Source organism: Arthrobacter sp. 9AX (assembly GCF_902506095.1).
Lineage (GTDB): Bacteria > Actinomycetota > Actinomycetes > Actinomycetales > Micrococcaceae > Arthrobacter.
In genome coordinates this window covers 1,929,071-2,031,033 of sequence record NZ_LR733293.1, presented here as the reverse complement: position 1 = coordinate 2,031,033, position 101,963 = coordinate 1,929,071, and the positions used below count along the sequence as shown (strand labels likewise).

The 101,963-nt window shown below is 66.8% G+C and carries 86 protein-coding genes, 6 tRNA genes, 3 pseudogenes and 1 riboswitch (1 of these 96 cut by a window edge); of the genes and pseudogenes, 44 read left to right on the top strand and 51 right to left on the bottom strand.

Features of this window, described 5'->3' with window-relative positions:
• Nucleotides 1-143 precede the first annotated feature (143 nt).
• Nucleotides 144-788, top strand: coding sequence for a TIGR03085 family metal-binding protein (locus BACI348_RS09275; protein ID WP_159825162.1), 645 nt, complete (start codon nt 144-146; stop codon nt 786-788).
• Nucleotides 789-835: 47 nt separating this feature from the next.
• On the opposite strand, the gene hisF is transcribed toward BACI348_RS09275, so the two are convergent.
• The 14 genes from hisF to BACI348_RS09205 all read right to left on the bottom strand — a co-directional run bounded on the left by hisF (nt 836) and on the right by BACI348_RS09205 (nt 12,123).
• Nucleotides 836-1,612, bottom strand: coding sequence for an imidazole glycerol phosphate synthase subunit HisF (hisF, locus tag BACI348_RS09270; RefSeq protein WP_159825160.1), 777 nt, complete (start codon nt 1,610-1,612; stop codon nt 836-838).
• A gap of 57 nt (nt 1,613-1,669) precedes the next feature.
• On the bottom strand, nt 1,670-2,530 hold the full coding sequence (hisG, locus tag BACI348_RS09265; RefSeq protein WP_159825158.1) for an ATP phosphoribosyltransferase: 861 nt from the start codon (nt 2,528-2,530) through the stop codon (nt 1,670-1,672).
• Between the two features lie 90 nt (nt 2,531-2,620).
• A complete protein-coding gene (locus BACI348_RS09260; RefSeq protein ID WP_015936881.1) occupies nt 2,621-2,884 on the bottom strand; it encodes a phosphoribosyl-ATP diphosphatase in 264 nt (87 codons plus the stop codon).
• 99 nt (nt 2,885-2,983) lie between these two features.
• A complete protein-coding gene (gene ribH, locus BACI348_RS09255; protein ID WP_159825156.1) occupies nt 2,984-3,472 on the bottom strand; it encodes a 6,7-dimethyl-8-ribityllumazine synthase in 489 nt (162 codons plus the stop codon).
• Between the two features lie 51 nt (nt 3,473-3,523).
• Nucleotides 3,524-4,294: a GTP cyclohydrolase II gene (gene ribA / locus BACI348_RS09250; protein WP_159825154.1), complete on the bottom strand. Its 771-nt coding sequence runs from the start codon at nt 4,292-4,294 to the stop codon at nt 3,524-3,526.
• Nucleotides 4,291-5,031, bottom strand: coding sequence for a 3,4-dihydroxy-2-butanone-4-phosphate synthase (gene ribB, locus BACI348_RS09245; protein WP_159825152.1), 741 nt, complete (start codon nt 5,029-5,031; stop codon nt 4,291-4,293). The genes ribA and ribB overlap by 4 nt, the downstream gene beginning before the upstream one ends.
• Entirely contained in the window at nt 5,028-5,672 is a 645-nt protein-coding gene (locus BACI348_RS09240; protein WP_159825150.1) for a riboflavin synthase, read from the bottom strand. Before BACI348_RS09240 ends, ribB begins: the two co-directional genes overlap by 4 nt.
• Complete coding sequence (gene ribD / locus BACI348_RS09235) at nt 5,672-6,739, bottom strand: bifunctional diaminohydroxyphosphoribosylaminopyrimidine deaminase/5-amino-6-(5-phosphoribosylamino)uracil reductase RibD (RefSeq protein WP_159825148.1); 1,068 nt, start codon at nt 6,737-6,739, stop codon at nt 5,672-5,674. Before ribD ends, BACI348_RS09240 begins: the two co-directional genes overlap by 1 nt.
• 223 nt (nt 6,740-6,962) lie before the next feature.
• Nucleotides 6,963-7,112: riboswitch (FMN riboswitch) on the bottom strand.
• A gap of 39 nt (nt 7,113-7,151) precedes the next feature.
• Nucleotides 7,152-7,829, bottom strand: coding sequence for a ribulose-phosphate 3-epimerase (gene rpe / locus BACI348_RS09230; RefSeq protein WP_159825146.1), 678 nt, complete (start codon nt 7,827-7,829; stop codon nt 7,152-7,154).
• 33 nt (nt 7,830-7,862) lie between these two features.
• Nucleotides 7,863-9,467 carry an RsmB/NOP family class I SAM-dependent RNA methyltransferase gene (locus BACI348_RS09225; protein WP_159825144.1) on the bottom strand — a complete coding sequence of 535 codons (1,605 nt, stop codon included), beginning with the start codon at nt 9,465-9,467 and terminating at the stop codon, nt 7,863-7,865.
• On the bottom strand, nt 9,464-10,384 hold the full coding sequence (gene fmt, locus BACI348_RS09220) for a methionyl-tRNA formyltransferase (protein WP_159825142.1): 921 nt from the start codon (nt 10,382-10,384) through the stop codon (nt 9,464-9,466). The genes BACI348_RS09225 and fmt overlap by 4 nt, the downstream gene beginning before the upstream one ends.
• Nucleotides 10,381-11,010 carry a peptide deformylase gene (gene def, locus BACI348_RS09215; RefSeq protein WP_159825140.1) on the bottom strand — a complete coding sequence of 210 codons (630 nt, stop codon included), beginning with the start codon at nt 11,008-11,010 and terminating at the stop codon, nt 10,381-10,383. Before def ends, fmt begins: the two co-directional genes overlap by 4 nt.
• A gap of 86 nt (nt 11,011-11,096) precedes the next feature.
• A complete protein-coding gene (locus tag BACI348_RS09210) occupies nt 11,097-11,957 on the bottom strand; it encodes a cytochrome (protein WP_159825138.1) in 861 nt (286 codons plus the stop codon).
• Nucleotides 11,958-12,051: 94 nt separating this feature from the next.
• A tRNA-Val gene (locus BACI348_RS09205) sits at nt 12,052-12,123 on the bottom strand.
• Between the two features lie 339 nt (nt 12,124-12,462).
• Here BACI348_RS09205 and BACI348_RS09200 point away from each other — a divergent pair.
• The 7 genes from BACI348_RS09200 (at nt 12,463) to BACI348_RS09170 (ending at nt 14,875) form a co-directional block, all read left to right on the top strand.
• Nucleotides 12,463-12,535 (top strand) — tRNA-Gly (locus BACI348_RS09200).
• 46 nt (nt 12,536-12,581) lie between these two features.
• Nucleotides 12,582-12,652, top strand: a tRNA-Cys gene (locus BACI348_RS09195).
• A 42-nt stretch (nt 12,653-12,694) separates the two neighbouring features.
• Nucleotides 12,695-12,766: transfer RNA gene (locus BACI348_RS09190), tRNA-Val, on the top strand.
• 61 nt (nt 12,767-12,827) lie between these two features.
• Nucleotides 12,828-12,900 (top strand) — tRNA-Gly (locus tag BACI348_RS09185).
• A gap of 41 nt (nt 12,901-12,941) precedes the next feature.
• Nucleotides 12,942-13,013, top strand: a tRNA-Val gene (locus BACI348_RS09180).
• Nucleotides 13,014-13,205: 192 nt separating this feature from the next.
• Nucleotides 13,206-13,460 (top strand): antitoxin, encoded by a 255-nt coding sequence (locus BACI348_RS09175; protein ID WP_159825136.1) that lies wholly within the window; start codon nt 13,206-13,208, stop codon nt 13,458-13,460.
• Nucleotides 13,461-13,633: 173 nt separating this feature from the next.
• A complete protein-coding gene (locus BACI348_RS09170) occupies nt 13,634-14,875 on the top strand; it encodes a benzoate/H(+) symporter BenE family transporter (protein WP_159825134.1) in 1,242 nt (413 codons plus the stop codon).
• On the opposite strand, the gene zapE is transcribed toward BACI348_RS09170, so the two are convergent.
• The gene (gene zapE / locus BACI348_RS09165) at nt 14,872-15,909 is read right to left on the bottom strand and encodes a cell division protein ZapE (RefSeq protein WP_159825132.1); all 1,038 of its coding nucleotides are present in this window, start codon (nt 15,907-15,909) and stop codon (nt 14,872-14,874) included. The two genes, BACI348_RS09170 and zapE, sit on opposite strands and share 4 nt — an antisense overlap.
• Nucleotides 15,910-16,123: 214 nt before the next feature.
• On the opposite strand from zapE, the gene BACI348_RS09160 reads away from it, so the two are divergent.
• Genes BACI348_RS09160 through BACI348_RS09145 form a run of 4 tightly spaced genes read left to right on the top strand, consistent with a single transcriptional unit; the run spans nt 16,124 to nt 18,379 of the window.
• Nucleotides 16,124-17,047, top strand: coding sequence for a sulfurtransferase (locus BACI348_RS09160; RefSeq protein ID WP_159825130.1), 924 nt, complete (start codon nt 16,124-16,126; stop codon nt 17,045-17,047).
• A 39-nt stretch (nt 17,048-17,086) separates the two neighbouring features.
• The gene (locus BACI348_RS09155; RefSeq protein WP_159825128.1) at nt 17,087-17,536 is read left to right on the top strand and encodes a SufE family protein; all 450 of its coding nucleotides are present in this window, start codon (nt 17,087-17,089) and stop codon (nt 17,534-17,536) included.
• A gap of 17 nt (nt 17,537-17,553) precedes the next feature.
• Nucleotides 17,554-18,090, top strand: a complete 537-nt coding sequence (ybaK, locus tag BACI348_RS09150; protein ID WP_159825126.1) for a Cys-tRNA(Pro) deacylase — start codon at nt 17,554-17,556, stop codon at nt 18,088-18,090.
• A gap of 58 nt (nt 18,091-18,148) precedes the next feature.
• Nucleotides 18,149-18,379 carry a hypothetical protein gene (locus tag BACI348_RS09145; protein ID WP_159825124.1) on the top strand — a complete coding sequence of 77 codons (231 nt, stop codon included), beginning with the start codon at nt 18,149-18,151 and terminating at the stop codon, nt 18,377-18,379.
• 73 nt (nt 18,380-18,452) lie between these two features.
• Here BACI348_RS09145 and BACI348_RS09140 read toward each other — a convergent pair whose 3' ends face one another.
• Nucleotides 18,453-19,754 carry an alpha/beta hydrolase family protein gene (locus BACI348_RS09140; protein WP_236557503.1) on the bottom strand — a complete coding sequence of 434 codons (1,302 nt, stop codon included), beginning with the start codon at nt 19,752-19,754 and terminating at the stop codon, nt 18,453-18,455.
• A gap of 104 nt (nt 19,755-19,858) precedes the next feature.
• On the opposite strand from BACI348_RS09140, the gene BACI348_RS09135 reads away from it, so the two are divergent.
• The 9 genes from BACI348_RS09135 (at nt 19,859) to BACI348_RS09095 (ending at nt 30,206) form a co-directional block, all read left to right on the top strand.
• Nucleotides 19,859-20,350, top strand: a complete 492-nt coding sequence (locus BACI348_RS09135; protein ID WP_159825122.1) for a hypothetical protein — start codon at nt 19,859-19,861, stop codon at nt 20,348-20,350.
• A 14-nt stretch (nt 20,351-20,364) separates the two neighbouring features.
• On the top strand, nt 20,365-20,883 hold the full coding sequence (msrB, locus tag BACI348_RS09130; RefSeq protein ID WP_159825120.1) for a peptide-methionine (R)-S-oxide reductase MsrB: 519 nt from the start codon (nt 20,365-20,367) through the stop codon (nt 20,881-20,883).
• A 141-nt stretch (nt 20,884-21,024) separates the two neighbouring features.
• A complete protein-coding gene (locus tag BACI348_RS09125) occupies nt 21,025-22,392 on the top strand; it encodes a DUF6421 family protein (RefSeq protein WP_159825118.1) in 1,368 nt (455 codons plus the stop codon).
• On the top strand, nt 22,389-23,174 hold the full coding sequence (locus tag BACI348_RS09120) for an SDR family oxidoreductase (protein ID WP_159825116.1): 786 nt from the start codon (nt 22,389-22,391) through the stop codon (nt 23,172-23,174). Before BACI348_RS09125 ends, BACI348_RS09120 begins: the two co-directional genes overlap by 4 nt.
• 44 nt (nt 23,175-23,218) lie before the next feature.
• The gene (locus BACI348_RS09115) at nt 23,219-24,316 is read left to right on the top strand and encodes a threonine aldolase family protein (RefSeq protein ID WP_159825114.1); all 1,098 of its coding nucleotides are present in this window, start codon (nt 23,219-23,221) and stop codon (nt 24,314-24,316) included.
• Between the two features lie 61 nt (nt 24,317-24,377).
• Nucleotides 24,378-25,028 (top strand): DUF3000 domain-containing protein, encoded by a 651-nt coding sequence (locus tag BACI348_RS09110; protein ID WP_159825112.1) that lies wholly within the window; start codon nt 24,378-24,380, stop codon nt 25,026-25,028.
• A gap of 89 nt (nt 25,029-25,117) precedes the next feature.
• On the top strand, nt 25,118-26,452 hold the full coding sequence (locus tag BACI348_RS09105) for an HRDC domain-containing protein (RefSeq protein WP_159825110.1): 1,335 nt from the start codon (nt 25,118-25,120) through the stop codon (nt 26,450-26,452).
• Nucleotides 26,453-26,724: 272 nt separating this feature from the next.
• Nucleotides 26,725-28,029, top strand: a complete 1,305-nt coding sequence (locus BACI348_RS09100; protein WP_236557502.1) for a thiolase family protein — start codon at nt 26,725-26,727, stop codon at nt 28,027-28,029.
• Nucleotides 28,026-30,206, top strand: coding sequence for a 3-hydroxyacyl-CoA dehydrogenase NAD-binding domain-containing protein (locus BACI348_RS09095; RefSeq protein ID WP_159825106.1), 2,181 nt, complete (start codon nt 28,026-28,028; stop codon nt 30,204-30,206). Before BACI348_RS09100 ends, BACI348_RS09095 begins: the two co-directional genes overlap by 4 nt.
• A gap of 112 nt (nt 30,207-30,318) precedes the next feature.
• On the opposite strand, the gene BACI348_RS09090 is transcribed toward BACI348_RS09095, so the two are convergent.
• The 11 genes from BACI348_RS09090 to BACI348_RS09040 all read right to left on the bottom strand — a co-directional run bounded on the left by BACI348_RS09090 (nt 30,319) and on the right by BACI348_RS09040 (nt 45,294).
• Nucleotides 30,319-31,881 carry an ABC transporter ATP-binding protein gene (locus BACI348_RS09090; protein WP_159825104.1) on the bottom strand — a complete coding sequence of 521 codons (1,563 nt, stop codon included), beginning with the start codon at nt 31,879-31,881 and terminating at the stop codon, nt 30,319-30,321.
• The gene (locus BACI348_RS09085; RefSeq protein WP_159825102.1) at nt 31,882-32,619 is read right to left on the bottom strand and encodes an energy-coupling factor transporter transmembrane component T; all 738 of its coding nucleotides are present in this window, start codon (nt 32,617-32,619) and stop codon (nt 31,882-31,884) included.
• Nucleotides 32,620-32,629: 10 nt separating this feature from the next.
• Nucleotides 32,630-33,448: an ECF transporter S component gene (locus tag BACI348_RS09080; protein ID WP_159825100.1), complete on the bottom strand. Its 819-nt coding sequence runs from the start codon at nt 33,446-33,448 to the stop codon at nt 32,630-32,632.
• 181 nt (nt 33,449-33,629) lie between these two features.
• Nucleotides 33,630-34,655 (bottom strand): nucleoside hydrolase, encoded by a 1,026-nt coding sequence (locus BACI348_RS09075; RefSeq protein WP_159825098.1) that lies wholly within the window; start codon nt 34,653-34,655, stop codon nt 33,630-33,632.
• Between the two features lie 8 nt (nt 34,656-34,663).
• Entirely contained in the window at nt 34,664-35,641 is a 978-nt protein-coding gene (locus BACI348_RS09070; protein WP_159825096.1) for an aldo/keto reductase, read from the bottom strand.
• Between the two features lie 8 nt (nt 35,642-35,649).
• Nucleotides 35,650-36,210 (bottom strand): hypothetical protein, encoded by a 561-nt coding sequence (locus tag BACI348_RS09065; protein ID WP_159825094.1) that lies wholly within the window; start codon nt 36,208-36,210, stop codon nt 35,650-35,652.
• Nucleotides 36,207-36,824 (bottom strand): DUF402 domain-containing protein, encoded by a 618-nt coding sequence (locus tag BACI348_RS09060; RefSeq protein ID WP_159825092.1) that lies wholly within the window; start codon nt 36,822-36,824, stop codon nt 36,207-36,209. Before BACI348_RS09060 ends, BACI348_RS09065 begins: the two co-directional genes overlap by 4 nt.
• The gene (gene dxs / locus BACI348_RS09055) at nt 36,821-38,794 is read right to left on the bottom strand and encodes a 1-deoxy-D-xylulose-5-phosphate synthase (RefSeq protein WP_159825090.1); all 1,974 of its coding nucleotides are present in this window, start codon (nt 38,792-38,794) and stop codon (nt 36,821-36,823) included. Before dxs ends, BACI348_RS09060 begins: the two co-directional genes overlap by 4 nt.
• 155 nt (nt 38,795-38,949) lie before the next feature.
• Nucleotides 38,950-41,775 carry an aconitate hydratase gene (locus BACI348_RS09050; RefSeq protein WP_159825088.1) on the bottom strand — a complete coding sequence of 942 codons (2,826 nt, stop codon included), beginning with the start codon at nt 41,773-41,775 and terminating at the stop codon, nt 38,950-38,952.
• A 166-nt stretch (nt 41,776-41,941) separates the two neighbouring features.
• Entirely contained in the window at nt 41,942-43,321 is a 1,380-nt protein-coding gene (locus BACI348_RS09045; protein ID WP_159825086.1) for a class I SAM-dependent RNA methyltransferase, read from the bottom strand.
• The gene (locus BACI348_RS09040; protein WP_236557501.1) at nt 43,318-45,294 is read right to left on the bottom strand and encodes an APC family permease; all 1,977 of its coding nucleotides are present in this window, start codon (nt 45,292-45,294) and stop codon (nt 43,318-43,320) included. The genes BACI348_RS09045 and BACI348_RS09040 overlap by 4 nt, the downstream gene beginning before the upstream one ends.
• 120 nt (nt 45,295-45,414) lie before the next feature.
• Between BACI348_RS09040 and BACI348_RS09035 the strand changes: the two genes are divergently transcribed.
• Together BACI348_RS09035 and BACI348_RS09030 are read left to right on the top strand one after the other, a co-directional pair.
• Nucleotides 45,415-46,089: a potassium channel family protein gene (locus BACI348_RS09035; protein WP_159825084.1), complete on the top strand. Its 675-nt coding sequence runs from the start codon at nt 45,415-45,417 to the stop codon at nt 46,087-46,089.
• Complete coding sequence (locus tag BACI348_RS09030; RefSeq protein WP_159825082.1) at nt 46,086-46,829, top strand: potassium channel family protein; 744 nt, start codon at nt 46,086-46,088, stop codon at nt 46,827-46,829. Before BACI348_RS09035 ends, BACI348_RS09030 begins: the two co-directional genes overlap by 4 nt.
• Nucleotides 46,830-46,869: 40 nt before the next feature.
• Here the strand turns inward: BACI348_RS09030 and BACI348_RS09025 are convergent, their stop codons facing one another.
• The 4 genes from BACI348_RS09025 to dut all read right to left on the bottom strand — a co-directional run bounded on the left by BACI348_RS09025 (nt 46,870) and on the right by dut (nt 49,392).
• Nucleotides 46,870-47,679, bottom strand: coding sequence for a DUF3159 domain-containing protein (locus tag BACI348_RS09025; RefSeq protein ID WP_159825080.1), 810 nt, complete (start codon nt 47,677-47,679; stop codon nt 46,870-46,872).
• Entirely contained in the window at nt 47,676-47,933 is a 258-nt protein-coding gene (locus tag BACI348_RS09020; protein ID WP_328699934.1) for a hypothetical protein, read from the bottom strand. The genes BACI348_RS09025 and BACI348_RS09020 overlap by 4 nt, the downstream gene beginning before the upstream one ends.
• Before the next feature lie 100 nt (nt 47,934-48,033).
• Entirely contained in the window at nt 48,034-48,747 is a 714-nt protein-coding gene (locus tag BACI348_RS09015; RefSeq protein WP_159825076.1) for a DUF3710 domain-containing protein, read from the bottom strand.
• A gap of 108 nt (nt 48,748-48,855) precedes the next feature.
• Nucleotides 48,856-49,392, bottom strand: a complete 537-nt coding sequence (gene dut, locus BACI348_RS09010; protein ID WP_159825074.1) for a dUTP diphosphatase — start codon at nt 49,390-49,392, stop codon at nt 48,856-48,858.
• Nucleotides 49,393-49,529: 137 nt separating this feature from the next.
• Here dut and BACI348_RS09005 point away from each other — a divergent pair, with 137 nt between their 5' ends.
• Entirely contained in the window at nt 49,530-50,018 is a 489-nt protein-coding gene (locus BACI348_RS09005; RefSeq protein ID WP_159825072.1) for a DUF3093 domain-containing protein, read from the top strand.
• 68 nt (nt 50,019-50,086) lie between these two features.
• Here the strand turns inward: BACI348_RS09005 and BACI348_RS09000 are convergent, their stop codons facing one another.
• Nucleotides 50,087-50,386, bottom strand: coding sequence for a DUF4193 domain-containing protein (locus BACI348_RS09000; RefSeq protein ID WP_159825070.1), 300 nt, complete (start codon nt 50,384-50,386; stop codon nt 50,087-50,089).
• A 223-nt stretch (nt 50,387-50,609) separates the two neighbouring features.
• Here BACI348_RS09000 and sepH point away from each other — a divergent pair, with 223 nt between their 5' ends.
• Nucleotides 50,610-52,019, top strand: coding sequence for a septation protein SepH (gene sepH, locus BACI348_RS08995; protein WP_159825068.1), 1,410 nt, complete (start codon nt 50,610-50,612; stop codon nt 52,017-52,019).
• Nucleotides 52,020-52,863: 844 nt separating this feature from the next.
• Here sepH and BACI348_RS08990 read toward each other — a convergent pair.
• The 4 genes from BACI348_RS08990 to BACI348_RS08975 are packed head-to-tail and all read right to left on the bottom strand — an operon-like array spanning nt 52,864 to nt 58,323.
• Nucleotides 52,864-53,613 carry a thymidine kinase gene (locus tag BACI348_RS08990; protein WP_159825066.1) on the bottom strand — a complete coding sequence of 250 codons (750 nt, stop codon included), beginning with the start codon at nt 53,611-53,613 and terminating at the stop codon, nt 52,864-52,866.
• Nucleotides 53,606-54,838, bottom strand: coding sequence for an alkaline phosphatase family protein (locus BACI348_RS08985; protein ID WP_159825064.1), 1,233 nt, complete (start codon nt 54,836-54,838; stop codon nt 53,606-53,608). The genes BACI348_RS08990 and BACI348_RS08985 overlap by 8 nt, the downstream gene beginning before the upstream one ends.
• Nucleotides 54,838-55,581 (bottom strand): DUF5998 family protein, encoded by a 744-nt coding sequence (locus BACI348_RS08980; RefSeq protein ID WP_159825062.1) that lies wholly within the window; start codon nt 55,579-55,581, stop codon nt 54,838-54,840. The genes BACI348_RS08985 and BACI348_RS08980 overlap by 1 nt, the downstream gene beginning before the upstream one ends.
• A gap of 57 nt (nt 55,582-55,638) precedes the next feature.
• Nucleotides 55,639-58,323 (bottom strand): bifunctional acetate--CoA ligase family protein/GNAT family N-acetyltransferase, encoded by a 2,685-nt coding sequence (locus BACI348_RS08975; RefSeq protein WP_159825060.1) that lies wholly within the window; start codon nt 58,321-58,323, stop codon nt 55,639-55,641.
• A gap of 76 nt (nt 58,324-58,399) precedes the next feature.
• On the opposite strand from BACI348_RS08975, the gene BACI348_RS08970 reads away from it, so the two are divergent.
• Both BACI348_RS08970 and BACI348_RS08965 read left to right on the top strand, forming a co-directional pair.
• Nucleotides 58,400-60,907: a DNA gyrase/topoisomerase IV subunit A gene (locus BACI348_RS08970; protein WP_159825058.1), complete on the top strand. Its 2,508-nt coding sequence runs from the start codon at nt 58,400-58,402 to the stop codon at nt 60,905-60,907.
• 9 nt (nt 60,908-60,916) lie between these two features.
• Nucleotides 60,917-61,435 (top strand): DinB family protein, encoded by a 519-nt coding sequence (locus tag BACI348_RS08965; RefSeq protein WP_159825056.1) that lies wholly within the window; start codon nt 60,917-60,919, stop codon nt 61,433-61,435.
• Here the strand turns inward: BACI348_RS08965 and cydD are convergent.
• From cydD to BACI348_RS08950, 3 genes are read right to left on the bottom strand one after another with little or no spacing between them, the layout of a single operon-like run.
• Nucleotides 61,417-64,887, bottom strand: a complete 3,471-nt coding sequence (gene cydD / locus BACI348_RS08960; protein WP_159825054.1) for a thiol reductant ABC exporter subunit CydD — start codon at nt 64,885-64,887, stop codon at nt 61,417-61,419. The two genes, BACI348_RS08965 and cydD, sit on opposite strands and share 19 nt — an antisense overlap.
• Nucleotide 64,888: 1 nt before the next feature.
• Entirely contained in the window at nt 64,889-65,938 is a 1,050-nt protein-coding gene (gene cydB, locus BACI348_RS08955) for a cytochrome d ubiquinol oxidase subunit II (RefSeq protein WP_159825052.1), read from the bottom strand.
• 23 nt (nt 65,939-65,961) lie between these two features.
• Nucleotides 65,962-67,566 (bottom strand): cytochrome ubiquinol oxidase subunit I, encoded by a 1,605-nt coding sequence (locus BACI348_RS08950; protein ID WP_159829954.1) that lies wholly within the window; start codon nt 67,564-67,566, stop codon nt 65,962-65,964.
• A 271-nt stretch (nt 67,567-67,837) separates the two neighbouring features.
• Between BACI348_RS08950 and BACI348_RS08945 the strand changes: the two genes are divergently transcribed.
• Together BACI348_RS08945 and BACI348_RS08940 are read left to right on the top strand one after the other, a co-directional pair.
• Nucleotides 67,838-68,224, top strand: coding sequence for a BlaI/MecI/CopY family transcriptional regulator (locus BACI348_RS08945; RefSeq protein WP_159825050.1), 387 nt, complete (start codon nt 67,838-67,840; stop codon nt 68,222-68,224).
• Between the two features lie 6 nt (nt 68,225-68,230).
• Nucleotides 68,231-69,223, top strand: a complete 993-nt coding sequence (locus BACI348_RS08940; RefSeq protein ID WP_159825048.1) for a M56 family metallopeptidase — start codon at nt 68,231-68,233, stop codon at nt 69,221-69,223.
• A 79-nt stretch (nt 69,224-69,302) separates the two neighbouring features.
• Here the strand turns inward: BACI348_RS08940 and BACI348_RS08935 are convergent, their stop codons facing one another.
• Nucleotides 69,303-71,411: a DNA gyrase/topoisomerase IV subunit B gene (locus BACI348_RS08935; protein ID WP_159825046.1), complete on the bottom strand. Its 2,109-nt coding sequence runs from the start codon at nt 71,409-71,411 to the stop codon at nt 69,303-69,305.
• A 255-nt stretch (nt 71,412-71,666) separates the two neighbouring features.
• Between BACI348_RS08935 and BACI348_RS08930 the strand changes: the two genes are divergently transcribed.
• On the top strand, nt 71,667-71,888 hold the full coding sequence (locus BACI348_RS08930) for a DUF7455 domain-containing protein (RefSeq protein ID WP_159825044.1): 222 nt from the start codon (nt 71,667-71,669) through the stop codon (nt 71,886-71,888).
• A gap of 173 nt (nt 71,889-72,061) precedes the next feature.
• On the opposite strand, the gene BACI348_RS08925 is transcribed toward BACI348_RS08930, so the two are convergent.
• From BACI348_RS08925 to BACI348_RS08910, 4 genes are all read right to left on the bottom strand, one after another.
• Entirely contained in the window at nt 72,062-73,372 is a 1,311-nt protein-coding gene (locus tag BACI348_RS08925; RefSeq protein ID WP_159825042.1) for an RNA polymerase sigma factor, read from the bottom strand.
• A 309-nt stretch (nt 73,373-73,681) separates the two neighbouring features.
• On the bottom strand, nt 73,682-74,998 hold the full coding sequence (locus tag BACI348_RS08920; RefSeq protein ID WP_159825040.1) for a DUF4192 domain-containing protein: 1,317 nt from the start codon (nt 74,996-74,998) through the stop codon (nt 73,682-73,684).
• A 139-nt stretch (nt 74,999-75,137) separates the two neighbouring features.
• On the bottom strand, nt 75,138-76,484 hold the full coding sequence (locus BACI348_RS08915) for an MFS transporter (protein ID WP_159825038.1): 1,347 nt from the start codon (nt 76,482-76,484) through the stop codon (nt 75,138-75,140).
• A gap of 89 nt (nt 76,485-76,573) precedes the next feature.
• On the bottom strand, nt 76,574-77,512 hold the full coding sequence (locus tag BACI348_RS08910; protein WP_159825036.1) for a proteasome assembly chaperone family protein: 939 nt from the start codon (nt 77,510-77,512) through the stop codon (nt 76,574-76,576).
• A gap of 259 nt (nt 77,513-77,771) precedes the next feature.
• Between BACI348_RS08910 and BACI348_RS08905 the strand changes: the two genes are divergently transcribed.
• The 5 genes from BACI348_RS08905 (at nt 77,772) to BACI348_RS08885 (ending at nt 83,917) form a co-directional block, all read left to right on the top strand.
• Nucleotides 77,772-79,298, top strand: a complete 1,527-nt coding sequence (locus BACI348_RS08905; RefSeq protein WP_159825034.1) for a leucyl aminopeptidase — start codon at nt 77,772-77,774, stop codon at nt 79,296-79,298.
• A 263-nt stretch (nt 79,299-79,561) separates the two neighbouring features.
• Nucleotides 79,562-80,944, top strand: a complete 1,383-nt coding sequence (lpdA, locus tag BACI348_RS08900) for a dihydrolipoyl dehydrogenase (protein WP_159825032.1) — start codon at nt 79,562-79,564, stop codon at nt 80,942-80,944.
• 115 nt (nt 80,945-81,059) lie between these two features.
• Nucleotides 81,060-82,814: a 2-oxoglutarate dehydrogenase, E2 component, dihydrolipoamide succinyltransferase gene (gene sucB / locus BACI348_RS08895; protein ID WP_159825030.1), complete on the top strand. Its 1,755-nt coding sequence runs from the start codon at nt 81,060-81,062 to the stop codon at nt 82,812-82,814.
• A 132-nt stretch (nt 82,815-82,946) separates the two neighbouring features.
• On the top strand, nt 82,947-83,297 hold the full coding sequence (locus tag BACI348_RS08890) for a hypothetical protein (RefSeq protein ID WP_159825028.1): 351 nt from the start codon (nt 82,947-82,949) through the stop codon (nt 83,295-83,297).
• Between the two features lie 191 nt (nt 83,298-83,488).
• The gene (locus tag BACI348_RS08885) at nt 83,489-83,917 is read left to right on the top strand and encodes an OsmC family protein (RefSeq protein ID WP_159825026.1); all 429 of its coding nucleotides are present in this window, start codon (nt 83,489-83,491) and stop codon (nt 83,915-83,917) included.
• A gap of 113 nt (nt 83,918-84,030) precedes the next feature.
• Here BACI348_RS08885 and BACI348_RS08880 read toward each other — a convergent pair whose 3' ends face one another.
• On the bottom strand, nt 84,031-87,546 hold the full coding sequence (locus BACI348_RS08880; protein WP_159825024.1) for a S41 family peptidase: 3,516 nt from the start codon (nt 87,544-87,546) through the stop codon (nt 84,031-84,033).
• Nucleotides 87,547-87,622: 76 nt separating this feature from the next.
• Between BACI348_RS08880 and BACI348_RS08875 the strand changes: the two genes are divergently transcribed.
• Entirely contained in the window at nt 87,623-88,516 is an 894-nt protein-coding gene (locus BACI348_RS08875; protein WP_159829952.1) for a TIGR01777 family oxidoreductase, read from the top strand.
• A gap of 28 nt (nt 88,517-88,544) precedes the next feature.
• Here the strand turns inward: BACI348_RS08875 and BACI348_RS08870 are convergent, their stop codons facing one another.
• Nucleotides 88,545-90,188 carry a serine/threonine protein kinase gene (locus tag BACI348_RS08870; protein ID WP_159825022.1) on the bottom strand — a complete coding sequence of 548 codons (1,644 nt, stop codon included), beginning with the start codon at nt 90,186-90,188 and terminating at the stop codon, nt 88,545-88,547.
• 168 nt (nt 90,189-90,356) lie between these two features.
• Here BACI348_RS08870 and lipB point away from each other — a divergent pair, with 168 nt between their 5' ends.
• The 6 genes and pseudogenes from lipB to BACI348_RS08840 all read left to right on the top strand — a co-directional run bounded on the left by lipB (nt 90,357) and on the right by BACI348_RS08840 (nt 93,825).
• Nucleotides 90,357-91,025 (top strand): lipoyl(octanoyl) transferase LipB, encoded by a 669-nt coding sequence (lipB, locus tag BACI348_RS08865; protein ID WP_159825020.1) that lies wholly within the window; start codon nt 90,357-90,359, stop codon nt 91,023-91,025.
• Nucleotides 91,022-91,149: pseudogene (locus tag BACI348_RS08860) on the top strand (lipoyl synthase); the annotation flags it as partial. The gene lipB and the pseudogene BACI348_RS08860, both read left to right, overlap by 4 nt.
• Before the next feature lie 100 nt (nt 91,150-91,249).
• Nucleotides 91,250-92,190: pseudogene (gene lipA, locus BACI348_RS08855) on the top strand (lipoyl synthase); the annotation flags it as partial.
• Between the two features lies 1 nt (nt 92,191).
• Nucleotides 92,192-92,497: pseudogene (locus BACI348_RS08850) on the top strand (lipoyl synthase); the annotation flags it as partial.
• Nucleotides 92,498-92,598: 101 nt separating this feature from the next.
• Nucleotides 92,599-93,351, top strand: coding sequence for a DUF4191 domain-containing protein (locus BACI348_RS08845; protein WP_159825015.1), 753 nt, complete (start codon nt 92,599-92,601; stop codon nt 93,349-93,351).
• Nucleotides 93,352-93,438: 87 nt separating this feature from the next.
• Nucleotides 93,439-93,825, top strand: coding sequence for a DUF3817 domain-containing protein (locus tag BACI348_RS08840; RefSeq protein WP_159829950.1), 387 nt, complete (start codon nt 93,439-93,441; stop codon nt 93,823-93,825).
• A 12-nt stretch (nt 93,826-93,837) separates the two neighbouring features.
• Here BACI348_RS08840 and BACI348_RS08835 read toward each other — a convergent pair whose 3' ends face one another.
• Complete coding sequence (locus BACI348_RS08835; RefSeq protein ID WP_159825013.1) at nt 93,838-94,275, bottom strand: RDD family protein; 438 nt, start codon at nt 94,273-94,275, stop codon at nt 93,838-93,840.
• Nucleotides 94,276-94,554: 279 nt separating this feature from the next.
• On the opposite strand from BACI348_RS08835, the gene glnA (BACI348_RS08830) reads away from it, so the two are divergent.
• Nucleotides 94,555-95,979, top strand: a complete 1,425-nt coding sequence (gene glnA / locus BACI348_RS08830) for a type I glutamate--ammonia ligase (RefSeq protein ID WP_159825011.1) — start codon at nt 94,555-94,557, stop codon at nt 95,977-95,979.
• Between the two features lie 245 nt (nt 95,980-96,224).
• Here glnA (BACI348_RS08830) and BACI348_RS08825 read toward each other — a convergent pair whose 3' ends face one another.
• The 4 genes from BACI348_RS08825 to glnA (BACI348_RS08810) all read right to left on the bottom strand — a co-directional run bounded on the left by BACI348_RS08825 (nt 96,225) and on the right by glnA (BACI348_RS08810) (nt 101,638).
• Nucleotides 96,225-96,758 (bottom strand): GNAT family N-acetyltransferase, encoded by a 534-nt coding sequence (locus tag BACI348_RS08825; RefSeq protein WP_159825009.1) that lies wholly within the window; start codon nt 96,756-96,758, stop codon nt 96,225-96,227.
• Nucleotides 96,759-96,763: 5 nt separating this feature from the next.
• Complete coding sequence (locus BACI348_RS08820; protein ID WP_159825007.1) at nt 96,764-97,207, bottom strand: VOC family protein; 444 nt, start codon at nt 97,205-97,207, stop codon at nt 96,764-96,766.
• A 69-nt stretch (nt 97,208-97,276) separates the two neighbouring features.
• Complete coding sequence (locus BACI348_RS08815) at nt 97,277-100,288, bottom strand: bifunctional [glutamine synthetase] adenylyltransferase/[glutamine synthetase]-adenylyl-L-tyrosine phosphorylase (RefSeq protein ID WP_159825005.1); 3,012 nt, start codon at nt 100,286-100,288, stop codon at nt 97,277-97,279.
• 9 nt (nt 100,289-100,297) lie between these two features.
• Nucleotides 100,298-101,638: a type I glutamate--ammonia ligase gene (gene glnA, locus BACI348_RS08810; RefSeq protein WP_091421917.1), complete on the bottom strand. Its 1,341-nt coding sequence runs from the start codon at nt 101,636-101,638 to the stop codon at nt 100,298-100,300.
• Between the two features lie 265 nt (nt 101,639-101,903).
• On the opposite strand from glnA (BACI348_RS08810), the gene panB reads away from it, so the two are divergent.
• A protein-coding gene (gene panB, locus BACI348_RS08805) for a 3-methyl-2-oxobutanoate hydroxymethyltransferase (RefSeq protein ID WP_159825003.1) crosses the window boundary here: on the top strand, nt 101,904-101,963 show its beginning. It continues 837 nt past the right edge of the window; 60 of the gene's 897 nt are visible here — the first part of the coding sequence; it begins with the start codon at nt 101,904-101,906; its stop codon lies off the right edge, out of view.

Here is a 101,963-nt window from a genome sequence, read left to right as displayed (position 1 = left end):
GGGTGGGGACGGGGGCTTGCTGCTCAGACATCAGGTCAAGTCTAGTGCCTTTGCCGGAGCCGGAATCGTGTGTGAACAACGGCACGCCAGCACCGGCGGCCGCGCTGCCCAACTGCGCGGGTGTCGTGCTAGTTTCACAGGTGATGCATTTCGTCGATCCGTCCCGAGAAGTCCTGGCCGAAACCCTGCTTGCGGCGGGTCCTGACGCGCCCACGCTCTGCAAGGGCTGGCGAACCAGGGACCTTGCCGCGCACCTGTACCTGCGGGAGCGCAAAGCCGCCGTGGGGCTGGGGCTGATCATCAAACGCCTGGCGAAGGCATCGGACCAGGCCACCGCCAAGCTGGCGGCAAAGCTGAACACGCCGGAGGAATACACCGGGCTCGTGAACACGTTCCGGGCCGGGCCGCCGGCGCTTTCGCCCATGAATATCAAGGCACTGGACGAGAGCTCCAACCTGATCGAATACTTCGTGCACACCGAGGACGTGCGCCGGGCCGTGGACCGCTGGGCACCCAGGGCCCTGGATGAGGCGTACTCGGAAGCACTGTGGGATGAGTTGGTGAAGCGTGCCGCCATCCTGTACCGCGGCGTGGACCTCGGCATCGTGCTGGTGCGCCCCTCGGGCCCGCGGCATGTCGCCAAGCGTGCGCCTGTTTCGGTGGCAATTGTTGGCGAGCCGGGAGAACTGCTGATGCACGCCCACGGCCGCACCCGCCACGCCCTGGTCACCTTCGAAGGCCAGCCGGACGCCGTCGCGCTTCTCCAGTCAGCAGAAGTAGGCCTCTAGGTTTCGACAAGCTCAACCAACGTCCGGGATGACCGCCGTGCCGGGGTCTAACGTACTTCGAAGCCGGCTTCGCGGATGGCGTTCTTGACCTGGGACATCATGTCGTCCGGGCCCCAGTGGAAGATCGAGGCAGCGAGGACGGCGTCCGCACCGGCAGCCACGGCGGGCGGGAAGTGCGCCGGCTCCCCCGCACCGCCGGAGGCGATGATGGGCACCTTGACGGCGGCCCGGACCAGCCGGATGAGTTCGAGGTCGAAACCGTCCTTGGTGCCGTCGGCGTCGATGGAGTTCAGCAGGATCTCTCCCACCCCGCGGTCCGCGGCTTCCTTGGCCCACGCGATCGCGTCGATCCCGGTGCCCGTGCGCCCGCCGTGGGTGGTGACTTCAAAGCCCGACGGCGTGGGCTGGGATCCGGGGCGGGTGCGGCGGGCGTCGACGGACAGGACGAGGACCTGGGAACCGAAGTGCCGGGTGATTTCGTCGATGACGTCCGGGCGCGCCACGGCTGCGGTGTTGATGGAGGCCTTGTCGGCACCGTAGCGGAGGAGCTTGTCCACCTCGGCCACGCCGCGCACGCCGCCGCCAACAGTCAGCGGGATGAATACTTCCTCGGCGGTGCGCCGGACCACGTCAAAGGTGGTTTCGCGGTTGCCCGAGGACGCCGTGACGTCGAGGAACGTCAGTTCGTCGGCGCCTGCGTTATCGTAGCGGTGCGCGAGCTCAACGGGGTCCCCGGCATCGCGGAGGCCCTCGAAGTTAACGCCTTTGACGACGCGGCCGGCGTCCACGTCGAGGCAGGGAATGACGCGTACGGCTACTGCCATGGGAAACTCCTGGGAAATCTGGGGTGGGTGTCGCTGCGCTGGATTCGCTGGCTGGAATCAGATGCGGCAGGCGTGGATGCTGCTGACCAGGATGGCGCGGGCCCCGAGGTCGTAGAGCTCATCCATGATCCGGTTGGTTTCCCGCTTGGGCACCATGGACCGTACGGCTACCCAGTCCGAATCACGCAGCGGCGAGACCGTGGGCGATTCCAGGCCGGGAGTCAGCGAAGCGGCCTGCTCCACGAGTTCCTTGCGGATGTCGTAGTCCATCAGGACGTACTGGCGCGCCACCAGCACACCCTGCAGGCGGCGGATCAGCACCTCGATCTCCTTGGCCGTGCCGTTGGCGGCGCCGCCGTCGCCGGTCCGCCGGATCAGGACGGCCTCGGACTTGAGGATCGGCTCACCGAAGATTTCCATGCCGGCGGCTTTGAGGGTGTTACCGGTTTCCACAACGTCCGCGATGGCGTCGGCAACGCCCAGCCGGACCGAGGACTCCACGGCACCGTCCAGGCGAACCACCTTGGCGTTGACGCCGCGTTCGGCCAGGTAACCGCGGAGCAGGCCGTCATAGCTGGTGGCCAGCCGCTTGCCCTCAAGTTCTTCAACCTTGGCGAAATCCCCTACCGGACCGGCGAAGCGGAACGTGGAGGCGGCGAATCCAAGGGGAAGCAGTTCCTCTGCCTCCACCTCGGCGTCCAGCAGCAGGTCACGTCCGGTGATGCCGACGTCGAGCGTTCCCTGGCCGACGTACACGGCGATGTCGCGAGGGCGGAGGAAGAAGAACTCGATGTCGTTGTCCGGGTCCACCATCACCAGTTCACGGGTGTCGCGGCGCTGGCGGTAACCGGCTTCGGACAGCATCGCGGAGGCGGCTTCGGACAGGGAACCTTTATTGGGAACGGCAACTCGCAGCATGGGGAGATCTTTCTGGTGTGGAATGTCTAGGGGTTCAAGCAATTCAGGCCACGGCAGGAACCGGCCGCACGGGGCGCGCCGGAACGGTGGCTACAGATGCTTGTAGACGTCTTCCAGGGTCAGGCCCTTGGCGAGCATCAGAACCTGCAGGTGGTACAGCAGCTGGGAAATTTCCTCGGCCGCCGCTTCATCGGATTCATATTCGGCAGCCATCCATACTTCGGCTGCTTCTTCAACGACTTTCTTGCCGATGCCGTGGACACCGGAGTCCAATTCAGCGACGGTGCGGGAGCCTTCCGGGCGGGTGGCTGCCTTCTCGCTGAGCTCAGCGAACAGCGTCTCGAAATTCTTCACGCCCTCCAGCCTACTTGCTGCGGCCCAAAGGGCGCCTGTCGGGCCGTCGCATGACGGGCGCGATGTGAGTGAACACACACGCGCCCGTCACCGCAGCCGCTAGTTGCCGTACTGCTTCAGGACGACGGCGGTGGCCAGCGCAGCGGTCACGGCCTCGTGGCCTTTGTCTTCCTTCGAGCCGGGGAGCCCGGCACGGTCCAGGCCCTGCTGTTCGGTGTCGCAGGTCAGGACGCCAAAGCCCACCGGGACGCCGGTACGGACGCTGACGTCGGTGAGTCCCGACGTCGCGGCCTGGCAGACGTACTCAAAGTGCGGCGTACCGCCGCGGATCACAACGCCGAGGGCCACCACGGCGTCGAAGTGCGGTGCCAGCCGCGCGGCTGCCACCGGCAGCTCAAAGCTGCCCGGGACCCGCAGGACGGTGGGCTCGGCGATGCCGGCGTCCTTGGCGGCGCGCAGGGCGCCGTCCAGGAGTCCGTCCATGATCTGGGTGTGCCAGCTGGCTGCGACGATCGCCAGCTTCAGCTGGGACGTTTCGGCCGGGTTGAGGGTGGTGAGGTCGATGTCGGGGGCGCCGTGTCCGCTCATAGGTCAGTACTGTTCCGTTCGTTGTGTTGGGTAGGCAGCAGGATGTGCTGGTCAGTCTTGTTCGTGGTCAAAGGAACTGCCGGGGCTGGTGACGGGCACCGCGCCACCCACGTGGTCGCCCAGGACCAGGCGGTGCTCCATACGGTCTTTTTTGGTCTGCAGGTACCGGATGTTCTGGTCGCGTGAGGGCACCTCGGTGGGGACCATTTCCACCACCTTGACGCCTGCTTTGGCCAGCCTGTTCTGCTTGTCCGGGTTGTTGCTCAGGAGCCGCACCTCATGCAGCCCCATCTCGGCCAGCACCTGGGCGGCCGCCTTGTAGCAGCGGGCATCCACGGGCAGGCCGAGCTGTTCGTTGGCCTCCACGGTGTCGAAGCCTGCTTCCTGGAGCGCGTAGGCCTTGATCTTGTTGGCCAGGCCGATGCCCCTGCCCTCCTGCCCGCGCAGGTACAGCAGGGTTCCGCCGTGCTCACGGATCATTTCCAGCGCATAGGCCAGCTGCTCGCCGCAGTCGCAGCGGTATGAACCAAAGACATCCCCGGTGAGGCACTCGGAGTGCAGCCGGACCAGGGGCGCCTTCCCGTCCTGGGGCGGGTTGGGCGAGCTGACCGCGAGGTGTTCATGGCCGGTGACCAGGTCAGTCCACGCCTGGGCCACAAAATCGCCGAAGGCCGTGGGCAGCTGCACGATGGGCCCGCCGCTGACCGGATGGGGGACCCGGCCGTTGCCCGACTCCGCCTTTTGGTGGCCGTGGTCAGCCTTGTGGTGGCCGTTGCCTGAATCAGGCAGGTGGCCGTTGCCCGAAGCTCCGGAAGCCGTCATCGTATCTCCTCTTCTCCGCCCGCGCGTCCTGCCCGGGTGTTGCCGTCAGACGTTGTGCCCGCCGTGCCGAGGTAGGCCACCAGGTCCTTAATCGAAATCAGGGGGCATCCGTGTTCAGCAGCGAAGGCACGGAGCCCGTCCAGCCGCATCATTTCGCCGTCGTCATAAACAACTTCGGCGATCACAGCTACAGGTTCCAGGCCGGCCAGGCGGCACAGGTCCACAGCGGCTTCGGTGTGGCCGGGACGTTCCCGCACACCACCGTCAACCGCGCGCAGCGGGAAAATATGCCCGGGACGGGTCACGGACGACGGTACGGACCGGGGATCCGCGAGCACCCTTGCGGTGAGGGCACGGTCCGTGGCGGAAATTCCGGTGCTGACGCCCACAGCGGCATCGCAGGACACCGTGTAGGCGGTGCCCTTGGCGTCCTCGTTCACTTCCACCATGGGAGGCAGTGCCAGGGCATCGGCGCGTTCGCCGGACAGCGGGACACAAATAACGCCGGAGCTGTACCGGATGGTCCAACCCATCAGCGCCGGGGTGGCGAACTGCGCGGCGAAAATGATGTCGCCTTCGTTTTCCCTGTCTTCGTTGTCCACGGCGAGTACGGGCCTGCCGGCGGCGAAGGCCTGCACGGCTTCCTCGATGCTGTTCAACGGCACCGCAGCGGCCTCCTGGGCAGGTGGGGGCGCCACGGCGGCCACCTCGGGTTCGACTCGTACGGCGGCGTTCATTGTGCTCCTCCTTCAACAGCGGCGGGCGCTGCCGTGCGGAACGCCAGCAGGCGTTCGGTGTACTTGGCCAGGACGTCAACTTCCAGGTTCACGCGGCTGCCGGTGCCTTTGGTACCGAGGCCGGTTTCGGCCAGGGTGGTGGGGATCAGGCCCACCTCAAACCACGGATCCCGCTCTTCCGCCGGGCTGACGGCCGTCACGGTGAGGGACACGCCGTCGATGGCAATGGAGCCCTTCTCGGCGATGTAGCGGGCCAGGTTCGCGGGGACGCCGAAGCGGAGCCGGTCCCAGTTGCCCAGGGGTTCGCGTTCCAGCAGCACGCCGACGCCGTCCACGTGGCCCTGGACCACGTGTCCGTCGAGCCGTCCGCCGGCGGGCACGCACCGTTCGAGGTTGACGGCGTCACCGGGCGCGAGTTCGCCGATGGTGCTGCGGACCAGGGTCTCCCCCATCACGTCCACGCTGAATTCCTTGCCTTCAATCTCGGTGGCCGTCAGGCATACGCCGTTGACCGCGATGGAGCCGCCCAGGGCGAGCCCTTCGGTGGTGCCTGGCGCACGCAGCCGGAGGGTGGCACTGGCGTCGCCGTCCTTGTCCACGGACAGGACCTGCCCCTGCTCGGCAATAATTCCGGTAAACATCAGTAGCCTCCCTGGGCTTGCTCCGCGGTGGCGCGGGACGGTTGTGGGTCGAGGGCAACGGGGCGTTGCGGTCTGAGGTGGAGTCTGAGGTCACGGCCCAGCGTCCGGACGGCGCCGCCGTCGGACGTGTCCCACTCCCAGTGCTGTGCATCGGCGAGTGTGGTGATGCCCAGGCCGGTGAGGGCAGGAGTGCCGGAGCCGAGCAGTGTGGGGGCCAGGTAGACAATGAGTTCGTCCACCAGTCCCGCCGCGAGGAATGCGCTGAGGATGCGCGATCCGCCTTCCACCATCAGGTGGCGGGTACCGCTCCCATACAGGCTGGACAGGGCTTCACGGGGATCGCGGGTGGGCAGGTGCACCACACGGCCATCGGTTCCACGGACGGCGGCGTCCGCTGGAATGTCGCGGAGCCCCATGACGGCACGCACAGGCTGTTTCCCGGCGGGTGTGCCGGCACGGTCCCTTGCGGTAAGCCGGGGGTTGTCCACCAGTACGGTCTGCGTGCCCACGAGGATGGCGTCGATGCGTCCCCGCAGGGCGTGGTTGTCGGCCAGCGATTCCGGGCAGGAGATCCACTGGCTGGTGCCGTCCTCGGCGGCGATGCGGCTGTCCAGCGTCTGGGCGATGTGGAGCGTGACGAAAGGGCGTTTTGCGGCCACAGCCTCGAACCATTGCCGGTTCAGGTCCAGCGCTTCGCCGGCTCCAAGTCCACTGCGGACGCGGACGCCCGCTTCCCGGAGGGTGGCTGCCCCGCCGGCCGCGGGATCGTGGGGATCGTCCACAGCGTAGACGACGTCCGTGATGCCGGCGTCAATGATCGCCTGGGCGCAGGGGCCGGTGCGGCCGATGTGGTTGCAGGGCTCCAGGGTGACCAGCATGGTGCAGCCGGAGAGGTCGATCCCGGCGGCAGTTGCCTGGGCAATGGCGTCAGCCTCGGCGTGGGCGGTGCCGGCGCCGCGGTGGAAGCCGGTCACCAGTTCGCGTCCTTCAGGGCTTACGACGACGGCACCCACCAGGGGATTCGCGCCGCGGGGACCGTTGAGGGCCGCCTTGAGGGCGGTTTCCATGGCGGTAGTCTCGGCAGCCGTGAAGGCTGTGACCACTCCGGCCGTCACGCGGCGGCCTCGATGGTAGGGACGGCAGTCATGCCGGCAGCAGGAGTAGTGGCCTCAAAGAGCCATCGCAAACGGTTCATGGTGCTTGTGTCGTTCCTTCCCTCTCGAACCGCGATGGCTCCGGGGGTATACGACAGCAGATGGCCGCGGCGCGCAGGGCGCCGCAGAAACAGCTGTACGTGCTTCTCTCATCCAGACTTTAACTGTCGGTACCGGAATTTCACCGGTTCAACCGTCCGCCGGTGTCCTCCCTGGGGAAGCACCGGCTCGCGGGTCGCGGACTGTCACCGCCGGTTCGGACTTACACCGACCCCGGAGCACGTATGTGTGTTGCTATTCTGCCATAACGAGGGAGTGCTCCCGGCTATTCCGCCGCGGAACGTAACGTTTTGCTTCCCGCCCTGCGCAGCCGGTCGATGGCGGCCGCCGGATCCTCGGCTCCGTACACGGCGGAGCCGGCGACGAAGACGTTCGCACCAGCCTCGGCTGCACGCGTGATGGTGTCTTCGGTGATGCCGCCGTCCACCTGGATGGCCACCTTGATGCCTGACCCCTCAATGGCCTTCCTGGCGCGCCGGATTTTCGGCAGGGTCAGGTCCAGGAACGCCTGGCCGCCGAAGCCCGGCTCCACCGTCATGATCAGCAGCATGTCCAGCTCTTCGAGCATGTCCAGGTACGGCTCCACGGGTGTCCCGGGACGCAGGGCCATTCCTGCCTTCGAACCCCTTGCCCGCAGTTCGCGGGCGAGCTTGATGGGGGCGATGGCAGCTTCGGCGTGGAAGGTCACGGACGCGAGCCCGGCGTCGGCGAAGCCGGGCGCCCAGCGGTCGGCGTCGGCAATCATCAGGTGCGCATCGAGGGGCACGGGGCTCACTGCCTGGATCCGCTGCACCACCGGCAGCCCGATGGTGAGGTTCGGCACAAAGTGGTTGTCCATAACATCCACGTGCACCGCGTCCGCTGTGCTGATGCGGTTGAGCTCAGCCTCAAGGTTCACGAAGTCGGCGGAGAGGATGCTCGGGTTGATACAGCATTGCGTCACGGGGAAACCTTTCACGGACAGGAGTTTGGGGGGTCAGGACTTCTTGCTGATCAGGGCGAGGAACATGGCGTCGGTGCCGTGGATGTGGGGCCACAGCTGGGCGGTGGACCCGTGCCCGGCAGCAAGGTTCCCGGTCAGGCTCACGCTGTCCAGGACCTGCCCTGCCTCCAGCAGTTCGAGGTCATCGCGTTTGCGGAGTGCATCGGTGACCACGGCGGTGGTTTCGGCAGGGTGCGGCGAGCAGGTCACATACGCAACCACTCCACCGGGGCGGACGGCGGCCAGTGCCGATGTAAGCAGCTCGCGCTGGAGTGGGCCCAAGTCCGCCAGGTCCTTGGGCGTGCGGCGCCAGCGGGACTCCGGGCGCCGCCGAAGTGCACCAAGTCCGCTGCAGGGAACGTCCACGAGGACCCGATCAAAGGCTTCGGGTTTCTCCGTGCCGACGTCGCGGCCGTCGCCGGTGCGCACCTGCCACGTTTCCCTGGGTACGGCCGAGAGCGCCTGGCTCACCAGCTTGGCCCGGTGCGGCGCGGGCTCATTCGCCAGCAGCGTGGCACCCCTTTGGTTGGCCAGCGCACCGAGCAGCGCGGCTTTGCCGCCCGGGCCTGCGCACAGGTCCAGCCATGCCTCGGTGCCGCCGGCCGCGGCTGCGTCGTCAGGATCGTGGCCGCCGAGGTCGACGGCGGCCATGGCGCGTGCCACCAGCTGTGAGCCGACGTCCTGCACCCTGGTGCTGCCCTCCCTGACCGAGGCGAGCCGGCCCAGGTCTCCTCCGCTGGAAAGGGCGGAGCCTTCCACGAGTTCGCCGGGGGCAGCGCCGTTCTCCAGGGCCTCGTCGAGGCTTCCGATGCCCGGCAGCGCCACCAGGTTGACTACCGGGGCGGCGTTGTCGGCTTCCAAAAGGTCGTTGATTTCGGAGGCGGGACGTCCGTGCGCCACCAGCGACTGGCGCATGGCGCGCACGATCCACTCCGGGTGGGCGTAACGCAGCGATGCCACCTTGGTGTCATCGGACTCGCCGGCAACGAGCAGGTCGAGCCACTCCTCAAGGGGATGCGCGGTGACCTTGCGGAGCACGGCATTGATGAGCGTGGAAGGGCCGGCGCCGATGACGGCCCGGGCGAGGCCCACGGTCTGGTCCAGTGCGGCATGGGCAGGAACGCGCATGGCCAGCAACTGGTGGGCTCCGAGCCGGAGGGCGTCCAGGATGGCGGGGTCCAACTGGTCGAGGGGACGGTCAACGCAGCGGGCCAGGATGGCGTCGTACGTTCCCTGGCCACGCAGGGCCCCGTAGCTGAGTTCGGTGGCGAAGCCGGCGTCGCGTTTGTCCAGTCCGTGGTGGCGGATCCGCGCCGGCAGGACCAGGTTGGCGTAAGCGTCCTCGGCGGCAACGGCCCGGAGGACTTCAAACGCCACCAGCCGGGCGGGGTCGGCCCTTCGGGTCCGCTGCGAGGGTGCATTGTCCGTGAAGCTGCGCTGGGAAGTGCGGTTCCGTTCCCGCCCCTTGGCGTTGCGGTTGCTCGAATCGCGCGGCCCGCCGTTACCGCGGCCGCCGCCCGGGCCGCCACGCTGGCCGCCACCCGGGTTTCCGCCGCCGGTTCTTCCGCGGCCGCCCTGGTTGTCGCCGGAACCGTTCATTCGAACACCACACTTTCAAGGGAAGCCATGCCGCGTGCCCAGTCGGCAGCGGCCATCATCTTTTTGCCGGCGGGCTGGACCCGGGTCAGCTCCACGGCGTGCGAGCCGGTTCCCACCAGCACGCTTTTGCCGTCCATAGACACGGATCCGGGCGGCAGGCTGTCAACATCCGGCCGCAGCCTGACAGGTTCCAACTTGACGCGCTGGCCGGCCAGGACAGTCCATGCTCCCGGTTCGGGAGTGGCTCCCCGCGCCTGCCGTCCGATGGCCAGGGCCGGGTGCTTCCAGTCCAGCCGGCCGTCGTCGAGCGTCAGCTTGGGGGCCAGCGAGACATCACCGGTTTGCGGAACAGCGGCCGCCTTCCCGGCCTCAATGGCGGACAGGGTCCGGGCGAGCAGCACGGCACCGCTGTGGGACAGCCGTTCCAGAAGCACCCCGGCGGTGTCCTCCGGGCCAACCGTTTCCGTCAGTGTCCCGAACACCGGACCCGTGTCCAAGCCCTCCTCCAGCTGGAAGGTCACCGCCCCCGTAATGTCGTCGCCTGCCATCACGGCCCGCTGCACGGGAGCAGCTCCACGCCAGGCGGGAAGGAGGGAGAAGTGCAGGTTGATCCAGCCATGCCGGGGAATGCCCAGGGCAGCCGGGGGAACCAGCCCGCCGTAGGCCACAATCGCGGCGACGTCGGGGGCGGCCGCCTTGATGCTGTCGATGGCCTCCGCATCAATCCTGGCGGCACGGATAACGTCGATCCCCAGCTCGGCTGCCCGTGCTGCAACCGGAGACGGGGTGAGCACGCGTTTCCGCCCGATGGGGGCGTCCGGCCTGGTGAGGACGGCAACAACGTTGAAGCCTGCTTCGACGAGCGCATTGAGGGAGGGGACGGCGACAGCGGGGGTGCCCGCGAAAAGGACCCTCACCCCTGGTGACCCGACGCACGGTTACCAGCCGTGCCGGCACCAAAGCTGGACCCGGAAGTTCCGCCCCCGATGCTGGAACCCCCGAAACTGGACCCGACTGTCTGGGCACGCTTCGCCGTGGTTTGTTCCGTGATGGCGTCGTAGTTGGCGTTGCGGATGGCCCGCAGGGCGGTCTTGCGGTCCTCCCCCTCGAGCCGGTCCGTGTACAGAATCCCGTCCAGGTGGTCGTTCTCATGCTGGAAGCAGCGTGCCAGCATGCCCTCGGCGTCGACAGCGACGGGGTTGCCGTGGAGATCGACGCCGGTGACGCGGGTGGCACGGTAGCGCCGCACCGGGAAGCCGAGGCCCGGGATGGACAGGCAGCCCTCCACATGGTCGTCCTGGAAATCGTCGCTGTTTTCCAGGACGGGATTGATGATGTGGCCCTCCACGCCGTCAATGCGGTATGTGAAGACGCGCAGGCTCACACCGATCTGAGGTGCGGCGAGGCCGGCACCGTCCACGTCCTCCATGGTCTCGGTCATATCAGCCACCAGCTTGGCCAGCTCAGGCCCGAAATCCGTCACAGGATCAGCAACTGTGCGGAGCACAGGATCACCGATGATGCGGATATTCAGAATAGCCATGCGCTGTTTTTCCTTAAGCTAGGCGGCAAAGGGGACCAATCCAGTTTAGGCGCAGACGACCTCCCGGACAGCCCGCGCCGGCATTCCTAGGCAGGCTGGACCTGCGCAAGCGGCGGCGGGGCAATGGGCAGCAGGGCGGTGCCGGCGGAAATGGTGTCCGCTGACAGCTCCCAGACACGCCGCAGCGCGCAGAACTTCCACCAGTGGTGCTTGAGGACCTCGGGGTTGGCACGGACGGGACGGACCTCGGTCTCGCCGATGGCCACAGCCAGCAAAACCGGGTTCTCCCCGTACTTCCAGGGCTCCCATGCCCCTGTTTCCGGGTCCACCAGGCTTTCCTCTGCCTTCATGCCGGCCACCAGCTGCATCACTACCTTGTCATCGAGCGGCTTGACCAGGCCGTCCCGGGTGGTGCCCTTGGTTTTGTAGTCGATGAGGCAGATCCTGCCGTTGATGCGCGCCACCAGGTCCAGGGTGCCTGCGTACCCCACGGAGTTGTTCCAGACAGTGATTTCGGGGGCGATGGGCTCAACCTTGAACAGTTCCCACCATTCGTCGAACCGGACCGCGAAGGCTTCCTCGCCGTTCGCCGCAAGGGCCTCGCGGGCTTCCTTCATGCCGTGGGGACGGCCCAGTGCCCGCAGTGCTACCTGTTCGCAGTAGAAGTGCACCCGGTCCCCGCGTTTGGCGGCCTCGTCGCGGTAAGTTTCCGCCGCTTTGGCCGCCCGGTTGACGGCCTGCTTGATCTTCGCCGGACTTCCCAGGCAGTCGGCCAGCAGCGGATCCTTGGCAAGGCTGCTGGCACCCATGTATCCGAACCAGCCGTCCAGCCCGTGCGGCTGCTGGCCGATCACGGTGGTGATGGACGGCACCGAGAAGTGCTCGGTGGTGGACCGGGCGTACATCCGCCCGTATTCGGTGGCGTGGGCAAGAAGTGGAGCTGTCATACGAAAACTCTTTCACAGGGGGCTGACAGAATGTCCGGGCGCACAAAAAATGGTCCGTTTCCGCTGCGGATGAGCGGAAACGGACCATATGCGGTGGGCGATACTGGGTTCGAACCAGTGACCTCTTCGGTGTGAACGAAGCGCGCTACCACTGCGCCAATCGCCCTGATGCATTTGAATGCTAGCCCACCATCGGGCCATTTCAAAAATCGCCTGATCCGCGCGGCCGGCATTCCCTCGAATCCACGAAAGCCGGGCCCGGCTTTCGTGGATAAGGAGCCCTGGAAGCCCGGCGGAAGGCACCGCGGAGAGTGGAAGGCTCCCCTGCCGCCGTCGGAAATTACACCCTTGTAACTCCGAAAAACCGCGCTATTGCTGGGAAGCAGCGCCATTGCGTCCGCTCCGTCGACGGCCGATTTGGAGAATCCCCGAACCTCCTATATTGTTTTTACTCGTTGGAAGCGAGGAAATGCCGGGAACGGCAGAGAATCATCCCCTCCAAAATGCGGACGTAGCTCAGCTGGTAGAGCACCACCTTGCCAAGGTGGATGTCGCGAGTTCGAATCTCGTCGTCCGCTCGCAGGACACTGTCACGGCAAAGGTTCTTTGAACCCGCGCTTACACGGTGGGTTGGCCGAGAGGCGAGGCAGCGGCCTGCAAAGCCGTATACACGGGTTCGAATCCCGTACCCACCTCGGTGAAAACCATGGTTTTTCGGATATATTCCGGATAAGCATGGGCGATTGGCGCAGCGGTAGCGCGCTTCCCTGACACGGAAGAGGTCACTGGTTCGATCCCAGTATCGCCCACTAAGCAAGGCAACTTGCTTCATGCAGTACGCATCGGTCTCGGCCGGAACGCATTGCATACGCGGACGTAGCTCAGCTGGTAGAGCACCACCTTGCCAAGGTGGATGTCGCGAGTTCGAATCTCGTCGTCCGCTCTCTTATTTCCTAAGATCCCATCAGCCGGTCTTCCGGTTCCGGGCGATTGGCGCAGCGGTAGCGCGCTTCCCTGACACGGAAGAGGTCACTGGTTCGATCCCAGTATCGCCCACATCCAGCAGCTCCCCGGAGCTGCTTTTTTCTTGCCCGCTTCCGGCTCCGCTGCGGGTGTGCGCAGCCGAAGTCCCTGCATCCGCTCCGGGCGAACACCCAATACCCTCGATTTCCTTGGCACGCCCAAGCGGCGGGGCTAGGATCGAAGGCGCAAGGAGCGACCTGGCTCCGCGATTGAAGGGAGGTGCTCGTGGGACTGATTGACGATCTAAAGGGCAAGGCTCAAGGTCTCATCCGCGGCAACGAGCAGGCCATCAAGGACGGCATCACCAAGGCCGGCGATTTCGTCGACACCAGGACCGGAGGCAAGTACGCCGGTCATGTCGACAAGATCCAGGATGGCGCTTCCAAGCTCGTTGACAAGAACGGAACCCCAGGCGTTGCACCTGCCGCCGAGCAGGTTCCGCCGGTCAACCCGGTTCCGCCGGTTGATAAGGCTCCGTAAAAAGGATTTGGCCAGGGCGTTGCCCTAGTACGTCAACGAAGGTGCGGGTCCCGCCGGGAGGCGGCGCCCGCACCTTTTGGCATTAACGGCGCGTCCCTGGTTGGCGGGGCCAACCTGTCCACGCGCCACACCCCGATTGAGGGTTGATGAAACCGTCCCGGTAACCTGCCCGTATGGCGAAGTCCCCCGCATTCCCCAAGGCGCACCCGTCCAACAGCCAATCCAGGCGGGATTCCAGGCCAGTTGTGGCCGGGGTTGTCACCGCACTGGTGGGATTCACTTCTTCCTTCGCCGTAGTCCTGTCCGGCCTGAAGGCGGTGGGCGCCGACCCCGCCCAGGCTGCCTCGGGACTGCTGGCACTTACTGTGGCAGTGGGCGCCGGAGTGTTGTGGCTTTCATGGCGTTCAAAAGTGCCGGTCACCCTCGCGTGGTCAACACCCGGGGCCGCTTTGCTGGCCACTTCAGGAACGGTCGACGGCGGGTGGCCCGCCGCCGTCGGGGCGTTCCTGGCAGCGGGTGTACTGATTGCCATGACGGGGCTTGTCCCCGCCCTCGGCGGGCTCATGGCCAGAATCCCGCCAACGCTTGCGCAGGCGATGCTCGCGGGCGTGCTGCTGCAGCTCTGCCTCGCACCGTTCAAGGCCCTGGGCAGCGTGCCGCTGTTCATAGCGCCGGTTATAGCCTGCTGGCTGGTGATGATGAAGTACGCACCCCGCTGGTCGGTGCCGGCGGCCTTGGTGGTGGCCCTCGGCGTGATCGGCATTTCACTTGCTGCCGGCGGCGCTTCCGTGAGCGGGAGCGGGATACTGCCGGCCCTGGCCTGGACCACCCCCACCTTCAGCCTCCAGGCCATGGCGGGCATCGCCCTGCCGCTCTTTGTGGTGACCATGGCTTCGCAAAATGTTCCAGGCGTGGCCGTGCTCCGGTCGTTCCACTACGACACCCCGTGGCGGGCATCCATGCTGGTGACCGGTGCCGGGACAGCGCTGGCCGCCCCTTTTGGCGGACATGCCGTGAATCTCGCCGCACTCAGCGCCGCCCTGGCAGCGGGCGAGGAGGCGGGCCCGGACCGGAGCAGGCGCTGGGTGGCCGGTTTCACGTCCGGGATTGCCTACCTGGTGCTGGCGGCGTTCTCCGCCGCACTGGTGACCCTGGTTGCAGCGGCGCCCGCAGGAATGCTGGAAGCGGTGGCGGGCCTGGCTCTTCTTGGCACGCTGGCAAGTTCCATTTCGGCCGCACTGGCGGACCCGGAGGACAGGATAGCTCCCGCCGTCACATTCCTGATGGCAGCGTCCGGACTCAGTTTCGCCGGCATCGGCTCAGCATTCTGGGCGCTGGCAGCGGGCCTGGTGATCCGGGCCGTCCTGTTGCCGCGGCGCAGCCAGGCTGTCGGGCCGGACAGTTCTGCCAGCTAGGACGGCTCGTGGTTCTGGCCTTCACGGGCCAGGGCAGTGAGGCGGGAGACAGCGCGGAAGTACTTTTTCATGTAGCCGCCGGTCATCATTTCCTCGGTGAACAGCTTGTCGAAGGGAACGCCGCTGGCCAGGATCGGCACATCCTTGTCGTAGAGCCGGTCAGCCAGCACCACGAACCGCAGCGCCACTGCCTGCTCGGTGATGGTCTCCACATTGCGCCACACCACCCCGTCGATGCCGGCGATCAGTTGGCGGTAGCGGCTGGGGTGCACGCCGGCCAGGTGGGCGATCAGGGTGCTGAACTCGTCCTGCGCCACCATTTTGCCGTCGAACTCGGCCTTCATGTGTGCGGACAGTTCGCTGTTCTTCAGGGGCGCCGGGGCAGCCGGGAGGCCACGGTGGCGGAAGTCCTCGCCGTCGATCCGGACCACGTCGAACTGGTCCGCGAGCACCTGGATTTCGCGCTGGAAGTCCACCGCTGCGAACCTGCCGTCGCCCAGTGAGCCCGGCAGGGTGTTGGAGGTGGCTGCGAGCTTCACGCCGGCGTCCGCGAGTTCGCGCATCAGGCGGGACATCAGTACCGTGTCGCCCGGATCATCGAGCTCAAATTCGTCGATGCACACGAGCTTGTACCTGCTCAGCGCATCCACGGTTTTGCGGAAGGACAGAGCGCCTACCAGGTTGGTGTACTCCACAAACGTGCCGAAGGCCTTGGGCTCCGGCGAGGCATGCCACAGTGAGGCCAGCAGGTGGGTCTTTCCCACACCGAAGCCGCCGTCCAGATAAATGCCGGCGCGGGATGTGTCCTTCTTACCAAACAGTTTCTTGAACAGGCCACCCCCGTCACCGGACCCCACGCCGTCGGCAAATCCCTGCAGGGCACGCACGGCGTGCGCCTGGCTGGGCTGGTTGGGATCGGGCCGGTAACTTTCAAAGGACACCTTGCCGAACCGTGGTGAGGGATAGAAACCCTTGAGGAGCTCATCCACCGATACCGACGGGGTTCGGGCTGCGAGCTGTTCGATCTGTACCAAGGTGGTCCGTTCTGCTGGTGGTTGGTCCCCAGAAAGGATACCGGCAATGCACCCCGGCCCCGGGTGGCGCCGGCCACATCCGCCGCCCGCGTGATGAAGGCAACATTTCCTCCTGTTAACGCAAACCGGACATGGCAGAAGGCTGTGGCTAGGGTGGGATCAGGTCCCCATCCGGTCCCGCGGACCACCCGTGTTCTCGATGAAAGGCAAAGTTATGTCCTACCCGGTTGAACAGAACGAAAAGTTTGCAGCGTACGCCCACCCGGAGCGCCTCGTTTCCACCGAGTGGCTTGCTGCCGCAGTAGAAAGCGGTGCCGTCTCCAGCGGCCAGCTGGTAGTAGTGGAGTCCGACGAGGACGTGCTCCTCTACGAAACCGGACACATCCCCGGTGCCGTAAAGATCGACTGGCACACCGACTTGAACGACGAAGTCACCCGCGATTACGTGGACGGGGCCGCCTTCGCTGAACTCGCGGCGTCGAAGGGTATTTCCCGCGACAGCACCGTGGTGATCTACGGTGACAAGTCCAACTGGTGGGCTGCCTACGCCCTGTGGGTCTTTACCCTCTTCGGACACCACGATGTGCGGCTGCTCGACGGCGGCCGGGACAAGTGGATTGCCGAGGGCAGGGAACTGACTCCGGAAAAGCCGGCACCGGCCAGGGGCGAATACCCGGTGGTTGAGCGCGAGGATGCTCCGATCCGTGCCTTCAAGGAAGACGTGCTGGCCCACCTGGGCAAGCCGCTCATCGATGTCCGCTCCCCCGAGGAATACACCGGCCAGCGCACCCACATGCCCGCCTACCCGGAGGAAGGCGCGCTGCGCGGCGGCCACATTCCCACTGCCGCCTCCATCCCGTGGGCCCGGGCAGCCGCCCCGGACGGCACCTTCCGCAGCCGTGAGGAACTCGACGCGCTCTACCTGGGCGAAGCCGGCCTGACCGAAGGCGACGACGTTGTGGCTTACTGCCGCATCGGCGAGCGTTCCAGCCACACGTGGTTCGCGCTCAAGTTCCTCCTGGGCTTCGAGACCGTCCGCAACTACGACGGATCGTGGACCGAGTGGGGCAACGCAGTGCGCGTTCCCATCGTTAAGGGTGCCGAGCGCGGGTCCTTCCCCGTCCCCGTCGGAGCCTGACGCGGCTTCACGCGAGGTTCCTGCGTAAACTTGCCAATGATGACTACTCAAGCACTGCCTTCCGCCCTCGCGGCGATTGTGGACGATTTCCAGGCCCTGACCGAGCCCGAGCGGCTGCAGCTGCTGCTCGAGTTCTCGCAGGGACTTCCGGATTTGCCGGACCGGCTCAAGGACCACCCCGAGTTGCTTGAACAGGTGGTGGAGTGCCAGTCCCCGCTGTTCCTGACGATCGAGACGGAGCGGGGCAGCGGCTCCGTGCGCCTGTACTTCAAGGCTCCGGCCGAGGCCCCCACCACCCGCGGTTTCGCCGGGGTGCTGCATGAAGGCCTGGACGGGCTGTCCGCGGAAGAGATCCTCTCGGTCCCGGATGACATGCCGGAACTGCTGGGTCTCACCCGTGCCATTACGCCGCTGCGGATGCGCGGAATGACGGCCATGCTGGGAAGGATCAAGCGCAAGGTCGCGGCGTCCACCGCCGTGCGCTCCTAACCGGCCTCCAGCCACCGATGGGGCGTAAGAACGCAGCACAGGGAACTCCGGCCACCGCCGCTTTGGCGGCAGCCGGGGTTCCCTTTGTGCTGCATCCGTATAATCACGATCCTTCCGCCGCCAGCTACGGCGCCGAAGCTGCGCAGGCCCTGGGCATCGTACCTTCCCGGGTTTTCAAAACGCTGATGGTCGAGGTGGAAGGCAGGTTGGCCGTGGGCATCGTGCCGGTCAGCGGCACACTGGACCTCAAAGCATTCGCTGCCGCCATGGGGGCGAAAAAGGCGGCGATGGCGGACCCTGCTGCCGCTCAGCGGCGCACAGGATATGTGCTCGGCGGCATCTCACCGCTCGGACAACGGCTTCCCTCCCCTACCGTGCTGGATCACAGTGCCCTGGCGCTGGAGACGCTGTTGGTTTCAGGCGGCAAACGCGGGCTGGACATCGAACTGGCCCCCGCCGACCTGGTCCGCCTCACCGGCGCGGTCACGGCACCCATCAGCTCGCTGCCGGCGCCAGAAACAGGGGCGGCGCGCCGGCCTGGCACGGGCCTATAATTCTTGCACCGGCGGTTCGCTGCAGCAGCAGCGACGGCACTGGAAGGTCGGGGTCACCGTGGTCAAGAACCCGTTTAAACACTCGCCGCACCATAGCGGTGACGACACAAAAAACGGTGTCCACCACTCTTCCTGGCTGCACCGCGAAGACGCCGGCATCAGCCACGGCAAGAGCAGCCTTTTCTTCATTGCCCACGAGAACCCCTCGCCGCCGTCAGTGACGTGCCTTCAAGGACACGAGATCCTGCCGGGGGAAACCTCCTGCAGCCAGGGCCACCCGATCGGCTGATACTCATCGCCTTCCAGCATCCATCAGCCCGCGACCACCCCACCCACGCGGAGCCACCGGATCCTGGCCACTTCTAGGCCCTTTCCCCGCCCCGGGCAGCATCGTGATCCTGCCGTGCTGCACCGGGGTTCAGGCGGGGAGCCAACTGTTGCCGCAGCCACGCCTTGACCACCCGCTCCCAGCGCTCGGGATCAACATTCCACTCCTTGGTGTGCCGGGCGTGGTTGAAAGGCTCGAAGGTGACCATCTCCGGGTTGCGTTCGGCCAGGAGCGCTGATGGCTTGTACGGCACGTACTCATCGTCCACGCTGTGAATAATCAACGTGGGAGTCCGCAGCTCAACAGCCCGGGAAACCCAGTCCATCGCCTTGAGGTCCACCGGCGCGGACAGCCCCGTGAGCCGCCGTCCCAGCGGATGGCCCAGCATGAGCTGACCGTACCGGCCCACCAGCGACGGAATCCTGTTCAGCTGCGCGTGGTGGGCCAGCACCGTCACCCAGTCGATCACCGGCGCATCCAGCACCATGGCCCGGATCAGGTGCCGGTAGCGGGACAAATCCGCGGTCTGCAAGCAGATGGCGCCACCCATGGACCAGCCGAACAGCACAATCTCCTCGGCCCCGTTTGCCAGGGCATATTCAATGGCGGCCTCGATGTCCCGCCACTCGGTGGAACCCAGCCCGTAGCGCCCGTCATCGGCGGACGGCGCCAACCCGTCATTGCGGTAGGACACCACCAGGGATGTCAGCCCCAGTTCGAGCGCGGGCCCCACGGCGCGCAGGGCTTCCTGCCGGGTGGCGCCGCGCCCATGGACCATCACCGCCCAGGTCCGCGCTGTCCCGCCCGCGCGGACCAGCCAGGCGGGCGCCTGCCCGCGGTCAACATCGATCATCACATCTTCGGCAGGAATTCCGACGGCGGCCGGGTCCGGATAGAGGGCGCCGCTCCACCAGCCCCACCTGGCGGAGCCGAGGTCCCCTGCATACACTGCTTCGACTTCGCGCGCCACGGTCCGCTCAGCGGGCGAGTACGAAACGATGCGGCCGATCCGCGCGTGCCCCTTGCCGCCGTCGAAAAAGAATCCGTACACCCCGTCAACGGTGGTGTCCTCATTGGCCGCCATGATCACCTGCTGCTGGTGCCCATCCCTGATGACAGCCAGCACTTCCTGGTTGGCCGCCCGCTGGCGCGCGGGGGTGATGACACGGCGGGCAAAGTACACAGCCAGCGCCGACGATCCCGTGGCCAGCAGTCCCGCCAACGCGCCTCCGCCGATGGCCCCGCCAATGGCCCATTTGGTCCGCAGCGACAAGCCTGTGCCGGAATCCTGGGCAGGAATGATGGGTGCGGGGCTGCTGCGCTGGAAAAGTGCCATGCAACCATTGTTACCGCCGGGGCACCGGCGGGCCGCATTTCCCGCAGAGGCCGGCGCAGCGGCGGACCGGTGCGGCGGACCATGCGCCGGACTAGGCTAAGGCCATGAGTGATCCCATCGTCATCCTGACCGAAGAACCCCTGGGGGCGGAGGACCGCCTGAACATCGAGCGGCTTGTGGACGGAGGAGATACCCGGCTGCTGGTCCTGGTTCCGGCGAACACCGAACGGCACCTGCTGGTGGACTTCCTCGAGAACCTTTCCATGCTGGACATCGCCAAAGCCTTCCGCGAACTGACGTCGCATGCACCGGATCCCGCCACCGAGCGGGCCCAGGCAGCGGAGACCCTCGCGATATCCCTGGCAGCACTGGCCGGACTGGGGGCAGGCGTCACGGGAGAAATTGTCGACGGCGGCGCGGTGCAGGCCCTGGTGGCAAAGGTCAAGGAAACAGGTGCCTCGCAGGCCGTGGTGATCACCCGGCCGCACGCGGTGGCGGATACGTTCCACACCGACTGGGCCAACAAGGCCCAGGACCAGTTGGGTCTTCCCGTCCTGCATCTGTACGCAGGTTCGGGATTTATCGGCGACTCCTGAGCGTTGACAAGGCTATGAGCATCTTCGGAAACAACATCCTGGGCAAAAACATTTTCGGACACAAGGACACAGATCCTGCGCCCGAGTCCTCCGCCGCGGAGCCCAGCGTCCAGAAATCCGACGCTGAATGGCGCCGGGAGCTCACACCGGAGGAGTACCACGTGCTCCGCCAGTCCGGTACCGAGCGCCCCTATACCGGTGAGTACTGGGACACCCACACGGCCGGCGTATATCAATGCCGCGCGTGCGGCACTGAGCTGTTCACCAGCAACGAGAAGTTTGACTCGCACTGCGGCTGGCCCTCCTTCTTCGCCCCGTTGGCGGAAGGCACCGTCCGCTACATCCACGACCGGACGCTGGGCATGGAGCGGGTGGAGGTCCGCTGCGCCACCTGCGACTCCCACCTGGGGCACGTGTTCGAGGGCGAGGGGTACCCCACGCCCACGGACCAGCGCTACTGCATCAATTCCGTGTCCCTGAAGCTCGTACCGCGCGGGGAGCCCCAAGTCAGCAGGGCCGAAGCGGAGGCCTGAGATCAGGAAAGGCTGGACCTCGTCCTGCTGAATACAGGCGCGAGGAACAGCCTTTCTTAGGCTTGGCCGCTTTTCAGATTAGTTCTGCTGGTTGCTTGGTACGCTCGCCGTAGACAGCAGGCAACCAGAAAGGCGCCGACGATGACCGAAACACTGATCACCGCTCCCACCGGGATTTCCGCAGAAAACCAGGACTGGACCAGGCTGAAGGCTGCCGCCACTGCCATCCAGGCACTCCAGGTGAAGGACGGCTCCATTCCGGACCCGGCAACCCACCACGAGGCATCCCTGCATGTCAGCAGCATCGTCGATGCCGTGCACGCCCTTGCCCCGGCCTTCCCGCACGATGCCGCTTACCTGGACGCCGTTTGCGCTGACTTTTCCGCCTGGCAGGCCAACAGCTTTGCTGTCCCGGATTTCCTGTCCTCGCTGCTCGCCTTCCAGCCGCAGGAACAGCGCCGGGACGGCCTGCAGCACCTGGTGGTCTTCCCCATGTACACCCAGAACGGCAGCAGCAACCGGCTGGTGGAAGCAGTCCTGATCGAAGTGATCTGGCCCGAGTTCATCGCCGGCCTGGAGGCCACGGAGTATTCGAACAAGCTGTTCGTCCCCATCCGCTTCCTGGACTTCACTGCCGGCTACGATACGAACTCCGCCGTGCTGTTCCCGGAGACAGTGGCCGTCAGCGAAACCCCCACCTTCACCTGGGGAGCCATCTTCGCCGACCGGGAAGCCGCCCGCTTCCGCCGCGTGCTCAAGGCCGCCGCCGAGACCACCCGCCTGGAACTTCCGGCAGGCGCCGCGGAACTCCTCGCGGACCAGGACCTGACCGAGGCGACGTTTGTGATGTGGGACCTGATCCACGACCGGACCCACATGCGTGGCGACCTGCCCTTCGATCCCTTTATGATCAAGCAGCGGATGCCGTACTTCCTGTACTCGCTCGAGGAACTGCGCTGCGACCTGACCGCCTTCCGTGAATCGGTCCGGATCGAAAAGGACGACGACGCCGATCCCGAGGCCCGCCGGCACGCGAAGCTGGTGCAGTACGCCATCATCTTCGACCGGATCTTCCGCTTTGCGATCACGGGCAGCCGGGTCCGCAACTACGACGGACTCGGTGGCCAGCTCCTGTTCGCCTGGCTGCACCAGCAGCACGTCCTGCACTGGACCGACACCCGGCTCACCATCGACTGGGACGAGGTGGCGGACGCCGTCATCGCGCTGGGCGACAGCATCGATGAGCTGTACTGGCGTTCCATCGACCGGCCCAAGACTGCGCACTGGCTCGCCGCATACAAGCTCATTTCGGCTACCGTTACCCCCAACCCGGCGTCCCTCTGGGCCAAGGGTTCCGACGCACTGGCACTGGCCGGTCCGCCGCGAGGCCTGACGGACCAGGTGCTTGACGACGAGTTCCCCCTGTCCATGTTCTACGAAGCACTGGAGAAGAAGATGCGCCCCGTGATCGAATCCACCGCCGGAATCACTGGAGCCTCCGCACTGTGACAGATACCCCGGGGGCAAGCGTTCCGCAGCTCAATGTCCTGGTGACCGGCGGCAGCGGAGCATCAGGCATCGCCGTCGCCCGGGCGCTTCACAGCACCGGCCACCGGGTGTTTACCGTGGGCTCCGACCAGGCGAGGATCGACGCGGCAGCACAGCAGGCGGGCGAAGGCGTCACTGGCCTGGTGTGCGACCTCGCCGTTATGGAGGACGTGAGGCAGCTGCGGTCCTCCGTGGCTGCGGCCGCAGGTCCCGTTGATGCCGTGATCCACCTGGTAGGCGGCTGGCGGGGCGCCCAAGGCATCGCCGACCAGACTGATGAGGACTGGGACTTCCTGGAACGCGGCGCCATCACCACACTCCGTAACGTCACCCGCGTCTTCTACGACGACATCGCCGCGTCCCGCAACGGCCGCTTTGCCATGGTGTCCTCCACCGCGGTGGAAAAGCCGGCAGCAGCCACGGCCAGCTACGTGGCCGCCAAGGCGGCGGCCGAAGCCTGGACCATGGCCATGGCTGACGGCTTCCGGCGGGCCGCCGGGAACGGCAGCGCCCCAAGCAGCGGCGCAGGCACGGACAACGCAACCCACGTGGAGGGCGGAGCAGCACCGGCCGCCGTCGTCCTGGTGGTCAAAGCCCTGGTGGACGACGCCATGCGCCACGCCCACCCGGAGCGCAGCTTCCCCGGCGGCACCGACGTCGAAGACCTCGCCCGCGCCGTCGTCGGACTCTTCAAAGCGCCGGCGGACGGACTGAACGGCACCCGGCTCCGGCTGGCGCCCTGACTGCACGGGCCGGCACTACCTAGACTGAAAGTGTGACCAAAGCCATGACAACCACAGCAGAAACTGCCGCCGGAACCCGGCTGCACGATCCCGCCGTCCGCGGATTCGCCTCCGACAACTACTCAGGCGTCCACCCGGAAATCCTTGCGGCCCTGGCCGCCGCCAACGGGGGCCACCAGGTCTCGTACGGCGAGGACGAGTACACCGCCAGGCTCCAGGAGGTGCTGGAGGACCACTTCGGTCCCGGCATCGAGAGCTTCCCGGTCTTCAACGGCACCGGCGCCAATGTGCTGTCCCTGCAGTCGCTGCTCCCCCGCTGGGGTGCCGTGGTGTGCGCTTCCACCGCCCACATCAACATGGACGAAAACGGTGCACCGGAACGCGTGGGCGGCATCAAGCTCCTGCACGTCCCCACCCCGGACGGCAAGCTCACGCCCGAACTGATCGACCGCGAGGCCTGGGGCTGGGGCGACGAACACCGCGCCCAGCCGCTCGCCGTCTCCATCACCCAGACCACCGAACTGGGCACCTGCTACACCCCGGAGGAAGTCCGGGCGATTGCCGACCACGCGCATTCCAAGGGGATGAAGCTCCACATGGACGGCGCCCGCCTGGCCAACGCGGCCGCCCACCTGCAGGTCCCGCTGCGGGCGTTCACCCGCGACGCCGGAGTGGACATCCTCTCGTTCGGCGGAACCAAGAACGGGCTGCTGTTCGGGGAAGTGGTGGTGGCGCTGAACCCGGAGGCGGCGCATGGGCTCGTATACCTGCGCAAGATGAACATGCAGCTGGCGTCCAAGATGCGCTTTATGTCGGCGCAGTTCATCGCCCTCCTGGAGGGTGACCTCTGGCTGCGCTCCGCCTCCCACGCGAACGCCATGGCAGCCAGGCTGCGTGCCGCCGTCGACACCATTGACGGTGTGCAGCCCACGCAGAAAACCGAATCCAACGGCGTCTTTGCCGTCCTGCCTGCGGGCGTGGCAGACAGGCTGCGGGAGTCCTTCCGGTTCTACGACTGGAACGAGGCCGCCCGGGAAGTGCGCTGGATGTGTTCGTTCGATACCACCGAGGAGGATATTGATGCCTTTGCCGCAGCCATCCGGCACGAGCTCGGCGCTGACGGGCGCCATCCCGCCAGCTAGTCACAACAGACCGACGGCGAGCCTTCCCGCCGTCCCCGGCCCCGTTGCGTAACCTGCGAAGGTGAACGCACTTGACCAGGTTCCCCCGGAATTTCTCCACGCCTTGGGAACCCTCAGGAAAGCCCAGTGCCGCGGGGAGCTCCGCCTGGCGGAGATCCCAGCGCCGGGCCGCCTGGCGCCCTTTGCCGTAGCACTCGGCGCCGAGGTCCTGGCACCGGGCCCACGGACCCCCACCACACCCCTGCACGGCCCCGCGGCCATGGCGCTGGCGGCAGCCTCGGGAACAGCCGACGACGACGAGACAGAGTTGGCCACGGGGCGGTTCATCCTGCTCCACGACCCCGAAGGCTCGGCCGTGTGGGATGGCGAGTTCCGCATCGTCACCTACATCCGGGCGCAGCTTGAACCGGAGATGGGGAACGACGAGATGCTGGGAACGGTGGCCTGGACCTGGCTCGTGGAGGCGCTCGAAAACCACAAAGCCCCCTACCGCGCCGCCGGCGGAACCGCCACCCGGGTCCTGTCCGAAAGCTTTGGGACGCTCGCGGAAAGGCCCGGCTCCATCGATATCGAACTGCGCGCCTCGTGGACCCCGGCGTCCTCTGACGTGACTGCCCACCTCGAAGCCTGGTCCGACATGGTGTGCACCTTCGCGGGCCTGCCGCCCCTCCCGGACGGCGTCACCGCGCTGCCGCAGCGGCGGCGGAACTGACGGCGCGGAGTGCGGCTGCCGGTGGAGGAGAACCGCAGCGGGGTCCCCAGGCGGGTCCCGGAACGGCCGGCCGGTAAACTAAGGGCATCATGACCCCTCACATTCCGGAAAACACCACGGCCGGCGTCCCGGCTGCTGACACCGCACCCCACATCACGGTGGAGGGCTTCGACGCCCCCATTCCCGAAATTATTGAACTCGATTCGCCCCGCGACGGCGTTCCGCTGGTCATCGAAACGCAAGCCGGGCTGGAGCGGTGCGCAGCCGCCATCGCCGCCGGCACCGGACCGGCCGGCGTGGACGCCGAACGTGCCTCCGGCTTCCGCTACGGACAGCGCGCCTTCCTGGTCCAGATCCGCCGTGAAGGTGCCGGGACGTGGCTGATCGACCCCGAACCCTTCGACAACCTGGACATCATCAACGATGCCCTCAGCGGTGTTGAGTGGATCCTGCACGCCGCCAGCCAGGACCTGCCATGTCTGTCCGAGCTCGGCATGTGGCCGCAGAAGCTCTTTGACACGGAACTGGCCGCCCGCCTGGCCGGCCTTCCCCGGGTGGGCCTGGCCGCCGTCATCGAACAACTGCTGGGCTTCGGCCTCGCCAAGGAACACTCCGCGGCGGACTGGTCAACCCGGCCCCTTCCCGAGCCGTGGCTGCGGTACGCCGCCCTGGACGTGGAGGTCCTCACCGAACTGCGGGAAGAACTCATCGAGCTCCTCGAAGCGGACGGCAAGCTGGAGTATGCGGAACAGGAGTTCGCCGCCATCCTGGCTGCCGGACTGCCGCCTGCGCGTGTTGACCCGTGGCGGAAGACGTCCGGTCTGCACCAGATCCGCGACCGGCGGCAGCTGGCGGCGGTCCGGGAGCTGTGGCTGGAACGCGATTCCCTGGCCCGGAAGCGGGATGTGGCCCCGGGCAGGCTGATCCCGGATTCAGCCCTGGTGGCCGCCGCGAAGGCCATGCCCGCCACCGTTCCCCAACTGCTGGGAACCAAAGGCTTCCACGGCCGCGCGGCCCAGCGCGAAGCTCCCCGCTGGCTGCGCTGCATTGCCGCGGCCCGGGACCTCGAGGACCTTCCGCCGCTGCACCTGGCCACCAACGCACCCCCGCCGCCGCGCGTGTGGGCCGACCGCGATCCCGAAGCTGCGGCACGGCTCGCCACCGCGCGGCCGAAGCTGCAGGAGAAGGCGGACCAGATCAATCTCCCGCTGGAGAACCTGCTGACCCCCGATTACCTGCGCCGGGTGGCGTGGCGGCCTCCCGCGGAGATCAGCGAGGCGTCCATCGCGGCCGAGCTTCGTGCACTGGGCGCCCGCGAGTGGCAGGTGGAACTGGCCGCTCCCCTCATTGCGGACGCGTTCCTCCACCCCCAGCCGCTGCCGGTCAAGGAGCCCAAGCCGGACGTGGCAGCGGCAGGGCACTAACCCTCCGGTCCGGGCTCCGCAACGCTCTCTCACTTGAAGTCCCAAATATCGATTCGCTCTCTCACTTGATGTCCGACATATCGATACGCTCTCTCACTTTCTTCAGGACAGTGAAAGAGCGATGGCTGAGAAGGTCCATTAAGTGAGAGAGCGTCCCTGTATCCGGGCCTTGCCGACTAAGTTACTGGCGAGTAACATCGAGGGTATTGCCGATTGGCTGCCTGCCGTAGTGCGGCATGCGCCGGCGCCTACGTCTCGATGAGGAGTTACACGTGAGCCAATCCCCGAACAACCGAGAACGCAGCAGCGCGTCCACGCGCACGGTCCGGGACGTCGTTTTTGTCGACGGCGTCCGCACCCCGTTTGGGCGGGCGGGAGACAAAGGCATCTACGCGGGAACCCGCGCCGATGACCTGATGGTGAAGTGCGTCCGCGAACTGCTGCGCCGGAACCCGTCCCTGCCGCCGGAACGCGTGGACGAAGTGGCCATCGCCGCCACCACCCAAACCGGTGACCAGGGCCTGACGCTGGGCCGGACCGCCGCCCTCCTGGCCGGGCTGCCCAGAACCGTCCCGGGCTTTGCCATTGACCGGATGTGCGCCGGCGCCATGACCGCCGTCACCACTACCGCAGGCGGCATTGGCTTTGGTGCCTACGATGTGGTGATCGCCGGCGGCGTGGAACACATGGGCAACCACCCCATGGGCTCCGGCGCAGACCCCAACCCCCGGTTTATGTCCGAACGCCTGGTGGACCCGGCGGCGCTGAACATGGGCAACACCGCGGAGAACCTGCACGACCGGTTCCCGTCCATCACAAAAGACCGCACCGATGCCTACGCTGTTGCGTCCCAGGGCAAGTTCGATTCCGCCCGCCGCAAGGGCCTGATCCAGCCGGACCTGGTCCCCGTGGCCACGCTGAAACCGGGGCAGGGCTGGACCCTCAACACCGTTGACGAGCCGCCGCGGCCGGGCACCACCGTTACCGACCTGGCTGCGCTCCGCACCCCGTTCCGCCCGCATGGGCGCGTCACGGCAGGAAACTCGGCGGGCCTGAACGACGGCGCCACCGCGGCCCTCCTCGCTTCCTCCGATGCCGCTGCCGAACTGGGACTGCCGGTCCGGATGCGGCTGGTCAGCTACGCCTACGCAGGGGTTGACCCTGAGGTGATGGGCATTGGCCCTGTCCCCGCCACTGAAAAGGCGCTGAAGAACGCGGGGCTGACCATCGATGAGATCGGCCTGTTCGAAATCAATGAAGCCTTTGCCGTCCAAGTGTTGAGTTTCCTGGAGCACTTCGGGATTGCGGACGACGATCACCGCGTCAACCGCTACGGCGGCGCCATCGCGGTGGGCCATCCCCTCGCATCTTCCGGCGTACGGTTGATGAACCAGCTTGCCAGGCAGTTCGAGGAAGACCACTCCGTCCGGTACGGCATCACCACCATGTGCGTGGGACTGGGGATGGGTGCCACCGTGATCTGGGAGAACCCGCACCACGCCCACTACAGCGGAATGCTGACAGGATCATCCGCCGAACCCGCCACCACCGAACCAGCGTCCGAGGGAGCAGCATGAGCGCCGCAGATTTCACCAGGCTTGCCGAACTTTTTCCGCACGAAGTGGTGACCCATTCCTACGTCCAGGACATCGAACTCCCGGCACCGGCCGGACAGCCCAGCCCCGGAACCTTCGCCCTCATCACACTGGACAACGGGCTGGACCACACCAAACCCACCACCCTGGGCCCCAACACGCTGGTGGAGCTGGGCACGGTGCTGGAGGGGCTGCGGGAGCGCGCATCCCGGGGCGAGATCGTGGGCGTGGGTGTCACCGGAAAGCCCTACTTCCTGGTGGCCGGAGCGGACCTTTCCGCCGTCAAGAACCTGGCGGAACGCGAGCACGGATTATGGATGGCGCAGCTGGGCCACGACGTGTACGGCACCCTCGCCAACCTCGGCGTTCCCAGCTTCGCGTTCATTAACGGCGCCGCGCTGGGCGGCGGCCTGGAGATTGCCCTGCAGTCCACCTACCGCACCGTGTCCACCGGCGCCGGCGCGCTCGCCCTGCCGGAGGCCTACCTCGGGCTGGTTCCGGGCTGGGGCGGCGTCTACCTCCTGCCCCGCCTCATCGGCCCCGAGAACGCCGTAAAGGTGATGATCGATAACGCCCTCAGCAACAACCGGACCCTCAGCGGCCCGCAGGCCTTCGCCTTGGGCATTGCGGACGCTTTGTTTGAACCGGCGGACTTCCTCGAGCAGTCCCTTGCCTGGGCCGCGAAAGTCATCTCCGGCGAGGCAATGGCGGAACGGCCCAACGCCGTCGACCCCGCCGCTCCCGACACAGCGGCCCGCTGGTCCTCCGCGGTAGCGGCCGGACGGGCGCTGGTGGAGGCCAGGACGTCCAACGCAGCCCCCGCTCCGGGCAAGGTCCTGGACCTCATGGAGGCCAATCGGACCATGACCCAGGCTGAGTCCGCGGCCCTGGAATGCGAAACGCTCGCCGAACTGATGCAGACGGACGCATTCCGCGCCACCGTATACGCTTTCCTGGACCTCGTGCAGAAGCGGTCCAAGCGCCCGGCCGGCGCCCCGGACCGCACACTTGCCCGCCCGGTCACCAAAGTGGGGGTGGTGGGCGCAGGCCTGATGGCAAGCCAGCTTGCGCTGCTGTTCGCCCGCCAACTGAAGGTGCCGGTGGTCATGACGGACATCGACCAGGCGCGGGTGGACAAAGGCGTGGCCTACGTCCATGCCGAGGTGGACAAACTCCTGGCAAAGAAGCGCATCAGCGCGGACGCCGCCGACCGGACCAGGGCGCTGGTGACGGGTTCCGTTTCCAAGGACGTTTTCGCCGACGCCGACTTTGTCATCGAGGCGGTCTTTGAAGAGCTGAACGTCAAAAAGCAGGTGTTCGCCGAGCTGGAGCGGGTGGTCACCCCGGACTGCATCCTCGCCACCAACACCTCGTCGCTGTCCGTCACGGCAATGGCGGCGGACCTGAAACATCCGGAACGGCTGGTGGGTTTCCACTTTTTCAACCCGGTAGCCGTTATGCCGCTGCTGGAGATCGTCCGCGCCCCGCGGACGGACGACGCTGTGCTCGCCACCGCTTTTGAACTCGCCAAATCCCTGAAAAAGACCGGCGTGCTGGTCAAGGATGCGCCCGCATTTGTGGTCAACCGCATCCTGCTGCGGCTGATGGGCGAAGTGACGGCCGCCTTTGATGAAGGCACCCCCGCGGAGGTGGCAGACAACGCGCTCCGTCCCATGGGCCTGCCGATGACACCGTTCACGCTCGGGGCCATGGTGGGGCTTCCGGTGGCCCAGCACGTTCAGGAGTCGCTCCACGCGGCGTTCGGCGACCGCTTCACGGTGTCGGCGAACCTGCAGAAGCTGATTGATAACGGCGTCAAGAGCCTGTGGGCTCCGGCGCACGACGGCTCGCAGGAGATCCCGGAGTCCACACTGTCGCTTTTGTCCTTTGGAACCAGCCCTTCCACTGCAGAGGAAGTGCTGCGCCGCACGCAGGATGCCCTGGCTGAAGAGATCGGGCTGATGCTGGCGGAAGGGGTTGTGGCAGGGTCCGAGGACATCGACCTCTGCATGATCCTGGGCGCCGGCTGGCCACTGTTCCTGGGCGGCATCACCCCCTACCTGGACCGGGTGGGGGCATCGGAACGCGTCAACGGCAAGCGGTTCCTCGCGCCCGGCACCGCGTCCAGCCCGGCATCAGGCCAGCCCGCCGGCAGGTAAGCAACAGGCAGCCAAGCAACAGGCACCTGGGCACACGAGCAACACAGGGCTCCGACCGGTTCTCCGGCCGGAGCCCTGCGGCCTGTCTCACTGCTGTAAGCGTGTGGCGGGGTCAGCGCGCCGCCAGCCGCCCGCCGTCGAGCGTTAACAGCCGGTGCGCCAGCGAGCGTGCATAAGGCACGTCGTGGGTGACCAGGACGACCGCGGCGCCCGCTGCTGCGGCGCTCCGCACCGCTGCGTCCAGGAACCGGAGGCCGTCCCCGTCCAAGGCGACAGTGGGCTCGTCGAGGGCCAGCACCGCCGGCCTGCGGGCCAGGACGGTTGCCAGCGCCAGCAGCCGCTGACCGGACGCCGGCAGCTCCATCGGGTGGGCATCCGCCGCGCCGGACAAACCCACGGCAGCCAGCGCCGCCCCTGTCCTCGCCTCTGCTTCGTGGGGTCCGAACCGCCGGTCCAGGCCGAACCGGACCTCCCGGGCGGCAGTCCGTTCAAAAAGCTGGTCCCGCGGGTTCTGGAACAGCAGCCCCACGGTCTGCGCCACCTCACCCACGGGCCTGCCGGCAATATCCCGGCCGCGCACCAGGACAGAGCCCGCGGTGGGCTGCAGCAGGCCGTTGAGGTGCCGCAGGAACGTGGATTTCCCGGCACCGTTGGGCCCGGTGACGGCCACGATCTCCCCTGGCAGCAGTTCCAGGTCGATGTCGCGGAGTACCTGCGCGGGCTGGTCCCCCGGCACATCTCCGGCGCCCATCCGCCTCTTCCTGCCTCCCGCTGGCCTGTCCGCGTACCCGAAGCCCACGCCCCGGAACTCAAGGACTGGGCCGGAAGCGGCACCCTGGCCGTCAGCCTGGTTGTTCCGGGCACCGGCCTCGCTGACCTCAACCGTGGTGTCCCGTTGCACGCCCGGCCGCCGGATACCGGCGGGCAGCCGTTGGGGCGCGGCAATGAGTTCAGCGGGTGTGCCGTCCGCCGTGACAGTGCCACCGTCAAGGACAATCCACTGTTGTGCTGCGAGGAGCGCCTCATCCACGGCTTGGCTGAGGATCACGACGGCGGTCCCTTGCCTCACGAGTGAGCCGACCAGGAGTGCCAGTTCGTCCGCTCCGGCCGGGTCCAGGGAGGCGAAGGGTTCGTCCATGACCAGCACTTCGGGGCCAGTAATGACAGCGCAACCGATAGCGAGGCGCCGCAGTTGTCCGCCGGAGAGCGTGTTTGGGTGGCGGTCCAGGAGGCCGGAAAGCCCCAGCAGCCCCGCAATGCGTTCCACCGCGGCGAGCATGGCGGACCGCTCGCCGCCTGCGTTTTCGAGGGCAAACGCCAGTTCTTCAGCCACGGTAGCCCGGACCGTGGACAGGATGGCCCTGGGATCCTGCGGGACGAAACCCACCCGCCGGCCCCACTGTGCGGGGTTGATCCGGGGATCCTGGGCCTGCCCCTCGAACCGGAGCGTGGTTCGGGCCAGTGTCAGGTGTCCTTCCAGCGTGCCTCCTGCTCCGGGTGGAAGCCAGCCTGCCAGGAGCCTTCCGAGCGTGGATTTTCCGCTTCCGGATGGCCCCAGGACTGCCGTCAACGTCCCGGGGTGAAACGAGACGTCCACGTTGTGAAGGACCGGCGCCGCGTCGTCGTGGAAGGTGAAGCTCCTGATGCCGGCGGCAAGGGCGGTTGCTGTCTCCACTCAGTCCCCCGCCAGCAGCAACCGAACAGCCACCGCGGCTGCCGCGGCCAGCAGCAGGAGCATCCGGAACGGCGGCTCCCACGGCCGCTCCGGCACGTCGCGGTAGCTGGTCCGGGGGCCGGTGCCGCCGAAGCCGCGGGCTTCCAGGGCGGCGGCGCGGGTGGCTGCGTCCTCCACCAGCGCGGACACCAGCGGCACCGCTTGCAGGCGGAAAGCTGCGGCCCGGTGCAGGAGGCCGCGCCGGATCACCAGGCCGCGTGCCTCCTGGGCCTGCCGGATGCGTTCCAACCGGAATGTGATGGCCGGCAGCAGGCTAAGGGTGGACGCCAGGACGAAGGCGAACCGCCCGTGGACGCCCTTTGCTGACAAGGCCGCCACGAGGTCCGGAACGCTCACGCTGAAGGAGAAGACCAGGAGGGCCAGCACAGCAGCGCAGAGCTGGGCTGCCCGGTTCAGGGCGAACGAGAGCCCTTCGGCGGTGACGCGCGCCGGGCCCCACTGGGCCAGCACGGTGTCCCCTTCGGGGAAAAACAGGCCGTGCAGCACCAGGAGAGAAAGGGCCAGGGGCACCAGGATGGCTGCTGCCGCAGGCAGAAGCCGCCGCGACGTGCCGCCTCGGGCTGAGAGGCCCACTGCAGCCGTGATCACGGCGAGCGACAGCGGCAGGTATGCTGCCGCCGTCGTTATTACTGCCGTGCTGCCGGCGGCCGCCAGGGTGGTCAGCGGATGCAGTCGCATCGGAAGGTGGTCAGGCGCCCTGCTCAGGATTCCTGCCCGCAAGCACGCGGTGCCGCCGGACAAAGGGAAACTGTACGGTGGCGCGGCGGGGCAGGGCGTAGACGAGCACAGCGACGGCAGTGAACACGAGGGCCTTGTCCATGGGGTCCGAGATGAGCGCCTGCTTGGTGATGGCGGCCAGCAGGCTGTCCCCCATGGAGCGGAAGGCGCTGACGATCGCGCCGGTGGCCACCCCTGAGGTGCCGCCAAAGACAAAAGCCGCTACCGGGGCGGACACCACGCCGCCGATGATGCCGGTGGCGAATCCGGCCACGGGCGCGAGGTAGAAGCGGCGGAAGAGGCCATAGCGGGCGGCCAGTCCGGCGAGGCAGCCGATCAGAGCGGCGCCGGCGGCGAAAGGCAGCACGGTGGGGTTGAAGAACGACCAGACGATGCTGCTGAGCGCGCCGGTGGCCGCCCCGGCTGCGGGGCCGGCGAGGACTGCGACCAGGACCGTGCCGATCGCGTCGAGGTAGAACGGCACCAGGGTGCTGCCCACGAACTGGCCAAGGACGATGTTCAGCACCAGGGCCACCGGGATCAGCACGACGGTGGACGTCGGCAGGGTGGGAAGGACGGCCACGATCAGCAGGACGGCGCCGGCCAGGAAACCGGACAGGGCGATCAGGGCCGAGGCGCTTCCCGGGCCGCCGGTGATGTCAGTGGGCTGGTTGAGGACCAGGTAGATGTATGTGCCGGCGATGGCCAGGGCGCCGAGGATTTCCAGCAGCCGGCGTTTGCGTGCCGCGGCAGGTGACGCGGACGGCAACGTCAGGGAGTGCGATGACATGGTGTTCCTTCAGGGTGCGCGCGGACGGCCCCGGGAAGCCCGGGTGGGATGGAACGCTGCGTATGTCACCTCGGCAGCAGCCGGCAGGCAATCTGCGCCTCTCCGGTCCGCGGACAATTCTATCCGTGGTTGGGCCCGTCCGCCGGATCCTGTGGTTGAGTCTTGCGATACGCCGAGGTGCTCACCCCAGTCGCCGGGCAAGGCTGCCGACGGCGGACACCAGTTCGCCGAAGGCGGCCTCGGGGTAGTTGGCCGACACCACACGTGCGTTCGGCGGTGCTCCCCAGAGCCCCCGGAAATCGGCAACGGTGGTGCCCATCAGCATCGTCGACACGGTCTCGACGTCCACGGTGGCGGGCCGGGCCTCAAAGTCCAGGGTTCCCGCGGCGACGCCAGCGGCGAAGTAGTCGTGGACGTGGGCGATGTATCCCTGGTCATAGTGGCGGTGAAACTCGAAATAGAACCGCAGGGCGTCGGACAAGTGCCGGATCAGGGTGTTGCCGGAGGTGCTGCGCCGGCCTTCCGGCTGGTCCGGCAGCACCAGTTCGGGGTCGGGTGCGCCGGCGGCTTCCGCCAGCTGCCGGACATGGTCCGGGTGCAGCTCCATCCGCTCGGTGGTGTCCAGGGAGCAGACGATGGGGAGTTTGTCGAGCGGTTGGCCCTGGAAGGCGGCGTACACCTCCTTGGCCGCGTGCGGGTCCACGTGGGTGTTCCACTCGGCCGTGGGCGTGGTGTTGCCCTGGTAATAGAAGCTGCCGCCCATGATGACCACCTTCGCCAGCAGTTCGGGGAGCCGGGGTTCCTGCCGGAGTGCCAGCGCGAAGTTGGTCAGGGGCGCGGTAATCAGGGCGGTGAGCTCCCCCGGCCGTGCCCGGGCGTGCTCAACCCAGAGCTCGACGGCGTTCCGGGCCGAGACTGCGCCGGCAGGTTCCGGCAGGACCGCGTATCCGATGCCTTGGGGGCCGTGGGTTTCCGGCGTGGTCAGCAGCGGTATGGCCAGCGGTGCGCGGGAACCGATGGCAACTTCCACTCCCGGGTGCCCGCACAGCTCCAGCAGCGCCAGCGTATTGCGCGCCACTTGGTCCGCGTCCACGTTTCCGGGGGTGGCGGTGACGGACACGAACTCGGTGTCCGGGAGGGCGGCCAGGTAGGCAAGGGCCAGGGCGTCGTCGATGCCCGTGTCCACATCCAGCAGGAAGGCGGTCATGTCCGTTCCTAGAAGAGCGCCACCTTGGGCTCCGCGGGGAAGACGTTGTCCAGCTCCACGAGGTCCTTGTCGGAAGGAATCCAGTCCGCTGCTTCAGCGTTCTGCCGGACCTGTTCCGGCCGGGTGGCGCCGGCGATGACGCTGGCCACGGACGGCTGGGCCGCCAGCCAGGAGAAGGCCACCTGGATCTCGGAGAGTCCGCGTTCCCTGGCGAAGCTGCTGAACCTGGCCAGCTGGTCCCAGTCGGCGTCGTGGACCATGTGCTGGCGGGTGTGGCTGAGCCGCGAGCCGTCGGGGGCGTGGCCGGGCGCGTACTTGCCGGTCAGCAGTCCGTTGGCCAGCGGGAAATACGGAAGGACGCCGAGGCCGAATTCCGCCGCCGCCGGGGTAACTTCGAGCTCGGCGCGCCGGTCCAGCAGGTTGTAGTGGTTCTGGGTGGAGATGAAGCGTGCTCCCCCGAGTTCGCGCGCAACGTACTCGGCCTGGGCGATCTGCCAGCCCGCCCGGTTGGAGTGCCCGATGTAGCGGACCTTGCCGCTGGTGACCAGAGTGTCCAGGGCGGACAGGGTTTCATCGATCGGGGTCAGCGGGTCCGGGGTGTGGAACTGGTAGAGGTCGATCCAGTCGGTGCCCAGCCGGCGGAGCGAGGCTTCCACGGCCTGGATGATGTAGCGGCGGGAACCGCGGGCACCGAAGTCCGGGCCGCTGGCGCCTTTCATGTCCATGCCGAACTTGGTGGCAACGACGACGCCGGACCGCCTGGTGCCGAGCGCTTTACCGAGCATCGTTTCGCTCAGCCCCGGTTCCTTGCCGTAGGTGTCGGCGACGTCGAACAGGGTAATTCCGGCGTCCAGCGCGGCGTTGACCACCGCATCGGTGGCTCCCTGCGTCTCGGTGGGGGTGTTGGCCCGGCCCAGGTTGTTGCAGCCCAGGCCCACGGTGGAAACGGTCAGGCCGGACTTTCCGACGCGGCGGTACGTGGTCACAGAAACTCCTAGAGGCTGAAGGTGGTGGCGGGCTTGGCTGAGTGCTTGAGCTTGAAGTTCTGCGGATCGCCGTGCGGGGCAGCCCCGATGCTGAGCTTGGTAAAGTCCAGGTCCTCGTTCCGGGCGCAGACCTTGATGGCATTGACCGCCTTGTTGACCTCAGGGCAGAGGCAGAAGAGGTTGAGCTTGAAGTCGGTGAATTCGGAGCGCTCCACTGTTCCAAGCCCGCGCCAGGCAAGGTGGCTGATCAGGGCGTCCTTGGCCTTTTCCTCCAGGTAACGGTCCCTGTCGGTGCCTTCCCGGGTTTTGAGCGCGAACTGGGCCACCACCCAGAACTGATCCTCCTCCGCGATTTCGGCATACCCGTCCTCGGCGCACTGGACCGCAAACGCGTCCAGGAGTCCGTCGGCAGCCGCGGCGTCCGGAACGTCGGTTTCTTCAGTCTTGCTTTGGTGGCCCACCACGCCGTAGTTCATCACGAACTGGCTGTAGTCCTCGTCGAACCAGGCTTCCCGGAAGTGGAGAGTGCCCTCGTCGTCGCGTTTGTAGACCCTGACAATGCCGCTCATAACCGTCCCTTTGTAAACCATTTCACGTCGGTGCCGTCGAAGGGTGCCTGCTCCGCCTTCACGGCCTGGTAAAGCTGTCCTGCGGCGGCCTCCAGTGAATCCACCAGGCCTGCCGGGTAGTCCATTGCAACGCGGTGTTCGGCGAACTCGTCCTCGTCATCGATGAACACGCCGCGGCCCGTTGTCCGCACCACGTCCAGGTCCATGTCGATGACGTGGAACTCGGTGACGGATGGCCGGATGGGGTTCCATTCATGGGCCACCGCAAGGTCGATGTAGATCCGGACTCCGCCGGGATGGGCGTCGTCGTAGAACGTGGCCACCCAGTCACCGTCGCGGGGTACCAGCAGGACGGCGTCGGATTTTGTATAGAACGCGGCACCGGGCCGGGAGCAGAACTCGTTGGTCCCCTGGAAGATCCACCAGCCGTGCCGGTCTTCACCCAGGTAGCGCCCGGGGACCACCCAGTGCGCTTTGCCGTTCCACTTGCGGTTGCGGGCCACCACCAGGTGGCCCGGTTCGAGGCCCTCCGGTTCACGGACGGTGGCCGCGTGGGGTTCTCCTGCGAGGTCGCCCAGAACGCCGGGATACTTCAGCAGGTCCTCTCCCCTCACAGGATCGGAAGGCTGCCGGTGGTGGGATGCTGCTGGCCCGGCAGGGGACGCGCAAAGGGGACCTTGGTCCCGAGAACCTGGGCTACGACGTCGTGCGTTATCTGCTGGGCGGTCAGGCCCACGCGTTCCAGGACCTGGCTGCGGGTGCCGTGGTCCAGGAATTCGACCGGCAGGCCCACCTCATTCAGGGCGGTATCCACCCCTGCGGCACGCATTTCCTGCCGGATCCGGGAACCCACGCCACCGGCGCGGACGCCGTCCTCGATGCAGATCACCAGGCGGTGGTGTGATGCCAGCGCGATGATGGAGCGCGGGACGGGAAGCACCCAGCGCGGGTCCACCACCGTGGTGCTGATGCCCTGCGCGCCGAGCCGGTTGGAGACATCCAACGCAAGTTCGGACATGGCGCCCACGGAGATGATCAGGACGTCGTTCTCGGTGGAGCCCGAGGGCCGGCGGGAGAGGACATCCACGCCGTCGCCCAGGCGCTCCAGCGCTTCCACCTCAGCGCCGACGGATCCCTTGGAGAAGCGGACCACTGAGGGAGCGTCGCTGATGGCCACGGCCTCGCGGAGTTCCTCGCGCAGCCGGCTGGCATCGCGGGGCGCTGCCAGGTGGAGGCCGGGGACAATTTGGACCATGGACATATCCCACATGCCGTGGTGGCTGGCGCCGTCCGGGCCGGTGACACCGGCACGGTCCAGGACGATGGTGACGCCGGCCTTGTGCAGGGCAACATCCATCAGGAGCTGGTCGAAGGCGCGGTTCAGGAAGGTGGCATAGACGGCTACAACCGGGTGCAGGCCGCCGAAGGCCATGCCGGCGGCGGAGGTCAGGGCGTGCTGTTCGGCGATGCCGACGTCGATGACCCGCTCCGGGTGCCGGGCGGCGAACTTGTGCAGGCCCACGGGGATGAGCATGGCGCCGGTGATGCCCACCACATCCTCACGCTCATCGGCGATGGCGGCAATTTCGTCAGCGAATACCGAGGTCCACGACTTGGCGCCGGCGGTACCTGTGGGTTCCCCGGTCTCGGGGTCGATAATGCCCACCGCGTGGAACTGGTCGGCTTCGTGGGCACGGGCGGGTGCGTAACCGTGGCCCTTTTCGGTCATGGCGTGGACGATGACCGGGCCGGCGTAGTTCCTGGCAGTGGACAGCGCATGCTCCATGGCCTGGAGGTTGTGGCCGTCCACGGGGCCGATGTATTTCATGCCGAGGTCCTCGAACATGCCCTGCGGGGCCCACCAGTCCTTGATGCCCTTTTTCATGGCGTGGAGGCTCTTGTAGGTGAATTGGCCCATCGGTCCGCCGTTTTGCAGCTTCTTCTTCCACCAGTCCAGGGCCCGTTCGTAGGCGGGGGTGGCGCGGAAGGAGTCAATGGTGGGGCGGAGTGAGGCGAGGTAGTCGGCGAAGCCGCCCACGGTGGGGGCGTAGGACCTGCCGTTGTCATTAACCACAATGACTACGCGGCGCCGCTTGTCCGCCGCGATGTTGTTAATGGCCTCCCAGGCCATGCCGCCGGTGAGGGCGCCGTCTCCTATGACGGCGACGACGTGCCGGTCGCCCTCACCGGTCAACTGGCGGGCGCGGGAGATGCCGTCGGCCCAGGACAGTGACGACGAGGCGTGGGAGCTTTCCACGATGTCGTGCCCGGACTCCGCGCGGGACGGGTAGCCGGACAGGCCGCCTTCCTGCCGGAGGGTGCTGAAGTCCTGGCGCCCGGTGAGGAGCTTGTGGACGTAGGACTGGTGTCCAGTGTCAAACACGATGCTGTCGCGGGGCGAGTCGAAGATGCGGTGCACGGCGAGCGTCAACTCCACCACGCCGAGGTTAGGTCCGAGGTGGCCGCCCGTCTGGGAGACGTTCGTGATCAGGAAGTCCCTGATCTCCGAAGCCAGCTGGTTCAGCTGCTCTTCGGACAACTCGTTCAGGTCCTGCGGATTCCGGATGGTGTCCAAGATTCCCAATGACCCCTCCTTCGGGTGGTAGACGTGCCGTTTAACTCTAACGCCTTGGTCCGCCGGACCAGACCCGGCTGCAAAGCCCCCATGCAAAGCCGAAGCCCCGGCTGGTCGGTGACCGGCCGGGGCTTCGGGTGGTGCTGCGTGCGTGCCGGTTACCGCTAGTTGGCGGAGATCTGGCGCAGCACGTACTGCAGGATGCCGCCGTTGCGGTAGTAGTCCGCTTCACCCGGGGTATCGATGCGCAGGACCGCGTCGAAGCTCTGGGAGCTGCCGTCCTCGGCAGTGGCGGTGACCTTGAGGGTCTTCGGCGTGGTGCCATCGTTCAGGGCGGTGACTCCCTCAACGGAGAACGTTTCCGTGCCGGACAGGCCCAGGCTGGCGGCGGACTCACCGGCCGGGAACTGCAGCGGCAGGACGCCCATGCCAATGAGGTTGGAGCGGTGGATGCGCTCATAGCTCTCGGCGATGACGGCCTTGACGCCCAGCAGGGCGGTACCCTTGGCAGCCCAGTCACGGGAAGAACCGGAACCGTATTCCTTGCCTGCCAGGACCACCAGCGGGGTGCCGGCTGCCTGGTAGTTCTGCGCAGCGTCGTAGACGTAGGCCTGCGGGCCACCTTCCTGGGTGAAGTCGCGGGTGAAACCACCTTCGACACCGTCCAGGATCTGGTTTTTGATGCGGATGTTTGCGAACGTGCCGCGGATCATCACTTCGTGGTTGCCGCGGCGCGAGCCGTAGGAGTTAAAGTCCTTGCGCTCCACACCGTTGGCAAGCAGGTACTGGCCGGCGGGGGTGTCGGACTTGAAGGAACCGGCCGGGGAGATGTGGTCGGTGGTGACCGAGTCGCCCAGCTTCAGGAGCACGCGGGCGCCCGTGATGTCCTTGACCGGCTCCGGCTGGGCCTGCATGCCCTCGAAGTACGGGGGCTTCCGGACGTAGGTGGAGTTCGGATCCCAGGCGAAGGTGTCGCCGGCGGGGGTGTCGAGGGCCTTCCAGCGCTCGTCACCTTCGAAGACGCCTTCGTAGCCCTTGGCAAACATGTCCTTGTCAATCGAGGAGTCGATGACCTGCTGGACCTCAACCGGGTTCGGCCAGATGTCCTTCAGGAATACGTCGTTGCCGGCCTGGTCCTGGCCCAGGGCGTCGGTCTCGAAGTCGAAGTCCATGGAACCGGCCAGGGCGTAGGCGATGACCAGCGGCGGGGAGGCCAGGTAGTTCATCTTAACGTCCGGGTTGATGCGGCCTTCGAAGTTGCGGTTGCCCGAGAGGACTGCCGAGACGGCGAGGTCGTTGGCCTGGATGGCCTCGGAGATTTCAGCTTCCAGCGGGCCGGAGTTGCCGATGCAGGTGGCGCAGCCGTAGCCCACGATGTAGAAGCCGAGCTTCTCCAGGTAGGGGGTCAGGCCGGACTTCTCGTAGTAGTCGGTGACCACCTTGGAGCCCGGGGCAACAGACGTCTTGACCCACGGCTTGGCGGTGAGGCCCTTGTCGACGGCGTTGCGCGCCAGGACCGCTGCGGCCAGCATGACCGAGGGGTTGGACGTGTTGGTGCAGGAGGTGATGGAGGCGATGGTGACTGCACCGTGGTCCAGTTCGAACTCGCGTCCGTCTTCCATCTTGACCGGGACCGGGTTGGAGATGCGGCCCGCTCCCCCGTGGCCTGCCGAGTACTTCGGCGGTTCGCGGTCCGTGTCCGAGACGTGGGTTGCGCCGCTGGTGAAGGACGGTGCGTCCGAGGCCGGGAAGGTCTCCTCGAGCGATTCGTCCAGGGTGCCGGCGTTGGCGTCGTGGGAGACGTAGTTCTTCAGGTCGTGGCGGAACTCGTCTTTGGCCTCGGTCAGTTCGATGCGGTCCTGCGGGCGCTTGGGGCCGGCGATGGACGGAACAACCGTGGACAGGTCCAGTTCCAGGTACTCGGAGAACTTGATCTCGCGCGAAGGATCGTGCCAGAGGCCCTGTTCCTTCGCGTAGGACTCCACGAGGGCAACGCTCTGCTCCGAGCGGCCGGTGAGGCGCAGGTAGTCCAGGGTGACGTCGTCAATCGGGAACATGGCAGCCGTGGAACCGAATTCCGGGCTCATGTTGCCGATGGTGGCGCGGTTGGCCAGCGGCACAGCGGCCACACCTTCGCCGTAGAACTCCACGAACTTGCCCACCACGCCGTGCTTGCGGAGCATTTCGGTGATGGTCAGCACCACGTCGGTAGCCGTGGCGCCCGCCGGGATGCTGCCGCTGAGCTTGAAGCCCACAACACGCGGGATCAGCATGGAGACGGGCTGGCCCAGCATGGCAGCCTCGGCTTCGATGCCTCCAACGCCCCAGCCGAGCACACCCAGGCCGTTGACCATGGTGGTGTGCGAGTCGGTCCCGACGCAGGTGTCGGGGTAGGCGCGCAGGGCGCCATCAACTTCACGGGTCATCACGGTGCGCGCCAGGTATTCGATGTTGACCTGGTGCACGATGCCGGTTCCCGGCGGGACCACCTTGAAGTCGTCGAATGCCGTCTGGCCCCAGCGCAGGAACTGGTAACGCTCCCCGTTGCGCTGGTATTCAATCTCCATGTTGCGCTCCAGCGCGCCGGAGTTGCCGAAGGCATCGATCTGGACCGAGTGGTCAATGACCATCTCGGCAGGTGCCAGGGGGTTGACCCGCTTGGGGTCTCCGCCCAGTTCCTTGACCGCTTCGCGCATTGTCGCCAGGTCAACCACGCAGGGAACGCCGGTGAAGTCCTGCATGATCACGCGTGCAGGCGTGAACTGGATTTCTGTATCGGGCTGGGCGTTGGGATCCCAGCCTGCCAAGGCGCGGACGTGATCGGCAGTGATGTTCGCGCCGTCCTCGGTCCTCAACAGGTTTTCAAGCAATACCTTGAGGCTGAACGGAAGGTTTTCTGCACCTTCAACGGAGTTCAACCGGAAAATTTCGTATTCGGTTCCGGCTACATTAAGTTTGCCTTTTGAACCGAAGCTGTCCACAGTGCTCATCGCAGGACTCCTCTCGCAACAGTTTCATCTTTGTCGCGCGGTTGACCGCCTGCTAGTTAGGAGGCCCTAACTATATCCAGGGCCTGAAAATTGCACACGGCCGGCCGTGATTACGGAGCGCGACGTGGGACTACTACCGCCATAGTAGTCGAAATACTAATTGGCATCAGGGACCCGGAGTCAGCAGGGCCACCGTCTCCAGGTGATGGGTGTGCGGATAGAGGTCGAAGGCCCGGAGGGCCTTGAGTTCCCAGCCGGCCTGCCGGAAGTACCCCACGTCACGGGCGAACGACGCCGGGTCGCAGGACACGTAGGCAATGGCGCGCGGGTGCGACTCAATAAGCTGGCCCACCACGGCTTTCCCGGCCCCGGCCCGCGGCGGATCAAGGACCAGGGCGTCGAAATTCCGCGGTTTCCGGTGCAGGACGCGCTCGACGCGGCCCTGGACGATCTCCACGTGCGGCGCCGCGTGCAGGTTCTTTCGGGCATCGCGGCTGGTTCCCGGGGCGCCTTCCACGGAGAGTACGGAACCCGTTTCCCCGACGGCGTCGGCGAGTACAGCCGTAAACAGGCCGGCACCCGCATAGAGGTCCGCCACCACGGCGCCGGGGTGCAGGAAGTCGCCGCCCTGCAGGAATTGTGTGACAGCCCCCACAAGTGTCCCGGGCGCGTCGCGGTGGATCTGCCAGAATCCGGCGCCGGTCACCCGGTAGTCGTGTCCGGCGGCTGATTCCTGTACCCACAGCCGTCCACGGAGCTGGTCAACGGCCTCCGTCAACGGATCAAAAGCCGCCACGGAAACGTCGGCGGGCAGTTGCGCCGCGATGGCGCTGAGCCGCTTGGGTTTGGTGCCCTCGGCCGGGGCCAGCAGCACCAGCGGGCGGGACCCGTTGGCCGGCGCAGCCACCTCCACGCGGTCCACGCCCTGCAGGTCGATGTCCCACAGGCGCAGGCTGTTGATGGCGTCGATGGCCAGTGGCATCTCGCGGACCGGGATGATGTGCCCGGAACGGTGGGCGTGCATTCCCAGTTTGCCGCCGGGGGTGACCGAGAAGCTGGCGCGCGTGCGCCACCCGAGGCCGCTGCCGCCGTCGGACGCTCCACCCACGGCTTCAACGGAAGTGCCTGCCCAGTCCTGCGGCAGCTGCCCTACGCCGGCGAGCCGGGTGAGCTGTTCGGTGAGCACGTCTGCCTTGAGGGTGCGCTGGCGGGCCAGGGCGATGTGGCCGAATTCAGCCCCGCCCACGGGCGGGTGGCCGTGGCTCCAGGCCCGGCCGGAGTCCGCAAGTTGCCAGAAGTGGTCCACCCGGTCCGGCGAGGCTTCAAGGACATCCACCACGTCGGCGCGCCAGAACTTGGCTTTGTCATCGGCATTGGTGAGCCGGGCGCGCACTTTTTCGCCGGGGATGGCGTGGCGGACAAAGATGACGCGGCCTTCGTGCCGTGCGACGCAGTGGCCGCCGTGGGCCACGGGCCCGACGTCGAGCACTACTTCCCTGCCGGCCTCTCCGGTAGCTGCCGGCTGGGTTTGTGTCTTTGCAATCATTGGACGTCCTGCAGGTTTTTCGCTTCTTCGGATGACTTGAGCTGCCAGGGAACGCTGGCCACCATAACGCCGGGTTCAAAGTGCAGCCGGGTTTTGATGCGCAGGGCGGTCTGGTTGTGGACCAGTTGCTCCCACCACTTGCCCACGACGTATTCGGGGATGTACACCACTACCAGGTCGCGGGGGGAATCCCGCCGCATCTGTTTGACGTACTCCATGATGGGTGTGACCGTCTCGCGGTAGGGGCTGGCCAATACCGTCAGCGGTACCGGAATCTCGAGCTTCTCCCAGTCCGCCACCGTGTGGGCTGTTTCGTGGGCATCGATGTCCACGGTGATGGCATCCAGCCGGGACGGCCGCGAAGCGCGGGCGTAGGCAAGGGCGCGCAGGACCGGCTTGCGCACGTGGGATACCAGCAGCACGGCGTGGACGCGGGTGGGGAGGGCCCGGGGTGAAGAGTCCTCATCCACTGCAAGTTCCCTTGCCACGTTGTCATAGTGCGCCCGGATGCTCCACATGATCAGGAAAAGCACGAACATGGCGAGCAGGGCAATCCAGGCGCCCTGCTCGAACTTGGTGATCAGCACAATGACCAGTACCAGTGCGGTCATGCCGAAGCCGATGGTGTTGATGGCGCGGGACTTGGCCATCCGGCGCCGGACAGCCTTGTCCTTGGCCAGTTTCAGTTCCCTGCCCCAGTGCCGGACCATGCCCAGCTGGCTGGCGGTGAAGGAAATGAAAACGCCCACGATGTAGAGCTGGATGAGTTTTGTTACGTCCGCGTTGAACGAGATGATCAGCACCAGGGCGCCGGCGGCGAGGGCCAGCACGCCGTTGCTGAAGGCGAGCCGGTCACCCCGGGTGCGGAGCTGGCGGGGAAGGTACCCGTCCTGGGCAAGGATGGAACCGAGCACCGGGAACCCGTTGAACGCCGTGTTGGAGGCGAAGACGAGGATGACGCCGGTGGCGGCCACCACGATGTAGAACGGGATGGATCCGGGGCCGAAGATGGTCTGGGCGATCTGGCTGATCGCGGGGTTCTGGATGTAGCCCTCGGGAAGCGGACTGCCGTTCAGGAGGAACTCCGTGGCGGGGTCCAGCACGATGTGCACCTTGGTGGCCTGGGCCAGGAACATAATGCCTGCCAGCATCGACGCGCCGATCACGCCCAGGAGCAACAGCGTGGTGGCGGCGTTTTTGCTTTTGGGGACTTTGAAATTCGGGACACCGTTGCTGATGGCTTCCACGCCGGTGAGTGCCGCGGCGCCCGAGGAGAAGGCGCGCAGCAGCAGAAACGCCCCGGCAAGTCCCACCAGGCCTTCGTCGAACCCGGGCGCGGGAACAATGGTGAAGGCGGCGGACGGTGCCTGGTCCAGCTGCCCGGTGGCGGCCTGGTAGATGCCCACGGCGGTCATGCCGAAGATGGATGCCATAAAGATGTAGGTGGGTACCGCGAATACGCTGCCGGCCTCTTTGATGCCGCGCAGGTTGACCAGGGCGAGGATCACCACGCCGATGGTGGCGATCGTGGCCTGCTGGCCGTGGAGGGACGGGACCGCCGTCGTCAGGTACGCCGCAGCGGAGGACATGGACACTGCCACTGTGAGGACGTAGTCCACCAGGAGTGCCGATGCCACGGTGAGGCCCGCAAATTTGCCCAGGTTCTCGTTGGCGATCTCGTAGTCGCCGCCGCCGGAAGGGTATGCGTGGACGTTCTGCCGGTAGGAGGCCACCACGGTGAGGAGTACCACCATCACGGCCAGGCCCACCCACGGCGAAAACGCCACCGCACTGACCCCGGCCAAGGCCAGGGTCAACAGGATTTCGTCCGGGGCGTACGCCACAGAGGACAGGGCGTCCGACGCGAAGATCGGAAGTGCGATCTTTTTCGGAAGCAGGGTGTGGGCCATCCGGTCGTTCCGGAATGGCCTGCCCACCAGCACGCGCTTGACCGCGTTGAATATTGTCAGCACCACACAAAGCTAGTCTGATTCCCGGGCTGTGTCATGACGGCCGGTCAACAGCGGTATCGGCACATGCTGACGGTAGAGTTCTAGCGGCAGGACGTCGGGACGGACACAGAGGAGATACTGGTGGCGCATTTCGTGATCATGGGATGTGGCCGGGTGGGAGCCACGCTGGCGCACACGCTCGAAGACGCCGGGCATTCCGTGGCCATCATCGACCAGGATGACCGCGCTTTCCGCAGGCTCCGCCAGGGTTTCACCGGCCGCAAGGTCACCGGAGTGGGCTTTGACCGGGATACCCTGAAGCAGGCCGGTGTTGCCGACGCCTATGCCTTCGCCGCAGTATCCAGCGGTGACAATTCCAACATCCTGGCCACCCGTGTGGCCCGCGAAACCTTCCACGTGCCCCATGTTGTGGCCAGGATCTACGATCCGGGCCGGGCTGAGATCTACCAGCGGCTGGGGATCCCCACAGTGGCGGCGGTCCGCTGGAGCGCGGACCAGGTGCTGCGGCGCATCCTTCCTGAACAGCACCTGGCGGGTGACTTCCGGGAGCCCTCCGGACGGCTGGTACTGGCCGAGCTGGACCTCGACGCCGGCTGGATCGGCCACCGGATCAGCAGCATCGAAAAAGCGGCTACCGTCCGCGTCGCCTACCTCACGCGTTTTGGCGAAGGGTTGCTTCCCGACGCCGGGACGGCCTACCAGGACGGCGACACCGTGCACGCCATGCTGCAGGTAGACCGCAGCGCCCAGGTTGCGCAGATCCTCGCCAAAGCACCCGCCAAGGAGTACCAGTGAAAGTTGTGATCGTCGGTGCCGGCAGCGTCGGTTCGTCCATCGCCCGGGAACTCCTGGCGCACAAGCACGAAATCCTGCTGATCGACCTAAAGCCCGAGGTGATCGGGCGCAGCGGACTCCGCGGCGCGCATTGGCTGGTGGGGGACGCCTGCGAGCTGAGCACCCTGCAGGGCGCCAAGGTCGAGGACGCGGATGTGGTGGTGTCGGCCACCGGTGACGACAAAGTCAACCTGGTGGTGTCACTGCTGGCAAAAACGGAATTCGGCGTTGGCCGCACTGTGGGCCGGGTGAACAATCCGAAGAACGACTGGATGTTCAACGACTCCTGGGGCGTGGACGTTGCGGTGAATACCCCGCAGCTGATGACGGCGCTGGTGGAGGAAGCAGTGGAAATCGGCGACCTGGTCCGGCTGCTCACCCTCCAGACCGGAGTGTCCTCCCTCGTGGAGTTCACCGTTCCGCACGATTCCCATGTGATCGGAAGTACGGTGGGCGACATCCAGTGGCCGGAGGACTCCACCTTGGTGGCGATCCTGCGGGACCACGCACCGATTACGCCGAGCCGCGACGACGTCATTGACGGCGGGGACGAACTGTTCTTTGTGACCACCATCGCGGCCGAGGATGACCTGCGCGCGTTGCTCTCCCCGGATTCCGCCGAGCCGCCGCGGCCGCGGGCTGACGACGACATGGTGCAGGTGGAGCAGCAGGTTCCGGAGGACGACGGCTTCGACGGCTAATCCGGGCTGCTGTGTCCTTGCCTGTTGAGCTATGGCCTGTTTAAATCTGGCCGGTTGTGTCGTGTCCGGCCCGGTCCGGCGCTTTGACGCCCGCCGGAGCCGGCCGGGTGATAAGCCAGGCGACCCAGACTCCCAGGATGTACAACGGAGCACCCATGATCAGCCTGGTGGTGGCCAGGGCAGCCAGGCCCTCCGGCCCCAGGAGGTAGAGCGGAACCTGGACCACAAGCCGGAGCACCAGGACGGCGACGATGATCCAGGTGCCCAGCCGGTAGGCCTTGAGCCGGGCAGGGTCATTGCGCCAGTCGAGGCCCTCGTTGCGGATGAACCCGAAGAGCAGCCCGGCAACGGGCCATTTGAGCGCTATGGACAGCACCATGGCCACGATGTAGGCGGCGTTGGTGAAGAAGCCGGGCAGGTAGAAGTCCTCGGCCTTGCCGGTGGTGTTGGCGAGCCAGGCGGAAATGCCAACACCCACCACGCCGGCCAGGGCCTGCGTCAGGGGGCGGCGCTGAATCAGCCGGACCACGGTGAACACCGCGGCTGTGGCCAGCGCGGCCACCAGGGAGACGGTGAGGTCCTGGCTGATGGTGTAAGTCACCAGGAACAGGAGTCCGGGCAGGATGCTTTCGGCAATGCCCTGGACCCCGCCGGCGGTGCGCAGCACATCCACCCGGCCGTCGTGCGTCCGGTGCAGGCCTGCCTTGGCGGCGTATTCGGCAGCCAGTCCGGCCATCGGCGAAGGCGCGTCCGCACCGTCCGGCGCCTGCCCCTCCGCTGGTTTTGCCGGGCCTGCCGGCTGCCCGTCCTGTCCGGGACCGGTGGAAGGCTTGGGATTGGGCACGGTCATTCGTTCTCCTGGCGGGACAGTATTTCGTAGCGTGGGTTGTACATGGTGGGCAGGCCCTGCACCGTGTTGACCATTCCTTCGAGCCGCACTTCGGTGCCGGCGTCGATGCCTGGTACCCGCCGCCGTCCCAGCCACACAACGCGGAGCCTGGCGGGGCGTCCGACGGCCAAGGCGCCGTCCGCACGGTGCCGGGCGTCGACGTCGGAGACTATGGCGCTGAACTCCGCGGTCTGGCCGGCGGGCACGTACGTCACGGATTCGATCCACCCGCGGCAGGCAACCCGTCCTTTGGCCGGCAACTGACTGAGGGGGACGTCGTGGGTTTCGCCCAAGGGAGCTCCCCCCGGTGCGGGATCAGCCAATCTGGGTAATTTCAGGACCACGTTCCGGTTCCTGAAGTGCCGGCGCGCCCGGCGGCGGCGTGGCGGTGGCGTCCTTGGGCAACCGGAGCTGCAGCAGGTCTCGCGGCGGCATGGGGTTGTCTCCGCGGATCACCACCACCTGCCGGAACAGTGCTTCGAGGGGTTCCGCAGCGGGCCGTTCCAGGGCCGCCGCACCGCCCAGCACGCCGCGCAGGAACCAGCGCGGACCGTCCACGCCAATGAAGCGGGCCACCCGGTAGCCTTGGCTGCCGTCCGGCAGGCCTGCAGGCAGTTTTGCCACGAGCTCGGTTCCAAAGGGACCGTCGATCTCCTCCACCTGGCCGCCCTGGACGCCGACGGATTGGCCGATCTGTTCCCGGATCTCGTCCCAGAGCCCCTCGCTTTTGGGGGCTGCGAAGGCCTGAAGCTGGAGGCTGGAGCCGTTCAGGTCCATGGTGACGGCAACGACGCGCTGGGTGGCTTCTTCCACCTCGAGCCGGAGCTGGAGGCCCTCGCTGGGAGTGATGAGGAGCGCGCCGAGGTCCACATAGCCATCTCGGCTGCTGATTTCGGATTCATCGAACGGGCCGTTCGAGCGGCGCACGGAACTGTCCTTTGCCTCCTCCGCGGTCCCCGCTGCAGGCAACAATTCGTCCGGTCCGGCTGCTTGTTCCTTCTTGGCTTTCCTGCCGAGCCCAAAGACCATTTGGGGTGTCTCCTTAGTTGGTTGCCGGGCCGGCCCTAGGGGGTCCCGCCGTCGTGCTTTATTGCCGTCCGGCAGGCGTGCGCCGGAACCGGGAACGGGTAGAAGGGTTCAGGCCCGGGGCACGTTGAAGCCGCCGGTGGAACCGAATCCTCCTGTGCCGCGAACGGATCCGCTCAATTCCTTGACGGGGACGAACTGCGCGTACTCAACACGCTGAATGACCATTTGGGCAATTCTATCGCCGCGGCGCAGTTCGATGCTGTGCGTGGCATCGGTGTTCAGCAGCGTGACGGAAATTTCCCCGCGGTAGCCGGCGTCCACAGTTCCGGGGGCGTTCACGATGGTCAGGCCGTGCTTGGTGGCCAGGCCGGAACGGGGATGGATCAGGGCCACGAAGCCGTCCGGGAGGGCGATGGCCACTCCGGTGGGGACCAGCTTCCGCTCCCCCGGCGCGAGCACAACGTCCTCGCGTGCACGTAGGTCCGCACCCGCGTCACCCGGGTGGGCGTAGGACGGCGCTTCGATGTCCGGGTCCAGCATCTTCAGCTGGACCTGCAGGGTGGGGGCACCCAGGGCATCGGGGGCGTCAAGGCCGGCGGCGCCGTCGTCAGGGAACGTACTTACTGTGGCGGGATGTTCAGTCACAGTCACTCACTCTAACGCGCGCCCCCAAATCAGTCCTAGGGCTGCGGCACCCGCTGCCGGCGGGGCACGGACAGGATACTGGCACCGGAACACCCGCCCAAGGTGAAATAGCCAGACAAAAATGGAAAGCTTGGCTCATGCCCGAATCAAGCTCCCCTGCGCCCGTGCCCGAAACACCCTCCACCGGGGCGCCGGTGATCTACCGGGAGAAGCTGTGGCCCAACGTGTGGATCTGGATCATCGCGGCCGGAATTTCCGGGGCCGGCATCCTGATGTTCGCCCCCATCAGCATGGCGGCCGGTTACACGGCAGCGGCCGTGCTCTTCGCGATCATCGCCATCCTGCTGATCCTTTCCACTCCGGCCATCGTGGTGACGGACACGTCCCTGACAGTTGGCCGCGCCACCATCGAGCGCCGGTTCGTGGGCGCCGTAGAGTCGTTCGAAGGGCAGGACGCCACGGCTGAGCGCGGTACCCGGCTCAACGGCCTGGCTTTCCTGTGCATCCGCGGCTGGATAGACCCCGTGGTCAAGATCCAGATCACGGACCCGTCTGACCAGACTCCGTACTGGCTGGCGTCCACCCGGCACCCCGGGAAACTGACCGCGGCCCTGTCACACGGCTAACCGGACCGGGCCGGCAGGCAACCTGCCCTGCCGGCCCGGCCCACCGCCGTCAGGCGGGCCTTCGAGGGCTACCCCTCGCATTCCTTGCAGTAGAAGCGGCCGTCCTTTTCGCGCGCGATTTGGGACCGGTGCCGGACCAGGAAGCACGACGAACAGGTGAATTCATCAGCCTGGGCAGGCACCACCTGCACCGTGAGCTCTTCACCTGAAAGGTCCGCGCCGGGCAGTTCGTAGCCGGCTGCCAGATCGCTTTCGTCCTCGTCCACCACCGCGACCGGCGCATCCGAGCGGCGGGTCTTCAGCTCCTCTATGGAGTCCTCGCCGAGGGCCTCTTCAGACTTGCGCGGCGCATCGTAATCGGTGGCCATTGTTGCCGTTTCCTTCTTCCTTTTTCCCAGCCTGCAAATTCCACCCTTCATAACGCTGCATGCAGCGCGTTTGTGCCCGCGGGCCCCTGTTGGGGCTCCGGGCCTGGACGCCCACGGCCCAGCCGCACGCGGAATATCGCGGCGCGCCCTGCCCCTTGACACAAATCGGGTTCACATGGTGGCAGAGTTTCGATTGTTAGTAATGCCAGGGTGGAGGATTTGTATGCAGGATCTACGGCTTGTAGGCGTACACGACGACGGGACGCATCTCCTGTTGAGCGGGGCCGGCGGCGAGATGTTCCAGCTGCCGATCGACGAAGCGCTGAGGACCGCGAGCAGGCCTGCGCCGCGGCCGGCCGCCGAGCGGCCCGCCATTCCCATGTCCCCACGGGACATCCAGGCGCGTATCCGGGCAGGTGCGACGGCCGCGGATGTGGCCGAGCTGTCCGGCCTGCCACTGGCCAAGGTGGAACGCTATGAGGGCCCCGTCCTGGCGGAACGCGAGTACGTAGCCCAGCAGGCGCGCAAAGTGGAAGTCGCCTCCCCATCACCGGGGCACGATATCTACCGGTCCGCCTTCGGCGACAACCCCGCCACGTTGGCTGACATGGTGGCCCACCGGCTTTCCGCCTACGGAATCGACTCCTCCTCCGTTGAGTGGGACTCCTGGCGGCGCCAGGATGGGACGTGGACCGTATCGGCCAGCTTCGAGGCGAACACCGGTGGCAAGCCCGGTATTGGTGAAGAACCACCCGCATTGTGGACGTTCAGCCCCACCCGGAAGTCCCTGCAGAACGCCAACCGCTGGGCCCAGCAGCTCAGCGAGCTTGAGCCGCTGGACGGACCCGTCCCGGCACGCAGGCTATCTGCTGTCTCGGACCGGCCGTTCGACTTTGAAACCGATGCTGACTCCGTGCGCCCGTCTGCCGGTCCCGAGGGCCAGCCCGACGGCAAGGAATCGGACGGGCTGCTTGACATGCTGCGCTCCCGCCGCGGCCAGCGCCTGGGTGTGGACGAAGACTCCGACGACGCCCTGGCCATGCTGCTGACCCATGGTGTCCCCGCTGCCCACCCGAGGCCCTCCGAAGTAATCCCCGAGGCAGAGGACCCTGCCGACGAGGTCCCGGATGACACCCCCGAAGCTCCCGCTGCCCAGGCAAATTCCTTTACCCGCCGGCGCGACACCAGGCCTTCCATGTTGTCCCGCCTCAGCCTCATCCCTCCGCACCGGGAGGCGATGGAAGACGCACTGAAACTGCACGACGGCGTGAGCACCAACACCCGTGAGATCACCATCGTCGCATCGCCCCGGCGGCCCTCCGGCGTCACCCAGGACGTCACGTCCGGAAGCACCCCAGACGCTGATCAGGGGGACGCCCGCAGCCGGGCCGCAAACGACGGCGAGGGCAGCGGCAACGCTGCCTCTCATTCTCCCGGCAGTTCTTCCAGCGGCGCAGGCCTGAACGAGTTGCTGGGGAACAATCCGCGTCGACCGGTGGCGCGGACCGACGACAGTTCCCCCGCTACTGGCCAGCTGCCGGAAACAGGCGCACCCGAACGCCAGCCGGGCAGGCCCAAGCGCTCCAGCGTCCCCTCATGGGATGAGATTGTCTTCGGCACCCGCAGCGAGTAATTGCTTCGCCCGCCCCCTGTAGCTTCGGTGGGTGGCCCGGTCGAAGCCCAGAGCCGGTGGTTGAGTCCGTCCACCCCCACACCCGGTGGGTACGTCCGTCCACTCGAAAACCCGGTGGGTGCGCCCGTCCAACCCCGACACCCGGTGGGTGCGCCCGTCGGGAGTGTCTGAATAACGGTGGATTCAGGGTTGGCCTGACACGCCGGGCGTCGCCTGGCGGGGAGGACTGATCATGAGCGGAACCATGGATCCCATGGCGACTGATGTGGATCAGCAAGAGTTAGCGGCGTACGCCGCGGCAGCCCGGGCCTTCAACCCCGCGAACCCGGCCTCCGCCTCACGCGCCACCGCAAGAATATCCAGGCACCCATCCCCCAGCCCCGCCAACGGATCAACCTCCGAAAACGGCACCGAACCACGCTCAACCACCTCGGCATGAAGCACGGCAAGAGCAGCCCTGATATCACTCCTCGCCTTCACCACCGCCGCTTTCCCCATAAAACAATCATCACAAGGGGGTCTGACAATCTAGGGGGCAGGACCGCTCCACCCTGCGAGATGGCGGTTAACGGCGATCTTCGACGCCCGGAAATCGCCGTCTTACGGGCCAGGGGCGACGAGCTGCGCCACGCCGCGGTGCCGGTCTCCGCACCCCCATCCTCAAGGGAACTGGGGAGGCCCGGCCAGCCGGGCCTGGGCGAACGGGGGCCGCCATTGGATTTTGCAGCACTTGTGGGGACAGGACAGGCAAAGCGGGCGGAACGACCCCGTTGGCGCACCCTTGAGGTGCTGACCTGAATAAGCCGCATGACGGACCTGTATTGGTGGCGTTGCGCCCGCCCTGCTAAGCCTCGGAAGCCCCGGCTGCCCCTGGAGCCCCGGTCGCCCCTGAACCGCGCCACAGGCAGGCATCCACCTCGAACGGCAGCAACGGGTCCTGCTGGGCCATCAACGTGGCTCCGTGGGCGGTCACGCGGCGCATGTAATGCCGGCGGCACAGCGTTTCATACCCAACAACGGGGACGTGGTCCGCGGCAGGCGTTCCGGCTGCAGGGTCCACGGCCATGTCCACGTCCCCCACCACCACCTGTGCGCCTTCGGTGACCATCACGCCGTCGACCGTCCTGGCATTGTGGGTGGCACGGCGGCCGCACCAGCACAGTGCCTCCACCTGCAGGACCTGCACCCGGTCCGCCAGCTCCACGAGCCGCTGGGAGCCCGGAAAGAGGCGTGTGCGGAAGTCCGCGGTGATACCAAACGCGAAGACGTCCACGTCGATCTCATCCACTACTTTCGCCAGCTGCTCCACCTGCTCGGGCGTGTAGAACTGGGCTTCGTCACAGATCAGGTAGTCGATGCGCTGTCCCTGGGTGCGGCGCACCATCACTTCGTCCCAGAAGTCCGTGCTGTCCAGCACCTCCACGGCGTCCGTCTGCAGGCCCAGGCGGCTGGAGATGCGCGATTCGCCGGCGCGGTCGTTCCGGCTGAACCGTACGCCGCCGCGTCCCCTGGCCCGGTGGTTGTGATCCATCTGCAGGGCGAGGGTGGACTTTCCACAGTCCATGGTGCCGGAGAAAAAGACGAGTTCAGCCACGCCGGGAGCTCCTGCCGCCGGCAGTGAAGCAGAGCAGCGGGACCTCCCGCTCTGCCTTGGTCAACGACCCGTGCTGGCCCACCACTTCCATGGCGGCAGGGCGGACGCGGCGGGTGTCGTACAGCGCCAGCGGCGCCCGGGCGGCGATCATCACGTCACCAATCCGGCCTTCGACGGCGGGACGCACTTCCCCGAAGAGTCCCGCCATGATGGCATCCTCCCTCGTGAACGCCCAGATCCGGTCACCGAAACGTGCCCGCCAGGCGGCAAGCAGCCTGTCCCGCACGTCCGGCCCGGTTCCGTTTTCCAGGTACAGGTGGACCATCCGCGGTTCTCCAGCCGTGTGGCGCACGCCTTCCACCAGCGCAGGTTCGGCGGCGTAGTCGATCCGCTGCTGCTCGGGGACGTCCAGCATGCCGTGGTCCGCCGTCAGCAGGATGGTGGTGCCGGCGGGGAGGCTGTTGTTCAGCCGCTTCACGGTGGCATCGAGCTCTTCAAGCTGGTGTTCCCACTGCTCGGACTGGCAGCCGTACCGGTGCCCTGCCTTGTCCAGTTCGTTGACGTAGAAGTACATCAGGGACGGGCCGGCGGACGCCATGGCCTCGGCGGCGGCCGCCGTCCGGGCGTGTGACGTGGTTCCGGAGATATGCCGGCCGCCCCGAAGCGCGGCGCGGGTCATGGGCGAACCGGCGAACTGCGGCAGGCTGACAGTGGTGACATCCGCGTGCTCAGCGGCGCGTTCCAGCACTGTGGGGAACGGCTGCCAGTCGGCCGGATCCACGCCCGGATCCCAGCTTCCCAGCAGGTTGACCACCTTGTCCTGCCGCGGATCCAGGACGTCGTAACCCACCATGCCGTGCTGCCCGGGCGCCAGTCCTGTGCCGAAGCTGGACAGCGCTGCTGCGGTAGTGGACGGAAAGGCCGAATCCAGCCAGACCGGGACCTCTCCCTGCCCGGACTGGATCACTGAGCGCAGGAACGGCGTGTGTGCGGATTTCTGCTTCAGCAGGTTCCGGCCGAGGCCGTCCGCGAGGACCACGCAGACACGAGAGGCAGCCGGAAGGCGAAGGGTGTTGGCGAACCCCTCCAGGCCCATGCCGGCAGCTGCGCTGGTAAGAACCTCGGCGATGGAGCGCTGCCCGTACGCGGGAGCACCCGGCATAGCAAACTCGAGGCCGGACCGGGCGGGTGGAACGATGCCTGGGTGCTGGCGGTCTTTGGGCATCAGCGCTGCTGGTGCCCGCGGCTGAGGCGGTTGCCGAACACACCGGCACGCGGCCGCGGCGGCATGGACTGGACGTGCGGCTGCGGGGCCGGCGAACCGGTGTTCACCGCGCGCAGCGCCCGGGCAAAGAGTTTGGCGTCCTGGACTGCCTGCAATCCGTCAGCTTCGGCGCTGATCCGGAGCACGATGTCCTCCTGGGCGATGGTGCCGCTGTAGCCGTGGTCCGCTTCGCACTGCGGGTCGCCGCAGCTGGCCGGCCCCATGTCCAGCCGCTGGCCGCCGGACCAGGCGATGGACAGTGTCACTTCGCGGACGGGGTCCGAGGGCTTGTAATTCTGGGGCTGCGAGTACATGTAGCTGAGCACCACGGAACGGATCTGGGCCACGGGAACGGATTCGGTAGAGATCTGGGCCACGATCTGTTCGCCGGCTTCATCCAGCTGCTGGTCGTCCACATGGGTGATGACCAGCATGTCCGCGGTCAGCACCAGCACCGTGATGTGGCGGCGGACTTCGGCGCGGTCAAAGTGGGTTTCCAGGTGCACCAGGTGTGCCACGCAGTCGCGGCCATCCAGGGCGTCGTCCACCACGTCCGCTACAAGGACGGGGTAGAAGCCGGCCTTCTGCAGGGCACCTTCCAGGCTCTGGCCTTGTGCGGTGTGGCTGTGTGAGCTGTGGTGGCGGACTGCCTGGGTTTCGTTGCCGGGCGTTTCGGGCGCCGAAGCGGGAGGCTGTGAGCTCATTACCCCATTTTCACAGATCGGCCCGACTCTTGCTAACCGCGCGCCCGCTCAACGGCATCAGCCCAACATGGCCCGGCGCGCGCTGTCCGTCCGCTTGGCGGGGTTGCCGATCCTGACGTCCGCGGCAAGGATCGTCACACCCGTAGTCCCGCACAGGACAGGGTTGAATTCCACCAGGGCGATCTCGGGGTGGTTGTCCTTCAGCCAGGCAAGCCTGCCGGCCAGGTCCTTCAGGGCTCCGACGTCCACCGGCGGCAGGCCCTGGTAGCCGAACAGCTTGCGGGAAGCCCTCGGGCCCCGGATGAAATCGTCCACGTCCGCGGCGGACAGCGGCGGCACCCGGTGTGACCAGTCATCCAGCAGGTTCACGGCGTCCCCCGCGAGCCCGAACGAGATCACGGGGCCGAGCAGCGGATCCTCGATGGCCCGGAACGTGCAGGCCTGGCCGACGGGTGCCATGCTCTGCACCTCCAGTGCGGGGTCGCCGTAGTTGGAAAGGACCCGCCGCATCTGCAGCACGTTCTGGCGCAGCGACTCCGCATCCTGGATGTCCAGGCGCACGCCCCCCAGGTCCAGCCGGTGCCGCAGGGCCGGGTCCGTGGTCTTCAGGACCACCGGCCAGCCCAGGGTCCCGGCCGCCTCAACCGCCTCATCCGGAGTGTCGAAGCCCACGGACGGCAGCACCTTGATGCCGTAATGGCCCAGCAGGGACGCCGCAGCAGCAGGGTCCAGCCGTTTGAGTTGCTCGCCCCTGACATCGCGCAGGAGGCCTTCGAGTTCGGTCCGCGCCAGTTCCGGGCTGCAGCCTTCGGGCTCAACAAAGTGGCCCTGGTCGCGGGACACCCATTCCGAGTACCGGGCAACAGCCGCGAGCGCAGCCACCGCAGCACCTGGATTGGAGAAGCAGGGGACGGCGCGTCCGGGCGGACCCACCATGCCCTCCACCTGGATGGAGGCATCGAGGATGCCGGTGAAGGCAGCCACCACGGGCTTCCCGGACGTTGCTGAGCATTCGGCCAATACTTCGGCAATGCTGTCCACCGTCAGCCCCCGCGCCGGAAGCAGGGCCGCCACCGCGGCGTGGACGGCGTCCTGCTCCAGCGTCTTGAGCAGGCCGGCCCGCAGGGCAGGCAGCGCGACCGACTGTCCGGCGTCGAGGTCCACACCCGTCACCAACTGCTCAACAGTGAGTCCTTGGGACGACGCGCTGTCCGCCACCACCTTGCCCAGCGCCTGGGAGTTGCTGAAGATCGCCAGCCCCGGCCCCGCAGGAAGGGGCTGGCCGGACACCACCTGCGCGACGTCCGTCAGCTGCTCGATGGTTTCCACCCGGATCACGCCGGACTGGCGAAGCATGGCGTCCAGCGCCCCGGCCGGTGCCTGGGTTGTCCGGACGGCATGCCCTGGCGGGAGGCGCAGCCCCATGGCGTCGGACTTCGCCACAATCACCGGCCGGGTCCGTGCGAGCCGGCGGGCCAGCCGCGAGAACTTGCGCGGGTTGCCGATCGATTCGAGGTAAAGGCCGACGGCGGCGGTATCGGGATCGTCCTCCCAGTACTGCATCATGTCGTTGCCCGAGACGTCCGCCCGGTTCCCCGCGGACAGGAACGTGGAAAGCCCCAGCCGGCGGCGGCTGGACGCCGCATACAGGGAGACGCCGATGGCCGCCGACTGGCTGAACAGGCCCAGGCCCCCGCGCAGGGGCAACGCAGGCGCCATGGAGGCGTTCAGGGAAACGTCCGGATTAGTGTTCACGATGCCCAGCGACGCGGGCCCGATCACCCGCATGCCGCTCGCCCGTGCCTGGCGCACAAGGTCCCGCTGGCGCTGAAGGCCGCGTTCGCCGTCGTCCGCGAAGCCTGCGGAGGCGACAACCAGCCCCCTGACGCCCGCCGCTGCACAGTCGGCCACCACGGCGGGGACTTCCTCGTAGGGTACGGCCACCACGGCGAGCTGGACCGGCTCCGGGACTTCGGACAGCTTGCCGAAGGACAGCATGCCGGCAAGTTCCAGCGCCTCGGGGTTGATGGCGTACACCGGGCCGAGGAACCCGCCTTCGATGATGTGCTCCAGCAGCTGGTAGCCCACGGTTCCCCATTTGCGGCTGGCACCGATCACGGCAATTGACGACGGCGTCAGCAAGTCCCGCACGCTCCTCGCCTCGGCGCGGTGCTCGCGGGACTCCATCACCGCCCGCGATTTCTCCGTGGGGTCGATGTTGAACTCGAGGCTGATGACGCCGTCGTCGAAGTGCCGCCGGACATCGTAACCGGCCTCGGAGAAGACCGTGAGCATCTTCCGGTTCTCCGGCAAAACCTCGGCGCTGAACCGCCGGATCCCGTTTTCGTGGGCCGCGGCGGCCAGGTGTTCGAGCAGGATGGAGCCGATCCCCCGCCCCTGGTGGGAGTCGGCAATGTTGAACGCCACCTCGGCCTCGGCGGGGTCATCCAGCCGGTCATACCGCCCGATGCCAACGATTTCGCCGCGGATGGTGATCACAAAAGCCACCCGGTCTTTGTAGTCGACCTCGGTGAAGCGCTTGAGCTCCTTGCTGGACAACCTGGCTTTGAACGCGAAGAAGCGCATGTAGATTGAATCCTGCGACTGCCCGATGTGGAAGGCCTGGACGGCGTCGGCGTCGGTAGGATGGATTGGCCTCAGGTGGGCTGTTCCGCCGTCGCGCAGTACGACATCGGCTTCCCAATGTTCCGGATATTCGCCGTCCCCGGGCTGATCCACCATAGGGTTAGCCTAGCCAAAAACTCCCGCAGCACTCCTGTTTTCCGCTGCTCAGTACCAGAAGGATCTACCAAACCCCATGGCACGCCGCCAAAGTTCCACCCCCGCTGTGGAAGACAGCACGCCCTACACGGAGAACATCGTGGACATCGATGTCACCTCCGAGATGGAGGGCTCCTTCCTGGAGTACGCGTATTCGGTGATCTACTCCCGGGCGCTCCCTGACGCCCGGGACGGGCTCAAACCCGTGCAGCGGCGCATCCTCTACATGATGAGCGACATGGGCCTGCGCCCGGACCGCGGGCACGTCAAGAGCGCCCGCGTGGTGGGCGAGGTCATGGGAAAGTTGCACCCGCACGGCGATACGGCCATCTACGACGCCATGGTGCGCATGGCCCAGGATTTCTCGCTGCGGCTGCCGCTGATTGACGGGCACGGCAACTTCGGCTCGCTCGACGACGGCCCGGCCGCCCCGCGGTACACCGAGGCCCGGATGGCGGCCGCCGCCCTGACCCTCACCGACCACCTCGATGAGGACGTGGTGGACTTTGTCCCCAACTACGACAACCAGCTGACCCAGCCGGAGGTCCTGCCCGCGGCGTTCCCCAACCTGCTGGTCAACGGCGCCACGGGCATCGCCGTCGGCATGGCCACCAACATGGCCCCGCACAACCTCGTGGAAGTCATCTCCGCCGCCCGGCACCTCATTGCCAACCCGGATGCCACGCTCGAAGACCTCATGCGCTTCGTGCCCGGCCCGGACCTGCCCAGCGGCGGCCGGATCGTAGGGCTGGACGGCATCCGCGATGCGTACGCCACCGGACGCGGTTCCTTCAAGACGCGGGCCAAGGTGGAGGTCGAGCAGCTCTCGGCCCGCCGGACCGGCCTGGTGGTGACCGAACTCCCCTACATGGTGGGTCCGGAAAAGGTCATCGAAAAGATCAAGGACGCCGTCAACGCCAAGAAGCTGACCGGCATCAGCGACATCGTCGACCTGACGGACCGCAAGCACGGGCTGCGGCTGGTCATCGAACTCAAGAACGGCTTCAACCCCAACGCGGTGCTCCAGCAGCTCTACCGCTACTCGCCGATGGAAGATTCCTTCGGCATCAACAACGTGACCCTCGTGGACGGCCAGCCGCAAACCCTTGGCCTGGTGCAGCTGCTGACCGTGTACGTGAACCACCGGATCGACGTGGTGCGCCGGCGTACCGTATACCGCCTGGGAAAGAAGAAGGACCGCCTGCACCTGGTGGAGGGGCTCCTGATCGCCATTGTGGACATCGACGAGGTCATCCAGATCATCCGGTCCTCGGATGAGGCCGCCGCGGCGCGTGAACGGTTGATGTCCATCTACGACCTCACCGAGATCCAGGCGAACTACATCCTGGAGCTGCGGCTCCGGCAGCTGACCAAGTATTCCCGCATCGAGCTGGAGAAGGAACAGGACGAGCTGCGCCGCGAGATCGCTGAGCTTGAGGCCATCCTGGCCTCGGACGAACGGCTGCGCACCCTGGTTTCGGACGAACTGGCCGCCATTGCCGAGCAGCACGGCACCCCGCGCCGCACCATCCTGCTCGAATCCGAGGCCGTCTCCCCCACGGTGGCCGCCGAACTGGCTGCCCCGGGCAAAAAGGGCAAGGCCGTGCCGCTGGCCCTGGAAATTGCCGATGATCCCTGCTGGGCAATCCTCACCGCCTCCGGCCAAATCGCGCGCACCAGCAACCAGGAGCCGCTCGCCGAAGCCGGCCCCCGTGGCAAGCACGATGTATTCACCTCGGTGGTGAAGACGTCGGCGCGGGGCGAGATCGCCGCCGTCACATCCCTGGGACGTATGCTGCGCCTGCAGGTGATGGATATGCCCGTCCTTCCGCCGGTCTCGGGACTGCCCAACCTTGCCGGGGGCGTCCCGGCGAAGGACTTCATCACCCTGCAGAAGGGCGAAGCGCTGGTGGCGTTCGTCCGGCTGGACGAGGTCCTGGCCGTCGGCACGGCCCAGGGTGTGGTGAAGCGGGTCCAGCCCGACTACCCGCTGAACCGCGAGGACTGGGAGGTCATTTCGCTGAAGGACAAGGACTTCATCGTGGGCGTGGCGCCTGCAGGCGAGGACGACGCTGAACTGGTGTTCCTGACCAGCCAGGCCCAGTTGCTGAAGTTCGCTGCCGCCAGTGTGCGGCCCCAAGGGCGCACGGCCGGCGGCATGGCCGGCATCAAGCTCGCTGCGGATGACAGGGTCCTGTTCTTCGGCGCCATCCAGCCCAAGGACGAGGCCGCCGTGGTGGTCACCATCGCCGGCACCACCGGGGCCCTTCCGGGAACTGCCCCGGGCACGGCCAAGGTGACCGCCTTCGCGGAGTATCCGGCGAAGGGCCGCGCAACCGCGGGTGTCCGGGCGCACCGGTTCCTGAAGGGCGAGGACACCCTCCTGCTGGCCTGGGCCGGCCACGGCCCGGCGAAGGCGGCTTCGGCTGCCGGGGTGGCGCGGTCCCTGCCGCAGGAACACGGCCGGCGCGACGGGTCGGGTGTCCCGCTGTCACAGCCCGTGGATGTGGTGGGCCCTGCCATGGCCTGGCCGGATCCCGCTTAGACTGCTGCCATGCCTATCGTTCCTGATGATAAGGACTGGACCTGGGTCCTGACCCGTCCGTGCCCGGAATGCTCGTTTGATGCCTCGACCGTGACACCGTCCACGGTCCCGGGGAGCATTGAGAACATGCTGCCGCGCTGGCGCTCGGTGCTGCGCCGCCCTGACGCGGCGGAGCGTCCGAACGAGCAGACGTGGTCCGCGCTGGAGTACGCCTGCCACGTCCGGGATGTGTTCAGCCTGTTCGACCAGCGGCTGAACCTCATGCTCGATTCAGACGCCGCCCGGTTCCAGAATTGGGACCAGGACCAGACGGCCATCGACAAGGACTACGCCAACGCCGACCCGGCTGTTGTCAGCGCCGAACTCGCGGCTGAAGGGAAGCAGGCGGCGGAGTCCTTTGCCGCCGTCCGGGAGTCCGACTGGGGCCGTAAAGGACTGCGCAGCAACGGCTCGGAGTTTACGGTCCTGACCCTGTCCCAGTACTTCCTGCACGATGTAGTCCACCACCTTCACGACGTGGACGGCTGATCCCCCGCAGAGGACACCACCAGGTTTCCGCCGTCCTCGGCTAAGCCCGCCGCGAGCACCAGGCGGGCATCCTCCGGCCGGATATCGGCCGGGTTGTGCGTCACCAGCACCACGGTGCGGTGGCGCAGGCCCCGTCTCAGGTCTGCCAGCATGGCCCGCGCCGATTCCGCATCCAGGTGCGCGGTGGGCTCATCGAGGAGGATCACCTCAGCTCCGGTCATCAGTGTGCGGGCCACAGCGAGGCGCTGGCGTTCGCCGCCGCTCAGGAACGCCCCGCCCGGCCCGATCCGGGTATCCAGGCCTGCGGGCAACCGTTCCAGGAGCGCCGTGAGGCCCACCGAGGCGAGCACGTCCAGCAGCGCGGCGTCATCCTGTGGGGTGCCGTCACCCTGTTGCCCGTCGCCGGACCGTGCGTTGCCGGGCCTGCCCAGCAGGAGGTTCCCGCGGATCGTCGAATCGAACAGGTGAGCCTCCTGCGGGCACCATGCGGCCCTGCCGGTCACACCGATCCGCCCGGCAGCAACGGGAAGAAAGCCCAGCAGGACTGACAGCAGGGTGGACTTGCCCGACCCCGACGGGCCGGTCACCGCCAGCCACCGCCCCGGTTCGGCCACGGCGTCCAGACCGGCAAACACGGGTGCCCCACCGGGCCATGCCGCGGACAGGCCCGCCAGTTCGACGCCGGGAAGGCCGCCCGGGCGCCCAGGCACCGTCTGCAGCCCATCGCCGTCGCCCCTGCCGGGCGCGTCCTCCAGGGCCCCGGACCGGGCGACCCGCCGCATCACCGAACGCAGCGCCGGGAACTGGCGCACCGCCGTCGTCATCGCCGCGAAAGGTTCCACCAGCGAGAGGAGCAGCAGGACAACGACGGCCGCGGTTTCCGGGGCGAGCCGGCCCGCGAGCACTGCCGGGCCCGCAAGCCAGGCAGCCCCCAAGGCTGCGGCAGCGCAGGCAGCAGTGGTGACGGCCTGGCCCAGGCCGTCGGCCCAGGCTGAACGCCGGGAAGCCCTGGTGGCGCGCCGGTCCTGTGCCCGCAGGTCATCCAGGACGCGGGAGGCGGCGCCGTTCGCATGCAGTTCAGCGCGGGCGTCCAGGGCTGCGGCAATCCGGCGCAGGACGCCGGACCGGAGGAGCTGCTCAGCGGTGGCAGACCGTCGGTCGCCCCACAGGGCAATTGCCGGAGCAAGCAGGAGACTCACCACGCTGGCGGCCAGCACGGCCGCCAGCGCGGCCGGCACCAGCAGCGCCGTGGCGGCCACTGCCAACACAGAAACCGCCAGGGCCGTGACCGGCGGCAGGACAACGCGCGGCAGGAGGTCGCGGACGGTATCGACGTCGTCAACCACCGTTCCCAGCACGTTTCCGCCCTGCAGGAGGCGACGCAGCGGCAGCGCCCGCCGGCTGAGCGACGCCCAGAGCCGACCGCGCAGCCGCGTCAGCGCGGCGAACACGGCGTCGTGCAGCAGCAGGCGCTCACAATACCGCAGCACCGCCCGGCCGATCCCGAAGAACCGCACGCCCACGATCGCTGTCAGCAGGTAAAGGATAGGCGGCTGTTCGGCGGCACGGATGATCAGCCAGCCGGACAGGCCGGACAGCGCGACGGCGAAGACGGCCGCCAGGGTGCCCACCACGGCCGCGGCTGCGAACTTGCCCCGAACGGGCGCCAGGAGTGCGCTCAGCAGCCGCACTGCGCCGGGCTGGGCGTTGCCGCCTGCCGCGGCAGCGGCGGACGGAACCGCAGCAGCGTCCGCGTAGTCCACCCCGGGAGCAGAGACGGCACCGGGCGGCCCGGCTGCCGGATGGATGCTGTCCGGTTTGCCCGTGACAGGCGCCGTCAGGCCATGCCCCCCGACCGGCACCAGATGTTCCGCGAGCGCGCGGGTCCGCTCCTCGTGGGCGACCAGGATAACGGTCACCTGTCCTCGGAGATTCCTGATGGTCCCTTCCACCAGCATCGCTGATTCGTCATCCAGGTGCGCCGTGGGCTCATCCAGCAGCAGGACGCTGGCACCGGACTCGATCCGGGCCAGCCCGCGGGCGATTGCCACGCGCCGCAGTTCACCGGGGCTCAGTTCGGCGGGGTGCTTCGCCGCCAGGTGGCCGGCTGCCGCACGGGCCAGGCAGGTCGTGGCGGCCTCCTCGGCGGCATGGCGCGCGGGACGGTTGGTCCCGCTGCCCGCGCCGCCGGACAGGTAGAGCACGATCTCGTCGAGGACTGTATCCGCCACCATCACCGGGTGCTGCGGGACCCACGCGATGTCCTGGCGGTCCAGGCCGGTGATGCTGCCGCTGACCGTAGTTCCCGAGCCATCCCCGATGGTCCCCGCGAGGACGCCCAGGACCGTGCTCTTGCCGGCGCCGCTGGGCCCGTCCAGTGCAGTGATCCGGCTCTGCGGCGCCGTGAAGGTGAGCGGGCCGACGGCGGGCTGCGGCCTTCCGTCGTAGCTCACGGTGAGGCCGGTGACGGTAATGGGGGCGCCGGGCCTTCCGGCCCTGACCGCCGGAAGCGGCTGCGGCTCGGGCGATCCGGTGACGGCAGTGGTTTCGGCGAGTGCCACCCTCCCGTCGTCGCTGGCGTGGTGTGCGGTGCCGAGTTCGCGCAGCGGCAGGTAGCAGTCGGGCGCCAGGATGAGGGCCAGGAGGCCGGCTTCCAGTGGCATGTCCCCGTGCACCAGCCGCACGCCGATGAACACGGCCACCACTGCCACGGAGATGGTGGCGATCAGTTCAAGCGCCAGTGCGGAGAGGAACGCGGTCCGCAAGGTGCCCATGGTGCGGGACCGGTATTCCTCCGAGATCTCCTCGAGCGCTTTCCGCTGGGCGGTGGCACGTCCCAGGCCCACCAGCACGGGAAGCCCCTTGGCGAGTTCGAGCATGTGGGTGGACAGCCGGGCGAGGGAGGCCTGGGCTTCCCGGACGTTGTCCTCGGTGTACCGCCCAATCAGCACCATAAACAGCGGGACCAACGGAACGGTCAGCACGATGACCACGGCGGAAACCCAGTCTGCCAAAAGGATCCGCGCACCCACCAGCAGGGGGATCGCCGCGCAGTTCACCAGCGCGGGAAGGAACTGCGTGTAGTAGCTGTCCAGCGCATCCAGGCCACGGGTGGCCAGCACGGCCAGTCCGCCGTCGGCCGGCCCTGTCCCCCGGACACCGTTGCGCAGCGCCCTTTCCAGCAGCCCGGCACGCAGTTCCTCCTTGATGCCCAGTGCGGCCCGGCGCGCTGCCACAGCCTGCCCCCATACGGTCAGGGACCGCAGGACCACCCCGGCCATGCCTGCGGCAATTTGCTCGGCCCACCCGGGGTTTCCCGCCACCAGCCCGGCGAGGACCGACGCCACCGCCTGGCCGATCAGAACCAGGGACAAGGCCTTGAGGGCTGCGAGGAGTCCCAGCCAGTAGATGGCGGAACGGGTAGCCGGGCCGGACGGGAAAGTGGGACGCATGTCAGCCCTTGTTGGTGAAAGCCTTGGCGGCGATTGCCGGCAGGAAGCTGTGGGCTTCCGGAATGTGCGCGGCACTGACTCGCTTCCGGAAGACCCAGTAGGTCCACGCCTGGTAGGCGATGACCAGCGGGAGCCCGAAGGCAGCCACAACGCTCATCAGGCCCAGGGTGTAGTCAGAGGATGAGGCGTTGGAGATGGTGAGGTCGAAGGCCTCGTTCAGCGTGGACGGCAGAACCACCGGGAACACCGCGCCGAAGATCGACGCAGAACCGAGGGCCAGGAAAGCTCCGAGGGCCGAAAACGCCTTCCCTTCCGCGCCCCTGCGGGCCAGCACCCAGGCGGCCACGGCCGCAGCGACGGCCAGCACTACCAGCGTCCAGGTCCAGGGCTTTCCTGCAAGGAACTGGACAGTCAGCGCCCACGCCGCAATGGGCAGGAGCATAACGGGCAGCAGGCGGACAAACCATTGCCGGGCACGGTGCCGCACCTCGCCGTCGGTCTTCAATGCGAGGAAAGCCAGGGCGTGCACCAGCGAGAAACCGACGACGGCGAGTCCGCCCAGCACCGCGTAGCCGTTGAACCACGCGAAGGGGCCGCCCTCGCGGTCGCCGTTGGCGTTCAGCGGCAGGCCCGTGGTGGTGAGGGCAAGGGCCGCACCCACGCCGAAGGCGGCGAAGAAGGACCCCAGGGCGATGGCCCAGTCCCAGCGGGCCCGCCACTGCTCAGTGTCCACCTTGCCGCGGTACTCGAAGGCTACGGCACGGAAGATGAGCGCCACCAGGACCACCAGCAGCGGCAGGTAGAGGGCGGAGAACAGCGAGGCGTACCAGAGCGGGAAGGCGGCAAAGGTGGCACCGCCGGCGGTCAGGAGCCACACCTCGTTGCCGTCCCACACCGGGCCCACGGTGTTGAGCAGGACCCGGCGTTCGGTGTTGTTGCGGGCGAACAGCTTCATCAGCATGCCTACGCCCAGGTCAAAGCCCTCCAGGAAAAGGTACCCGGTCCAGAGCACTGCAATGGCGATGAACCAGATGGTTGGCAGCAGTTCCATTATTTGTATCCTCTGTGCTCGGCTTAGTAGGCGAAGGCCAGGACGTCGTCGGCGGGTTTGCCGCCGCCCTGCCCGCCGGGGCCGGGGGTGGCGTCTTCGTTTTCGTCCACCGGGGCATTTACCAGCTCCGGCATCGCGGACACCACACCGCCCCGGATGTACTTGACCAGCAGCTTGACCTCCACCACCAGCAGCATGGCGTAGATGGCCGTCAGCGTGACCAGCGATGTCAACAGTTCGCCGGCGGAGACACCGGGCGACACCGCTGCGGCCGTGAACATAAACACCTGGTCGATGCCGCTGGGGTCCGGGTTCGGCGCCACCACAAACGGCTGGCGGCCCATCTCGGTGAAGATCCAGCCGGCCGCGTTGGCACCGAACGGGGCGAGGATCCCGAGGACGGCAAGGCGCATCAGCCACCGGGACTCCGGCACGGTTCCCTTGCGGGCGAGCCAGAGGGCCACCAGCGCCGCCAGGGCAGCGAGGCCGCCGAAGCCGATCATCATGCGGAAGCCCCAGTAGGTGACCTCCATGACCGGAAGGTAGTCGATTTCCTGGCCGGCCCGCTCGCCGTAGATCGGGTTGTCCGGCAGGTGGGTGCCGTACTTCTCCTTGTACTCGGGCAGCAGGCTGTTGACACCCTGGACCTCGGTGGTGAAGTCACCCTTGGCGAGGTAGGAGAGGATGCCGGGAACTTCGATCAGGGCCACGATGTCGTCGCAGTTCTGCGAGCCGATGTTTCCGATGCTCAGGACGGAGAAGCCGGTGCCGTCGTGGCAGGCAGCTTCGGCGGCCGCCATTTTCATGGGCTGCTGTTCAAACATCAGCTTGCCCTGGAGGTCGCCGGTGAGCGCGGTTCCGGCGAAGGAGATCATGGCCACCACAGCGCCGATCCGCAGGGACCGGAGCCACACCTTGTGGTCGTTCCGGTCGCGGCCGGGGATGCCTGCTGCTTCACCCGGGATAACCCTGCCGTCGGCACCCACGGTGTCCACGCCGTCGCGCCGCCTGCGCCAGAGGTGGTACCAGGCGATGCCAAGCAGGAAGCCGCCGGCCACGGCGAGGGCGCCGAAGAGCGTGTGCGGCACGGCCACGAGGGCGGTGTTGTTGGTGAAGACTGCCCAGGCATCGGTCATCACCGGCCGGCCGTCGATCATCTCGACGCCCACGGGGTGCTGCATCCAGCTGTTGGCCACGATGATGAAGTAGGCAGAGAACACGGAGCCGATCACGGCGATCCAGAGGCAGGCCAGGTGGATGGCCGGCTTGAGCTGCTTCCAGCCGAAGATCCACAGGCCCAGGAAGGTCGACTCCACAAAGAAGGCGAGCAATGCCTCCAGTGCCAGCGGGGCTCCGAAGACATCACCAACAAACCGGCTGTACTCGCTCCACGCCATGCCGAACTGGAACTCCTGGACGATGCCCGTGGCCACGCCCATGATGAAGTTGATCAGGAAGAGCTTGCCCCAGAACTTGGTCATCCGCAGGTATTCGGGCTTTCCCGTGCGGTGCCAGAGGGTCTGGATCACGGCAACCACCAAGCCCAGGCCGATGGTCAGCGGGACCATCATGAAGTGGTAGACCGTGGTAATGCCGAATTGCCAGCGTGCGATTTCCAGAGCGTCCAAAGCGTCCATGGCGGTCCCTACTGTGAGCCGGGCAGGTTTTTCTACGTTCTGTAGAAATTCTAACTTCTACAAAGTGTAGAACAATGCCAGCGGCGGTGTAAAAACGCGCCGCAGTCCCCTCGACACCTGCCGCAGGGCGTGACCCGCGCGTGTTCTACCCAATGTAGAAAGTGAAGGGGAATCGGGGTAAATTGGATCTGTAGTAGTAGGTAATCGCATGATGTCACCGCCTGTCCATGGCAGCGGTGCGGGGAAACAAAGGAAAAGTGCAATGGCTAGTCTTGGTGAACTGGAACGGGCAGTGATGGATCTGCTCTGGGCGGGCCATGAAGCAGCCACCGCGAACACCCTGCGGGACCGGCTCGCGCAGACGTCGGCCGGCCAGGACGGCACGGCCGGCCACGAGGGCAAGGAACTGGCCGTTACCACCGTGCTTACCGTCCTGTCCCGGCTGGAGAAGAAGGGCCTGGTGGAGCGGGAACGCGGCACCCGTCCGCACCGCTACCAGGCAGTATCCAGCCGCGAGGACCACACCGCCGAACTGATGCACGAAGTATTGGGCTCGGCACCGGACCGCGAGGCCGTGCTGGCACGCTTCATTGGTTCCGTTTCCGAAGGTGAAGCCGAGACCCTGCGCAAACTGCTTGGCCACATCTAGCGGACCATGTTCTGGGCCTCGTACCTGCTGGCGGTCTTTGCGATAGTCCTGGCGTGGCCGGTGCCTATCCTGCTTTCGCGTGCGAAGTGGCCCGCCCGGTCCCCGTTTACGGCCATGGTGCTCTGGCAGGCCATCGCACTCGCCGGTGGCTTGTCGATGATCGGTGCCATGCTTGTGTATGGCCTGGAGCCAGTCGGCGACAACCTGCTCGCCGGCCTGCGGGCGCTTGCGGGGATGGTGCTCTTCAACGCGCCCACCACCGACCTCGGTTTCTGGCATATCTTCGCCCTGTCCGCCGCGGCGCTGCTGACCGCCCACCTGGTATTCACCCTGCTGCTGACCTACTACAAGATCGAGCGCCAGCGGCGGCGGCACCGGGAGCTTCTGGGGCTCCTTGCCTCACCGTCTGCCGAGGGGGCCGGGACGCTTGTCATCAGCCATGATTCGCCCGTGGCCTACTGCCTTCCCGGCGGAGCCCGCTCCGTGACCGTGCTGTCCGATGGCCTGATGGCCGCCTTGGAACCGGCCGAGCTCCGCGCCGTGCTGATCCACGAAAATGCGCACCTGAGCCAGCGGCACCACCTGCTGTTGTGGGCATTCGCCGCCTGGCGGCAGGCCCTCCCCTGGCTTCCCACCACCCGCCTGGCACAGGAGTCCGTCAACTCCCTGATCGAGATGCTGGCCGACGACGTCGCTCTCAAGACTGAAAGCAAGGCTACGCTCATCAAGGCCATCGCCATCGTGGCCAGCGGATCGGCCAGGACCCCGGCCGATGCCGGCCTCCAGCCCGGCCAGACCAGTCTGTCGTTGGCAGGGCTTGACTCCACAGCCGGCACTGCAGGCGCAGATTCGGCCCGCACCACAGCGTCCCGCGTCAGCCGGCTGCTTTCGCCGCAGCCACAGCTGCCTGCCCCGGTCCGCAGCCTGGTGCTCGCCGGCTGCGTGCTCCTGCTGGCGCTCCCCACCGCCCTGCTGGTGGTGCCGGGCCTGCTCGGGTAGGAATCCCGCCCGGAAGAGTCCCGCCGTCGTACGTCCCGCTTCCCGGCCACGCCCCCTTGGCGAGGCTGCAGGCACGCCGTCAGGCGTCGATGCGCTCCCGGTCCAGGCTGGAGGCGCCTGCGATAATAAAGTCCTTGCGGGGCGAGACGTCGGAGCCCATCAGCAGGTCGAAAATCTCCTCCGCCTGCTTGGCGTTCTCAATGCCCACCTTGCGGAGGGTGCGGTGCCGCGGGTCCATGGTGGTCTCCGCCAGCTGTTCGGCGTCCATCTCACCCAAGCCCTTGTAGCGCTGGATGGGCTCCTTGTACCGCTTGCCCTCCTGGGCCAGCCGGGCCAGGAGCACGTGCAGCTCGGCTTCCGAGTAGGTGTAGATCATCTCGTTGGCCTTCTGGCCGGCGTTGATGACCTCCACCCGGTGCAGCGGGGGGACAGCGGCGAAGACCCGGCCTTCTTCGATCATGGGCCGCATGTAGCGGAAGAAGAGGGTCAGGAGCAGCGTGCGGATGTGCGCGCCGTCCACGTCGGCGTCCGTCATCAGGATGACCTTGCCGTAGCGGGCTGCGCTGATGTCGAAGCTGCGGCCGGAACCCGCGCCCACCACCTGGATGAGGGCGGCGCATTCGGCGTTGGAGAGCATGTCCCCCACCGAGGCCTTCTGGACGTTGAGGATCTTGCCGCGGATCGGCAGGAGAGCCTGGAAGTCGGAGGAGCGGGCCAGCTTGGCGGTTCCCAGCGCCGAGTCGCCTTCCACGATGAACAGTTCGGAACGTTCGACGTCGTCCGTGCGGCAGTCGGCAAGCTTGGTGGGCATCGAGGAAGTTTCCAGCGCGTTCTTGCGCCGCTGGGTTTCCTTGTGCACCCGGGCCGAGATGCGGGATTTCATCTCGTTGACGATTTTTTCCAGGAGCAGGGCGGACTGCGACTTGTCGTTCTTGTTGGTGGAATTGATCTTCGCAGTGATTTCGCGCTCCACCACCTTGGACACAATGGCGCGCACGGCGGAGGTGCCCAGGATTTCCTTGGTCTGGCCTTCGAATTGCGGTTCGGCCAGGCGCACTGTCAGCACGGCGGTGAGGCCGGCGAAGATGTCGTCCTTCTCGATCTTGTCGTTGCCGGCCTTCAGCTTGCGGGCGTTGGTCTCCACGGCTTTCCGGAAGGTCTTGACCAGTGCCTGCTCGAAACCGGACTGGTGTGTACCGCCCTTGGGCGTGGAGATGATGTTCACAAAGCTCCGGACGGTGCTGTCGTAGCCAATCCCCCAGCGCAGGGCTACATCCACCTCACAGTCGCGCTCCACCTCGGCGAGCTGGCTGTGCCCGCGCTCATCCAGTACAGGGACGGTCTCCTTGAACTTCCCCGAACCGTGCAGCCGCCAGACGTCGGTGACCGCGGGATCGGCAGCAAGGAACTCAACGAACTCGGAGATGCCGCCGTCGTGGTGGAAGACCTCCTCGTGGGGGCCGGATTCGCCGGGCGTGCCCGGGGCCTTCCGCTCGTCGCGCACCGTCAGTTTGAGGCCGGGCACCAGGAAGGACGTCTGCCGGGCGCGGGCGGCAAGTTCGTCGTAGGAGAACTTCGCGTCCGGGGTGAAGATCTGCCGGTCAGCCCAGTAGCGGATCCGGGTGCCGGTGACGCCGCGCTTGGCCTTGCCCACCACGTCCAGCACGGAGTCGTCCACAAACGGGGTGAAATCTGCGGCGGGGTCGATTTTCGAACCAAGGTCCTTGAAGCGCCCGGGTTCGCCCCGTCGGAAGGACATCTTGTAGGTCTTGCCGCCGCGGTCCACTTCGACGTCGAGCCGGGAGGACAGCGCATTAACTACGGACGCGCCGACGCCGTGGAGGCCGCCCGAGGCCGTGTAGGAGCCGCCGCCGAACTTGCCGCCGGCGTGGAGTTTGGTGAAGACCACTTCGACACCGGTGAGTCCGGTCTTCGGTTCCTTGTCGATGGGGATGCCGCGGCCGTCGTCGTGGATCTCCACGGAGTTGTCGGCGTGGAGGATGATCTTGATGTCGTGGCCGAAGCCGGCCAGTGCCTCGTCAACGGAGTTGTCGATGATTTCCCAGAGGCAGTGCATCAACCCGCGGGAATCGGTGGAGCCGATGTACATGCCGGGGCGCTTGCGGACGGCTTCGAGGCCCTCCAGTACAGACAGGTGCCGGGCAGTGTAATCAGAACTTGGTGCCACCGGTGATGAACTCCTTCAGGGACGGGACAGCGGGCTGGGAATCGCTCTTCCTAGGGTAGTCGGCCGGGCCGCGGAGCGCCGACTGCCACACGTGGGGTGGCCTGTGCGCCGCGCCACTTCGGGCTTTTTAGCGGGTGCTGCGGAGATCTTGACGGACTCTTGCGGCTACGCGGACAGCGAACTTGCCCCATCCTTGCGATGGTTTTGTTACGAATACTGGTTATATAGACGTACAGATCTACTAAGGAGGCCGACATGACAACAGCAGTGGCAGACCGCACACTCAACGCACTCGACCGGTGCGATCGTTGCGGAGCCCAGGCATATGTCCGGGTTGTACTGGAGTCCTCCGGCGGTGAGCTGCTGTTCTGCGGCCACCACGCACGTGCAGTTGAAGCGACGCTCAAGCCGTTGAGCTCGGACTGGCACGATGAGACGGGGAAGCTTCACGAGAAAGCAACCGTAGAAATCGACTAGCAGCACACCGAAGCTGTGGGGACCCCGCCGGAAGGCGGGGTCCCCCTTCGTTTAAGCCGTGTTTCGGAAGCCATGCATAGGGGCCAATGACCGTATCAAGCAAAGCGGCCCGCCGGCCGCAGCACCCTTTGGGGCACCGCAGCCGGCGGGCCGCTTTGTCATGCTTCCTTGTTCTAGTCCAGGTAGTCCCGCAGCACCTGCGACCGCGAGGGGTGGCGCAGCTTGGACATGGTCTTGGACTCGATCTGGCGGATGCGCTCACGCGTGACGCCGTAGACCTTGCCGATTTCGTCTAAAGTCTTCGGCTGTCCGTCGGTCAGGCCGAACCGCATGGCCACCACGCCTGCCTCACGCTCGGACAGGGTGTCCAGCACCGAGTGGAGCTGTTCCTGCAGGAGCGTGAAGCTCACGGCGTCGGCCGGGACCACGGCTTCGGAATCCTCGATCAGGTCACCGAACTCCGAGTCGCCATCCTCGCCCAGGGGCGTGTGCAGCGAGATGGGCTCGCGGCCGTACTTCTGGACCTCGACCACCTTTTCGGGCGTCATGTCCAGTTCGAGGGCCAACTCTTCCGGCGTGGGTTCGCGGCCGAGGTCCTGCAGCATCTGCCGCTGGACACGTGCCAGCTTGTTGATGACCTCAACCATGTGCACCGGAATACGGATGGTGCGGGCCTGGTCGGCCATGGCGCGGGTGATCGCCTGGCGGATCCACCAGGTGGCGTACGTGGAGAACTTGAAGCCCTTGGTGTAGTCGAACTTCTCCACAGCGCGGATGAGGCCGAGGTTGCCTTCCTGGATCAGGTCCAGGAACAGCATGCCGCGTCCGGTGTAGCGCTTGGCGAGCGATACCACCAGGCGAAGGTTGGCCTCGAGCAGGTGGTTCTTGGCGCGCTTTCCGTCATGAATGATGAACTCAAGCTCGCGCTTGTACTTCGGGTCCATGGAGCCGTCGTCTGCGTTGATCTTCTCTTCGGCAAACAGTCCGGCTTCGATCCGGAGCGCAAGGTCCACTTCCTGCTCGGCGTTGAGCAGCGCAACTTTACCGATCTGCTTCAGGTAGTCCTTGACGGGGTCGGCGGTAGCGCCGGCGGACATGACCTGCTGGACAGGTGCGTCGTCGTCGTCAGCATCAGAGTAGACGAAGCCCTTGCCCGAGCCGGCTGCTCCCTTGACGGGATCAGCCTCGGCGTCTTCTTCGACGACGTCGGGCCCTTCGAGGACGTCAAGGTCCTCTTCGACGTCTTCTACTTCGTCATCGTCGGCGTCGGACGCCGACTTGCCGGCAGCCGCGGCAGCAGCCTTGGCACCGGGCTTGGGGCCGCGCTTTTTGGGCTCACGCTTGCCGTCCGCACCAGCTTCACCGGCAGAGGCCTTGTTGGCTGCCCGAGTGGCGGCCCGCTTGGCGCTTGTTGCAGCCTGCTTCTCCTCGGCGGACAGTTCGTCCTGGGCGGCGGGGTCCTTCTTCGTGGAAGACGGGGTCACAGAAAACCTTTCTAGCGGTGGTCTGTGGAATCGCCATACGGGCAACACCACTATGACCCTGTCAAGTCCGTGGTGGAAACCAAGCGCCACCACGGCCGGCAGAGTCTATAAGTAGAACTGCCGGAGCGGCTGTAATGTTCCCCGGAAGGACCAGCTACAAGCACTCGATACACGGACCCAACCGGGTCTCGGCAACCATTGTCTCACGTTTCCCCGAATAGGACCTCCCCGCGGTCCGCCAGCTCGGCGTTGAAGTGCCCCGGCGGCAGCCCTGGTGCCTCAACCTTCAGGTGTCCCGGCCACTGCCTTTCAGGCAACGTCCGGCCGGAACTTCTGCCAGGCGGCCTCCTTCCGTGACGCCCACCCGCACACAGCGCCGCGGCGGACCATCTCAAGCAGCAGTTCCGCCAGCCGGTAGCCGGGCTCAACCTCCAGGGCCTCACTGAGGTATGCCGCCGCATACGAACCTCTCCCGCGGCTCCAGGCGATCCAGCCCCTTCCCGTTAACGCCGCCGCTGCAGGCGCTCCGCCCAGGAGGGCCAGTTGTCCCAGGACGGCGTCGAGGGCTTCCATCGTCTGCCACTGCGGGACTGCCGGCCCGTTGCCCATCAATACGTCCCCGTAGCCCGGGGTTCCCTGCCCGCCGGCGGACATCAGCAGGCTTCCGCCGGGGACATCGGACATGCCGATGCCCTTGATGTCCACAGCCTGCATGTCCACGGCCTGCATGGCATGGGAGGGAGCGCCGGTCGTGTCCGCCCCGGCCGGCACGCTTCCCTGCTGTGCATCGTCCGCTGCCGGCTCCAGGGGCCGCAATCCGGCGTCACCGCCGAAGGTCCCGAACTCTTCGGCGCCCGCCGATGCCGCCGATTTGCCGGCGGCAGCCATCACCAGGAGGGCGTCGCGCCAGGCGGGCACCAGCAGCGTGGCCCTGAGGAAGGCTTCCCGGTGTACGGACGGCTGCACGAGGTGGGCGGGCCGGGCCAGCATCGCTTCCCATTGCCGCAGCACCGCCTCAAACTGAGGACGGCTGCTCCGCCGAAGTTCCAACTGGGCCCACCACACAGCCTCGGCCTCCAGCACCGCTGCGCGATGGGCTGCCGGCACAGGCACCGGCGCGGGCCGTGCTTCGGGAGGCGGCCCCACGCTGCTGCCCCGGTACACCATCTCGGTACTGAGCAGGCTGTCCCGGATCTGCTGCACAGGACGGCCCGGCACCGGGCAGCACGAGGGGTAGGCACACCACGCGTGCCGCCAGTAGCGGTCACCCACATACCAGGCTTCTTTGACGGGCATGCCGGCTCCGCACAGGGCCGCTTGCAGCCCGGACAGCAATCCGCCGTGGCAGCCTGGCCCGGACAGCCAGCCGTTGTTGCTGAAGAGCGCCAGCAGGGTACCGTCGGCATGCTCATCAGCCTCCAGGTAACCGCAGACCGTTCCGGCGAAGGCGCCAGCGTCCGCCAGGGCCCCGGGGCCTGGGAGATCCAGCCGCAGGGTGGCCCCCAGCCGTTTGCCCTGCAGGGTCATGGCGACGAGGCTGTTGGCCGGCCAGTATCCCAGCGAATGGGGAATGAAGCCCAGGATGTCTTCCGGGCCGCGGACTGTCAGGCGTTCTGGAGGTGTCATGGCTCCAGCATTCGCCTGCGGGCACCCGGTCAAAAGCGCCAGCCTCGGCTATGTGGAAACCGGGTGGCCGGCATCTGTCCAATCCCCTGGAACACAGCCTGTGCAGGATTAGTCAGCCGCTGCCGGGAAGGCAGACCGGTCAGTCGTCCGAAGCGGCTGCCCTGCTGCGGCGGGCCAGGTTTTCCCGGCGCTGGCGGGCCAGGGCGCTGCGAAGGGGCGGCACCACAACACCCTGCGCCGCCATCTGCCGGCGCACCTTCCGCCGGCACACCAGCATGGCCACCGCGCCGATGCCCAGCAGCACAAACTGGACGCTCATGGCGATCCGGAACGGGTCCAGCCCGTACAGTTCGCCGTTCGAGTACCCGCTGGCGTACAACACGTCCAGGACCAGGCCGATGAGGAAAATGGCCACCAGCGCGGCGATGAATCCGCCCACGTTCACAATTCCGGTGGCCGCGCCGATCCGGTGTGCCGGGTTGAAAGTGCGCGCAAAGTCAAAGCCGATCATCGAACCGGGACCGCCGATGGCAAGCACCACCACCAGGCCGGCCAGAAGCCACAGCGGCGAACGCCCCGGCGTCAGCAGGACCGCTGCCCAGGCACCGGCGGTGGCGCCAGCAATCAGGAGGACCATGGTGGAGCGCCGCAGCGGGTGCCGGGAAACAAAGCGCCCGATGAAGGGCCCCACCGCCATGGCGGCCGCCACGTACAGCGCCATCAGGGCGGCCACGGTTCCGGCAGCAAGGCCCTGGCCGGAAATCAGGAACGGATAGCCCCACGTCATGGCAAAAACAGTTCCGCTGAACTGAATGGTGAAATGGCTCCACAGGCCCAGCCGCGTCCCCGGCTGGCGCCAGGCGCGGGCCAGCGAGGCGCCGGTGGCCTTCAGTCCCTGCTGCGCCTGCGGCCTTTCTGTACCCGGCGGCACATCCTGCAGGAGCAGAATGACCAGGACGACGGCGAGTCCCGACATCCCGGCCAGCATCAGGAACGCCGGGGTCCAGCCGGCAGTGTGGAGGACGAACGCGAACGGCAGGACGCTGAACAGCTGCCCCAACTGGCCGGACATACCGGTCAACTGCGTCACCAGCGGCACCCGGGCAGGCGCAAACCAGAGCGGGATCAGGCGGATCACCGAAATAAAGGTCATGGCGTCGCCGGCGCCGACGAGGACCCGGCCGGCCACACCGCCGGGAATGCTGTCGGCAAAGGCCAGCTGGAGCTGTCCGAGTCCCATCAGCACGGCGCCGCCGGCGATCATGGCGCGGGAGCCGAACCGGTCCACCAGCAGCCCCACCGGGATCTGCAGCCCGGCGTACACGAGGAGCTGGAGGACCGTGAAGAACGAGATGGCCGATGCGCTGGCGTGGAAGCGTTCCGTGGCTTCCAGCCCCACCACCCCGAATGAGGTGCGCTGGGAAACTGCCACCAGGTACCCGAAGATTCCAATGGTCCAGATCAGCCAGGCTCGGGGTGCAGTCACTTCTTTATTATGCCCGGCCCCCGTGCGCGCCCCGGCAGCAGCGCGTTCCACGCTGTCCGGGGTGCGGCAGTTTTCAGCGGACAGTGCTCCTACTGGCCGGGGTTCTCACGGGCGAGATAGGCCTCCACGGCAGCGCCGAGGACATCGGCGTTGGGCAGCTCGTCATTCTCGTCCGCGAGGAGCGAGCGGCGGACGGTGCCTTCGGCCTTTTCGTCGTACCGGGACTCAAGCCGCGAGACCACCTGCTGGACTTCTTCGGAGGCGTCGATCTGCTCGGCAATCTGGCGGCTGACCTCGCGGCCGGCTTCGCGGAGCCGGTCCGAGGGAAGCATCAGCGAGGTGGCGGCGCCCAGGTATTCCAGGCCTGCCACGGCGGCCGTGGGGTACTCGGCCTCGGCCAGATAGTGCGGAACGTGGATCACGTAACCGGCCACGTTCCGGCCCGCCTCCACGAGGCGAAGTTCCAGGATGTGGCCCACGGCGGCGGGCACCTCCACGGTGGGCTTCCACACCGAGATGCCCTCGATCAGCTCCGGCCGGTTGCCATGCACGGTGACGCCCACCGGGCGGGTGTGCGGAACGGGCATGGGGATGGAGTGGATCCAGGTGACCAGGTTAACGTCGAGTTTCTCCACGATGCCCACCACTGCGCGGGCGAACCGTTCCCATTGCAGGTCCGGTTCGAAGCCGGCCAGCAGCAGGAAGGGGTTGCCCAGGCCGTCCACGAGCCGGTAGAGGGCGAGGCGGGGTTCCTGGTAGTCCTGCAGGTGGTCCTCGACGAAGGTCAGGTGCGGCCTGCGGGAGCGGTAATCAATCAGCTGGTCGGCGTCAAAGACTGCGACGGGCTGGGCGTCCAGCGAGTCCAGCAGTTCGGCATTGATCTGCTTCACCACGTACCCGGCGTCGGCGAAGCCGGTGAAGCCCATCACCAGGTTCAGCCCCTTGAGCTCCGGGCTGTGGAACAGCTCAATGTTGCTTGCATAAAGCGCGTCGGGATCCAGCAGGGAGCCGGAGAACCGTTCAAGCACGGCATGTTCCTTTCATAGGTGCGGGTGGATATCCTCTACAACGCCGCAGGACAGCCGCTCATTCCAGCCGCCGGTGTGGCGCATGTCTCAGGAAATTCACCGGCTCAGGCGGGGACGGGCTACGATCGGAACTGGCCTGCCGGACGGGCTTGCAGACACCCGGGCTGCGTCCCGAACGACGGCAATCCGGGCATCCTTGGCAGAGCGCCGAACATGCATCCCTGCCCGAACATCTCTCGAGAATTGAGGACTGATCCCTGTGGTCAAGAATACTGAAATCAACCTTAGTACCCTCACCAGGGACCTGAAGAAGAGCCCCAGTGACGCAGTGGTCATCGGCGTCGGGAAGGGCACCGACGGTCCGGTCCTCCTGGACAACCCGCTGACGGCCAAGAGTGCCGAGGCGCTGGCCGACTCCCTCAAGTCACTGGGCGTCACGGGCGCTGCGGACCAGATCGTCCGCCTCCCCGGCCTTCCGGAAACGGGCGCCGGAATCCTGGTCCTCGCCGGCGCCGGCAGCGTATCGGCAGGAAAGCCGCTCACGGAAGAAGCGCTGCGCCGTGCCGCGGGCTCCGCTGTCCGCCAGCTGGCCGGCCTCGCAACTGTTGTGCTGGCGCTTCCGACGGCGTCCGTCGCCGATGTGGCGGCAGTCGCAGAGGGTGCCGCCCTCGGCGCCTATTCGTTCACCGAGTTCCGGTCCTCGCAGGACGGCCTCAAGGATCCCGTCAAAAATGCCGTCATCTTCACGGACCTGGCCGGTACTGACGGTGTGGATGCCGCGCTGAAGCGTGCAGGCCTGCTGGGCAAGGCAGTCAACGCCACGCGGTCGCTGGTCAACCAGCCGCCCAGCCACCTCTACCCGGAAACGTTCGCGGAAGCTGCGAGGGACCTGGCCAAGGGCCTGCCCGTCAAAGTCACAGTCTGGGACGAGAAGCGGCTTGAGAAGGAAGGCTTCGGCGGCATCATGGGCGTGGGCAAGGGCTCTTCCCGCCAGCCCCGCCTGGTGAAGGTCGAATATTCCCCCGCGAGGGCAACGTCGAAGATCGCCCTCGTCGGCAAAGGCATTACTTTCGACACCGGCGGCATCTCGATCAAGCCCGCCCTGGGCATGGGCGACATGAAGAGCGATATGGCCGGTGCCGCCGTCGTCCTTAACACCGTCCTGGCCCTCGCGGGACTGGGCCTGCCGGTGAAGGCGACCGCCTGGCTTTGCATTGCGGAGAACATGCCCTCAGGTGCGGCCTCCCGCCCTGCGGACGTCCTCACCATGTTCGGCGGCAAGACCGTTGAGGTCCTGAACACCGACGCCGAGGGCCGGCTGGTGATGGCCGACGGCATCGTGGCCGCAAGCCGCGAGTTCCCCGACGCCATCATCGATGTCGCAACGCTGACCGGTGCGCAGCTGATCGCCCTGGGCAACCGCACCGCAGGCGTGATGGGCTCGGACAGCGTCACCGGTGCCCTGAAGGCCGCAGCGGACCGTGCGGGCGAACTCGTCTGGCCCATGCCCCTCCCCGAAGAACTGCGCGCCAGCCTCGATTCCCAGGTGGCAGACCTGGCCAATATCGGGGAACGCCATGGCGGCATGATGACGGCGGCCGTTTTCCTGCGCGAATTCGTGGGTAAGGGCAAGGACGGGGAACAGATCCCCTGGGCCCACATCGACATCGCCGGGCCTTCCTTCAACAACGGGAGCCCCTATGGCTACACGCACAAGCAGGGAACGGGCTGCACCGTCCGCACCCTGGTGGCCTATGTAGAGGACCTCCTGGCAGCAGCGGCCTGAACACCATCAGCCGCGTTTACGCGGGCAGCGCACCCTGCGGCGCGGGGACATGTTCCCTTCGCCGCAGGGGCGCGTGACACTCGACACAAGCGCTCCACAAACGAGGCGACAAGGTGGAGCATGGATAAGTGGTTCGCTAAGGTGAACCACGGTAGTCACAAATGCAAGAGAACAGGCACGCTGACATAATCACGGCAGTGCAAGTTCCAAGACCAGATGATGCGCGAGAGAACGCGTCATCGTTCACGCGAGGGAGCGTTTAAGTGGCCGATCAGGCAACTGCGCAAGAATTCGACATCCTGGTACTCGGTGGAGGCAGCGGTGGGTACGCCGCCGCCCTGCGGGCCGTACAGCTTGGCCTCACCGTCGGCCTCGTGGAGAAGGCAAAGCTGGGCGGCACCTGCCTCCACAACGGCTGCATCCCCACCAAGGCACTGCTGCACTCTGCGGAGCTCGCAGACCATGCCCGTGATTCCGCCAAGTACGGCGTGAACGTAACCCTCGACAGCATCGACATCACGGCCGTCAACGCGTACAAGGACGGCATCATCGCCGGCAAGTACAAGGGCCTCCAGGGCCTCATCAAGTCCAAGGGCATCACCGTCATCGAAGGTGAGGGCAAGCTCCAGGGCACCGACACCGTCGTGGTGAACGGCACCGCCTACAAGGGCAAGAACATCATTCTGGCCACGGGTTCCTACTCCCGTACCCTTCCGGGCCTGGAAATCGGCGGCAAGGTCATCACGTCCGACCAGGCCCTGACCATGGACTACATCCCCAAGAGCGCCATCATCCTCGGCGGCGGCGTGATCGGCGTCGAGTTCGCCTCCGTCTGGAAGTCCTTCGGCGTGGATGTCACCATCGTGGAGGGCCTGCCCTCCCTCGTTCCCAACGAGGACGCCACCATCGTCAAGAACTTCGAGCGTGCCTTCAAGAAGCGCGGCATCAAGTTCTCCACCGGCGTCTTCTTCCAGGGCGTTGAGCAGAACAACGACGGCGTCAAGGTCACCTTGGTGGACGGCAAGACTTTCGAAGCGGACCTGCTCCTCGTGGCCGTCGGCCGCGGCCCCGTCACCGCGAACCTCGGTTACGAGGAAGCCGGCATCACCATCGACCGCGGCTTCGTTATCACCGACGAGCGCCTGCACACCGGTGTCGGAAACATCTACGCCGTCGGCGACATCGTCCCGGGCGTGCAGCTGGCACACCGCGGCTACCAGCAGGGCATCTTCGTGGCCGAGGAAATCGCCGGCCTCAAGCCGGTGATCGTCGAGGACATCAACATCCCCAAGGTCACCTACTCCGAACCCGAGATCGCAACCGTCGGCTACACCGAAAAGGCAGCCAAGGAGAAGTTCGGCGAGGACCAGGTCCAGACCCAGGAATACAACCTGGCCGGCAACGGCAAAAGCTCCATCCTGGGCACCTCCGGACTGGTCAAGCTGGTCCGCCAAAAGGACGGCCCCGTGGTGGGCGTCCACATGATCGGCGCCCGCATGGGCGAGCAGGTGGGCGAAGCCCAGCTCATCGTGAACTGGGAAGCCTACCCCGAGGATGTGGCACAGCTGGTGCACGCCCACCCCACACAGAACGAGGCCCTGGGCGAAGCCCACCTTGCCCTCGCGGGCAAGCCCCTTCACGGCTAGTCTCCCCAAGTACCAAAGGGCCTAGTGCACCCGGCACAGAATGCCGGGTGCACTAGGCTGGCCAACAAGGCTGCAATCATCCGCACTAAAGATCAATAAGGAGAACGGGGACGACATGTCTGAATCCGTTAACTTGCCCGCCCTCGGTGAGAGCGTCACCGAAGGAACCGTCACCCGCTGGCTCAAGCAGGTAGGTGACCGGGTAGAGGTGGACGAGCCGCTGCTCGAAGTCTCCACCGACAAAGTAGACACTGAAATCCCCTCTCCTGTAGCTGGCGTGATTGAGGAAATCCTGGTTGCCGAGGACGAGACCGCCGAGGTCGGCGCGCCGTTGGTCCGCATCGGTGACGGCTCCGGCGGCGGCTCCGCGGCACCGGCCGAAGAAGCCCCTGCGCAGGAAGCACCCGCTGCCCCGGCTGAGGAAGCTCCGGCCCAGGAAGCACCCGCGCAGCCTGCACCTTCCCGGGAAGCACCCGCGGCTCCCGCCGCCGGCGGCGGCGAGGGCCACGAGGTCACCCTGCCGGCCCTCGGCGAAAGCGTCACCGAAGGCACCGTGACCCGCTGGCTGAAGGCCGTCGGCGATTCCGTTGAGGTGGACGAGCCGCTCCTGGAAGTTTCCACGGACAAGGTGGACACCGAGATCCCGTCCCCCGTTGCCGGTACCCTGCAGGAAATCCGCGTCAACGAAGACGAAACCGCAGAGGTCGGGTCTGTCCTGGCGGTCATCGGCTCCGGCGCGGCTGCCGCCCCGGCAGAGGCACCCTCCACCGACGCACCTGCCCAGGAAGCACCCAAAGCCGAGGAAGCTCCCAAGGCTGAAGCGCCTGCCCCGCAGGCCGCTCCGGCACCGGCGGCAGCACCCGCGTCCGCCCCGGCACCGGCAGCAGCGCCCGCCCCGGCCGCAGCACCTGCCGAGGCAGCTCCCGCAGCCGGCGGCTCCGAGTCCGGCTACGTCACTCCCCTGGTCCGCAAGCTTGCCAACCAGCACGGTGTGGACATCGCCTCGCTCTCGGGCACCGGCGTGGGTGGACGCATCCGCAAGCAGGACGTCATTGCCGCCGCCGAAGCCAAGGCCGCTCCCGCCGCAGCCCCGGCAGCAGCACCGGCCGCGTCGGCCCCGGCAGCATCCAACGCCGCTGTTTCCTCACTGCGCGGAACCACACAGAAGGCGCCGCGCATCCGCCAGGTCATCGCCCGCCGGATGCGCGAATCCCTCGAGGTTTCCACGCAGCTGACGCAGGTGCACGAGGTCGACATGACCAAGATCGCCAAGCTGCGCCTCAAGGCCAAAAACTCCTTCCAGGCCCAGAACGGCACCAAGCTGACCTTCCTGCCGTTCATCGCCAAGGCTGTTGCCGAGGCCCTCAAGCAGCACCCCAAGCTCAACGCTGCTTACGACGAGGACAAGCAGGAGATCACGTACCACAACGCTGAGCACCTGGCCATCGCCGTTGACACCGACAAGGGCCTGCTGGTTCCGGTCATCTCCGACGCCGGCAACCTGAACCTCGCCGGCCTGGCCGGCAAGATCGCCGACGTCGCAAGCCGCACCCGCGACGGCAAGATCGGCCCGGACGAGCTGTCCGGCGGTACTTTCAGCATCACCAACATCGGTTCGGTCGGCGCCCTGTTCGACACCCCGATCATCAACCAGCCGCAGGTGGGCATCCTGGGCACCGGCGCCATCGTCAAGCGCCCCGTGGTTGTTTCGGACGAGAACGGCGACGACTCGATCGCCATCCGCTCCATGATGTACCTGTCGCTGACTTACGACCACCGCCTGGTGGACGGCGCGGACGCCGGCCGGTTCCTCCAGACCCTGAAGGCACGCCTTGAAGAAGGCGCCTTCGAGGCGGACCTGGGGCTGTAACAAGCTACAAACGCACGACGGCGGTGCAGGCAGCGGTGGGATTCCAGCGCAAGGCCTGTGCCGCCGTCGGCGTTTAACCACCACATCCTCCGGAACTACTACAGGCTGTAGAACTCTGGCTACACTGGTCCCATGAACATCGTCTATAACATTGTGGTTTTCCTGCACGTCGTCGGCGCCGCCATGATCGTGGGCATCTGGATTGGCCAGATGAAGAACCCCACGGTCCACCCCCGCCAGTTCGACGGCGCAATGCTCCAGCTGCTGACCGGCATCGCCCTGATGGGCCTGATCCCGGCGCTGGACATCGACGCCAACTACTTCAAGCTGGGCATTAAGTTCGCCATCGCCCTGGCCGTTGGTGTGCTGGCATTCATCGGCCGCCGGAAGTACAAGAACAACGAGCCGATCAGCAAGGGCCTTGCCCATGGCGTGGGGGGCCTGGCGCTGCTGAACGTGGCCATCGCCACCATCTGGCAGTAGCCTCGTCCCGCCGAGGCCTCAACGACGGCGACACCCCCTGCGAAGGGGGCGTCGCCGTCGTTATTTATTGGTGTGGTCACAATCCTCTGACGGCGGACAGCTGGTGCGCGGTGGCCCGGAAATCCCTAGGATGGGAGACGGCGGGGCCAGGCACTGGCCTGCCCCGGTTTGAATCGACTTGAGGAGTGGTTATGGCAGCAACACGCACCGCGCACACGGTATGGAACGGCGACCTGATGACGGGTTCGGGAAACACCACCCTGGACAGCTCGGGCCTGGGAACCTACGAGGTCACCTGGAAGGCACGTACCGAGGCGTCCGGCGGCAAGACCAGCCCCGAAGAACTGATCGCCGCGGCGCACTCCGCATGCTTCTCCATGGCTTTCAGTCACGCGCTGGCCCAGGCCGGACACACCCCGGAGGAAGTCAACACCAAGGCTGACGTGACCTTCGTCCCGGGCACCGGCATCACCGGCAGCCACCTGACCCTGTCCGCACGGGTCCCCGGCATCTCCGAGGGCGAGTTCCAGAAGATCGCAGCCGAAGCCAAGGTGGGTTGCCCCGTCTCCGGTGCCCTGGCCAGCATCGACATCACCCTGGACGCCACGCTGCAGTCCTAGGCCTTCCGCGCCTGAGCTAAACCAAAGGCCCTGGCTGGCCGGAGTGATCCGGCCGGTCAGGGCCTTTCGTTTTTACTGCCTGTCAGTTGCCGGGCTGTCAGGTGCCTTGGCTGTCAGTTGCCCTGGCTGCGGGCCGGCAGCGGCGCGGGGCGGAGCCGGCGGTAACCCTCACGGGCCGGCGGCCGGTCCGTGGGAAGCTCCTGCACCATTTCCTTCAGCGCACCGATGCCGTACTCGAGTTGCGGGTCCCGCCCGGCGGCGTACGCGTGCGGCGGATAGGTCACTTCGATGTCGGGATCCACGCCGTAGTTCTCCACGCTCCAGCCGATGCCGCCGCTGAACCAGTTCGCGTACCGCGGCTGGGTGACTCCCGTGCCGTCGGCGAGGGAGAACCTGTTGTCGATGCCCACCACACCGCCCCAGGTGCGCGTTCCGATGACGGGTCCGATGCCGCGCAGCTTGGACACCTGGGTGATGATGTCGCCGTCGGAGCCGGCAAATTCGTCGGCGAGGATAATGACCGGGCCGCGGGGGGCGTGGTGCGGGTAGGTCCGGGGTTTCTCGCCGCGGGGCATGCTCCAGCCGGTGACCTTGCGGCCGATCAGCTCAGCCACGAGCTGGGACGTGTGTCCGCCGCGGTTGCGCCGCACGTCCACAATCAGCCCGTCCAGCGCTGTCTCAGTATCGAGGTCACGGTGCAGCTGCGCCCAGCCGTTGGCCATCATGTCCGGGATGTGCAGGTAGCCGAACGTACCGTTGGACGCTTCGCGCACGGTCCGCCGGTTCGCGGCCACCCATTCCTGGTACCGCAGGCGCTCTTCATCCTTCACGGGAACGACGGCGACCCGCCGCTGCTTGCCCGCCCGATCGCCGTGTGTGGCGCCGTTGAGCAGTGTCAGCTCCACCGCGCGGCCGGCGGCGCCCACCAACTGCATGGCCGGAGTGACGGACCCGGACAGCGGAACCCCGTCGATGGCCAGCAGGATGTCCCCCGCCTTGGCGCCCACACCGGGCCTGGTCAGCGGTGACGTCGCCAACGGGTCCGAAGACTCGCCGGCCAGGATGTGGGTAATCTCCCAGCCTGCCGGCGTCAGCGACAGGTCAGCGCCGAGCCGCCCCTGGCCGTTGCTGCCGTTTTCGGTAACGGCCGCGGGCCGGACATAGGCATGGGAGGTGCCCAGCTCGCCGTGGAGCTCCCACAGAAGGTCCACCAGGTCATCGTGGGAACCGAGGCGGTCCACCAGCGGCCGGTAGCGCTTGTGGATCGACTCCCAGTCCTGCCCGGCCATGTCTTCTGCCCAGAAGAAGTCGCGCTGCAGCCGCCAGGCCTCGTCAAAGGCCTGGCCCCAGACGCGCAGCGGTTCCATCAACACCCTGATCCGGCCCAGGTCCACGTTGACCAGGTCGCCCGATTCTTCGTCCGCCTTTTTGTCGGCGGGAACAACGGTGACCTTCTTGTCGGAAACCAGCACCACCTTGCTCCGGTCGCCGGAGAGCCGGAAACTGTCCAGCGCCTCCACCAGGGTGCTCTGCTTCCGGCGGGCGAGGTCGAAACGGGTCAGGCTGGGCCGTGCATCCTTTTCGTCCTGGCTGGCCTTGCCGTCGCCTGTGACGCCGGCGAGGGCCCAGTCCAGCCAGAGCAGGGCGCCGTCGGCCGCCTTCAGTGACGTGTAGTTGCCCTGCGGAACGGGGACCCCGATGACGCGGTGGGCCAGGCCCTCCGGATCCACGGTGACCTCCGGGGCTGCCGGGCCATCCTGCTTGGGCTCCGTCTCCGCCGCGGTGTCCTCCCCGGCGTGGGGATCCACTGAGGGACCAAAGGGCGACGGCGTGTCAGCAGCCAGTGCCACAAGGTACGGCTTGATGGGGCTGGGGAAGGAGAGATCGAAGGAGTGCCCGTCGTAGACGGGGTCAAAGCTGCGGTTTGACAGGAAGGCCAGGAATTTCCCGTCCGGGGTAAAGGCCGGCGACGTGTCCCGGAACCGGCCGTCAGTAACGTCCACTGGTCCGGTGCCGGGGTCCGTCACCTTGGCCAGCCGAAGACGGCTGCGCGAACCGAAGGAGGTGACCGGCTCGGACCATACAAGCCACTGGGAGTCGGCGGACCAGGCGAGGTCTGAAACAGTACCTTCGCCGACGCTTGCCACCAGCGTCAGCTTCCCGGTCCGGGTATTGGCCGCGTACACCTCCCCGAACGAGGTGCCCAGGGCGAGCCAGCTGCCGTCCGGGCTTGCTTCCAGTGCGCTGGTCCGGGTGGGCTGCGGGAAGCCGATGCGCAGGGCATCTGCCTGCACGGATTCCCCGGTGGCGTCGCCGGGACCCACTGCGGGTGTTTCCTCCGGCGCCACGTCTGCCTGCTGGTCATCCCGGACAGCAGGAATCGGAGTGTGCGCTGCCAGGACCGCGGCGCCGGCCGCAGGTACCGGCTGCGGCAACTGCACGTGTTCCTGGTCGTTGCCGGGCGCCGGGGCCGCAGTTCCGGCGTCCGGGCGTCCGGCGGGAGTGGCGGCGGATCCGGTGGGGGCGGCGGTGCCGGGCACGGGTGCAGCGACGTCCCTGATGAACACTGCCTCCACGCCGTCGTGGTCGGCAACGTAGGCCAGCCGCCCGCCGTTCAGCGGCCTGGGCAGCCGGGCACGGACCCCAGGCGTTGCCTCGATGATGCGGGACGGCCCGTCCTTGTGCCGGAGCCAGGAGATGGTGCCGTGGGCTTCCACGGCGCTGGAGGTCCCTGCGGCGTCCGGGACTGCCGCGCCCAGGTGTTTGGCTGCGTTTAGGAGTGCCGGCCGCCTCGACTGTGAAGCGGAGCCCAGGGTGATGTCCAGGCGCACGGCTTCGGACCCGAACCCGGCAACCACCCACAGCTCCCCCGCGGACTCGAAAATGATCCGCTTGCCGTCGGTGCTGGCGTGGCGCACATAGAAGTCCTCGTGGTCTGTGTGGCGCCGCAGGTCTTTTCCGTTGGGCTGGACCGAATAGAGGTTGCCGTAGCCTTCGTGGTCCGACAGGAAAGCGATGCGGCCGTCCACCCACATGGGATCGGCGAGGTTGCCGTCCACGTCCGGCAGCAGGCGCTCGAACTCGCCGTTGCCGTCGTTGTCGATCCAGAGCTTTCCCGCGGTGCCCCCGCGGTAGCGCTTCCACCACGCAGGTTCGCGGGACAGGACGCTGCCCACCACCACCGGCCGCTCATCGCCCACTTCGGGGCCGAAAGCCACCGACTCCACCGGGCCGAACGGCAGTTCCTCGGCCGAGCCGCCGTCGAGCGGGACGCTGTAGGCGTGGGTATGCCGGCTTTCGGCCTGCCGGAACGCACTGGTGACCACCACCGAGCCTTTGGCCGTGAAGCCTTTGACCCTGGTGGTGCCGTGGCCAAAGTACGTCAGCTGCCGGTAATCTCCGCCGTCCACCGCCGCGGACACCACTTCCGGCGCCGTTCCCTGCACCACTGTCCACACGAGCCGCTGTCCGTCCGGCGTGAAACGGGGGTTGCGGGCGGGCAGCTGGAGTGAGGAGACACGCCATGCGCGGCCGCCGCCCAAGGGCGCAATCCATACGTCGTCTTCGGCCACGAAGGTGACCAGATCGCCGTGCAGGTGCGGGTAACGGAAGTAGCTGGAAGAGGTCATCGTTCGATCATAGTCAACCCCCATGAGGCCCTGGTGGAGGTGCCGGGACCGTGGCTGGCGTGGTGTGATGGACACCATGCGCATAGTCATCGCCGGAGCCTCCGGGCTGATCGGAACCCATATGTCAGCAACCTTCCGTGCTGCCGGGCACCAGGTGGTTCCGCTGGTCAGGCGCGCGCCTTCCTCCGCGGCCGAGGTCCGGTGGGACCCGGCGGCCGGAGAACTGGACCCGCAGGCACTGGCCGGTGCGGACGCCGTCGTCAACCTGTCCGGAGCAGGCATCGGGGACCGGCCGTGGACGCGCAAACGGGTTGAGGTGCTCCTCGCCTCACGGCTGGATTCCACCCGGACCCTTACCAACGCCATGCGCCGGCTGGATTCCCCGCCGCCTGCGTTCATCAGCCAGTCCGGGTCCCACTACTACGGCGACGCCGGCAACACCGTGCTTAGGGAGAATGCCCCGCAGGGAGCAGGAACACTGGCGCGGATCTGTGCCGAATGGGAAGTTGCAGCTGCCACCGCTCCCCCGGGTGTACGGGTGGTGACTCCGCGCACGGGTGTGGTGCTCAGCCGTTCCGGCGGCGCCCTCGGCAGGCTCCTTCCGCTGATCCGGCTCGGCGTCGGCGGGCCCTTGGGGAACGGCCGCCAGTACTGGCCCTGGATCAGCCTGCCGGATGTTTCCGCGGCGTTCCTCTTTTTGCTGGAATCAGACCTCAGCGGGCCGGTCAACCTCTGCGCGCCTGAACAAACCGATGTCAACGGCCTCGTCGCCGCCCTCGCCCATGCCCTGCACCGGCCCGCCGCCCTGCGGGTTCCGGCTCCCGTGCTGCGGCTCCTTATGCGCGATCTCGCCGAGGAGCTGGTGCTCGCCAGCCAACGTATGGAACCGGCCCGTCTCCTGTCTGCCGGCTTCACCTGGCAGCATCCGACGCGTGCAAGGGCCGTGCAGTGGGTGGTCGGGAAGCAGTAAGGGCCATCGGATCCGGCTGCCGGAAGGGTCAGGATCCTGGAAGGATTTCGCTGACCCGCCACTTGCCGTCAACGGACACCAGCACTATGCGGAGCCGTTGCTCCGCACCTGCGTCGCCTGCTGCCACAACGGCCCCCTGGGCGTCCTTCTCCTCGTACGCCGACGCGGCCGACGTCAGGGCCAGCACCGCGCGCGTTGCCGTTCCGCCCTCCTCGGCCTGCACCTGCGACAGGGTGCCCATGAACCCGGCAAGGGTGTGGCCGGATGCCTGCAGGGGTTCACGGATCCGCTGATCTGCTGCGGCGGCCGCGGAGCCGGCATGGTTCACCTCATCGAGCAGATCGAACCTGCCCGAACCGAAGGCCAGGGATCTCAGCGATGACAGGCCCTGGACCGCCGCGGCGGGATCCGGTGATCCTGCCTGCTGCCTGGCGGCGTCCGCCGGGTCTGCCTGCTCCTGCGTTCCAGCAGGCAGCGTTTCCGGGACGGCGGGTGCGGTGGAAGGCCCGTGGCCGGCGGCCGGAGTAACCGGTCCTGCCGCCGTGACCCCCGGGCCGGTGAACCACCAGCCCGCAGCGGCTATGGCAACTGCAGCGGCGGCAAAGACGCCCCGCCGCGCCTTCCGGCCGTGTTCCCTCTGGGCGTGCCTGCCTTTTCCGTGGACCGCCACCGGCAAGGCCGGGCCCGACGTCGGAAACGGCAACTTCTGCGGGACGGTGAACAAGCGCGACCATTTCGACGTCGTTAGGCGCCTGTGGAGGGACTGCACCTTTTCGTGCAGTCCACCGGGGTCCGCAGGCGCGTGCAGGCGCGTCACCAGCTCCGGGAGGACGGTGGGATGGACTGCGGGTGCGAGGTCAAGGGGCAGCGGCGGGGCGCTCCTGTACACCGCGGTTGCAAACGCCGGTGCTGTGGGCCGGAGCCGCCGGTCCTCGTTCAACCCGGACTCCAGGGCAGCGACGAGCTCCCTCGGAACCTCCGGTACCAGCAGGGTCAGCGGGGGACGGTCGGCGGTGCGCGGCGGAGGGGTGCCGGTAAGGCAGAACCAGCCGAGGGCGGCAAGGGCATAGACGTCGCGTTCCGGTTGCAGGCCAACCCTGACAGCGTCCACCGGTGCCGGGTCCGTAAATCCTGGGGTACCACGTCCCGGGGCGGCCGCAGGGTCGCCAAGCATCCGGGCCATGCCAACATCGGAGAGCATCGGCTTCCCGTGGCTGGTGAAAAGGACGTTGCCCGGGGAGACATCCGAGTGGGTGAAACCCTGGCCGTGCAGGTACCCGAGAACCTGCGCAATGGGCGTCAGAACCGTCACGGACTCCCCGACGCTCAGCTGTCCCCGCGCCGCCACCAGCCCGCCGAGCGAACCGGCCGGCGCATAATCCATGATCAGGCCCGTGCCGCCGTCAGTGCCGTCTTCCACCGTCACGGCATTGTGGGCCCTGATCAGGTGAGGATGGTCCAGGACGGACAGGATCCGGATTTCGCGCCGGATGTCCTCTTGGGTCACCGCCTCACGGCGGACTGCCCTGCGGGCGGCGCGGCGGAAGCACTTTAGGGCAAATTCCCGGCCGGTCCGTTCCTCCACGGCCAGCCAAACCGTGGAACTCCCACCATGGCCGAGCAACCGCCCCACGGTATAACCGGGAACCCTCGGGCGCTGCAATTCTTCCATGCCCTTATGTCTAGCCGAATCCGGAATTCCGTGCAGAAGTTATCCACAGGCACACGGTGCGGGGCCTCTTCCGACGGCCTTCCCGGCTTACGAGTCCGGGCTCACAGCGAAGGGTGAGCTTCAGCACTAAACCGGGTGGCCAGCCGCCCAAGGTCTAAGCTGGATGCCATGACTCTTGAGTTTTCACAGCTGGGTCTTGCTCCGGACTTTGTGGACTACACCCGCGGTTGGGCCATTCAGAGCGAACTCCATGACAACGTCGTCGCCGGCAAGGCCCCCAGCACTGTCCTTCTCCTGGAACATGCCCCGGTGTACACGGCCGGCAAGCGGACTGAGGACCACGAGCGGCCTTTCGACGGCACCCCGGTTGTCCCGGTGGACCGCGGCGGCAAACTCACCTGGCACGGTCCCGGCCAGTTGGTGGGTTACCCCATCATCAAGCTGAAAAACCGCGCCGGCATCCGCGACTATGTGGAACGCCTCGAGTCCGTGATCATCGCCGTCCTCGCCGACTACGGGATCCAGGCAGTCCGCATCAAGGGCCGCGCCGGCGTCTGGATCGCGGCTGACCAAAAAGGCCCGGACAGGAAGATCGCCGCCATCGGCATCCGGGTCCACGAAGGCGTTACCATGCACGGCTTCGCCATCAACTGCAACAACGATCTCACCCCCTATGCGCAAATCATCGCCTGCGGCATCACCGACGCAGGCGTGACCACCATCGCCCAGGAAACCGGTTATGACGTCACCCCGGCAGACCTCGTTTCCCGGATCACCGAAGAACTGCGCAAGAATGAAGACGCCCTGGTCGCTACCCCCGAAGGAGCTCTACTGTGACATTGGCACCTGAAGGCCGGAAGCTTTTGCGCGTTGAACAGCGCAACTCCGCTGTCCCGGTGGAGCGCAAGCCGGAATGGATCAAGGCCAAGGTCCAGATGGGCCCGGAGTTCGTCCAGCTCAANCCATGCGCGAAACCGGCAAGGACATGAGCTCCAAATACAAGGAAACGGCCATGGGCGGCCTCGCCGTCAACGTCGTTGAATGCTGAAAGAAGAACTGACATGACATTGGCACCTGAAGGCCGGAAGCTTTTGCGCGTTGAACAGCGCAACTCCGCTGTCCCGGTGGAGCGCAAGCCGGAATGGATCAAGGCCAAGGTCCAGATGGGCCCGGAGTTCGTCCAGCTCAAGAACCTGGTCAAGAAAGAGGGCCTGCACACGGTGTGTGAGGAGGCCGGCTGTCCCAACATCTTTGAGTGCTGGGAGGACAAGGAAGCGACGTTCCTGATCGGCGGGTCCGAGTGCACGCGCCGGTGTGATTTCTGCCAGATCGATACTGGAAAACCGTCCCCGGTGGACATGTTTGAACCCACCAAGGTGGCCCGCTCCGTGCAGTCCATGCAGCTGCGCTACGCCACGGTCACCGGCGTGGCCCGGGACGACCTCGCGGACGAGGGCGTGTGGCTGTATGCCGAGACGGTCCGGAAGATCCACGAGCTGAACCCGGGCACCGGGGTGGAGCTGCTGATCCCGGACTTCTCCGGCAAACCCGAACACATTGCCGCGATCTGCGACTCGAAGCCGGAGGTGTTCGCGCACAACGTGGAGACCGTGCCAAGGATTTTCAAGCGGATCCGGCCGGCGTTCCGGTACGAGCGGTCCCTGGATGTGATCACGCAGGGCCGGAACCTGGGCATGGTGACCAAGTCCAACCTGATCCTGGGCATGGGCGAAACCCGGGAAGAAATCAGTGAAGCCCTCCGGGACCTGCACGAGGCCGGCTGCGACCTGATCACCATCACCCAGTACCTGCGCCCGTCCGAGCGGCACCTGCCGGTGGACCGGTGGGTCAAGCCGCAGGAATTCGTGGACCTGCAGGAAGAAGCCAACGAGATCGGCTTCCTCGGCGTCATGAGTGGCCCGCTGGTGCGGTCCTCCTACCGGGCCGGCCGGCTCTGGGCCACCGCGATGCGCAAGAAGGGCCGCGACATCCCCGCCGAACTNGCCGGCTGCGACCTGATCACCATCACCCAGTACCTGCGCCCGTCCGAGCGGCACCTGCCGGTGGACCGGTGGGTCAAGCCGCAGGAATTCTTGGACCTGCAGGAAGAAGCCAACGAGATCGGCTTCCTCGGCGTCATGAGTGGCCCGCTGGTGCGGTCCTCCTACCGGGCCGGCCGGCTCTGGGCCACCGCGATGCGCAAGAAGGGCCGCGACATCCCCGCCGAACTCGCCCACATCGCCGACGGCATCCAGGACTCCGGCACCACCCGCCAGGAAGCCAGCTCACTGCTCGCAGCGCATTCCTGACGCAAACCCTCCCCGACGCCAAAACGGCGGGTCCCCAAGGGCCGGCACCGGTGAACTCCGGTGCCGGCCCTTGGCCTTTGGTCACGTAGAATTGAGGCACTATGGCGAAATCCCCTGATTCCAGCAACTCCACTCCGGCTGCTTCCGGCGAGCCGAAGCGTGGCCTCTTCTCCCGCAAGCCCAAGGAAGCAAAGGTCAAGAAGCCCAGCCGGCTCAAGCAGATCGGCGAGGTCTTCAACATGACCCGCCGCCATGACCCCATGGTCCCGTGGCTGATGCTGCTGGTCTTCCTGGGTGTTGTGGCTGTGAGCTTCCTGGTGGGCTTCTGGCTGGAGAACTGGATCACGGGCCTGATCATCGGCATTCCGCTGGGCCTGCTGGGCGCCACGCTGATCTTGTCGCGCCGCGCCGAGCGTGCCGCCTTCGCCCAGATCGAAAACCAGCCCGGCGCCTCCGGCGCTGCCCTGGGGACACTCCGCCGCGGCTGGATCACCGAGGACCAGCCCGTCGCCGTGAACCCGCGCACGCAGGACGCCGTGTTCCGCGCCATCGGCCGTCCCGGCGTCGTGCTGGTCAGCGAAGGACCCACCCACCGCGTGAAGCCGCTGCTGGACGCAGAACGCAAGCGCCTGGCCCGCATCCTGCCCAACGTCACCGTCCACGTCATCGAAAGCGGACGCGGCGAGGGCCAGGTGCCCATCAGCCAGGTGGCCAAGAAAATGGGCAAGCTGAAGAACGAGCTGACCAAGCTTGAGGTCAACGCGGTGTCCAAGCGGATCGCTTCGCTGGGCAACAAGCTGCCCATTCCCAAGGGCATCGACCCCTACAAGGCCCGCCCCAACCGCGGACGTTAAGCCACACGCCCCGGTACCCGGCCGCCCGCCGGTGCCGGGGCTTTTTATTGCGCCCAGGAGGACAGGACAATCGTGAAAGAGGACAAGCTGGAACAGGACCAGGCGGCACCGGGCCGCACAGGCGCACCCCTCCAAAAACCGGCGCTCCGCGTCTTCCGGGTTCTGGCCGTGGCAGAGGCGTTCAGCTGGGCCGCGCTCCTGGTGGGCATGTACTTCAAGTGGATTGCCGGCACCACAGAAATCGGCGTCCAGGTGGCGGGTCCCATCCACGGAGCATTGTTTGTTGGCTACGGGATCACCGCGCTGGTGCTCTGGCGTCTCCAGCGCTGGCCGTTTGTGGTGGCTCTGTTCGCCGGGATTTCCGCGGTGTTCCCCTTTGCCACGCTCTGGTTCGAACGCTGGGCCGGCAAACGGGGGCATCTGTCTGCCGCCTCGGCTGAGCCCGCAGCAGTCCGGGAAGCCAGCAGGCTCTGACCCCGGGGAGTCCTACCGGCGCAGGAGCAGCGTGTTCATCGCCTTGTCATGCAGGCCGCGGTGGTCTGGATCGAAAATGACGGCGGGAACCAGCAGGCACAGGAGGACCGACCTCACCAGCGCGGCCAGCGGTCCGGGCGCTCCGCCTCCGGCCCGCACCACATGGATGCCCACGGCGCGGTGCCCGATGCTGTAGCCGAGGGTGCCGATCAGGAGGGTCTGCTCGACGGCGAAGATCGCCAGGGTTGCCCACGCATCGCCCGCGAAGGCGAAGTTGCTGATCAGCAGAGCGATGCCCCAGTCGATCATGATCGCGACAATCCGGCGGCCGGCCCGGGCCATGGAACCGGGCCCGGACTCCGGCAGCCCCAGCCGCTCACCCGGATATTTGGAAATGCCTGAAGTGTCGGGGCCGGTAAGCCAGGAACCGAGGTCTTTGCGATCTACCACCGTCCAAGTTTACCCGGGCCGGTCCGCCCACAGTGTGGATGCGGTTAGACCACAGTGTGGACGGCAGATAGCGTTGCAATAACAGGGCATTCTGTAACCTGCCCGAAACAATACGGACATGGACGGGAAATGCCCCATCCATAGGCTGTTAGCAGTTTCAAGCGAATCCCCCGGCAGGGTACACATCTAGCAGGGAAACCTGATGGTCTCCCTGCCTTCGGATTGCGCTGGATCAGATGGCTGCCACGCCAGATATTTACATATGCGTTAGGAGCATAGATGTTCAAGACTGCGGACGAAGTCCTCAAGTTCATCAAGGACGAAGATATTAAGTTCGTCGATATCCGCTTCACCGACCTCCCGGGTGTCCAGCAGCACTTTAACGTCCCGGCGAAGAGCGTTGACGCCGACTTCTTCATCAACGGCCAGCTCTTCGACGGATCCTCCATCCGTGGCTTCCAGGGCATCGCCGAGTCCGACATGCAGCTGATCCCGGACGTCACCACCGCGTTCCTGGACACCTTCCGCATGGAAAAGACCCTCGCGCTGAACTTCTCCATCGTCAACCCCCGCACTGGCGACCCCTACCACCGCGACCCCCGCGGCGTGGCCGAGAAGGCCGAAGCCTACCTCGCCTCCACGGGCATCGCCGACACCGCATTCTTCGCTCCCGAAGCAGAGTTCTTCGTGTTCGACAACGTGCAGTACCAGTCCTCCCCGCAGGGCAGCTTCTACAAGATCGACTCCGAGGAAGCACACTGGAACACCGGCCGCGAGGAAGAGGGCGGAAACCTCGGCTACAAGACCCCCGTCAAGGGCGGTTACTTCCCGGTCTCCCCCACTGACAAGCAGGCCGACCTCCGCGACGCCATGTGCGTGGCATTGGACGAAGCCGGCCTCGAGGTCGAGCGCAGCCACCACGAAGTTGGATCCGCCGGACAGGCCGAGATCAACTACAAGTTCACCACCCTGACCCACGCTGCCGATGACCTGCAGAAGTTCAAGTACGTCATCAAGAACACCGCAGACGCCTGGGGCAAGTCCGTAACCTTTATGCCCAAGCCGGTCTTCGGTGACAACGGCTCCGGCATGCACTGCCACCAGTCGCTGTGGAGCGGCGGCGAGCCGCTGTTCTACGACGAGAAGGGTTACGCCGGCCTGTCCGACACTGCCCGCTGGTACATCGGCGGCCTTCTCAAGCACGCCAACGCCGTCCTGGCCTTCACCAACCCGACGGTGAACTCCTACCGCCGCCTGGTCAAGGGCTTCGAAGCCCCGGTCAACATGGTCTACTCGCAGGGCAACCGCTCCGCCGGTATCCGTATCCCCATCACGGGCACCAACCCCAAGGCCAAGCGCATCGAGTTCCGCGCACCGGACCCCTCCTCCAACCCGTACCTGGCATTCGCTGCCCAGCTGATGGCCGGCATCGACGGCATCCGCAACCGCATCGAGCCGCCGGCACCGATCGACAAGGACCTCTACGAGCTCCCCGCCGAGGAAGCCAAGGACATCCCCAAGGCTCCGGGCACGCTTGAGGAGGCCCTGGAGGCACTGGCCGAGGACAACGAGTTCCTGCAGGCCGGCGGCGTCTTCACCCAGGACCTGATCGACACCTGGATTGAGTACAAGTACGAGAACGAGATCCGTCCGCTGTCGCTGCGCCCGAACCCCTACGAGTTCGAGCTCTACTACGGCGTCTAGTCTTAAGCATTCCTGAGCACAAAAAAGCGGCCACCGGAACGTCTCCGGTGGCCGCCTTTTTGTGTGCCGGCATGGTTCGAGGTGGGAGCCCGGCTCCAGACGTGCTGAGACCGGGAGCCGGACCCCCTGACAAATGTTCCCCGAGACGAAGACTAAGGAAGCCTTCCCCCCAACAAGGTTTGAAGAACACCGCCAATCCACATGATCTGCCAATCCGGGACCGAGCGCAACGCAGGTCTGTGCGGTTACGTCCGGCCGGGTGCTGCAAAAGCCCTGAACATGGTTTGTTGCGGGCCTGCTGAGCCGCCCAGGTACTGGCCCCGGTCCTCGAATCCGGCGCGGCGGTAGGCGGACAGCCCCGCCGGGTTGGTTTCGTGGACGGAGAGGACGACGCCGGTCTCTGCGGTCCGGTGCCGGCGGCTGAGTTTCTCCGCGGCGGCCACAGCCGCGGCAGCACCCAGCGGGCCGTAGCCTTTGCCCTGGTGCCGCCGGTCGATGAGGAAGCCCCGCAGCAGCCAGGCCGAGTGATCGTCAGGCCAGCCGGCAAGCCGGGCCGCCCCGGCCTGCAGTGTGAGCATGCCCACGGCCTCGCCGTTGGATTCGATCACATACGGACGCCGTGATACCTCGGCCAGCCCGGCGAGGGCCATGCGCAGCGGATCGCCGACGAAATTCTCCTGCCCGGGCAGCAGCTCGAGTCCTGCTACTGCCTCCAGCTGGATGGCGCGGGCGTCGTCGTCGAGGTCCTGGAGTGAAATCAGCCAGACGGCGGGGTGCACGCCGTTCAGGATTGCGGGGCGGCGGAAGCTTCGCCGGGAGTGGACTCTGCGGGCGGCCCGGCCGGATCCATCCAGAAGACCTCCCAGAGGTGCCCGTCCGGGTCCTGGAAGCTCTGGTTGTACATAAAGCCATAGTCCTGCGGATCCTGGGACGGTGAGCCGCCGTTGGCCAGCGCGGTCCTGACTGCTTCGTCCACCGCGTCCCGGCTGTCCACGGAGTAGGCGATGATGGCTTCGGCTGATCCCTTGGTGCTGGCGACGTCCTTCGAGGTGAAAGTCTTGAAGTACGCCTCCACCAGGAGCATCACGTACGCGTTCTCGTTCACCACCATGCAGGTGGCATTCTCGTCCGTGAAGTCAGGGTTGAAGGTGAAGCCCAAGGCCGTGAAGAAGCTGACTGAGCGTTTCAGGTTCTGAACGGGCAGGTTAAGGAAGAGTTGGTTAGCCATGGGGTCAACCTAGCACCGGGCCCCGACAAGTGTCAGCCAGTCCCCCGCATCGCCGGGAAGGACGCCGGGCTACTGGCCGTAGAAGATCCGCTCGAACACGCCCCGCGCCCGCCGGCTGACCCTCAGGTAGTCCTCCTCCAGGGCAGCCGCATGGCCTGGTTCATAGCCGCACCAGCGTGCCACGGCCTCGAGGTCCCGGCGGGACGAGGGCAGCAGGTCCGAGGCTTTGCCGCTCCAGATGACGTTGGCGGACCTGATCCGGCTGGCCAGCCGCCAGGACGCTGCCAGGAGCCCGGCATCGTCCGCGGCCAGCAGGCCCAGCTGCGTCGCGGCCTGAAGGGCACCGACGGTGGAGGTGGTCCTCAACTCAGGGTGTTTGCCGGCATGCTGAAGCTGGAGCAGCTGGACCAGCCATTCGACGTCGCTGAGACCGCCGCGTCCCAGCTTAAGGTGCCGCGCGGGATCCGCCCCGCGGGGCAGGCGTTCGGCCTCCACCCTGGCCTTGATCCGCCGGATTTCACGGACGTCCTGGTCCGACACGGCCTCCGGGTAGCGGATTGGATCGATAAGTTTGAGGAAGTCCGTGGCGAGGGTGTCGTCGCCGGCCATGGGCCGGGCCCGCAACAGTGCTTGTGCCTCCCAGATGAGGGACCAGCGCCGGTAGTACTCCGCGTAGGAGTCCAGGGAGCGCACCATCGCCCCATTTTTGCCCTCGGGACGCAGGTCGGCGTCCACCTGCAGGACCCGTTCGGCCATGATGGCCGGTTTCAACGGCTGGGTGAGCAGGCTGGAAACCTTGGCAACAATCCGCGACGCCTGTTCCTGAGCCTCTTCCTCGGAGAAGCCCGGCAGCGCCCGGTGGACGTACATCACGTCAGCGTCGGAGCCGTAGCCTATCTCGCGCCCGCCCTGCCGGCCCATGGCCACTACCAGGACCGCGGTCTTCAACGGCCCGTCAGCGGACACCATTCCTTCCGCTACCCTCAGTGCGCCCAGAACAGCTGCCCGGTCGGTGTCCGCCAGCGCTCCGCCCACCTGGTCCTGGTCCAGCAGTCCGGCGGAGTCGGCCACGGCAATCCGCAGCGTCTCGCGCCGCCTGATGAGGCGGATCAGCCGCATGGCACTTTCCGGATCCGCGTGCCGGGACATCTTGGAGGTGATCTCCTGCCACTGTGCCTCGAAGCTGACCGGCACCAGGTCCTTGTCGTGGCCGAGCCACGCCACCGATTCCGGCGAGACCTCCAGCAGGTCCGCGATCAGCCGCGAGTTGGACAGCACATGGCACAGCCGCTCAGCGGCCGCCTTGGAGTCCCGCAGCATGCCAAGGTACCAGTGCGTGGTGCCCAGGGCCTCGCTGACCCGGCGGAAGGCGAGAAGTCCGGCATCGGGATCCACTCCTTCAGCCAGCCAGTCCAGCAGGATGGGCAGCAACTGGCGCTGCAGCGCGGCCCTGCGGCTCACACCGGCAGTCAGGGCCTCGATGTGGCGCATGGCGCCCTTCGGGTCCCGGTAGCCCAGGGCGGCGAGCCGGCCCTGGGCGGCTTCGGGTGTCAGCTTCGCGTCCTCGCTGCTGAGCTTGGCCGCGGTGTTGAGCAGGGGACGGTAGAAAATCCGTTCGTGCAGCTCACGCACCGAGCGTTTGGTTTTCTGCCAGGCGGCCAGCAAGGCGTCCGGATGCGGGCGCTCGTTGGAGAACGGTCCCAGCACCGCCTTGGCCAGTGCACGCAGCGCCGGTTCGCCCACCGGCATGAGATGAGTCCGGCGCAGCTGGAAGAGCTGGATGCGGTGTTCCAGGAGCCGCAGGTACCGGTAGGCGTTATCAAACTCCGCGGCGTCGACGCGGCCGATGTACCCTCCGGCGGACAGTGCCGCGATCGCGGACGTGGTGTCCCGCCGGCGCAGCGATTCATCGGATTTGCCGTGCACCAGCTGGAGCAGCTGGACGGTGAATTCGACATCCCGCAGTCCGCCGCGGCCCAGCTTGATCTGCCGCTGTTCCTCGGCGGGCGGTATGTGTTCGGTAACGCGGCGGCGCATGGCCTGAACGGATTCAACAAACCCGTCACGGCTGGCTGAGCTCCAGATCAGCGGTGTGATGGCTTCCTCGTACAGTTGGCCCAAGGCTGCGTCACCGGCGATGGTGCGGGCCTTCAGCAGCGCCTGGAACTCCCAGCTCTCAGCCCACCGCGCGTAGTACGTCTGGTGGGAGGCGAGGGTCCGGACCAGCGGCCCGGACTTGCCCTCGGGGCGCAGGTTCGCGTCCACTTCCCACAGCCCGGGTTCGCGGGCAACGGATGAGATGGCCCGCGAGATCCCGCTGGCCAGGGCGGTGCCGATGGTGGCGGCCCGGGCATCGTCCAGACCCCCGGGATCCACCACGTAGATCACGTCGACGTCGGAAATATAGTTCAGCTCGCGGGCGCCACATTTGCCCATGCCGATTACGGCAAGTCCGACGTCGGCCACCTCCGCGGCGCTGAACTGGCCGACGGCTTCAGCCCGGGAGACCGCGAGGGCGGCCTCGATGGCCGCGCCCGCCAGGTCGGCGAGCTCTCCGCCCACGGACGGCATGAAGTCGAGGGGATCGGCGGCGCACAGGTCCTTGACCGCCAGGTCCACGATGCCCCGGCGGTAGGCGGTCCGGAGCGCGGCGTAGGCGTCCGTGCCGGTGGCTGCGGCCACCGGGCGGGCCGCGCGGGGATCGGCGCCCACGGACTGAAGCAGCGCAGCACGCAGTTGTTGCGGGTCCGCCGGCAGCGGCTCCGGGCTGGGCCGCACCTCAAACGCCTCAAGGTGCTCGGGATGGCGGATGAGGAACTCCCCCAGCGCCTCCGATGCTCCCAGGACACGGTACAGCGGTTCGCTGGTCTCGGGGTCGGCCCCCGCCAATTCCCGCAACGCCGGATGCTTTTCGATCAGGCGGACCAAGGACTGCAGGGCAGTGTCGGGGCTGGCAGCCATCTGGAGCCCTGCAAAGAGCCTGTCTTCGTCCAGACCTTCGAGCTCGCGGGCGGCGAGGAACCGCTCGCCCTTATCGAGATCGCTGAAGCCGGCGGAAATCAGGCGCCGTGCGAGGCTCACCACCGCTCCCTAAAGGATGCCGAGGTTGCGCTGCAGCTCGTAGGGCGTCACCTGGAGGCGGTAGTCCTGCCACTCGGCCCGCTTGTTGCGCAGGAAGTGTTCAAAGACCTGCTCGCCCAGGATCTGCGGCATCAGCTCTGAATCCTCCATGGAACGGATGGCGTCATGCAGGCTCGCGGGAAGGGGGTCGTGGCCCATGGCGCGGCGCTCGGCCGAACTCAGCGACCAGACGTCATCCTCGGCAGCGGCAGGCAGGTCGTAGCCCTCTTCGATGCCCTTGAGCCCCGCGCCCAGGAGCACGGCGTAGGCAAGATAGGGGTTCGCTGCAGAATCGATGCCGCGGTACTCGATCCGTGCGGACTGTCCCTTGCCCGGCTTGTACAGGGGTACGCGGACCAAGGCCGAGCGGTTGTTGTGCCCCCAGCTGAGGTAGCTCGGGGCCTCCCCGCCGCCCCAGAGGCGCTTGTAGGAGTTCACGAACTGGTTGGTCACGGCCGTGAATTCGGGCGCGTGCTTGAGGATGCCGGCAATGAACTGGCGTGCCGTCTTGGACAGCTGGAACTCGGCCCCGGCTTCGTAGAAGGCGTTGGTGTCACCCTCGAACAGGGAGAAGTGGGTGTGCATGCCGGAGCCCGGGTGTGCGGTGAAGGGCTTGGGCATAAACGTGGCGTACGTCCCCTGCTGCAGCGCCACTTCCTTGATGACGGTGCGGAACGTCATGATGTTGTCCGCCGTCTGCAGCGCATCGGCGTACCGGAGGTCGATTTCGTTCTGGCCGGGGCCGGCCTCGTGGTGGCTGAACTCCACGGAGATGCCTACCGATTCGAGCATGGTCACGGCGGTCCGGCGGAAATCCTGGGCCACGCCGCCGGGAACGTGGTCAAAGTAGCCGCCCTCATCAACGGGTACCGGGGCGCCGTCCGGGCCGGGTTCCTGGGACTTCAGGAGGTAGAACTCGATTTCGGGGTGGGTGTAGCAGGTGAAGCCCATGTCAGCGGCCTTGGCGAGGGTCCGCTTGAGGACGTTGCGGGGATCCGCGGCCGACGGTTCACCGTCCGGCGTGAGGATGTCGCAGAACATGCGGGAGGTCTGCTCGGTTTCGCCGCGCCACGGCAGGATCTGGAACGTGGACGGGTCCGGCTGTGCCAGCATGTCCGATTCGAAGACACGGGCGAGGCCCTCGATGGCTGAACCGTCGAAACCGAGGCCTTCCTCGAAGGCGCCCTCAACCTCGGCCGGCGCCAGTGCCACTGACTTGAGCGAACCCACGACGTCGGTGAACCACAGGCGCACGAAACGTACGTCGCGCTCTTCGATTGTGCGCAGGACAAACTCTTGCTGGCGGTCCATAATGGCCTCTTCTCCGGTCAAACGTCCATGCCCCGGTCCGCAAGGAGGAAGCCGGAAAGCAGTTCACCAACACTGTACTAAGCAATTGGCGGTGATGCTGGTGCCCGCGGACCCCGTAACACAGCGTTAACCCGGCAGGGATGCAGGAGGCACCGGCCGCAGGACCGGCGCAGGACCACCATCATGCCTGCCATATGACGCGAATCACCCGGCAGTGCCACGCCGCCGGTAGCTACGACTGCGGGTACGGCACTACGCTCATGCCATGGCCTCAAGCAACAGCTCCGACTCCAGCCTGCCCGCCGACGTCCCCGCCCCCTACGGC

Excerpts from the sequence above, each read along its gene's own strand:
- BACI348_RS09275 (WP_159825162.1), top strand. The coding sequence starts at position 144 with ATGCATTTCGTCGATCCGTCCCGAGAAGTCCTGGCCGAAACCCTGCTT.
- hisF (WP_159825160.1), bottom strand. The coding sequence starts at position 1,612 with ATGGCAGTAGCCGTACGCGTCATTCCCTGCCTCGACGTGGACGCCGGC.
- hisG (WP_159825158.1), bottom strand. The coding sequence starts at position 2,530 with ATGCTGCGAGTTGCCGTTCCCAATAAAGGTTCCCTGTCCGAAGCCGCC.
- ribH (WP_159825156.1), bottom strand. The coding sequence starts at position 3,472 with ATGAGCGGACACGGCGCCCCCGACATCGACCTCACCACCCTCAACCCG.
- ribA (WP_159825154.1), bottom strand. The coding sequence starts at position 4,294 with ATGACGGCTTCCGGAGCTTCGGGCAACGGCCACCTGCCTGATTCAGGC.
- ribB (WP_159825152.1), bottom strand. The coding sequence starts at position 5,031 with ATGAACGCCGCCGTACGAGTCGAACCCGAGGTGGCCGCCGTGGCGCCC.
- BACI348_RS09240 (WP_159825150.1), bottom strand. The coding sequence starts at position 5,672 with ATGTTTACCGGAATTATTGCCGAGCAGGGGCAGGTCCTGTCCGTGGAC.
- ribD (WP_159825148.1), bottom strand. The coding sequence starts at position 6,739 with ATGGAAACCGCCCTCAAGGCGGCCCTCAACGGTCCCCGCGGCGCGAAT.
- BACI348_RS09225 (WP_159825144.1), bottom strand. The coding sequence starts at position 9,467 with ATGAACGGTTCCGGCGACAACCAGGGCGGCCGCGGAAGAACCGGCGGC.
- def (WP_159825140.1), bottom strand. The coding sequence starts at position 11,010 with ATGGCTATTCTGAATATCCGCATCATCGGTGATCCTGTGCTCCGCACA.
- BACI348_RS09210 (WP_159825138.1), bottom strand. The coding sequence starts at position 11,957 with ATGACAGCTCCACTTCTTGCCCACGCCACCGAATACGGGCGGATGTAC.
- BACI348_RS09170 (WP_159825134.1), top strand. The coding sequence starts at position 13,634 with ATGGCGAAGTCCCCCGCATTCCCCAAGGCGCACCCGTCCAACAGCCAA.
- BACI348_RS09160 (WP_159825130.1), top strand. The coding sequence starts at position 16,124 with ATGTCCTACCCGGTTGAACAGAACGAAAAGTTTGCAGCGTACGCCCAC.
- BACI348_RS09155 (WP_159825128.1), top strand. The coding sequence starts at position 17,087 with ATGACTACTCAAGCACTGCCTTCCGCCCTCGCGGCGATTGTGGACGAT.
- ybaK (WP_159825126.1), top strand. The coding sequence starts at position 17,554 with ATGGGGCGTAAGAACGCAGCACAGGGAACTCCGGCCACCGCCGCTTTG.
- BACI348_RS09140 (WP_236557503.1), bottom strand. The coding sequence starts at position 19,754 with ATGGCACTTTTCCAGCGCAGCAGCCCCGCACCCATCATTCCTGCCCAG.
- BACI348_RS09135 (WP_159825122.1), top strand. The coding sequence starts at position 19,859 with ATGAGTGATCCCATCGTCATCCTGACCGAAGAACCCCTGGGGGCGGAG.
- msrB (WP_159825120.1), top strand. The coding sequence starts at position 20,365 with ATGAGCATCTTCGGAAACAACATCCTGGGCAAAAACATTTTCGGACAC.
- BACI348_RS09125 (WP_159825118.1), top strand. The coding sequence starts at position 21,025 with ATGACCGAAACACTGATCACCGCTCCCACCGGGATTTCCGCAGAAAAC.
- BACI348_RS09115 (WP_159825114.1), top strand. The coding sequence starts at position 23,219 with ATGACAACCACAGCAGAAACTGCCGCCGGAACCCGGCTGCACGATCCC.
- BACI348_RS09105 (WP_159825110.1), top strand. The coding sequence starts at position 25,118 with ATGACCCCTCACATTCCGGAAAACACCACGGCCGGCGTCCCGGCTGCT.
- BACI348_RS09095 (WP_159825106.1), top strand. The coding sequence starts at position 28,026 with ATGAGCGCCGCAGATTTCACCAGGCTTGCCGAACTTTTTCCGCACGAA.
- BACI348_RS09085 (WP_159825102.1), bottom strand. The coding sequence starts at position 32,619 with ATGCGACTGCATCCGCTGACCACCCTGGCGGCCGCCGGCAGCACGGCA.
- BACI348_RS09080 (WP_159825100.1), bottom strand. The coding sequence starts at position 33,448 with ATGTCATCGCACTCCCTGACGTTGCCGTCCGCGTCACCTGCCGCGGCA.
- BACI348_RS09075 (WP_159825098.1), bottom strand. The coding sequence starts at position 34,655 with ATGACCGCCTTCCTGCTGGATGTGGACACGGGCATCGACGACGCCCTG.
- BACI348_RS09065 (WP_159825094.1), bottom strand. The coding sequence starts at position 36,210 with ATGAGCGGCATTGTCAGGGTCTACAAACGCGACGACGAGGGCACTCTC.
- BACI348_RS09050 (WP_159825088.1), bottom strand. The coding sequence starts at position 41,775 with ATGAGCACTGTGGACAGCTTCGGTTCAAAAGGCAAACTTAATGTAGCC.
- BACI348_RS09045 (WP_159825086.1), bottom strand. The coding sequence starts at position 43,321 with ATGATTGCAAAGACACAAACCCAGCCGGCAGCTACCGGAGAGGCCGGC.
- BACI348_RS09025 (WP_159825080.1), bottom strand. The coding sequence starts at position 47,679 with ATGACCGTGCCCAATCCCAAGCCTTCCACCGGTCCCGGACAGGACGGG.
- BACI348_RS09015 (WP_159825076.1), bottom strand. The coding sequence starts at position 48,747 with ATGGTCTTTGGGCTCGGCAGGAAAGCCAAGAAGGAACAAGCAGCCGGA.
- BACI348_RS09005 (WP_159825072.1), top strand. The coding sequence starts at position 49,530 with ATGCCCGAATCAAGCTCCCCTGCGCCCGTGCCCGAAACACCCTCCACC.
- BACI348_RS09000 (WP_159825070.1), bottom strand. The coding sequence starts at position 50,386 with ATGGCCACCGATTACGATGCGCCGCGCAAGTCTGAAGAGGCCCTCGGC.
- sepH (WP_159825068.1), top strand. The coding sequence starts at position 50,610 with ATGCAGGATCTACGGCTTGTAGGCGTACACGACGACGGGACGCATCTC.
- BACI348_RS08985 (WP_159825064.1), bottom strand. The coding sequence starts at position 54,838 with ATGCCCAAAGACCGCCAGCACCCAGGCATCGTTCCACCCGCCCGGTCC.
- BACI348_RS08980 (WP_159825062.1), bottom strand. The coding sequence starts at position 55,581 with ATGAGCTCACAGCCTCCCGCTTCGGCGCCCGAAACGCCCGGCAACGAA.
- BACI348_RS08975 (WP_159825060.1), bottom strand. The coding sequence starts at position 58,323 with ATGGTGGATCAGCCCGGGGACGGCGAATATCCGGAACATTGGGAAGCC.
- BACI348_RS08970 (WP_159825058.1), top strand. The coding sequence starts at position 58,400 with ATGGCACGCCGCCAAAGTTCCACCCCCGCTGTGGAAGACAGCACGCCC.
- BACI348_RS08965 (WP_159825056.1), top strand. The coding sequence starts at position 60,917 with ATGCCTATCGTTCCTGATGATAAGGACTGGACCTGGGTCCTGACCCGT.
- cydD (WP_159825054.1), bottom strand. The coding sequence starts at position 64,887 with ATGCGTCCCACTTTCCCGTCCGGCCCGGCTACCCGTTCCGCCATCTAC.
- cydB (WP_159825052.1), bottom strand. The coding sequence starts at position 65,938 with ATGGAACTGCTGCCAACCATCTGGTTCATCGCCATTGCAGTGCTCTGG.
- BACI348_RS08945 (WP_159825050.1), top strand. The coding sequence starts at position 67,838 with ATGGCTAGTCTTGGTGAACTGGAACGGGCAGTGATGGATCTGCTCTGG.
- BACI348_RS08940 (WP_159825048.1), top strand. The coding sequence starts at position 68,231 with ATGTTCTGGGCCTCGTACCTGCTGGCGGTCTTTGCGATAGTCCTGGCG.
- BACI348_RS08930 (WP_159825044.1), top strand. The coding sequence starts at position 71,667 with ATGACAACAGCAGTGGCAGACCGCACACTCAACGCACTCGACCGGTGC.
- BACI348_RS08920 (WP_159825040.1), bottom strand. The coding sequence starts at position 74,998 with ATGACACCTCCAGAACGCCTGACAGTCCGCGGCCCGGAAGACATCCTG.
- sucB (WP_159825030.1), top strand. The coding sequence starts at position 81,060 with ATGTCTGAATCCGTTAACTTGCCCGCCCTCGGTGAGAGCGTCACCGAA.
- BACI348_RS08890 (WP_159825028.1), top strand. The coding sequence starts at position 82,947 with ATGAACATCGTCTATAACATTGTGGTTTTCCTGCACGTCGTCGGCGCC.
- BACI348_RS08885 (WP_159825026.1), top strand. The coding sequence starts at position 83,489 with ATGGCAGCAACACGCACCGCGCACACGGTATGGAACGGCGACCTGATG.
- BACI348_RS08880 (WP_159825024.1), bottom strand. The coding sequence starts at position 87,546 with ATGACCTCTTCCAGCTACTTCCGTTACCCGCACCTGCACGGCGATCTG.
- BACI348_RS08875 (WP_159829952.1), top strand. The coding sequence starts at position 87,623 with ATGCGCATAGTCATCGCCGGAGCCTCCGGGCTGATCGGAACCCATATG.
- BACI348_RS08870 (WP_159825022.1), bottom strand. The coding sequence starts at position 90,188 with ATGGAAGAATTGCAGCGCCCGAGGGTTCCCGGTTATACCGTGGGGCGG.
- lipB (WP_159825020.1), top strand. The coding sequence starts at position 90,357 with ATGACTCTTGAGTTTTCACAGCTGGGTCTTGCTCCGGACTTTGTGGAC.
- BACI348_RS08845 (WP_159825015.1), top strand. The coding sequence starts at position 92,599 with ATGGCGAAATCCCCTGATTCCAGCAACTCCACTCCGGCTGCTTCCGGC.
- glnA (WP_159825011.1), top strand. The coding sequence starts at position 94,555 with ATGTTCAAGACTGCGGACGAAGTCCTCAAGTTCATCAAGGACGAAGAT.
- BACI348_RS08820 (WP_159825007.1), bottom strand. The coding sequence starts at position 97,207 with ATGGCTAACCAACTCTTCCTTAACCTGCCCGTTCAGAACCTGAAACGC.
- glnA (WP_091421917.1), bottom strand. The coding sequence starts at position 101,638 with ATGGACCGCCAGCAAGAGTTTGTCCTGCGCACAATCGAAGAGCGCGAC.